This is a genomic window from Bacillus sp. EB106-02-03-XG38, from assembly GCF_058792175.1.
Window position 1 is genome coordinate 744,432 of sequence record NZ_JBYTED010000002.1, and the last position, 115,343, is coordinate 859,774.

Here is a 115,343-nt window from a genome sequence, read left to right on the forward strand (position 1 = left end):
TTGAGAGAAAACATCCAATAACAACTTTCCACCATCCTTCAGACTGTTCCAAATGTTAAAAAGTAATTTACTACGATTTTCAGGCGCAAGAGCACCATAATCACAATATATCAATAGGGCCAAGTCATACATATTTGAATCATTTAATTCCAAATAATTTTCATAGCGATATTCAATATTATAATCTAACTTTTTTGCTTGTTCTTTAGCGTAACGAATTGAGTTTTCAGAGAAATCTATCCCTGTTACTGTATAACCTTTTCTAGCTAATCGCTCACTATAAAGGCCTGGACCACAACCTAAGTCTAGTACTTTTTGATAAGATGTTTTGGGAGCGATTTGTTGGATAAAATCAATAGATTTATCAATAAACTGAAAACTCCTACTAGCTCCTTCCGTATCAGAGCTTAAATGAACTTCTAATAATTTTTTAGCAATATAAGGATCTTGCCAAAAAACATTATCAGTTTGTTCGAATCTTGAAGGTACCTGCAATTGATTTAATAAATTATTCATAAAAACTTCCTCCTAAAAATTTTTAAACACAAAAAAACCGCAGAGTTTTACTCTGCGGTTAAAAAAGAGAACAAGTCCGTAGAGTAAAAAAATCAAATGGGCATACCGAATAAACACATAAAAATGCGTATTTCAGTTTGCTTCAAATTGATTTATTTACTCTTTTCCAGTCATAACAAAGTTCACGAAAATCAAACTTCTGCTATGCCGAACTTCTTCACCTATCCTTTTAGTGTTTGTATAAATATAACAGACTATAAAATACGAGGTCAACTACTAGTTTAACCCATTATTCAAGGATATGGCCCGATTGTTGAATGGAATGACTTGCATTTTTAAACAACTTTTTACATGGAGAGTTTTTTATGAATAGAAACATATTAAATCAAGAATGAAAAATGTATATTCAATTCTATAAAAATAGTGCGCTACTCCAATTGGTCTTGTTTCAAAAACAGATGCTACCAGTTCATCGTCTATACTAAATTATCATCTGTAACATTGAAGAAATTTAATTTACTTGATATGAAAATGAAGAAGAACTTTCCTTACGAAAAGAACTCATATGAATTTTTAAAGAGGATGCAAAGATGCATCCTCTTTAATTTACCTTCCGTCCGAAAAATGTAAAAACAAAAACATCTTTTGTCCATTTTCCTTTCCCATACATATAAAATACGAATCCACTAATGCTAGTTAGTATAAGAAGCACAACGAAATATATCCAATTTTTGTTATTACCATTCTTTAAGCTATCTATAATTTGCTCCTTAGTATTTCCCATATAAACACATTTTCCGTATCTACTAGGTAATTCTTTTATTACCTTTCCCTCTACTAATCCAAGTACAACTACATTTTCTTTATTTTCTACTGCTCTAAATGAATAAAAGCGTTTTTTTCCATCTGCTAACTTTGTAGTATTCGCCTGAATATCATTTATTCTTGTTGAAATGACATTCTGACTATTTAATTCCATAAATGGCGTTTCAAGAGACAGATTTTCTTTATTTATTAATTTTAATTCTTTATTTCCAATATGTATTGGTTCATTATAAAAAGCTGTTATTTGGCCGTTACTCCATAACGAACGATTGGGTGCAGAAGTCTGTGTATAATATGTCGTTTTTTTCTTTTGAATTCGATTCACTACCGCATACCCATCAGCAAGTAGCGTTTCATCTCCTGTTACATGTTCAGAATATACCTCTCCCCTTACAAAGTATATACCGTTTTTAACCTCTTTATCGCTTAAAATCATCTGTACATCACCGAGTTCATTCCAGACTAAAAAACTATTTAAACTCTTATACCCATAAAAAAGAAATACCATTAATAAAATTGTAAACAATGCCCCTATTTTAATTGTTGCCTTTTTATTCACTGGTTGTTATTCCCCCATATGCTACGAATACTTTCATCTTAAAATTATAATTAGAAATATTATTCATGTACATATATTAATCCTTTTTCCCTAAGCTAACTTTGCTACTCCCTATTTAAGTAAACGTCAAATAACGCTAAATCTACACACTTATTTGTATTTTGCTCTTCCATTTCAGCCAATAATAAAGCTGGTGAAGCGTTAAGTTCTGTTTTCCGCACCGGACAACTGAAATATATACACCATAATATCATATAATCTGCATATATGCAACATTACATAAAAATATTTACTATTACATGCTATACTAAAAAAGGAGTCGACAATCGTTATTTTCTTCTTAGTTTTAAAGCAATATGGATATATACCTTCTTATCGCATTTGGATTGTACAAGCAAAAGAAGACATCTTAATTGATGTCTTCTTTTCTTATATTTTTATGAATTCCTTTGAGCAGATGCTCTCCAAGCACGAAAAGATGTTGGGTGTCCAGAATGAGCTCTTTGCTTTGTAGCAGCAACAGCTGGTTTTTCTTCAATAGTCTTTGGTTTCTCTTCCACAATCGCTGATTTTTCTTCAAGAGTAGTCACAGCTGTTTGTATTTTTTCCAACTGCTCTTTTAAAGCTTGCTGCTCAATTTTTAAATCCGTAAGTAATCGTAAAATCATTTCAGAATTGGCCATAAAGATCCTCCTTCCCCCAATACACAGAATAAAATACAATATGTCATCAGCGTAATACCCGTGACAAAAATAAGGTCGTCAACTCTTTTAAAATCTAAGCTCCTTTTATTTTTCAAAAGGACCTGCTCAAGTCTATCCGTAAAAACATAAAGTGAATTAAATCCATTAATTAATGGTCTTTAGGGAAGGAGGAGTTAATATGGGCTATGGCGGTACTTGTGGCGGTGGCTGCGGTTTCGGCGGCGGATTCGCTTTACTAGTTGTACTCTTTATCTTATTAATCATCGTAGGAGCTAGTTGTTGGGGCGGCGGATTCGGCTGCTAAGGGGAGGCACTCTTGAGAGTGTCTTTTTTTGTGTGTTTTTAGATGTACAGCCCCCCTCGAAATTCGCACATTTTAAAATTGACATAGCACTTCATGCACCATATACTGTTAACAACAGTATACTGTCATTAACAGTATAAATCTTAATTCATTCTAGGAGGAAAATCCATGAAACATACAGGAAGACATACAGGTGCATTTCTTTTGTTATTTCTAGCTAAGGGAGATAACTATGGCGGGCAATTATTGCAAAAGTGCGAGGAAGAACTTCCCGTCAATCCAATCGATAGCGCCATTTTATATCGTACGCTAAAAAAGTTAGAAAACGAAGGTGCAATCGAATCTTACGTAAGTACAGATTATCAAGACAAACCGAGAAAGATGTACAAAATTACGCCTGCTGGAAAGGAACAATTGGCAGAATTTCAAATGGACATTGAAGAAAAAATGAAGAACTTATCCTTTTTCATAGACAAATATAAAGACTTAAAGGAATCCAATCATGATTAACGGCGTGATCCTTTACACTTTAGCCATTATTCTTACGGGGATTTCTTTTATGAAAGACCGCAATAAAACGAAAGATGCTCTAATGAAGTCGTGGAAAATGTTTCGCAATCTTCTACCTGCGATGCTTTCCATTATGCTTTTCGTTGGCTTATCGCTTTCTATATTAACGCCGTCTTTCATCTCTTCTATTATTGGGGAGCAATCTGGATTTCTCGGCATTGTTTATTCAGCGATACTCGGCTCCGTTGCACTTATACCCAGCTTCGTCGTATTCCCACTTGGTAATACGTTAGTACAACACGGCGCAGGCCTTCCTCAAGTTGCGGCACTTATGTCTACACTCATGTCAGTAGGGCTTACAACATTACCGATGGAACAAAAGATATTCGGGCGAAGCTTTGCTTACGCACGTAATGCATCTGCTCTGCTCATGTCCCTTCTATTCTCCTATATCATTTGGGTGGTGATGGTATGAAGGAACTAAAAAGATATCGCTTCTTTTTCATTTTACTACTGGGACTCTTTGCTTTAACCTTTATAAATCAATCTTTAGGATGGAGCGCTTTACAACTAACAGGGAATAGCATTTTAGATATGTTGTTTCTCCTCCCACCTGTTCTACTATTTGTAGGATTGCTTGATCAATGGGTGAAAAAAGAAACGCTCATGAAATATATGGGCGAAAAATCCGGCGTATACGGAATCTTATTCTCTCTATTATTAGGCGGCATTGCAGCTGGTCCTCTCTACGTTGCCTTCCCAATCGCAGCACTACTCTTACAAAAAGGCGCCAGCATTCGGTACATCGTATTTTTCTTAGGCGTTTGGACAACTGCGAAATTGCCGATTCTCGTGTATGAATTCTCTTCATTTGGAGCTACTTTTACACTTATTCATGTTGGTTTCGGTTTAGTATTCTTTTATGTAATGGGGATTGTGTTTGAGAGGTTTTATGATCAGGGGCAGTTGCTAAAGTATGATGTTACGAAAGAAATGTAAAAAGACATCTTTAATAGATAAAGATGTCTTTTTTTGAACCTTAATTCTCGTTCTGTAAAACCCTCGCTGCCGTTACTCCCTGTTTCTCTTCTTTTAAAAACAACGATACGATAAATGCAACAATGATAAAGACTAGCCCTAATGTAAATGCACCTTGGAATCCTGATGTTAAACCGTTTAACTTTTCTACTGGGTCCATTGGATTTGCGGAGCTTTCCATATAGCTAGCTGTTCCTGAAGACATTTTCGAAATAAAGATAGCTGTACCAATTGCGCCAGCTACTTGTTGCAACGTACTAAACAGTGCTGTTCCGTGCGGATATAAATCTGGTGTTAATTGATTTAAGCCATATGTTTGTGCTGTCATGACAAACATGAGTCCAACCATTAATACGCTATGCATAACGATAATTTGTACCATTGATGTGTCAGGAGTAATGCCTTTAAATAAGAACATTGCAATCCCTACTAACACAATGCCGGGAACGATAATAACTTTCGGACTAAATTTATCAAATAGTTTACCTGCAATTGGTCCCATGATGGCGCTAATAACACTTCCCGGAAGCATGATAATTCCTGATTTAAAAGCTGTAACGAGTAACACTGTTTGCAGGAACATCGGTAATAACGTCATCGTTGAAAATAACGACATCATCACAATGACGATTAATCCTACTGATAATGTAAACATCGGAACTTTAAATGCGCGTAATTCTAAAATTGGATTCTCAATTTTTAATTGTCGAACGACAAACATACATAATGAGATAAGCCCAACAAGTAAAGTGCCGTACACTTTCACATCGGACCACCCTAAGTCACCTGATGCACTAAAGCTATACACAAGCCCACCAAATCCTAATGTCGATAAAAGGATTGATGGATAATCTACTTTTGGTCTTGTTAACTCTGAAACATTTTGAATGTACTTCATCCCAATCATAATGGAAATGATCACGATTGGAATAACAATGTAGAATAACCAGCGCCAATTTAATGAATCCACAATTACTCCAGATAATGTAGGTCCAATTGCCGGAGCTGCCATCATCACAAGTGCAATTAATCCCATTGTGGCACCACGTTTTTCAGGCGGACAAATGATTAAAATCGTATTCATTAATAACGGTGTAATTAATCCCGTCGCTACAGCTTGGACGATACGGCCGACTAATAAAATGGAAAATGTCGGTGCGAATCCCGCTATTAATGTACCGGCTAAAAATGTTACCATAGCGATCAAAAACATTTGTCTCGTTGTGAGCCATTGCTGAAGTAACGCTGTAATTGGGACTAAAACCCCAACTACTAACATGTAAGCTGTAGAAAGCCATTGAATTGTTGAAGCTGTTACGCCAAATTCTTTCATTAATACTGTTAACGCATTACCAAGTAACGTTTCGTTTAATAATGCGACCATTGCCCCTAAAAGTAACGCAATTAAAATCGGGGTATGTTTCATATTAGAAGTATCAACTTTGCCACTTACAGGGCTCTTAGTTGTCATATTCATTTGCAGATTCTCCTCCTGTTTCTTACTTAAAAAACTTTAAATACACCGGAACACATGTAATATAATATACATATGTAGATTAAAAAGGGAGAATCAATTGTCAGCCACTGTATACTTAATCTACAAAAAAGGAGAATTGTAGATGAACGGTAATGAAAAACAACTCGATTTACGTATTAGACGTACACATAAATTACTATGGGATTCCTTATTTGAATTAATGACGCAATCAAAACAGAAATATAGTACGATCACGGTTAACCAAATATGTGACCGCGCGATGGTACACCGAACAACCTTTTATAAACACTTTGAAGATAAAGACGCTTTATTAGCATTTGGATTTAAACGATACAGCAAGATGATTGCGGGAATACCCGTTTCAGATCGATTAAGTAAACCATTTCAAGTAATGGAACAATTCCTACACCATGAAGAAATCGGTAAAATATTAGAGACGCAAATGTCTGATGAACAATTTATTAACCGGACACAGTATTTAAGTCACGAAACGAGAAAACAAGAAATAGAAGCGTTACATCAACTTTGCAAAAATCATACGATGCCAAATGATTTAATCATTGAATTTTATTCAGGGGCAATCACCTCATTAAGCGCATGGTGGTTTAAAAATGAAAGAAAAGTTTCTGCGGCTGAAATGGACCAATATCTCCACCAACTTATTAACCGGGATATTTTTCAGTTTGGAGAGGAATAACTTCACCATCAAAAAAAGGCTGTTTTATAAACAGCTTTTTTTGATGGAATAAAACGTCGATAAATTTAAGTTACAAATATTCAGAATTGGTATTAAAATATAAAATGGGGATAGGGGTATGGGATTTAAAATTTTATACATAACGAGGGAATAGAAATGAAACTACAATTAAAAGCGGATTTAGGGCTACTACTAGTTACCTTCTTTTGGGGTGCATCCATCTTACTTACAAAGGTTGGACTCGAAGGCATAGAAGAATATAATTTGATCGCATTACGATTTATTATCGCCTTTCTTTTATCAGGTTTAATATTTTACAAACATTTATTCAAAATCGATTTTAAAACTGTAAAATATGCATTTATACTCGCTTCTGTCTTATTTATCGTTTACATTTTTGCAACTTTCGGTACAAAGTACACGAGTGTTTCAAATGCTGGTTTCTTACTATGCCTCACAGTCATTTTCATTCCGATCTTATCAGCTATATTTTTAAAACACATTCCAGAAAAGAAAGTTATAGTAGGCATCATTTTAACGATAATAGGAATCGGCTTATTAACATTAACGAGCGAATTCAAGATCGGTAACGGCGACATATTTTGCATACTGTCAGCCTTATTTTATGCCATTCACGTCATCATCACTGGTAGCGTAACGAAACACGTAAATTCAATCGCACTTGGAGTCATACAACTCGGTTTCGTCGGCCTATTTAGTCTTATTTTTTCATTTATTATCGAAACACCAAAACTTCCTAGCACAACCAACTCATGGCTCATCATCTTAGCCTTAAGCATATTCTGCACAGCAGTCGCATTCATCGTGCAAGTTATCGCCCAGCAATACACGACGCCTACACATACAGGCCTTATCTTTTCATTAGAACCTGTCTTTTCCGCAGGGTTCGCTTTCGTTTTCACAGGTGAAACGCTTACCGGGAAAGGATATTTAGGGGCGACACTTATATTAGTAAGTGTGTTGATTGCTGAGGTGGATTTTAAGGGGTTGTTGCGGGTGAATTATAAGAAGAATATGGAATAGTTATTTCGCTAAAGTACATAAACATACCTGGAAAATATTCGTTTGTATTATTTTCACCCTCTTCCCTTAATTGTTTTAGATGCTACCTTCGAATAAGGTAGCATCTAAAATATGTTACAAGGAATTATTATATTTATGTAGCCTGCATAGTTAACCTTTTCTACATTACTTACTGCACATAGTCATACAGATTTTTCGCTAACAATAAACAAGTTACTGTAATGAAAAGAGCACGAACATACCCACTTCCTTTTTTTATAGCAAATTTGGAGCCAACGACTCCTCCAGCAATTTGAGCAATCCCCATTATAAAACCATACGCATAGTTTACTTGCCCCACATACATAAATATTAACAATGCACCAACATTACTTCCTAAATTAAGAAACTTCGCATTACCTGCTGCTTTTAAAAAATCATACCCAATAAATAAAAGAGCAAACATTAAAAACGAACCTGTGCCAGGCCCTAGAAATCCATCATAAAAACCAATAGCAAAAATAAAAAAGGTAAAAATAATGACGTGTCGACCAGATAATTTCTTATGAGTAGAAATACTGCCCCAATCCTTTTTAAATATCGTATAAATAGCGACTGCACCAAGCATTACCAGCATCAATGGCTTCAGTACTTCTGGGTTCATTAAATGAACGGTCCATGCACCTACTATAGAGCCTATGAAAGTGATTGGAAATAATTTCAAAGCCGATTTCAAATCAAGATTACCAGAACGATAAAACACAATATTACTAGTTGCACTCCCCATTGTTGATGCTAGTTTATTCGTGGCTACCGCACTTGCTGGATTCAGCCCTGTAAATAATAAAGCTGGTAAGGCAATGAGTCCACCGCCACCTACAACTGAATCAATAAATGCAGCCACAAACCCAAAAACAATCAAAATAATTAATATAGATGGGTCTAAAGAAAACTCCATACTATTAACCTCCCCTTTAGTCACTATTGTAATAGTAACTATCAATTTGCTAAATGTAAAGAGTTATTGTAACGTTGAAATATAAAAGCAAACATCGGAGGACGAAAAAAGTGGACTACATCGTACAACAGCTTAAAAAAATGGGTTTTAATGAATATGAAGCTAAATCTTATGTATCTCTTGTTAAACAGGGGCCTGTCACAGCCTACCAAGTGAGTAAGGATTCAGGTGTCCCAAGAGCACGAATTTATGAGATTTTGGGTAACCTTGTAGAAAAAGGAATTGTCATGAAGGAAGAAATAAATGACACCACTCGCTATTCACCTCTACCTGTTGAAATCTTTTTACAGAAAGCTCAATCAGAATGGCAGTCTACTTATGAAGGAATCAGTGATTCATTAAAAAAACTCGAAACTTCCGAGGAAAAAACGGATAATCGAGTGATTACTTTAAAAGACAACAAAACAATCATTAGCTATTGTCAGACATTAATAAAAAAAGCAGAAAAACGTATTGTCATTTCAATGTGGGATGAGATGTATGAAGCATTAAAAGAGGAACTATCTGCGGTAGCTGATAAAGTTACAGTACAAGGTATTACCCTGCATGTTGAAAATCCAATTAAAAATCTAGAAGCCCATCGTATCACACCCTATACAGAAACTCTTTCTACAGAACATTGGTTTATTTTATCCATAGATTCTAAAGAGATGATTTATGGACCATCACTTGAAGAGCGTAATATTGCTTTTTATACAGATGACCCCGTTCATATATACTTATTAGAGGATTACGTATGGCATGATGTTTTAGTAAATCGCCTTGTCCGACGCAGCCAAGATGATTTGGAGCAATGGATCACTGCAGAGAGACAATCTTTCTTTATGGGGAAATAAGGAGTATATGAAAAGAATCAAAGAATTTTAGGCGCGACACTTATATTAGTACGTATGTTGATTGCTGAGGTGGATTTTAAGAGGTATGTGGAGTAGGTGTTTTTTAGATAGATGAACATACCCCGGGGAAATAATTTTTACTTCTATTTTCATTCTCTACATCTAAATAAAAAGACACCAATTGGTGTCTTTTTTTACATTTAATGAGATAAACGCTTCTCCCACTCTTTCACCTTTTCAATTGTTACATCTAATTTTCGAGCTACTTCTTCAAACTTTGATATTCCTATTACAGGTTAATTAACTATCTATACATTTTTCAAAAAGAATTTCCTAATTAAATTACCATTTTAAACCTTTTATATAGATATTCTATTATAATTAAAATTAAATAAAAAAATATGGATGGTGACAAATTTGACTAAGAATAATTTGACCGTTGAAACTATAAACAAAACTTTAGAATGGGGCTACGAAAAAGCTTTACATGGTTTACCTGGTACTGATAATATTTTTGAGCTAGCTGAAAGCTATCTTTCTAAAAATTCTACTGTTGATGAAGCAATTGATTCATTGATACGATGGCAAAATACAAAAGCTGCTACTTCCGGATTCTTAACCGGATTAGGTGGATTAATCACATTACCTGTGGCTATTCCAGCTAATCTTGCTTCTGTTTTATATGTTCAAATAAGAATGATTGGTACAATCGCTTACATGAGAGGCTATGATTTAAAAAATGACAAGGTAAAAACCTTAGTATTTGCATGCCTTGCTGGTCAAGCAACCTTTGATATTTTTAAAGGTGTAGGAATAAAAATTGGAGAAAAGTTGACAGAGCAAGCAATAAAAAAAATTTCTGGCGAAGTTATAAAAAGAATTAATCAGGCAGTAGGTTTTAGACTGGTTACTAAATTTGGAGAAAAAGGGATTGTAAACCTCGGAAAGACCATTCCTTTAATCGGCGGTATAATAGGTGCAACTGTAGATGGAATAGGGACCAATTCTATTGGAGAGATTTCTAAAAAAGTGTTTAATGAAAATCCTGTGGGAGATTTAGCTGCTTATCAAATTAATTAGTTTTTCAGTTTTAAAATTAATTTCATACAAAATAAAACGAATAAATAAGACGTTATCTTATTTATTCGTTTTATTTATTCGTTTTATTTATTCCAATTAATCCCCTTTCTCCACAAACCGCCCAAACTCCTTCAAAAACCTAAGCTTAAAACTCCCCACAGGCCCATTCCGGTGCTTCGCCACATGAATCTCCGTCATCTCTTTCTGCATCGTTTCCTTATCATAATAATCTTCGCGATACATAAGCATAATGACATCCGCATCTTGCTCAATTTGTCCTGTCTCTCTTAAATCAGATAAAAGAGGACGCTTATCTTGTCGTGCTTCTACCGAACGAGACAATTGTGATAACGCTACTACACAAACATTTAATTCACGTGCTAATAACTTAAGCTTACGAGAAATTTCACTAATCTCTTGAAATCGATTGCCCTTATGCTTCGGATCACCCGTAATAAGTTGCAAATAATCTACAATAACTAAAACCTTTTTATCATCGTGCTTCCTCTTTAACTTACGAGTTTGCATCCAAATATCTTGCACCGAAATGCCTGCATTATCATAAATTTCAAATGGTAATTCCCCGATTTCCGCAAACGCCTTACTCACCTTTTCCCAGTCCTCTATCGCAAAACGATGCTTCGGATTTTTCAGCCTACCTCCTGACACTTCACCTACGCAAGACGCCATCCTTTTTAACAATTGTTTACTACTCATCTCTAACGAAAATAGTCCAACTGCCGCTCCAGACTTCGCCGCATGCAATCCAACATTAAGCGCAAACGCAGTCTTCCCCATAGAAGGACGCGCACCAAGAACGACAAAATCACCTTCCTGCAATCCGCACGTCATTTTATTGAGCGATGTATAACCAGTCTCAATACCAGTAATCTCTTTCGCATCTTGATGAAGCTCTTCATATAAATCAACTAGCGCATCCTTCAAATCAAACTCACATACACAGTCCTTCTCCTCTAACTCACAAAGTGCCGTAATCGTCTCACCAATAATTTTCTCATTCTTCTCCGCAATAAGACGCTCTCCCATCTTGTGCCCGAGAACACCCGCCTGATACATTTTCCAGGCACCTCGAACAAGCCCCTCATAATAAGAGAAGTTGGCAGTTGTAGGCACACCATCCATTAACCCTATAAAATACTCCATTCCCCCGATTCCCTCTAAAAACTTCGGATCCACCCTAGAAATGAACGTCACAAGATCAATCGGTTGCCCCTCTTCTTCCATTTTTCGCATTAACTGAAATATAGACTTGTGCACTGACAGAGAAAAATACTGCTCCGTCAAACGGCACTCCTTAATAAGCTCTCCATCAATTAATAGAGAACCTAATACCGTCTTTTCCGCCTCCACATTTTGAATACTCATGGACGCCACCCGCGCTCCGCTAAAAAGCGCTGCAATTCTTCCTCTGACGGCGCATTCTTCTCCCACTCCTCACACCTCGCCAAAAACTCCTCCGTCTCCTCCGTACTAACAGACAACTCCTTCTTCCGAAACTTAGCCGTATCCGCCTCAACCTCACACACTTTCGTAAACCCTTTCCCGTGCCACCCACGCAGAATCCCCTTCACATAAGCAACCGTCCGCTTATTATTCTCAAACGCAATTTGAAGAGCCTTCAGCACAAGCTCCTCCGACAAATCATCCATCCACGCACTCATTTCCTCCACCGCAAAAGGAGACAAACTACCGAAATGTTGCTCATAAAAAGAAAACACGCGACTCCCCGCCTCTTCCTCTATAACCTCTTCTTCCTCTGTCTCCTCACAAATCGGCTCTACATCATCCATAGCCAAATCACCAGGCATACCGAAATGCGCTAAAAGCATCGGAACATTCAGCTCCTCCTCAGCGCACTTCTGAAGAAACATATGTACAAACTCCTTATTCTTCACACCCTTCAGCTCACGAAGAACACACTTCTCCACATTCGTATTCGTCACAGGATTATAACGAAGCCAATTTAAAACGAATAACTCTCGTGTATCTGCATCATAAAGAATCTTCCCATAATCAATGAAGCGCTGCACAAGCTTATCAACAGTCTCCCGATTATAACCAGTCTCCATCTCCGCTAACCGCTTCGGAAAAGGAAAAATCCCGCACTGCGTCGTCTTCGAACAAGTTAATAAGTAAACATAAAAATACCGCTCCTCCGGCGTCAAATCCAAAACAAAATCATCCTGCCAAAAATTCACCTGCACAGTACGATACACCGCCATCCCAATTCCTCCCGTCCTAATTCAAAAATGAAAATTTCCTCTTTGTACTATATATAGGAAGGAGGGCCGGGTTTTTGGCGTGTTATTTCAAAATTTTTTTCGACTCCTACTACGGTGTTTGTTGGTGTTTTTGTTTTGTTATGTTTTTTCTTAGTGATTTATTACTTGGTAGGGGCTTGTAAGGGGCTTAGGAGGGGCTATTTATCAGTTACTTCGATTAGAAAGACTCGATCTGAAAAGTTACCTCTTTCTTCTGCTTTCTTTTTGCGGATTTCGTTGATTTCTTCTAGTGTTGTGCCTATGAGAGAAAGATTCCATAAAGTTACCGAAAATAGAATGAATAAAGTTTTTGCTGATAGGAACTTAATAGAAGAAGTTATACTTACAGTATTTTCATTTGTAAATTTTAGTTATTCTATGGAATTTTTCTCCTTTAAACGTTTAATAATTCCTAATACTTCTTTAGTTTTCATTTAGATTACCTCAATCATATTTTAAGATTCTTAAATATTCTTTAATCATCTTTAAGAAGAGTAGAATCAATTAAAATCTTTTTTTATTTCTTTTCACAAAAAATACTATCCAAATTTAATAATTTGGATAGTATTTAAGAGTTATTGTTCCTTACTATTATTTACTTCATCAATCTTCTCATTAGGAAATTCTTTTTCGCTCAATAAAGCCATATCTTTGTTAAGTACATAAACAGTAGTTACTCTACCATCATCTTAAATATGACTATATCATTCTTTTTAAAAATAGACTGAGCTGTAATCCTAGCTTATCTTATAAGACATTTCGGCATAACTATCCTTTTTGATTCTTTATTGGTTTCTGAAATTAATATATTAGTACAAATCAAGTAATCTCATTCAAAAAATTCTTTTACTTGTTGGTACATATAATTTTTATTTAACCACAGAGCTTGCTTAACCATATAATTATCTGTCAAGATATCTTTCATATCCTCAGGTCTGTCCTTCCAAATTGCAGAACAGGGGAGCCGATCTGAATTTTTACTTTCATAATAATCCGACTGGTCAGCTGAAGGCCGAATATGAAGAATTTGAGGACCACTCACTTGGCTCGGCAGATTGTTCTCTATTTTATAACCCTTATTATTAGAAACACGTTTAAAGGTTAACTCGACACCATTAATGAGGGTTTGTTTAATTGTTTCCCATGTTTTTTTGACTGTACCCATGAGTTCGTCTTCTGGCATATACCAAAACTTTGCACCCTTAAATATCTCTCCTTCTGGTGTTTCCTCGTAAACGACTAATAAGAACTTTGTTGTGGAAAGATAGTCATACACTCGAGTGTCTTCCCAGTCAAGGTTACTAATATCTTTAATGAAGCTAACATCCGATTCAAGCTTAAATCCTTCAGTTGTGATTCTTTTTTCAGATATTTTTTCTCTCTGATTAGATTTTACGGTAACTGTTTTTACAGCAATTCCAGCCTTCTTAAACTCGTCTGTTTCTTCTAAATCACCTTGTAGATTAAACATTTTCTGCGCAATTAGCCGTGAACTTGCTTTGTCATTCTTTTTTTTGATTCTAACACCAAATTTTTCTGCTAAGACTTTTTTATCCATATTGTAGAACGGTTTAAACTGCTCGAGAATGATTTGTTCAAACGTTTTGTCTTTTAACTCGGATAAATCTTTTATTATATGCTCTTGAGTGCCAATTTGATTTGCATCGATTTTTTTATGTAATTCAGGATAGTCATTTTGATAAGAAGCATAAGTAGTTGAACTCTTTAATTCGCCCTGTACAATTCGCTTCGTAATTTCCTTCATGTACGCTGGTCTTAAAGAAAAAGCTCGTCTATGTGCTTTCTGATTACTGCACGGTTGTTTTGTTTCGTTTTCTTCAGTTTTACCTCCTTTTGTCACTGCTCCAAGGTACTGTGTCATGCCTTCGGAAATATACTCGGCCTTCCCCTGACGAATCATATCCATTATAATGTTCCAATCATTTTCAATGATTGCCCAATCATCATCTAATAAGTCGTTTAAATTAAAAAGAGTAGAGTGGGTCATTAAGAAATCTGGATAGGTTGGATATTCCTTTTCTTCGAATTGAAAAAAACTAACTGGATCATATTTATACAACATGAGTTCTACAAGCTTTGACTTTTTCAAAAAAGAAGAATCTTGAAAATCCTTCTTGTATTCTTCATTAAAATCAAAAATGTTAAGAACTAGTCTTTCTTTGGCACCCCAGGAATTTTCTTTTTTGAAAAATTTAAGTCCAGCACATTTGAGTTCTACACCTAGATTTTTAAAATCAGCTTCAGGCCGATTATTATTCGCTAACCCAAACCAATCTTTTTCAATCGCATTTCCAAGCCAACCTTTATTTCTTGGGCTAGCGTACCACTTATTTACAGTCTCCTGTGTGACAAGATCCTTTATCCTTTTACCAACAGCAGATTCACCACGTTCTTTTATTTCTCGAATTGTTTTATATTCTCTATCCATCGCTATCTCCTTAATAGAAAATCTTAATCTTTGGTGCAATTTTATTATAAATTACCTTCAACTTTTTGTCTGCATAGGTTATAATGATTCATCGATACAATATCCCGTATTTTTTGAAGGGAGCAAAAGGTATGATCAAACTACGCTTGAATGAAATTCTCAAGGAGAGAGAAATGCGACAAAAGGACTTAGCAAAAGCTAGTGGGCTTCGTGAAAGTTCTATTAGTGATATGGTTCGAGGCATCCGTTCTACGGTGAACTTAGAACAACTCGAAAAGGTAATGAACTGTTTGGAAATTACCGATTACAACGAAATCTTTGAGAAAGTTGAGGAAAAAGTGAATGTCTAAGTATAAAGTATTTTCAATGTTTGACGGGGTTGGAGGCTTCGTAGTAGGGCTTGATAACGCCAACTTAACACTCAAAGAACCGTTCTTTGAAACAACAAACACTAATCAATTTGAACCATCTCGTAAATCACAAGATGCCTTTGAAGTAGGTATATATAATTATCCACATGTTCAACACAGTAATGAAGATATCATGCAGGCCTCAAATGAATATTTCGAAGAAATGAAAGCTCATGGTGTAAACATGATAGTTGGTGGGTTCCCTTGCCAAGACTATTCTGTTGCTCGTTCTAAAAAACATGAATTGGGCATCGAAGGAAAGAAAGGTGTTCTCTTTTGGGAGATTATCCGTGCAGTTAACCATATCAAACCTGAATATTTGATTTTAGAAAACGTTGATCGTTTATTAAAATCACCATCTTCACAACGTGGACGAGACTTTGCAATTATGCTTGGTGCATTTGCTCAACTTGGTTACTCAGTTGAATGGCGTGTGATTAACGCTGCAGACTATGGGCGTGCTCAGCGTCGCCGCCGTGTGTTCTTTTACGTATATCGGAATGACACACCATTTGCCTTGGCGATGGATGAAAAGTATGGCAAGCCTAAGAAAGAAAAAAATATCATGACATGTGATGAAGGTGATTTCGATAACTACATCTTTCAAGATGGATTGTTCGCTCGTCAATTTCCAATTGAACAAGAGGCATACAAAAAACGTCACTACTCAGATACATTATCTGATAAGGACATCCTCAACGAAGAGTATATCGTAGACATTTCTGACAACTTCACAGGTACTATTTGGAATACCGGTATTATGCGTTATGGTCAATACTTCACAATTGATACATTACCAGTCAAGGAAGAGCCAAAGACTTTGGGTGAAATTGTTCGAGAAGCGAAGGAATATTATGTACGTAAACATGGTGAAGAAGAGTATAACCAATATATCTTAAATTATCAGTTAGACGATGACGATCCAAAGCTTAAAAAATTTGAATACTTACGTGGTCCTAAAAAAATTGAGCGAGTAGCTGATAACGGTCATAAATATACCTTTAGTGAAGGTGGAATGAGTCCGTATGATTCTCTCGATCTGCCGGGACGCACTATGCTTACAAGTGAAGGTTCTGTAAACCGTTCAACACATTTGCTTAAAATCGATGGGAAATACCGACTGCTTACACCGATCGAAGCCGAATTATTACAAGATTTTCCTCCAGACTGGACCAAATTCAAAAAAGATAATCTTGAAAATGTCCGTGAAGTTTCAGACCGTATGCGTTTATTCTTCATGGGGAATGCCTTAGTTACAGGAATCGTTGAACGTATAGGAATTGAGTTAGGAGAAATCGTACGTAAGTACAACACAGTAGAAGTTTAAGTTAATAATGTTTGCTTTTTTAGTAATCAATACAAAAATACAACAACCAAAAGGACTTATAATCGAGGCCTTTTGGTTATCAAAAAATATTAGTTTCTGATATTAAATATCTTATGGTTAAACTAAATATAGGTTGTAAACAAGAAATTTCTAAGTTCGGTTCAGGCGTCTGAGCTCGATAAGTTAAATATGCGCAAAGTATATGCACCAGCTATTTTAACGAGCCTAATAAATCCTGAACCTCTAAAAGTTGCATTTATTTTTTTAAAATAAGCCCCCCAAGAATGTCTTGGGGGGCTTTGTTGGAGAACTATTTAACTTTATACTCTTCCTTATAGTTATTCATATATCTATATATCATTTTATTAACAAACTAATTAATAAATATTTACAATTTAAGTTTTGTAACAATATTATTCCCTCTCAATAAAAAGCCATTTTACATTGGCACCAAATAAATTCATATCAATATTTACAAGCTTTAATACAACCTTCAAATCATTAAAATTTAATTTGATTGGTATCATTGTGGTATCAAAAGTTATTTACCGACTTCATTTTATTACTGATTTCTAATTTTTCTTCAGTAATATTTCTTGGAGTGTCAGTAAAGCATACAGAAATATTTCTTTTTCCAATCATTTCATTTGCATATGGTAATAACTTTTGTGTTTTTTCATAGTTTTCTAAACTACGTTTTTTATTACTTTTATCATTATCTAGAAAATGGCTAAAATACACTTTTTCTTTTTCATTATCCTTCGATGTAGGATATGAATATGAGCATACTTTTCTATCTAAGCTATATTCGCTTGCACGTGTTGGAATAGCATCATTTAGTGCCTTAAAAAAATCGATAGGTTTAAACTTACCATCTACTGAATACTCTATTTCTAAAAAATCTCTAAACCGTATATAGAAATCTCCTTCGAGCATTGTAGGCAATTCAAACACTTCGAAATTTGTAGTAATTTTATGAATTAATGGCAGATGCAAATATTCATTTGTTTTCCTTTTAAACAATCCCAACATATACTCTTTAAACGAAGAATTATCATCATGCTTTTTGTCTTTGAAATTTACATAGTCGAACTTAAAAAGTGCACAAATTTCTAAGTCTTCCTTGAACTTTATATCATTAATAACTTGATAATCGAAGTTTCCCCGTTTCATCGATCTAGATAATGCAAAAAGATTTTTTAATAAGATATTAGCAGCCATGACAACATCCCCTTTGTAAAAGATTTATTTATAGAAGCACTCTATTTTTCTTTTTGCATTAACTTTTCAAGTCGTTCTCCAAACTCCACAAATACCTCTATAATAACGTCTGTTAATTTAATGTTTGGATGCAATTTCCCTCGTTAAAAAGTAGCAATTTCTGAAAGTAATTTTTCAATATCTTCTTTATCTTTCGTTCGCTCAATAAGATATTTAAAAACAGTTTCACTGTCTTTAAATTGATTTTTTAAACTTTGATTATATAGTCTAATCTATTCTTCTAGTTGCTCATTAGCTGTTTCTTCTATTTTGTCTTTCTCACCCCCAAAAAACTTATTATCTTCACTCATATTTTCAATCTTCGGTTTAATACGCATTGAAAATTTCAAAACATTGGAAAGTAGCACAAGAAAAAGTAAGTATAATCAATTTTGTACTTTCCTATGATGGAAGACCAACTTGGAAGTCTACTATTGTCCGAATCATCACACGTCACGCAAAATTAGCTGAGGTAAAACGTATCCAAGCAAAAGGCCTACGTCACTCTCATGCTTCTTTTCTAATTAATGAGTATAACATATCGATTAGAGCATGAAGATATCCAAACAACATTAAGTACTTATTCACCTTTATATCCGAATGTGAATTTTGAAATCGCCAATAATATAACTGAATCAATTAATTACAAAACGGCTAGTGAAAAGAAAACTAAGTTTCAAGGAAATCAATCATTTAAATATTAATTTAACACATAAAAAGCCTCCTTATTTCACTCAAGATGATTTAAGGAGGCTCTATTCAATACTTTGATTTTAGGATTACTTAGTAGTATTTATTGTAGGTAATAGTATTGACGTCTCAGAATCCAATGCAGAAACCATCGAAACAATACCTCTAACATAAGGATACAGCATTGCTGTACCATTTTGTGCTAAAAACAGCTTTATTTTTTCTATATCTGACTTATCATTTATAATAAACAATCCTCTTACTTTAACTTTAATTATCCTATTATTAATTGGATCAGAACTCGAGACATCAATTTCCACTTTCCCTGCTTCTAACCCTTCAGAAATACCAACAGATACTTCTGTAGAAATATCTGCTTTCTCTATAGCTTGTTCATTAACTTTTTTATAGTCAATATTTAAGATTTCATATTTTTGAAATGAAATTACTGGTCTCTCCATAACTATTGTCTCCCTACTTAAACCGCCAATGCTAAATCATTATTTGTCTCTTCTAAATCTCGACCTTTAATACCCTGATACACAGGTTCTATAGTAGAAAAAGAATATATTTCTTCCAATTTATTAGGATTCATATTATATCCTTGAAGATGTAAATTGCTACTATATTCGTTCTTCTTTGAATTAATATAAGTAAAGTTTGTTTCAAACTTTTTTTCTGATTTTTTTTCAAAATCTGATTGAGTATTTATTAAAATTTGACCACTAGAATATTCTTTTGATTCTTCATCTTGAACCACTGATTCAGCATTTACGGCTTTTTTTAAAGCTCGATTTTTTAGAATTTGCTCTAATTTTTCTTCAACTTTTGATTTAATCATTTGATCTTCATTAAGAAGTGACTCGATTTCAGTTTGACACTCAGAGATTACTGGGTTAAATACACTATCTATTACATAATCGAATCCAGTTCGCTCATTTTTAGTTAATGACATAAATAACCCTCCTGTTTCCTATATATTTTCAATACTTTCTATAAATTGTTCCTCTTTTAAACAATAGTAAACATCATAATATAAATGTTTACTCTTTCCTTTTTTATAAATACCTCTAATTAATTTAATTTTGCCATTTTGTATTAAATTATACAAATCAACTGCTACACCGCCAAAAAACGGATTTTCTTGAAATAAATTATCTAAACTAGTCACTATGCTTGTTTGAAGGTAAAGGTAAGGTAATAATTCATCAGCAGAAAAGTCCTCCCTTTCTTCTAGATATTCCATAAATTTATCTTCTAATATTGATTTTAGTTCCTTTATATCACTGTAACTAAAGAAATCAAAAACATTATAATCCGGTACATTTTTGACTTTAACACTAAGAGCTGTACATTCAGATGACGGTTGTTTAGGGTTGCCATATCTAGTACACCAACTTATAGCCTCCGCTCTATTAAAAGTATCAAATAAGTAAATACCTTTTCCAAGCCATTTTACTGGATTATATTTACCATCATCGTCCACATACCCTTTAGATATACGTCCCGCCTTTTCTTTTACTGCATATTTTAAATATTCATCTAGACAAAAAGAACTTTCTTTTAAAGAAGTTTCAATTATATTTTCAGCATTTTGTTTAGTAGTACCGTGAAAAAAATACATTATAATTACTCCTAGTATATGTTTAAAAACTTTTTTATCCTCTACACTATTTTACCATTTTTTCGAACAATGGGTAACAATAAGTTTTTTTCATTTGAAAAATTCGAGTTACTGGTATCAAACCTGGTATCTTTTAAAAATCAAAAGAGCCCAGAAATCCTGAAAAATCAGGATTTCTGGGCTCTTAAATTCTATTCCCACTCAATAGTTGCTGGTGGCTTACTCGTCATATTATACATGAAACGTTAAACCTTTTTTATCACTTAAATACTTACTCCTTTACTTATTCCTCACCATCCCCCCATACCACCCACTACTCTCCTCCAAAAACCCCCTCGTCTCCCCACTATCCTTATAATAAGAATTCCACCCTCTCTCCCGCAAAATCCCCTTCCAACTATCACTCTCCACCATCCTCTTAATCACATCATCCCAATAAGCAACCTCTTCCTCCGTCATATCTTTCGGGCCCATAATTCCTTTCCAGTGCTGGAATATGACGTCGATTCCTTGTTCTTTCCATGTTGGGATTTCTGGTAGGCGGTCTAGCCGTTTTGGTGCGGATACGGCTAGTATTTTTATTTTGCCGGCTTTGTATTGTTTTTCGGCTTCGGATAGGGTCATGGTTGCGGCGCTGATTTGTTTGTTCGTTAGGGCGTTTATGATTTTTCCTTTGTTTTCGTAGACGAAGAATTGTAGTTCGGCAGGGTTTATGCCGAAGGCTTTGCTTACTTGTACGAATGATAGGTGATCGTCGTTTCCTAGGCCTGGGGCAACGCCGATTTTGAAGTTTTTCTTGTCTTGTTTTAGTTGTTCCATTAGTTCGTTTGCAGTTTCTATGTTTGATTCTTTTGATACGACAACGACTTCCCAGTCTGATGCAAGTAGCGCGAGTGGTGTGAAGTCTTTATATGTTAGTTTACTGTGGCCTAGTAGGTTGTTCGTTATGAGTAAGCTTGAGTTAATCGCCAGTACATGACCGCCTTTTTGTTTCGTATATTTCCATCCGACGTCACCACTGCCACCTACTTTGTTTGTAACAGTGATTGGTTTTGTGAAGATTTTTTCTTCTGTCAGTGTTTTTTGCATCGCTCGTGCCGTTAAGTCCCATCCCGCTCCTTGAACGTTTGGCGCAACGATTTCTAATTTGTCTATGTTTACTGTATTCGTTTGAGTTTTTTCCGAAGAACAACCAGCTATTACTCCTGTCATGATCCATATACATAGTAATAATCGTTTTTTCATAGTCCTCGTCCTATGCGATATTTTCGTTCTGGTCTTCCGATAATGCCGTATGTGTACTCAACTGTGCATTCGTTTGTCGCTACTAAGAATTCTAAGTATCTTCTTGCGGTTGTTCTAGAGGCACCCATTTGCTCTCCCATTTCTTCTATTGTAATGCCCTCTTCGAATCCTTTTATAATCCCTTTCACTTTTTGCAGTGTTAACGGATCGACACCTGTCGGTAAATTTTTTATGTCTTGTGTTTGCGAAATGACGAAGAAGTTATCGATGAGTGCTTGATTCACTTCATTGTTACTATGTAATAATCTCTTCTTTCTTTTATAGTCTTCAATTGTGCGAACGAATTTTTCTAACGTGACCGGTTTTATAAGGTAGTTGCTTACGCCATTTCGAATTGCTTTTTCTAACATATGGTTTTCATTTGCCGCTGTAACCATAATGACGTCAACGTTTGGAAAGTCAGCATGGATTTTTGGCAATAAATCCGTACCGATTCCGTCTGGTAAATAATTATCTAATAGAAGTAAATTGATTTCTTCCCTTTGTAGTAATTCCATCGTTTCTTTCGCGTTCAATGCTTTTCCAATCACTTTTACGTCTTTTATTTTTGATAAAAACTCTTCCTGAATTTGCGCGACGCGAAAATCATCTTCTGCAATTGCAACCTTCAACATATGCCCATCCCCCTGTTTGTCATGTACTTTCTCTCAATGTTTTCGGAAGGTAAATTGTAAAAATTGCTCCCCCATTTTTCTCGTTTTGAATTTCAATTGTTCCCTCTAATAGATCTACCATTTCTTTCACATTCGCTAATCCGTAACCACGATCATTCCCTTTCGTTGAAAACCCTTTTTGAAAAATGGTCGTGATTTTTTCTTCTGGTATCCCTATCCCACTATCTATCACTTCAAACACAATATCGTGCCCAATATCCGTAACGAAGAAGGAAACACTCCTTTCCTCTCCTTCACTCACCGCATCAAACGCATTATCGATTATGTTTCCAAGAATCGTAATAAGGTGCGAAACTTTTATATGGTCTGGTAACGGATGAAGCGCACTATCTTCTTCAATATGAAAATCAATTTTCTTCTCAGACGCTGTTCCGATTTTCCCTAATAAAATAGCTTGTACTTTCGCATCATGAATTTGATGGAATAAAATATGGTTTTGGCTTTGATGAATGTTAGATTCTTGCTGGATAAATTCAATTGCTTCTTTGTAATGTCCTAACTGAAGTAATCCCGATAAGACGAAAAGTTTATTTGTAAATTCATGCGTTTGAGCGCGTAAGTCCTCGGAATACTTTCTTACCTCAGATATCGTATTCACTAAGTTTTGCAGTTCTGTTTTATCTCTAAAACTACATACAACTCCTACCGTACTGTTATTTTCGAGTATCGGCGTCATGTTTAAAATAAACACTTTATCTTGAAACGCGATTTCTTGATCGTTTTCTAATACTCTCTCCATCTTAAATTCCGGTAAAACTTTTGAAATGTGTTGCTGCATATAATCACCATTTACATGTAGCATCTCTTCTGCTGACGTGTTCATCATTGTAATAAAACCGTTTTGATCGATAGCGATAATTCCTTCTTTTATAGATAGTAGTATCGCGCTTCGTTCCCGGTATAACGCCGCAATTTCATTCGGCTCTAAACCGAGTGTGTCTTTACGAATGCTACGTGCTAAAAGAATACCACCAACAATTCCAGCTAATAATACAGCTAAAGAAAAGAGTATAATTTCTTTCGTTCTGCTCAATATGTTAGATTCAATACCTTTTATTAAAAACTCTACTGTCACAACACCTACGACTTGATCATAGTCTCCGTTATGAACAATAATAGGTGCCTTCGCCATTAAAGCAGGACCACTTTCACCATTTCCTTCGAGCGTATAATAACCACCAAAAGTAAGTGCTTCATAGTTATATGGATTGTTACTCTTTGTGCCAATCAACCCCGAATTAGAATGGGAATACATAACCCCAAAACGATCTTCTATAATGACATAATCTGCGCCAGCTTGCTCGCGAACTTGTTCCGCAATGGATTGAATGGTACTTTTATGCTCGTTATTTTGAAAAGCTTCTTTTATAGCTGGCATAAAAGAGAGCGACTTCGCAGTTTGCAGTGCTAACTGCTCCACTTGACGCTTCGTATCAACGGACTGAATGTAAACAAATATTCCCGCTAATAGGAGAACGACAAATAAAATTAACGTAATAATTAAGCTTACTATTTTCGTTTGTAATGACACTTTGCGTGATTTCTTCATGCTTCATATCCTTTGATAAAATATTCAAAACTATCAATCTACTTTTCTATTATTATGACAAAACCGATAATGAAGCAACTATTAAAACTCTCCATGTACATAAAGTACAAAAAGAATAAAATTGTCATAATATTGAGATTTTATTCTATAGACAGTACAATTCAACTACAATAAAAACGCTTTCATATCTATCATTTTATTTATAAGCAAGAGGAGGAATGATTATGGCTCAAGTAAAATCTAATCGAGTCGCCGGCAATATTTTCAAAGGTTCTGTCGGCAATTTAATTGAATGGTACGACTGGTACGTTTACTCTGCTTTTGCTGTTTACTTCTCAGCAGAGTTCTTTCCTAAAGGAGATCCAACAAGCCAGTTACTGAACACAGCGGCTATTTTCGCAGTTGGATTTTTAATGCGCCCTATCGGAAGTTTATTAATGGGACGCTATGCAGATCGGCATGGACGCCGGGCAGCATTAACGCTTTCGATTACAGTTATGGCCGGTGGTTCTTTAATTATCGCCTGTACACCTAGTTACGAAAGCATCGGTATTATGGCGCCAATTATTTTAGTTCTTGCCCGTTTACTACAAGGATTATCACTCGGCGGAGAGTACGGAACTTCCGCAACGTATTTATCTGAAATGGCTAGTAGTGGTCGCCGCGGCTTTTATTCAAGCTTCCAATATGTAACGCTCGTTGCAGGGCAAATGGTTGCGTTAGGTGTTCAAATTGTTCTTCAGCAATTGCTAAGCGAGCCCGATATGAAAGCTTGGGGTTGGCGCATTCCATTCATTATTGGAGCGATGGGCGCAGTAGCTGTATTATGGCTTCGCCGCACCATGGATGAATCGGAACAATTTTCAAACATAAAATCACAAAAACGCGAAAATGCAGGAACCGTTCGCGCGCTTATGAAACACCCGAAAGCAGTATTAACAGTAGTCGGCCTAACATTAGGAGGCACTGTCGCATTCTATACGTACACAACATATTTACAAAAGTTCATGGTAAACACAGTCGGTCTTCCGAAAGAAGTTGTAAGCTGGATTAACTTTGCCGCACTACTTATTTTCGTCGTACTTCAACCAATTGCGGGGCTACTATCCGATAAAATTGGACGCCGCCCACTATTAATGGCATTCGGTATTCTCGGAACGTTACTAACAGCACCAATCTTCTTCTTCCTAGAAAAAACGACAGAACCAATGGTAGCATTTTTACTCATGATGGTCGGTCTCATTATCGTTACTGGTTACACATCGATCAACGCAATTGTAAAAGCAGAACTCTTCCCGACTGAAATTCGCGCACTTGGCGTAGGTTTACCATATGCACTAACCGTTGCGATATTCGGCGGAACAGCAGAGTTCATCGCACTATGGCTAAAAAGTATCGGAATGGAATCACTATTCTACTTCTACGTAGCTGGATGTATCGCTATCAGCTTTATCACATATTGGCGTATGGATGAGTCATCGAAGACTTCGCAGATTGAGGCGGAGCTTGGTGGTGGGGATACATTAGTTAATAATAAGTCTAGTTAAAAGTATATATTCTATGTTCTTCGTTTATCTGAAAAAACATAATTCATTAATATGCAATTTAAAAACCTCTACTTATATGTAGAGGTTTTTGTATGACGAAAAAACACGTAGTTCCATTGTTATTTTACAAACCCCAAATTCTTCCTCATCTTGAAGTGGAACAAATTTATTACTTAGAGTGTCTAATAAGTGTATTTCTAATATGAGTTGTCCAGATTGGATACAACATATCCCGTTTGACATCTATTTTTATGTATTATAAAAAAATGAAAGGACTTATTATTCCCAAAAGTAAAAAACATGTATTGTTATACTTTTACAGGTGAACCATTACAAGTGGAAACAAAAAAGAAATAACCCAAACCGTGACTTATCAATCATATAAAGTGAAACTTTAATCAACGGGGGTCTTACTGCCCGTTAATGCAGGATAAACGTTTTGGATGTCATTTAACCTGTGAAATTTTAGCTGCAGTAATATTGTTATCCAATGCCATCTTTAATTGCATTGGTATTTAGAATACCTAGACAAAATCCATATATTCTTGAAAGAGGTTGAAAATTTATGTTCGTTTTAAACAAGTTCTATAACATTTTACATTACAAAAAGATTGTACCTGTAGTATTACTTTCATGTGTATCACTTATAGGCTGTTCCAATAGTAATGCTCAATCTGAACCACCTAAACAATCGAATCAAGCTAATCAAATTAAACAAGAAAATACAGGAAATCAATCTTTTGCTAAACTTGAAAAAGAATATGATGCTAAGCTTGGTATTTATGCACTGGACACAGGTACGAATCAAACTATTGCTTATCATTCAAATGATCGTTTTGCGTTTGCATCTACATCTAAATCATTAGCTGTGGGCGCTCTTTTACGCAAGAACTCATTAGAAGCTCTTGATCAAAGGATTACGTATACTCATGAAGATCTTTCTAATTATAATCCAATTACTGAAAAGCATGTTGATACAGGAATGACGTTAAAAGAACTTGCAGATGCTTCTGTTCGATATAGTGACAGCACAGCACATAATTTGATTCTTAAACAGTTAGGAGGTCCCTCTGAATTTGAAAAAATCTTGAGAGAAATGGGAGATACTGTTACTACTTCAGAACGATTTGAACCTGAATTAAATGAAGTGCATCCAGGAGAAACACATGATACCAGTACACCAGAAGCAATAGCTAAGACGCTTCAATCATTTACATTAGGGACTGCACTTCCAACAGAAAAACGTGAACTATTAGTAGATTGGATGAAGAGAAATACAACTGGAGATAAATTGATTCGTGCGGGCGTACCAAAAGGATGGGAAGTAGCTGATAAAACAGGCGCGGGATCTTACGGAACAAGAAATGATATCGCAATTATTTGGCCACCAAATAAAAAGCCAATTGTTCTTGCTATACTTTCTAATCATGATAAAGAAGATGCTGAATACGATGATAAACTTATTGCAGACGCAACCAAAGTCGTGTTAAATACCTTAAAAGCTACGGAATAAATGATAATAGGTTAAAAGTTTTCTATTTTAGACGGTGTTTTCTCTAGTAGGAGTTGCACCATATTTTCATCAACTAAAAATTTAATAGTGCCCCAAAAATGAAATTTGGTGCTCCCCCTAAAACATCTGGACTGTAATAGCCAATTAAAAAAGTGCAAACAAAACGACCCTTAATCAGTCGTTTTGTTTGCATTTCCTTTTTCTAAAACCACAGAAAAGATAAGTACTATAGTTAACAACATAATAAACCTTACTTCACTTCCGTCACTTACAAAAAATGAATACAAAGTACACATTAAAATTAATATTCCATAAATAATTTTGTACAATATACTCCCTCCTTTTTGCCGTATATATTTTAGTATAAAAGTTTGATTTAAGTCCTATATCCAAATGAAAATAAAAATCACCTGTGATATACACAAAGTACTTTTCTCTTGTTAATTTATCTATTTCACTATATTTATCTATTTTCTTTTTATAACTCAAACTTCTTCGAATCGTACTTTTCTAGAATTTGCTACAATTCATTTTGTTCATATGGAATATGCTTATCTGTCTGTACATCTTCAACATTTGCTCCACCTGCTAATAATCTCCTGTACATAAAAGAGTGCCCTGTTAAATTACTTGTATCATAAAACAAGTATCTGAAGTTGATATGTAGTCTATCTAGAGTGTATGTAAATTTAGAAAATCTCTAATAAAATGTTTGTATTGTAACGTTACCACCAAAACTATTGCCCTAAACACCATGATTTGAAGAGATAGGCCCCATGTTCTAGCCTCAATTCCTCCTACAGTTCTATATTCAGTAGAACTAGTTAATTCCTATAATATAAAAAGAGCACCACTTTTTTGGGCGCTCCTCGTTATAACTATATATTATTTAATTTCCTTCTTTTGCTGGTACCATTTTTCCTTCTTGAGAATCTGTACCTTCTGTTCTTTCAACTGTTTTTGCATATTCTGGTTTCTCAGGGGCTCCCATTTCAAATCCTGGTTGAGAATCTGTACCTTCTTTTGTCCCTACCATTTTTCCTTCTTGAGAACCTGTACCTTCTGTTCTTTCAACTGTTTTTGCGTCTCCTTTAGGAGTTGCTGGCACTGCATCTTTAGGTACATCAAAGTTTTGTGAGAAAGACGTTGTTCCATCTGCACTCTGTGTAATTACTTGATTTGAACTACCTTCATTTGACTTTAAATTGTCCATTTTCGCATCATCTGCACCTACTGCACCTCCCGCTACCAATCCTGTACTTAAAAGTGCTCCTGCTAATAATGTTTTAATCATTTTTCATTACCTCCTGTTTATTTGTAATATTCATCAAAAAGTATCTAGAGTTAATGTTTTAGTCATTGTCTTTATCTACTTACTTTTTGATTACATTTAGCATAGGACAAGAATCTATAGTTGATATGGACTGTATCTGGAGATTATGTAAAGAAAAATAGATAATCAATTGTATATTTTAAGGGATGCTTAGACAATATTGAAATTTTTTATGAGCTTAAACTATTGAGTTCCCCTTTGTTTTCGGGTGTGGGGTTTTTAACTGGGGTGGAGTGAGGAATTAACCTTTTCTAATTTGAAAGCAAACTTTTTATTATTAGTTTACATTCAAAACATTATAAATAAAGATGCTAAAAATCCGTGAACAAAAAACAACATCTCATTGATGTCCCCATCAGAAGTATGGAAGGGAATTAAATGTAATCCTTCCCTGTCTTTATGCATTAAGATAGAAAAAATTATAAATATAGACTTAAATATTTTTTTGAAAGGATATTGTTTAACAAACATAAAAAAGAGCTAAGGCTGTATGAGAACCTTAGCTCTTTTTTATGTTTATTGTTTATTATATAAATTATTTAACGCTACAAGCCATACCGGCTATCATATTACCAACCGAAATATCACTAGGTCCCCAATGCTTTTCCTCAAATCTAAAACAAATGACAAGCCACCTCATGCCCCTTCGCAATCTCAACCATCTTCGGTACTTCCTGGGCGCATTTTTCAGTGGCAAATTTACAGCGCGTTCTGAATTTGCAGCCGGATGGTGAGTTGAGTGGGCTTGGTACTTCTCCCTCTAGGATAATCCGTTCTTTTCCTATGTTTGTTGGATCTGGTTCTGGCATGGATGAGAGTAGTGCTTGTGTGTATGGATGTGCCGGTTTTGTATATAGGTCTTCGCTGTCGGCAATTTCTACTATGTTTCCTAAGTACATGACTCCGATTCGGTCTGATATGTGCCTTACCATAGATAGGTCATGTGCGATGAATAAGTATGTGACTCCTGTTTCTTCTTGGATGTCTTGCAGCATGTTTACGACTTGTGCTTGGACTGAAACATCTAGCGCTGAGATTGGTTCGTCACATAGGATAAAATCTGGTTTTACAGATAGTGCGCGCGCGATGCTGATGCGCTGGCGCTGCCCTCCGCTAAATTCGTGCGGGTAGCGATATAAGTGTTCTTCTTTTAGGCCTACTTTTTTTAGAAGGTCTAATATGATTTCTTTTTGTTCTTCTTTTTCATAAGATCCGTGAATGTTCATTGGCTCGCTAATAATTTGGAAAACGTTCATTGCCGGGTTTAATGATGCGTATGGATCTTGGAAAATGATTTGCATTCGTTTTCTATATTCTTTTAGTTCACTTTCCTTTAAGCTTGCGATGTCTTTTCCGTCAAATAAAACGTTACCTGAAGTGACATCGTGTAAACGAATAATGCTTCTTCCTGTCGTTGATTTTCCGCAGCCCGATTCTCCTACTAGTCCGAATGTTTCACCCTTTTTAATTGTGAAGCTGAGGTCATCGACTGCTTTTAATTGCTCTGTTTTTCTGCCGAATAGCCCCTTTTTAATAGGAAAATACTTTTTTAGATTCCGAACTTCAATTAAGTTTTCTTCATGCATGTGATTCACCTACTGTCTTATCGTTTAACCAGCACATGGAACGTCTTTCGTTACCAATTTCAAAATATGGCGGACGTTCTTTTTCACAAATGTCCATCGCATGCGGGCAACGCTCTGCGAATGGGCAACCTTTTGGCGGGTTTAATAAGTTTGGCGTTACACCTTGAATTGGCGCGAGTCTTTCTTTTACGCCGTTCGATATTTTCGGCAGAGAGTTTAATAGCCCTTTCGTATATGGATGATTCGGCGATTGGAAAATATCAAGTACAGGTCCTTCTTCCATAATAAGCCCGCCATACATAACGATAACGCGTGTACAGTTTTGCGCGACTATTCCTAAGTCATGCGTAATAAGAAGTAACGCCATGTTCGTTTCATTTTTTAAGTTTTTCATTAAATCTAGTATTTGTGCTTGTATCGTTACATCAAGCGCTGTGGTCGGTTCGTCCGCAATGAGAAGGTCTGGGTTACAAGACATCGCCATTGCGATCATAACTCGCTGCTTCATTCCGCCGCTTAGTTCATGCGGATATTGTTTTACCCTTTCTTCTGGTGAAGAAAGACCGACTTGTGTTAACAAGTTGATCGCGATCTGCTCTGCTTCTTTCTTTTTCACTTTTTGATGTCGTATAATTACTTCCGTCATTTGCTTTCCAATTTTTACGACTGGATTTAGCGCAGACATTGGATCTTGGGATATAAGTGAAATTTGATTTCCTCTAATAGAACGTAATTCTTTCTCAGATTTAGAAAGGATATTTTCATTATGAAAAAGGATTTCCCCTTCTTTCACTTTTCCTGGTGATGTAACGAGGGACATAACAGACTTCGCCATTACACTCTTCCCGCTTCCAGATTCCCCAACGATACCAACTACTTCTCCTTTATTTAAACGAAATGTAACGCCGCGAACCGCTTCTACTTCTCCGCTTTCTATGAAAAAAGAAGTCTTTAAATTATTCACTTCTAATAGTTTTTCAGACACGCTTCTCACTCCTTTCACTTAACACTTTAGTTTTCATTTCCAGCTCCTTTTGGCGCGAAAGCTTTCTTCAATGCTTCACCAATTACGTTAAAGCTAAGTACCGTTAAAAGAATAAGGAACCCTGGGAAGAGTGTTAAATACCAAGCTTCACCTATGTATCCTTGCGCATTGTTTAGCATGCTGCCCCAAGAAGAATCTGGTTCTCTAATACCTAAACCTAAAAAGCTAAGTGATGATTCCATTAAAATCGATGTCGCAATTGTTAATGTCGCAGCGATAATAATAGTTGATAAAATGTTAGGAATGATATGTCTTACAATAATTGTGAGTGATTTTTGTCCTGATACTTTTGCATATAAAACGTACTCACGCTCTTTTACAGATAGTGTTTCTGCCCTTACAATACGAGCGGTGTCCATCCATGTTAGTAATCCAATAATAAGAACTAATGTCGTAATTCCTGGTTTTAAATAAGCATTTAATAACAGCATTAAGAAGAATGATGGAATTGACATAAGTACTTCAACAATTCGCATTAAGAAGTTGTCTAACTTTCCGCCATAATATCCGCTAATTGTTCCGACTGCGGTTCCAATTGTAATAGATACAACCATTGCAAGGAAACCAACCGCAAGCGAAACGCGTCCGCCATATAATGCCCTCGTTAAGTAATCCCTTCCGTAATCATCCGTGCCGAAAGGATGACTCATACTCGGTTCTTGTAAACGATCTGGAATTGACATTTTGCTAGGATCGTATGGCGATACGAATGCAAAAATCGATGCAATCGTTAAAACCGCAAGTATAATAACTCCCATTAGTACAAACTTATTTTTCGTAAAACTACTTTTTATCGTTTGAAATCTCCTATTATTCATTCCAAATCACCCCCTCATTCGAATGCGCGGATCTACTACGCCATATAAAATATCAGCAATTAAATTACCGAGAATTAACATGAACGATGATAATAATGTGATTGCCATAATAATTGGATAATCAAATCTAAAAATAGCATTCACCCCGAGTGAACCAAGTCCCGGCCATGAGAAAACTGTTTCCGTAATGAACGCTCCGCCTACTAAACTTGGAATGGATAATCCGAAAATTGTAATGATCGGTATTAATACATTTCGAAGTACGTGATTAAATAAAACGCTTTTCTTTGAAGCACCGTACGCATATTGAATTTGTACGTAATCTTCCTCTAGTTGCTGGATTGTACTTGAGCGAATATATCTCATATAAACAGAGACGTTTTGGAACGCAAGTACCATACAAGGTAAAATGCCGTGCTTAACAATATCCAAGAAAGAATCTTGACCGACTGTACGCATCCCCATACTCGGAAGAAGATTCAACTTTAAAGAGAATAAGTAGACTAATAGTAAAGCGAACCAAAAGACTGGCATTGAGATTCCCACATAAGAGATAAAGTTTACAATGCGGTCAAAGAACGAATTCTTTTTCACACCTGTAAATAGTCCAAGTGGTATTGCGATTACGAATGAGACGAGTAAAGATGATCCCATTAACCCAATTGTTGCGGGTAATCTTTCTGCGATAAGATCTAAAACAGGACGATGATTTTGAAGTGAGTAACCAAAGTTCCCTGTTAAAATATTTTTTAACCATAAAAAATACTGCACGTAAATTGGTTGATCTAGTCCTAAACTTTTTCGAATACGCTCAACATCAATTGGACTCATATTTGGTGTGAAAAAGTTTCGAACGGGATCTCCCGGTGCTAGTTTTATTAATAGAAAAGAAATAATAGAAATAACAAATAAAAGCGGAATTGCATTTAAAAGCCTCTTCGCAATTACTTTATACACAAACTTCCCCCCTCAAGCTAAAGAAGCTGATTTCCACCAGCTTCTTTACTGTTTCTTATTTCACTTCATAAATCTTAGATAAATCTTCAAACATTGTAACTGGAATTGCTTTTGCTTCTTTTAATCCATCAAACTTTTTATCTACTGCAATAACCGCTTTCGGATACGCAATTGGTAGATAAGGTAAATCTTCTCTAGCTGTCTCTTGAATTTTATGGTATAGTTCTGCGCGTTTCGTTTTATCTGTTTCAACTGCAGCTTCTTCCCATAACTTATCGAAATCAGCGTTTTTATATCGTGCATAATTGTATTCAGCATTACTTAAGAATAAGCTCTTATATGAATCTGGCTCAGGTCCCATTATGTAACCACCAAATGTAATGTCATATTCTTTATTCTCTTTATCTAAGCCTTTTTCACTTGCCGCACTAGCATCTAATGCATTTAGTTCAACTTCTAAGCCAACTTCTTTTAACTTTTGTTGTGTATAAAGCGCTAAGCTTTCCATAATTTTATTATTCGTTACATACATCACGCGTACTTTTTCTTTATCTTTCACGCCAGCTTTCGCTAATAAATCTTTCGCTTCTTTTTTATCATACTTATAGTCTTTAATATCTTTCGCATAATACATAGCGTCTGGCGTTAAAATTGAATTTGCTGGTTCTGCAAATTGACTAGAAACGAATGCAGAGTTAATCATTTCTTTTTTATCTAACGCATGCGCAATTGCTTGGCGCACTTCTTTTTTCTTCATAAGATCTGTATTTTGGTTATAAGATAAGTAGAATAATCTACCTTCAGGGAATGTCACCATTGAGAAGTTCCCAGTGCTATCTAATTTCTTAAAGTCTTGCGGCTCAATCATCTTCATATTGATTTGACCATTTTGTAGTGAAACATTTGCTGTATTACGGTCTTTTACAACGCGATATACGATAGAGTCTAATTTCGCTTTACCACCTACATAATCATCAAATCGATCTAATGCAACGTACTCATCAGACTTATACTCTTTAAACTTAAACGGACCTGATCCTACAGGTTGTAAGTTTTTCTTACTCTTCGCTAAATCTGCTTCCCCTTCAAGTACATGTTTCGGAATTGGGAAGAAATCATTCATCACACCTTCAAAAGATGCACTTACTTGTGGTAAAACGAATTGAGTTGTTAACTCATCTACCTTTTTCACCTCAAGCGGTTTTCCTTTAAAAACAAAGTTTTCACGACTTGAGCTATTTTGCTTCTCATCTAAAATAGATTGGAATGTAAATGCTATGTCGTCTGATGTAATTTTCTTACCATCATGCCATTTCAAATTATCTTTTAACTTCAATGTCCACGTTAATTGATCCTCTGAAGGCGTAAAGCTCTCAGCAAGAACAAATTTCTTCTTACCGTCTTCCATATGATACAGCGGTGCATATAAAGCTTGCTGCACCGTTAACGACACACGATCATTCGCATAAAGCGGGTTCATCGTATCCGGATTATCACTAACACCAATCGTTAACGCCCCTCCATCTTTCGGAGTCCCTGATTTACTAGTTCCTGCTTGCTTCGAATCTTTTTCCCCTGAACAAGCAGCTAATGCAATAAATAATAGTAGGACAAATGGTAATACAAACAACTTCTTCTTCATATTTCGACCCCTCTCGACTATTTACACCTATAAGAAAACTCGGAATTAATACCGAGTTTTCTTATAGGTTTTAAATTACCACTACCCGTATGTATTGTCAAACTTTTTCGCAAAGGTAGAAAGTTTGTAATCTATTCGTGCATTCTTGCGATAAAGTGAAACTTTAATCAGTGGGGGGTTGTCCATCCCCCACTGATTATTAGCCCTCACCAATCGGGCTTTTACGGGCAGCCCGACTCCCACCTAACTCCTCCGCATTCGCCGAATTTTGAGGTGGGAGTCTTACTGCCCGTTAATGCGGGATAAACTATATTTATGCGTAGGGGAAAATAAAAAGACCACGAATAAGTAGCCTCATAAAATGAGTTGAAAAACTATTAACTTACAGAAAACCCCTCTAGAATGATTGTTATATGTGATCGAAAATGTAGAATGGAATTAAAGACAAAAAACACATTTAGGAGGTTATTATGACATTTGATGAATTGAAAAAAAACAAACCAACAACCTCATGGGTCGAGTATGATGAAGATGGGGAATTTTTCACTGAAGAAAATATAAGTGCAACAAATACGGCTCTTGACACTTACATTAACAATTTACAGCAATTAGGGGAGAACCCAACCGAGGTCGAAGTAATGCAAGTTGTTAAAGAGGTAGTGATTAAACTAAATGAACTAAATATCGAACATGACCATTTTATCGAAACAATGGAAAGAGAAGATCTCTATGAATTTATCGATGCAGCTGCACGAATAGCTGGCTTAGAATCCGAAGAAGATATAACTGAAGAATGGCGCGAATGGTAAAAAAAGCTGCCCCTCTAATAATAAAATGCACGACGGTATAAAAAAGAACATCGTTTGGAACCCTAAGCTTAATAGGGAAATCAACGGATTAGCTACCAATTGCTTCATAAAACAGATGCCATTGGTAGTTATCTTTTATCTTTTATCTTTTATCTTTTATCTTTAACCCTTAAATCCCCAACCGGAGACTAAATAGTTTTGCGTTTTGTTTATTGTAACGCGGATTACCTTCTTCTTATCATTTTTAGAATAACCTTCTACATCAATAAAACCTTCACGTACTCCATGTAAAATCTCAACTTTAGTAACTACAAGATCTATATTTTCTTTATCCTTCATGTAATTTATCACTACTTTTGAAGCTTTATCTTGCGTAATATTTTTGCAGTACATTGTGTAAGATATGTAGCCTATTATTAATAATAAAATTATTAAAATGGCAATATTCATCCAGTTTTTCTTATTCAATATATCCTCTCCTTAAGAAGATTTATAATATAACTATAAATCTTTTTTAAGACGATGGAAATATGAGAGGTTCAGTTTCAAATAACACCCTTTCCCATTTTGCTAGTAGTGGTTATGGTTATGGTTATACTGTACAGCAGTTATAAAATTTAGAAACCATTGCAAACAAAATAAATAAGAAATATGAATTCACATTGCATGCATAATAAAAAAGGGGAGAATTCCTCTCCCCTCTATTCTCATCTGTAATTTTTCTTCCATTAATGTTATTACCCCTCAACCCACACAAAAAAGACCACCAAAAGGCAGTCTCCCTCAAAACTCAATCCTATTCCCACCCCCACGCTCCACCGCTCTCTCATACAAATACTTCGCAACGATAATATCCACTACCGCCAAACCAACCGATTTAAAAATAGTAATCTCTTCATCGCTCTCTCTACCAGGTTTTTCTCCACTAATGATTTGTCCAAGTTCAGCGTGGATATCGCTCGCTTCAAATAAACCTTCTCGCACTGGAACTTGAAGATCTCCTGTTTCTTTTAGTGCTGCTTCTTTTGATTCGACTACTACTTTGTTTGCGCCCGCGATGGCTTGGGATGGTAGTTCTTGCATACTTGGCCTGAATGAGCCGACGGCGTTTACGTGGACGCCTTTTTGTAGTTTTTCTGAGAAGACTGGTGTGGATGCGTTCGTAGTTGTGACGATGATGTCTGCTTCGCTTATTGCCTCATTTGCATTTGTGTGAACATAAGCAGGTTTATTGAATTTCTCTTGTATATATTGCGCAAATGCATACGCTTTTTCTTCTGTTCGATTGTATAAAATGACTTTTTCGATATCTCTTACCGCAAATACTGCTTCAGCAATTCCCTTCGCCTGTTCACCCGTCCCGATAATACATAAAGTTTTTGCGTTATGACGAGCTAAATATTTTGTCGCTACTCCTGATAGAGCCCCTGTTCGAATCATCGTTAAGTAGGATCCTTCTAAAAGTGCGAGCGGTTCTCCCGTTTGAAAGTCTGATAGCATCACAATCCCGTTTATCGTTTTCTTTCCTATCTTTTTGTTCTCGGGGACTACTGTTACTACTTTTAAACCAAGTGCTTCAAGTCCTTCCGCTACTGAAGGCATAATTAATGCCGTATTTTTCTCGTTCGCAAATGGTAATGAGCCGCGTATTGGTGTGATCGTTCTTTCTGCGGAAAATTCTTTTAAAGCAAGCGCCGCGTATTCAATGACTTCATTCATATTTACTAAGTTTCGTTGTTCGTTCGCGCTTATGACTAGCATAGCTTTCCACCTCCTTCTTCTATCCTAACAAAAATCCCCGATTCAAATCATCTCTCGGGTCTATAACGAATTGATGGAATCCTGTAATAAATGCATGCCCCGTTACTTTCGGAACGACAGCTTCATATGTATGTACCGCTGTTACCGACAATACTTCTCCCTCGAATTTCCCGTCAGTAATACATTCGTGGACGAAAATTTCTCCCTTTTGTAAAGCATCCTTTTCAAAAAGAGTTGCGATTCTTGCGGAAGTTCCTGTACCGCAAGGAGAACGATCTACTTGCCCATCAGCAAAGATCGTTACATTTCGTAAAGTGGCACCTTCTTCTTTCGGTTCATCGGAGAAAATAACGCCGTATATTCCTTTTAAATCTTCTTCAAGTGGATGTTTTACTTCCATTTGGCTTTCAATATAGTGCTTAATTTTACCGCCCCACGTTTGAATAGCAGGTAAGTCTTTGAAATCGACTTTCAAACCAAATTCTTTACTATCTACTACCGCATAAAAAGCTCCGCCAAACGCGATATCTACTTGGAATTCATAGTCATCTATTTTAATAGGAACGTCTTTTTTGTATACAAATGAAGGAACATTTTCAAATGATACGGACTCTACTTCGCTCCCGTTATATGTTGCGTACGCAATGACTTCCCCGGCAGGGCTGTCAATAATAAACTTCTGTTTCTCACCTGCCACTTCAAACATACCTGTTTCAATTCCGACTGTAATAACAGCGATAATGCCGTGCCCACACATCGTACTCCATCCTTCATTGTGCATAAATAATACGCCAAAATCAGCATGAGCACTCGCAGGCGGAGTAATGATACAACCGTACATACCGTGGTGTCCTCTCGGCTCATACATAAGAATCTCGCGAAGATGATCCAAATGTTCCATGCAATATGCGCGTCTTTCTAGCTGCGTGTCTCCTTTTATTTCCGGCACGCCCCCTGTAATAATTCGAAGCGGCTCCCCAGCTACGTGAGCATCAATTGTCGTGTACACTTTACTAACCTTCATTTCTATCTCTCCCCTATATGTTGATACTATTTTTATTGCAAATATCATGCCAACGCATAGGGTATAAATTTGTATACATTGTGTAAAAAAGCATACACTACTGTCTATTTTTTTATACACGGTCCGGAAATTATTTTATGGAACCTTGATACAGCCAGGCTTATTATTTTCAATGGAAAGTTACTTCCACCCCCAACATATACTGTTCAAAAGCAAAAAGGAAGTGATCCAATGTACTACGGCACAAAAGGCTGGTACGTAGCCGAACTAAAAAAATTAGGCGTGCGCTATCACGAAGGACGAAAACTAGAAAGTTACCGCGGACACGTATTACGCAATTTACTAATCGCACAACAAGAGAAATTAAAAGAACAGTAATATGCTAATGTAGCGATATCGACGATTCGACATGGAATATTGACTTACCGACAAATCACTCCTCCATTCCACCAACCAATCACACATCAATACAAACCAAAAAAGGTCACCGAAACGGGTGACCTTCTTTTCTTATTCACAAACAAGAATTTGTCTAGTAAATGATCCTTTTCTTGTAACACAGCGATCTGTAATTTCGAATCCTGCTTCATGGATCATGTCGTCCATTGTTTCCATCGTGACAACGACTACTTTTTTAGCGATGCGGCGTGCACTTGAAAGAATGGAGAGTTGGTCTTCTGGTGTCGCGTGCGTAAATAAGTCGTACGGCATATCGATAATGGCAACGTCGTAGTTCTCAGTAATTTCTTCGATCGGACCTTTTGTTACTGTTCCTTCAAACCCGAAATGTGCGATGTTTTTTCTCGTTCCAAGAACTACAAGTGGATTAATATCTCTACCAACGATATTAATTCCCATAGAAAGTGCTTCTACTACTACTGTTCCAATACCACAGCACGGGTCAATTGCTCGTACTCCCTCTGGATTTGGTACAGCGATATTTGCAACTGATCTCGCAACACGTGTGCTTAGAGATGTCGAATAACTATGCGGTTTTTTTATGTGATGATACCAAACTGGCTCGCTTTCTACATAGTGTCCGAAGTACCAGCGTCCTCCAAGAGGAACAATTCCGAATACACGCTCTGGATTACGAACATCCGCTTCTCCTTCAATATGCATGCCAAGGTCTCGTTCAATAAGACGTCTTTCTCCATATTCAATTTTATTCTCTCCAACGAGGTCATTGATTTTAACGAATATAACTTTAAATGAAGCCCCCGCCAAATCAATTTGTTCTACTTGTTTTAAAATGCTTTCTAAGTCGTCTCCCTCGTACATCACTTCAACGCGCTCTTTTATAAACGCACTTCTACTTGGGTCAATTTTGACATCACTTTTCAAAATATTAACGTGAGACTCCGTTCCAAAGAACGAGCGCATTTCCAAGTAACATAAAGCACGCTCCTCCTCACGAAATGCATACGTATATATACATGCAGGTGTTTTACTATGATTATTCAATCTATGATCATCCTCTATATCGTTATAATTGCAATTACTACAGTAATTTTTCATATAAAATTAAATGATATCACATGCCGGAAATAAAGAGAAACGTTAATAAATAAAAGAGACTGCCTATTGGCAATCTCTTTTATTTTATTAACGGAAAGAAGATACGCTATTACCCTTCGCTTCGTAATAATCTAAAATACCTTGATAAATCGCTTCCGCTGCAGCTTGTCTCTGTTTTGGTGTAGCAATTTTATCTGCATCACTTTTATTATCTACAAATGCTAATTCTGTTAATACAGCTGGCATTGTATTTTCTCTAGTTACGTATAAGTCCTGATGTTTTATACCACGATCTTTTGTTCCAAGTGCTGCTACAAGACGGTCTTGAATTTTTTGTGCTAATAACATACTGTCTTCTACATGTGGATTCGTTACTTTTGCTCTTGCTGACTGATAATATAATGTTTCTGTACCTTGTCCATTTTTATATTGAGAGCCATTAGCATGAATACTTACAAAGATATCTCCATTATGTTCCTGTGCAAACTCTACTCGTTTTTTCAATGAATCTGTTGAGTTTACTCCTGGACGTGTATTATCTGTACGAGTGAACATAACAGTAAATGGTGCCTTTTGCTCAAATATTTTCTTTAATCGTAATGATACATCTAATACCGTTTCACTTTCTTTCTCGTAATAACCAACATTACCTGAGTCAATTCCACCATGACCTGGATCAATAATAATTGCTTTACCTTCTAAGAAGTTCTCTTGCTTCACTGGGTTTAATTGGTTTTTATCAACCCACTGGAAACCAGCGCCTACGCGGATTCGAATCCAGCTGCCACTCTCTTCCATAATCGTTACTGTTTGTGCATTATATGTACCTAGCACTTTAGAACTATGTGAAGCTGTCTCATACGCAGTAAAGCCTTGATTAATCGTTTCTGTTTTTTCTTGTATAGGTGTCCACTTCTCACCTTTACTTGTTACAATTTTTAACCAGCCATCTGCTCTTTGTTCTTTCACTACAACCATTTGTGGCTTATGCTGAACATCAGTAATACCAGATGATAATGATGGTTGATGATATGTAATAAAGTTTCTGTTCATATACATTCTTTTTGATGTATCTGTTTTATTTTGATCAGCCATCGCAATAAATTGAGCTGCTTCTGCACGAGTTACAGTTCCTTCAGGCTCCCAGCCATTTCCCGTACCTTTAGAAATCTCTAAAGCTACTAAAATATTAGCTTGTTTCTTACCCCAATGAGGTTCCAAATCTTTAAACTGTGTTGGAAGTTCTCCAATAATTTTCTTATCTAATGAATATGCTTGTACTAACATAGATGCCATAGATGCACGGTTAATTTGGCTTGATGGATTGAATTTACCAGTACCATCTCCACTAATTACACCTGCTTTTTCCACTGCAGCAATGTACGGAGCTGCCCAATGGTTTTGTGCATCTTTAAAAGATGGCTTTGCTTTTGGATCAATTGGTAAACCAAGAACGACTGCTAAAATTTTTGCAGCTGACCCTCTATCTACTGCTTCAGATGGAGAGAACGTTCCATCTGGCTTTCCATCAAGCGCCTTTTTACCTACTAAATAATCAACTGATTCTTGCGCCCATGTAGGAACATCCGAAAACTTCTTCGCTGCTGCGAAACTACTTACGGGAGACGATAATAAACTTGCGGCTAAAATACCTGCCGCGACTGCACGATACTTCATAAAAAATAATACTCCTCTCAACAATCATCATTTAATAACTCGTAATCTTAATATACAAATTATATTGAATTCAGACAAAAAAAATTAGTGCGCCTCTATTATTTTATAATACTCGAATTATGTAGTAAACCTACTTTCTTAATATTGTAAAATAAAGTGAAACTTTAATCAGTGGGGTGGGGGTCTTACTGCCCATTAAAGCGGGATAAATTACAATTAATTTACTTTTTGTTAAATAAAGTCGATTTCTCTGCAAATAAAAAATAGGCTACCCCTGGCAGCCTATTTCTTTTCTTATTCCGCAATCATCTCTGATAATACATATGAATAAACAAGTGCTTCTGTATGCGCAATCGAACTTTCATGTGTACGCTCAAATGCATGGGAAGAATCAATACCCGCTCCAATTAATGCATGTTTCACATCAAATCCAGCGCGAATCGCAGCCGATGCATCCGATCCATAGTACGGATAAATATCTACTTTATATTCAATATTGTTCGTTTTCGCAAGCTCTACTAAATGTTTACGCAGTGCATAATGATACGGACCGCTAGAATCTTTTGCACAAATAGATACTGTATATTCGTCAGATGCTTGTCCATCACCTAACGCCCCCATATCAACCGCTAAATATTCAACCGTTTCTTCTGGAATGTTAGAATTACCACCGTATCCAATCTCTTCATTATTAGAAATTAAGAAATGAGTTGTATATGGTAATGTTACGTTTTCATCTTGTAATCTCTTAATTAATTTTAATAAAATTGCAACACTTACTTTATCATCTAAATGACGTGATTTTATGTATCCACTGTCTGTAATTTGAACACGTGGGTCAAATGAAACGAAGTCTCCTACTTCAATGCCTAATTCGCGTACTTCATCAGCTGAAAACACACGCTCATCAATACGAACTTCTATATTTTTCTCATCTCGTTTCGCTTCACCTGCATCTTTATATACATGCACAGATGTTTGATGCATTAAAATCGTCCCTGTATATGTCTTACCGCTTGATGTTTCAATTTCGCAATATTCCCCTTCTACAGAGTTCCAGCGAAATCCACCAATCATAGAAAGACTTAGACGACCGTCAGGCTTAATTTCTTTCACCATCGCACCTAACGTGTCAACGTGTGCCGTTAATAAACGGTGCTGTGCATCATTTTTCCCTTTTACCGTTAAAATAAGAGCGCCTTTATTGTTACGCTTCGTTTCTACGTTCCACTCACTTACATAGTTTTCAATAAAACGAATAATTTTCTCTGTATTCCCAGACGGACTTGGAATAGAGACAAGCTCCTTAATCAGTTCCATCGTTTCTTTCGTATGATGTGCCATTGTCGTTTCCTCCTCATTTTCCCTATTATTTAGTATACAAAATTTGCTAGAAAACCTCTACTCATATAGCTTAATTTTCTGAACTGTAGTAAAATTCACTTTAGTATACAAAGGGAGTTATACAATATGAATACATCAAAAAAATATGTACACATTGCACTCATTTGGTTTTTAGCATCATTACTTTGTTTACAAGTTTCTTACGCAGTTCATACTACTACTTCTATTACAATTGGCTGGGTAGTAACAGCTATCTTCTTCATTATTAGTTTAATTGCAACAAAAAAGCATAGCGTTAATGAGTAACGCTATGCTTTTCCTACAAACCTATTCTTCTGACACATCTAATAAATAAATACCTCTTTCAAAGCCACCGCGCTCTATTTCTTTTTTCTTACGAAGACGTTCTACATCCTCAATTGTTGCACCTTCTGCACGCGCTAATGAAATGATTACTTCCAGTGCATCCGCAAGAGAATCAAGTGCATGTTCACGCTCTTTCATAGAAGCAAATTCACGAATTTCTTCCGTTCCAATTTTCGCTAAAGCTTGTATGTACGCTTGTCCTGTTAGCTTTTGTGCTGTATATGTTTTTCCAGACATCAAAATCTTCTCTGGAACACGATCTCTTACTAACTTGTTATATGCTGACATCATTCATCCTCCTATGTTTAATAACATCCGAGCTCTGCTGTATAGAAAAACCATTTCTTCGTCACACATGCACTAATCATATCAATTCCTGATCCTTTTGCTCTTACGTGCGGAAAGAAATAGTGCTCTGATCCTTCTTCTTCCTTGCCATATAAAGTTTGGTATTCAGCTGGAATTGCTTCTTTTTTCACATCTGTTTCTTTCGTCACCCCGTCAGAAAACGCAACGCTTGGATGTCCTTCAAAAAACAAAGCAGTTCGCAACGCCATAGACGGTGTACTATGCAAAGCATAATATACAAACAAAATTATACCCATAACACCTATAATTTTTTTCATGCATTACTCCTTAAAAAAAGTGCTAACACAATTATACTAAAATGTGTTAGCACTTTCTCCCCTTTACCTTAAATTAACCGGTAGTAAAACTATCATTCACTTTATTCCCCTTTAAATGCTGGCAAACGCTTTTCTAAAAATGCAGCAATTCCTTCTTTATGATCCGCTGTTTGTCTCATCGCATATTGGCCGCGTTTTTCAAGTTGCAGTGTTTGTTCTAAATTAGAACGATTTACTTCACATAAAATTTGCTTCGTTTGAACCATTGCTTTGATCGGTTTTTGTGACCATTCACTAATTTTTTGCTTCACAGCCGTTTGGAAATCCTCACCGATTACTTCATCAATTAAGCCAATATCAAGCGCTTCGCTCGCCGATAATTTCTTTCCTTCCCAAATAATTTGCTTCGTCATATTTTCACCAACGCGCTTTTGCAGGAAGAAATGACCGCCACCATCTGGAATTAAAGCGATTCCAATAAAGTTCATCGCAATAATGGATGAAATATCCGCCATCACATAATCAGCTGTTAATGCAATACTTAATCCAAGACCAGCAGTTGGTCCATGAATCGCACTAATCACAAGCTTTGGCATCGTATACAAAGTCACAACGACTTCAGAAATAGTATTCATAATGCCATCAAACTTACTTTCATCGTTACTTGAAAGCATTGATTTAATATCTCCACCCGCAGAAAAACCGCGGCCGTTACCGCATAACACAACAATATGCGCAGAACTCTCCGCTACTTCTTTCAGTTTTTGTAATAGTTCTTTTAACGTTGGCTCATCTAATGCATTTAACACCTCTGGGCGATTGACCATAACCGTTGCAACGTTTCCTTCATATTTCACAATGACAGATTCTGTTTTACTTGTTACTTCCATTATATACCCCTCTTTTCTACATAAAGATTATACTTATATAATTATAGAAAGAAGGTAAAAAACCCTTCTTTTTTCTTAATTTTCTGTCTAATAATCTCGTATTGTGTATATATCCTTGTATAAAACATACAATTCCGTTAAAAAATATAGCAATTAAAGTCGTTTTATCGCCTCTTCTCATCTATTTACCATTACAATGAAATGGTGTATTCTTAAGTCTGATATAAAAATCAAATATAGAAATTCATTCCCCTTCCTATTATATAGAGGGGTGCTGAAATAAAGGAATGAAGAAATGGAGGAACATATGGTTACTAAGTTAAAACAGACGGATAACTACTTCCCGCATTTCCTACTGCTATTCATCGTGTTTCAACCAATTTTAGATTTATTAACGTCTTTTTCAATCTATGTATTACACATGAGCGCAACAGTCGGAATCGTAGTCCGTTTCGCCTTTATGCTTCTTGCATTAGGTTATCTACTTCTTCATCATAAACAACAAGGCGCGAAAAAGTATATTCTTTATTTATGTCTCTTTGGCATCGTACTTGCAATCGGCCTTGTGAATAATTTAATGGTTAAATCTCCAGTTTCATTTGGAGAAGAAGTGAAATTTATTTTGAAAAGTGTATATCCAATTGTACTACTGTTTGGATATATTATCGCACTAAAAGAATTAAAAAATAACGAATATGCGTTTCATAAAATCATTACGTATTTCTTATATGCAACGTTAATTTTAAGTATTTCAATCATCGCCGCTATGGCAAGTGGTACAGATTTCCCAAGCTATCCGAACTCAAAGATCGGTTCAAGAGGATGGTTCTTTGCTGGAAATGATTTAAGTTCCATTTTCGCAATTATGTTCCCAATCGTTGTCTTATACTCGGTTCATAAAACAACTTCTTTCTCAAAAGTGTATTACTGGATTCCAACTGTACTTGCGATGTATGCAAGCATTATGATTGGAACGAAAGTAGGCTATGGTGCCATCGTTATTACACTTGGCATCGCTCTTTTCTTCTTATTCATTGAATATATGATACATCGTAAAAAAGAAGGAAAAGGATTCACATATCTTGTAAACACAGTTGTTGCTGCTGTCGTATTAGGAGGGTTACTCGTACTTACACCGCAAACTCCTATCGCAAAAAACATGACCATCCATTTACAAATATATGAATACAAAAAATCAGTACAAGAAGAGAAAGACCGAAAAGAAGGAAAAGTAATTACAGAAGAAGAACATAAAGAAGGCGAACTAACAGACTCTGAAATGAAGAGCTTAATTTACAGTGATCGCGACAAATTTTTAAAAGTATATAAACAATACTATAAAGACGCACCACTATCTCAAAAACTATTTGGAATGGGCTACGCTGGTAACTATACAACGAAAATGAAATTAGTCGAAATGGATTTCCACGACCTATTCTTTGCATTTGGTATTGTCGGATTCCTTATGTACTTACTGCCTCTTCTTTATTTCGGTATAAAAATATTCATTCGCTTGATCACAAACTTCAAGAAACTATTTAGCGTAAAACATATGCTACTAGCTAGCACACTCGTCTTATCGCTCGGTATCGGCTTTATGTCTGGACACGTGTTAACAGCACCAGCCGTTAGTATTTTCTTCGTTGTGATACTCGCTTATTTAATTGTTGATTTAGAAATAGAATAGAAAGAAGCAGCATCTACTTGGATGCTGCTTCTTTTTATTCTACTGAAAAGACGCCCGAATTTCCTCCAGCACCTCATCAATATTATCCTTCGTAATAACAATACCGAAATCTTTCGGTACATTACTATCTTCTTCTTTTACAACTTTATGTGCGATCATCTTCCCGACTTCTGGTCTGAAATGATGTCCATCCATATAATTATCTAAGTTCTTTGTTACTGAATTTAAATACATGAAATGATGTACTTCTCCAAATACATCGACAGCATCATGGAGCCATCTTTTATAATCTTCCCATCGACCTGATTGAATCATCGTACGGAACAATGGCTCTGAAACAGGAGTTGTAAAAATATAAAACTTCGTATTCGGATTATGGGATTTTACAGTACCTAATATTTCCTTCATATTTTGATACTCATAATTCCCGCCATAGATCTCTCTACTAAATTTATCTACTTGCGCGGCAATTTGTGTATCACGCTCTTCTTTCGTATACTCACGCATCGACTTTATGTTATCGCGATTATATACATCAATAGTCTTATTGTGATGAATGGAGTTTTGAATTGTATTTCGGGAATATGTAATCCCATCCATACTCACATACGATTTAATTGGATATAGTAAGCTTTGCGCCTCATTAATATATACTTCTGGCTTTTCAAAACCGATTTCTCTATTTTTGTTTGTTCCAAGGAAATCTAAACCAATCACAATAGAAGATAATTCACTACCTTTTCTCTCTTTTGCATATTCAATATACGCATCGTACTCACGCGGATCTGTACTACTTACCGCATAATTAAATGCATTTAATCCGAGAAAATCATTCTCATTGATAAACGTTGTTCTACTACTTCCAAGTATAACGCCATCATAAGTAAACGGACGATATGTTATATAATTCGTTTTTTGTTGTCTCTCATTAAACCCAAACTGAACATCATTCCACTTATTTTTATGCGAGAATAACCAAAGTGAATCTGCATAGCCATTAAATATTCCAACACCTGCAAGTGGAACAAAAACACATACAAAAACGAAAATAAGCCACTGTTTGTTTTTCATATTCTCCACCTAGAAATTAAAGTATAAAAACTCACTAATACTCGTTAAATGTAGCACACTATACACAAGTAATATTGCAGTAAATAACGCCGTCCATACTGTCGGACGGAATGAGTCTTTTAACTGAATTGAATTTTTTAAGAAGAAACTAATACATAATGCTCCGAAAATATACGCTACTATTTCCGTATTTAATAATGAAACATGGTATGCTTCAGTAAATGAAACACCGTACTCTTTTAAAAATTGTAGTTTCTCAATAATAAATACCGGAAACACGCTATTTGCTAGTTCGAATCCATTAAATCCAAACATTCCTTTTAGCACTTTCACCGCATCATGCATCGATGTTGCTCTAAAGAATACCCACGTTATATTAATGAAGAAAAACGTCAAGAGCCATCCTGCCCAGGCCGGCATGCGGCCTCCTGCTTTATTCCACAAACGATGAACGACAGAAGCTAATCCGTGTAAAAATCCCCAAAAAATAAATGTCCAACCAGCACCATGCCAAAGTCCACTTATTAAGAAGACAATCATAATATTGACGTATGTACGCGTAATTCCTTTTCGATTTCCTCCAAGAGAAATATACACGTATTTCGTTAAAAACTGACTTAATGTCATATGCCAACGATGCCAAAAATCTTGTATACTCACCGCTTTATACGGGGAATTAAAGTTTTGAGGCAATTTAATATTAAACATTAACGCAATCCCAATTGCCATATCGCTATATCCACTGAAATCAAAGTATAACTGGAATGTAAACGCTAATGATGAAAGCCACGCTTCAACAAATGTTAGCGACTGCTGTACATCAAACCCTTCCCGTACAACGGGAGATAAAACATCTGCAATCCCTACTTTTTTGAAAATACCGATGGCAAATACAAAAATACCGAGAACGATATAATTCGATTGCCAACGCTTTTTACTACGATCAGCAAACTGCGGCATAATTTGCGCATGGTGCACAATCGGACCTGCAATAAGTTGCGGGAAAAATGTTACAAACAGAGCGTAATCAAGAAAATGACATGCCTCCGTCTCCCCGCGATATGTATCTACTAAAAACGCAATCTTTTGGAATGTATAGAAACTAATCGCAAGCGGTAACGTTAATGATAATAATGTAAAATGAGTTCCAAATAACGAATTCACATTTTGTAAAAAGAAATCATAGTACTTGAAATAACTAAGCATTCCTATATTAAATATTAAACCTACCGTTAAAAGGAATTTACTCTTATGCTTCACGAGCCTCATTCCAATAAAGTAGTTCACAATGAGCGATATTAACATAAGCGGCAAGTATTTTATATTCCAATAACTATAGAAAAATAAAGATGCTGCCACAAGCCAAGCTTTCGCTAAAGTAGTTTGTCCCAATTTATTTAATAGAAAATATAAAAGAAATGCTATCGGTAAAAATAAAAAAATAAACTCAAACGAGTTAAATAACACACCATCTCTTCCCTTCTAAACAAATCACACCTTATTCATCTTATCTTATCCAGATAGCGAGTGTCAAAAGGATTCCATACCGCTTTTCTTCTATTATATAGAATAATTATTTTAATCGAATTATTAACATGCTAAAATATTAAAGGCATCATTATATAAAAGAATATATAATAGATATGTCGGTTTTTTTTTGCACGAAATGTATCTCAAAAAAGTGAGGAGAGTCCTTTGGTATTTAGTAGTTCGATTTTCTTATTTATCTTTTTACCTCTCGTATTATTTTTCTATTTTATAGTGCGTGCCGAGCTACGTAATTTCGTATTACTTGCATTTAGTTTAATTTTCTATGCATGGGGCGAACCACGTTTCGTTCTTTTAATGCTCTTTTCCATTGTATTAAACTACTGCTTCGGTCTACTCGTGCATCATTATGATAAACGAAAAAATATGAAAGTCACATTTTTAATTATGGCTGTGGTCGGAAATATTTTATTACTTTCTTATTTTAAATATATTTCATTTTTCACAGACATTTTAAACAACGTCTTGCACTTATCTATTCATGTGGAACCTATTCCACTACCAATTGGAATTTCATTTTATACATTCCAAGCGATGTCCTATGTCATCGATATATACCGTAAAGATGGGGATGTTCAAAAAAATCCACTTAACTTAGCGCTATATATATCTATTTTCCCTCAGCTTATTGCCGGACCAATTGTTCGTTACAATATTGTCGCTGAGCAAATTAAAACGCGCATCCATTCTTTTGAACGATTCACAGAAGGTATTCAAATTTTCGTTCTTGGACTAGCGAAAAAGATATTAATCGCCAACCAAGTTGGATTTGTCGCTGATAAAATCTTCGCCTTACCACCATCTGAAATAAGTGTTGGAACGGCATGGATCGGTATTATCGCCTATACCCTGCAAATTTATTTCGATTTCTCAGGATACTCTGATATGGCAATCGGACTTGGAAAAATGTTCGGATTTGATTTCCCGAAAAACTTCAACTATCCATACATCTCTAAATCTATTTCAGAGTTTTGGAGAAGATGGCATATTACACTTGGCTCTTGGTTCCGCGATTACATATATATCCCGCTCGGCGGAAACCGCGTTTCAAAACTAGCGAATTATCGTAACCTCTTCATCGTATGGGGATTAACTGGTTTATGGCACGGAGCGAGCTGGACCTTTATCGCATGGGGCTTATATTACGGCTTTATTATTTCAATTGAAAAAGCTGGATTTGAAAAAATATTAAACAAACTATGGAAACCGCTGCAACATGCATACGTATTACTAATCGTTATGATCGGCTGGGTGTTCTTCCGAGCTGACAACTTCGCGTACTCGTTCCAATATTTAAAAGCGATGTTCGGCATAGATGGGCAATCTCTCATTGATGACAATACAATGTTATACGTACATGAATACATTATCGTATTTCTCATTGCCTTTATCGCAGCGACACCAATTTTAAAACGAGTGAAAAACATACTAGAACTTGCACCAAAAACGTACATGTTCACAATGCAATTTGTACGTCCTATATTATTACTAACATTATTTATGATTTCGGTTATGTACTTGATTAACTCAACATATAACCCATTTATTTATTTCAGGTTTTAACTTATCCAGCTATTTGCTGGGCAACTCTTAAAAGCCCAATGAGTTAAGGCTCATAATTAGCGGGGCATGAACACCCTCCACTAATTCAAGTTTCACTTTATGTAGGAAGGAAAAGTTATTATGAAAAAATTGGGAAACCTCATCCTGTTTATCGGTTTTCTCACCATTATCTTTTCATTTGGCATATTATCGTTACTCAAAACAGACCGAGACATTTCACCAGTTGAAAATCGGCCGCTCGCTCAAAAACCAGCACTTACGAAAGAAGCTCTCCTAGCTGGTAGCTTCTTTAAAGATTTTGAAACATACACAAATGATCAACTAATCGGACGAGATGAGCTAATTAAAAACTATACGATTGCTCAAATTAATATGGGGAAATCTCTCATTAACGACATTATTTTAACTGATGATAAATGGCTCCTTAAAAACCCGGCGTGGACGAAAAAATATAATGAAATTGACCAATCCATGCCCGCTATAAACGATTTATCTCACTTTTTAAAAGAACAAAACGTTGAGTTTTACTTTGCTTTACCGCCGTCAAAAACGAATGCATTATCATTTAAATTACCTTCTCATATTCACACATATGCACAGGAAAATTTAAATTACTTTCTAAACAAACTTCCAGCTGACGTAAAGCCAATAAAACTGATGGAGCAATTCAAACAGAACTATACGAGCAAAGAAATACAGGACATGTATTTCAAAACGGATCATCACTGGAATATAGATGGTGCCTTCGTAGGCTACCAATATATAATGAACACAATCGGGCAACAATCTTCTATATATAAAGGAAAAGAAATAAAAAAAGAAGACTACACTCGTACATGTGCGCAAAATAAGCATTTAGTCGGAAGCTTCAACAACCAGCTATACCAACTCATCGATGCAACGGGTGAAAAATTGTGCTACTACACACCGAAAGACGGTTTCAACTTCACAAGCGTAACCGCAAAAGATGTAAAAGGTACTGTTCATCAAAACTTAGCTGACATATACGGCGTAGAAAAACAAAAAGATACAACATCATACGCAGGTTATTACACAGACGACTATCCAGAAATCGTCATCGAAAATAACAATGCACCAAATGAAGTACGCGCCTTAGTCCTAAAAGACTCATTCGCAAACGCAATCGTGCCACACTTAGCAAAAAGCTTTAAACATACATCTATCCTCGACCTGCGTCACTATCACGAAAAAGATGTATATCAATACATTACAGACAACAATATTAACATGGTATTGTTCGTGTATAGTGATTCGAATTTGAGTGGGGATATGTTTAAGTTTAAGAAATAGAAAGAAGCCTCTTGTAAATATACAAGAGGCTTCTTTTCGCTATTTGCAGCAAAAAAATCAGTGGGAATTTATCCCCACTGATTTTTCACTTTATCTATAATCGAATTATAGATTTGGGTTGTTAAGCACGTTCACGTGTACAGCTTGTGAACCGATTTCGCTTGTTAGAACATCTTTCTCACCTAATACTTTGAATACTAATGTACCTTTGTCAGTGTACTTAGTAGTTAAAGTATTGTAGATGTCTGCACTGAAGTTTGGAAGTGCAGAATCACTTGTTTGAGATACTGTTACATGACCAAGCTCTTGATCAAATAAATCGAAGTGAGCATTGCCATTTGTATCAAGGTAAAGTTTACCTTGGTCGTCACCAGATTTCACAACGCGTACTTTATGTTGTGTATCTTTCGTTAAGTTAATACCTTTTACGATATCATCTTGGTTACTCTTCTCAAGTTCTAATACAGTACCGATGTTAATTTTCTTCTCAACGAAGTTTTCTGTTTGAACTGGTTTGAAGTTTACAGATTTAATAGCGATCTTCTCTTGAACGATTTCAACTGTCGCTTTACCAGCAGTTGCACCATTTTTCGTTAAGTGGATATCAACTTTACCTGGTTTTAAACCTTTAACAACAACTTTATTCCCAACAATTTTAGCTTCAGCTACAGCTGGATTTTTAGATTCAACTACATAACCTTCTAAGTTTTCAGGATCAGAGTATACACGATCTGAAGTGTACTTAGATAATTGATATGCAACTGTGTTAGAAACATTTAGGTCAAGTTTTGTATCAGGTGATTGGCCGTATTGACCTACTTTAGATACAAGTTCGAAGTTTTTGAATGCAACGTTACCTTCTGTTACGTTCACATATAATGAACCTAGAGTTTCACCGTTAGCATTTTGGAAGTGAACTGTACCTTCTCCTACTTCGTTACCTGTAACACCAATAGTTTTTGTACCAATTGAACCAGAGTCAGTCGTTACTACTTCTAATCCACCTTCTGCAACTACACCAGTTTTTGGAAGAACTTCTTTAATTGCAGCTACGTTAGCACCAAATGGATCGCCATATTGGTCAGTTGTTACGAATGTAACAGGTAATGTTTTATTTTGAACAACTTGTAATTTATCTGGGTTAGCTTTTACTGATTTTAATGTACGAGAATCAGTCGTTACTTTAAATTTAACATCTTTTGTAACGTCGCCTACTTTAATAGTAAGTGTCGCTTCACCAGCAGCTTCAGCTGTAATGTAGTTATTTACTACAGAGATAATACCGTGGTTTGAAGATTTAATGCTGATTGAGTTTGGATCAACAACTTTATCTTCTCCAGCAATTGTAGCAACTACGTTATGAATTTGTGCTTTTTCACCAACAACTAAGTTTTGGCTGTTTAACTTAAAGTCTTTTCCAGTAAGTTTATTACCGTATACTACACCGTTTTTATCTGCATCTACCGCAAATACAGTGTTTTTAATTGCAGAAGCTGGTGTATCAAGGTTTTTCACTGTAATAATACCAGTGTTAGAAACTGTTAAACCACCACGTTTTGTAACTTGTACTTCTACTTTATAGTCACCGTGTGAAAGGCCAACACCAAGTTTACCTGTAGAAGAAGTAGCGTTTCCACCCTCAAAGATGTTTGCTGGTGAACCGTCTAAGTTATTTGCTACAAATTTGACGTCATGGTTTGCTAAGTTTAAGTACTCAACATCGGCGTTACCTTTTTCATCGTTTAATTTAAAGGCAATTGCTTGACCAGCACGATCATCATCAAATGTAAGTTTTTCAACTGCTAATTTTTTAACTTCGTATACGAATTTCGTTACGAATGATTGATTTTTCACTTTTACAGTAAGGTCTTTATTTGGAGCTACTTTACCACCAAGTGTTACAGTTGCAGAAGTACCGTCAGCACTTGCTTCGATTGCAACAGCTTTGTCTCCTTCAAGAGTTACATCATCAGCAGAAAGTTTGTCTAAGCCAGTACCTGTTAATGTTAATTTCGCTGGTTCAGAAACTTTCACATCAGTTACATATGCTTGTGCATTATCTTTTTTGCCATATTTTTTATCTGTTAATGCGATAAATTGAGCTGCTTCTGCACGAGATACAGATTTATTCGGCTCCCATTTACCACCAGTACCTACAGAAATTCCAAGGTTAATTAGGATGTTTGCTTTTTCTTCACCCCAATGATCTAATAAATCTTCAAATGTCGTAACTAACTCGCCATTAACTTTATCTTTTAAGTTATAAGCACTTACTAACATAGAAGCAAATGAAGCACGGTCAATCTTTCCATCTGGATAGAAGTTTTCTTTTCCATCACCTTTAACGACACCAGCTTTTTCAACTGCTGCAATATATTTTGAAGACCAAAGATTTTTAGCATCTTTGAAAGAAGGTTGAGCATTTTCATCAACTGGTAAATTTAAAATTTTAGTGAAAATAACAGCCGCAGAAGCACGATCGATTGACTCGGTTGGACCATATGTACCGTCTGGCTTACCTGTAATTGCACCTTTTTCTACTAAGTAGTTAATAGAACCTTCTGCCCAATGTCCAGCTGGAACGTCTGGGAATGATTTACCTGCTGCTGCTACTGGAGATACAATTCCTGCTACCATTGCTGCTGTCATTGTACCTGCGATTACTTTTTTGTAAGAGTTAGTCTTTGCCATTTTATAAATTTCCTCCTTCAGGAATATGCTACTAGTTTCATATCATATTAAATTTGAAAACTAGCTAGTTAGAAAAGCCATAAAACAATAAAAACACAAACAAAATTACTATAATGAAAAGTAGTTCACATAATAAAATGATACAAACCGTTAGATGTAAATATAAGGTTTAAATACCATTTTCTGAAACAAGTTCATCATACTATACAAAACCATTCGTTATCAAGAACTTTCTCAAAAGAAGATCCGACACATTCTGATAATTCAGTCTTTTAATCGTACTATTAGGATATCAATAATACTTAAATATAGAAATGAATAAACTGTTTTCCTATAAACCACTCTCACTGCGCTTCGTATATTTTTCATATCGAATACACAATTGGAATTATAGCACATATTTCCACTTCATCATCTAAATATTTTTTTGCAATAAATACAATTTTCAGACTTCTTACGACTAAAAATATTATATTTCGACATTTTTTTCTTCTTTTCGAATGTTTTTTTAACAGAAAAAGGTGTTAATTTACAAATAATTTACATATCAATGAGGTATTCTTCTATTTTTGAAAACGTTTTCGATTTTTTTCTCAATAAAACTACTCCTTTCAACCTCAAATGTATATGAAATAAGAGCAAAATAAAAAGCCTATGATACTCATAGACTTTTGTCTATTTTCTCATAGGCTTTTATTGATCATTTCATGTATCAAATGATTTTAAATTATTTTGTTGCAGGTTTTACTTCTTTAATAGAAACTGCAACTTGTACAGCTTTATCAAATTCTACTTTTTGCTCTTTTCCATCTTTTACAACTGTCATGTTTTTCACATAGATAGATGTTGCACCTTTTGCACCAACTGTACCATTTTCAGCTACAACATTTGTATCAGCAGAAACGAATTCTACATTAGAAACTGTTGCTTTTGCTGTAGTTGCAGGTACACCATCAACAGATAAGATATTTAAAAGTGCAGCTTTTATATCAGCATTTGGAGCTACTTCTTTAAGAGATGTGCTTGTAAATTCTACTGCTAATCCTTTAGCAGTTGGTGCTGTATCAACAACTTTGAATGAATGAGTTGTGATTAATTTACCATCTAGTACAACTGTTACTTTATAAGTTTCACCAGCTTTTGCACCTTGACCAACAGTAATTACACTGTTATTTTGTACAGTAACTTGTGCATCAGTTGCGGCTACTTCTTTACCTTCTTTGTTTGTTGTTGTTACTTTTAGTTCAGCTGCTTCTGCACCTTTTAATACTAATCCACTTGCATCTACAGGAAGAACTGAAACAGTCATTGCATTCTTTTGATTTTCTTCAGTAACGTATTTATCTAATTCTTTTTCTAAACCACGAACTTCAAATTTAGAGAATACACCTGGAGCTTTTAATTCTAGAGCTAATGTAGCTTTTGCTTCTTTTTCACCAGATTTTGCAGTTAATACAACTGTATAATTACCAGCTTCTTGACCTGCTGCATTCAGAACTAATTCTTTGTTCACATATTTAGCTTCTAATTTTTGATCTTTTAATTCTTTACCATCTTTATCAAGTACTTTCACTGTTACAGGAGCTGTAAACTCTTTACCGTATTGATCTAGTACTGGAGCTTTTACTTTTAAATCTGTTACATCTTTTGTAGAAAGCGCTACGTTAGTTTTTTCTAATTTAATTTCTTTCATTGCTTTTTGAGCAAAAGCTTCAATTTCAACTGTTTTTGAAACAAGTTCTTTACCTTTTGAATCTTTTACAGTTACTTTTACTGGTGCTTTTCCTGCAGATAATACAGTTACTTTACCAGTAGCTTTATCTACTACAGCAACTTCTGTGTTTAATGACTCATATTCAACTTTTCCAGTTGTTACTACATTAAATTGATCTTTCAATTCTACTTGAACGTAAGCATTGTCGCCTTCGTAAACTTTATTGTTTTGTTTGAAATCTTTAGAAGTAAAGTCAGCTTTATTTTGTTCTGCAACTGTCCAGTTAGAGATTGAAGCTACTGCAGCACCTTCAGCAGAAACTTTTACTTCTTTACTTTCAGCTACTACTTTACCGTCTTTTTTGTAAACAGCTTTTACAGTAGTTGAAGTACCTTTTGCTAAAGTGATTTCACCTTTTGCATTAATTTTTTCTGCAGCTGGAGTTACAAACTCAATACCCTCTGGTGAAACAACTTCCGTACCGTTTTCATCTTTAACTGTGAATTGTAATGCAGTTGCCACATCAGCTACAACTGTTTGGTCAGCCATTTCAATTGTTTTTGCTTCTAAAGAACCTACAGTTACTTCTGCTTTACCAACTTTGTTTACATCTACAGTGTAAGTTTGTTTAGCTGCTAAGTTACTATATAATTCAACTGTAGCAGATTTTTTATCTTCTGATAAAGTTACTTCTTTAACTAGTACTTTATCGTTGTTAGCTTTGTTAGTTACTTTGATATCTTCTTTAGTTAATTTTTCAACAGCTTTGTTGAATTTAACTTCTACTTTTTGAGTTGTAACTGCTTTAGCAGATTCAACTGTTACTGCTGCTGTACCGAACTGCTTGTCAGTCTTAGCAATAAATTGAGCAGCTTCTGCTTTAGTTACAGTTTTCTTAGGCTCCCACTTGTCGCCAGTACCAACAGAGATTCCTAATTCAACTAGGATGTTAGCTTTTTCTTTACCCCAGTTTAATGTTTCTAAATCTTTGAATTTAGTTGCTGGAGTACCGTTTACTTTCGTATCTAATTTGTAAGCTTCTACAAGAAGAGATGCCATAGAAACGCGGTCGATTTTTCCGTTTGGCTCAAAGCCGTTGCCTGTACCTTTAATAACGCCAGCTTTTTCTACAGCTGCGATGAATGGAGTATACCATTGGCCTTGAGAATCACCGAATGATGGTTTAGCATCTTTATCGATTGGTAAGTTTAAGATCTGAGCCATCATTGTAGCTGCTTCTGCACGAGTTAATTCTTTTCCAGGCTCGAACATTCCTTTGTCGTTACCTGTAACTGCGCCTTTTTCTACTAAGTAGTTAATAGACTCTTCTGCCCAGAATTTTTCTGGAACGTCTGGGAATGATTTACCTGCTGCTGCTACTGGAGAAACAACACCTGCTACCATTGCCGCTGTCATTGTACCAGCGATTACTTTTTTGTAAGAGTTAGTCTTTGCCATTTTATATATTTCCTCCTTAGGAATGTAATACTAGTTTCATCAGTTTTTAAATAGATATTCTATTTATTTTTGAAACTAGTAGATATAAATGTGGTTAAGGTATCCTTTATACAGAATAATGAGATATTCCGTATTATAGAATCACAAAGAAATCATACACCCTTTTCATCCAATTTAAAACCTTAAATTCGACAAAAAAGTGAATTTTCACAATTCTAAACGATCGTTTTTTCGACTTTCATTTTAAAAGGTACAGATCAAAAAATCAGAATATTTTAAATGAATAGAAAAACGCGCCAGAATTACATTTTTAACAATCTTCTTATAACCATTTACAACTATAACAGAAAAAGGTTTCCAATTACAACATCTAACTATAGAGATATTACGACATTAATCGACAACCTATTTTTCTATAATTCGACATTTTTTCTAAGCATTAAATTTTTCAAAATCACCATACCTATTTTCTTATAATTTACTAAATAAAACGTTTAATCCTAACATTCTCTATATATTAATGTTAGGATTTTTAAACATACATCTTATCTCTTAAACTTCCTTTTTTATGAGCGTAAGTTTAAAATCACTCACATAATTCGACATTTTTCTACAAACATTCCATTTCTTTCGACATTTTCTTTTTTTCAAAAAATAAAAAAGAGGATGTCCTCTTAAATTAAGATCCCATTCCTCTTTTTTTGGACTCTTTTACATTCAAGTCACTTATGATGTATCGAGACGCTGTTGAAATTTGTTCTCGCAACTCTTCTACTCTTTGTTCCAATGTTACTTGTACATATTCTTTTTGTTCTAGTTGTTTCGCGGCCACATTATACAAAGTTTCAGCTGACCAGTCACCATCTACGTTTCCGATAATCGGCTGATTTACTTGTTGTAAAAAAGAATCAATCTTTGGATCATATGAAATACCGACCATAGGAATATTAGCAACCGCAGATAGTATAAGCGCATGAAGTCTCATCCCTATTAGAAGCGAACATTCCGACAAAATTGAAATTTTTTCATGAATATCCAGCTTATACGGAAGCATATGAGCTTCTTCTCCCATTAAGTTAATAATATCGCGTGATGCATTTTGATCAAATGGCCCATGCATTGGTACGAATAAAATATGGTATCCATCACGCTTAAATTTTTTCAGCGTATCTGCTAGCTTCTTCATATAGTCTTCTTTCGCATCCCAATACCTCACACTAACTGCAATTACTTTCCCATGAATTGAATGTTTTTGCAGCCACTCCGACTTCATTCCTTCTGGTTGACATGCCAATACTGGATCTGGAACTAGTTCGATATCTTTCTTAATACCCATGTCTTTTAAATATAAAAATGAATCTTCATCACGAACTGATATATATGCCGCTTTTGATACTTGCCATTTTACTAATAAACGATTTTGTCTTTTCGTAATTGGACCAATTCCTTGCGCATAAATATAATACGGTTTCTTCAAAAAACGAGCGATCCGCATAATACCTGTATAGTACAAAATGCTTTTAATACTCGTTTTATCTTGAAGGAGACTTCCCCCTCCGCTAATTAAACCATCGCTTCTCTTTATTTCCTTATAAATTGCTCTTATATCCCAACGATTTACTGCCTCTACACCGTACATTTTTCTTGTATAGTCAGGGTCATTCGAAAGTACAACAAGCTCCAGAGTAGGATCCTCTGCATGTAGCGCTTTAATAATTGATTGCAAAATTGCTTCGTCCCCAACATTATAAAAACCATAATATCCTGATAAAACTAACCGCACTCTTAATCTCCTCCAACATTTCGCAATCAACTTTTTGTCATTCAACAAATTGCTATCAACTCTTTAATAAGAAAAGTTGGATAACTTCAAATTGATTTCTTTCACAAACATATAAATAACCATACTCATTTATGGGAAAATTCATTTACGTAAAAATGGAATTTGCTTTTTGGATATCCAGTTCAACTTTAATGCGCATATGCCATATATGAACATGGCCACACAAAATGCTGAACCACTATATATTACTGCAATAAGTCTAGAATTTACCACATTTATTACAGTAGATGTGAAATATAATCCTATACCTACTATACTAGATACTCCGATTACAGCAAAAAATCTCCCTATTCGAATCGAATAAGCCAATTCTTTTCGAATGTATATATAATTTAAGATACAAATCATGATATATATGATAAGTGTACTATAAGCCGCACCAGTTATGCCAAATTTACTTACGAGCACTATATTTAATATGATTTTTACAAAACTCGCTCCAACAACTATCCACGCAGCTTGCTTAGAGCGGTTAATTCCTTGCAAAATTCCTATTGATAATACCATAAGTGATGTAAAATACGAACTACCAATTAGAATAGCTAACATGCCGCTCCCTTTCGCATCTGTAAACAATCCAATATTTAACGGAACTGCAAGCGCCATGAGCCAGATTGTTATCGGCGTTGTTAAAACATGAGCAAGTTCATTTGTTCGTTCAATTGTTTGTTTTGCTAACGCTATATCTTTCTTTGTTAATGCAGCAGTTAACAACGGGATTAACGGAAATACCATCGCACTTGCAAACACGACAATTAATTGTGTAAACGCAAAGCCACGACTATATATACCAAATTGTTCTTGGATCGTTGCAGTAGATTCATGCAACATATGTGGAATCGTTACAGAATCAACTAAGTTTAACACCGGCATCGATAATGCTCCAATTGCAATTGGTATCGAAACCTGAAGTATCTTTTTTGCATTATTTTTAAAATCTTGTAATGAATATGTAGTGCTTTTATAACGATATATACTTTTTACATACTTCAATCTCAAATAGATAAGTGATGTAATTACCCCAAGGCAAGAACCAATCATTGCGCCACCTGTTACAACATCACTGTCTTTATTCCAAGATACAAATAAGAATGCAATTGCTAACATAAAGAAAACACGAATAAATTGCTCAATTACTTGTGACACCCCGGTAGGAATCATATCTCCAAAACCTTGGAAATACCCTCGATATACCGCCATATATGGTGCGATTAATAAAGCAAATGAAGTAATAATTAATGGGAGTCTCGTATCTTGTCCGCCAAGCATATTTGCAAACATGCTGGATCCAATCATAATAACTGAAAATCCAAGCACTCCAAATATTACTCCAATAATAGATGCTGACGTAAATAGTTTAGCAATCCCTTCTTTATCATTCTTCTCATGAAGTTCAGCAATTAACTGTGATATAGCTAGCGGTACTCCCGCTACTGATAAAGTTAAAGCAATCATATATACAGGAAAAACAAGGCGAAAGATCCCCAGCACTTCATCTCCTGCTATATTTTGTAATGGGATTTGAAAAAAACTTCCCAACACTTTCGATAGAAACGTTGTAATCGTTAAAATCGCAGCGCCTTTCACAAACTTATTATTCATCTTCTAGCTCTTTTCTTTCAATATATAATTTTCATACATATTACATCATAAAACGAGATAACTATATTCTTTTCTTTTTAGAAAAATTCCACTTTATCTCATTTAGCTATCATACCAAATTTATTATACATTGAATACTCTCTTTCTTTAATGGCTTTCAAATATACTATGTGCAATAACATCTTATTTTTATCCAGTTTTTTCTTCAATTTACTACTTCTACTTATTCCGGATAAACATGTGCTATAATGTAGCTATTGTCAGTAAGAGGAGTGTTTACAACATGCTGAATTCGGTAAAAAAGCTGTTAGGAGATTCTCAAAAGAGAAAACTAAAAAAATATGAACAACTTGTTCAAGAAATTAATAATTTAGAAGGAAAAATATCTGATTTATCTGATGAAGACCTGCGTCATAAAACGAGTACATTTAAAAACATGCTACATGATGGAAAAACAGTGGATGATATAAAAGTAGAAGCGTTCGCTGTTGTACGTGAAGCAGCAAAGCGTGTACTTGGATTACGTCACTATGATGTGCAGTTAATCGGCGGTCTTGTACTATTAGAAGGTAATATTGCCGAGATGCCAACGGGCGAAGGAAAAACATTAGTTTCTTCTCTTCCAACATACGTACGTGCGCTTGAAGGAAAAGGCGTTCACGTGATTACTGTAAACGACTATTTAGCAAAACGAGATAAAGAATTAATTGGCCAAGTTCATGAATTTCTAGGTTTAAAGGTTGGATTGAATATTCCTCAAATCGATCCTTCAGAAAAGAAACTTGCTTACGAAGCTGATATTACATATGGTATTGGAACAGAATTTGGCTTTGACTATTTACGTGATAATATGGCCGCTTCAAAAAATGAGCAGGTGCAACGTCCCTATCATTTTGCTATTATCGATGAGATTGATAGCGTTTTAATTGATGAAGCGAAGACGCCTCTTATTATCGCCGGTAAGAAATCAAGCAGCTCTGATTTACACTATTTATGTGCAAAAGTTATTAAATCATTCCAGGATACCCTTCATTACACGTACGATGCAGAAACGAAATCTGCTAGTTTTACAGAAGACGGTATTACAAAAATTGAAGATTTATTTGATATCGATAACCTATATGATTTAGAGCATCAAACTTTATATCATTATATGATTCAAGCATTACGAGCTCATGTCGCTTTCCAATGTGATGTTGACTATATTGTACATGATGAAAAAATTCTACTTGTAGATATTTTCACAGGCCGCGTTATGGATGGTCGCTCTTTAAGCGATGGTTTACACCAAGCTCTTGAAGCAAAAGAAGGTTTAGAAATCACAGAAGAAAACCAAACACAAGCGTCCATTACAATTCAAAACTTCTTCCGTATGTATCCTGCACTATCTGGTATGACAGGTACAGCAAAAACGGAAGAAAAAGAATTTAACCGTGTATATAACATGGAAGTTATGCCGATTCCGACAAACCGTCCGATCATTCGTGAAGACAAAAATGACGTCGTGTACGTAACAGCCGATGCTAAATATAAAGCTGTACGTGAAGATGTTCTAAAACACAATAAACAAGGACGTCCGATTTTAATTGGGACAATGTCTATTCTGCAATCAGAAACTGTTGCTCGTTACTTAGATGAAGCGCATATTACGTATCAATTATTAAATGCAAAAAGTGCAGAACAAGAGGCGGATTTAATCGCAACAGCTGGACAAAAAGGACAAATAACAATTGCGACGAATATGGCCGGACGAGGTACTGATATTTTACTAGGTGAGGGTGTCCATGAAATTGGTGGCTTACATGTAATTGGGACAGAACGTCATGAATCAAGACGCGTTGACAATCAGTTAAAAGGTCGTGCTGGTCGTCAAGGAGATCCAGGTAGCTCTCAGTTCTTCCTTTCTTTAGAAGATGAAATGCTAAAACGTTTCGCACAAGAAGAAGTCGAGAAATTAACGAAATCACTGAAAACAGATGAAACAGGACTGATTCTTACTTCTAAAGTCCATGATTTCGTGAACCGTACACAATTAATTTGTGAAGGTAGCCATTTCTCAATGCGTGAGTACAACTTAAAGTTAGATGATGTAATAAATGACCAACGTAACGTTATTTATAAATTACGTAATAACTTGTTGCAAGAAAATACAAATATGATTGAAATCATTATTCCAATGATTGATCATGCTGTAGAAGCTATTTCTAAACAACACCTTTTAGAAGGTATGCTTCCGGAAGAATGGGATTTCGCTCGTTTAACAGCAAGTATAAACGAAATTTTACCAGCAGAAAACATACCAGCACTATCAGCGAATAATGTACATTCACCGGAAGATTTACAATCCGTTTTGAAAGATACACTATCTCTTTATAAAGAGCGCGTAAATGAACTAAATAGCAATACTGATTTACAGCAATCGCTACGATATGTTGCCCTTCACTTCCTAGATCAGAACTGGGTAAATCACTTAGATGCAATGACCCACTTAAAAGAAGGCATTGGGCTAAGACAATATCAACAAGAAGACCCTACTCGTCTGTATCAAAAAGAAGGTTTAGATATCTTTTTATACACATATGGTAATTTCGAAAAAGAAATGTGCCGCTATGTTGCAAGACATTTAGGTGTTCCTGAAAACGTACAATAACGAGGTGAAAGATTATGTTATCATTCCTAAAAAGAGCTAAGAAAAGCGGAAAAGATACGACTGTATCTAGTAATCAATTATTCGGACAAGAAGAAACAAATTCTGAAAATAAAACTGTAAAACCAACGCTTTACTTCCATCCAAGCTGGGGTACAGTAGCACAAGAACAAAAATACATTTATCAATTTTTACATAAAGAACTTCCACGTTTACAAGAATATCAAATTTCTTTATCTGGAATTGAAATTGAAAAACGTGATAATGGTTATGACGTAGCTGTCTTTATTCGCAGCACTGTTCCGAAACCAATTTCTTTCGAAGAGGTTACATTAATTCTTCTAAATAAAGAGAAGAAACTATGCGCACGAAAAACATTTAACCTTTCTGCACTTGGCGATATTCCTGCAAATGTAAATATGCCATTCATCTTTACATTTGAGCAAGAAACAATTACGGATGCTGAATTATCGCAAACAGATTGGGAATTAGCATTTGAACTTGAAAGTAAGCATGCATTAGATTTAGACCCATCTTGGGAAGCTCAGTTACCTGAAGCAAGCAAAGAAGCTTTACGTAATTTCGTAGACAATTTAACACCTCCAAATGATGGTGAAATTAACTTCCTAGGTCTACAAGCTGCAAGAAAAGAAAACGGTGATTTACATACAACTCTTCTTATTCGTAACGGTTGCAAAGACACGATTCAACTAGAGCAACTTCCACTTCATATCGAAGATGCTTCAGGTGCAGTTGTTGTGAAAGGTGCTTTCACGTTACCGAACCTTGAAATTAAAGCGAATACTACAAAACCGTGGTCATTTGTCTTCCCTGCTTCATCTATATTAGAAGAAGATATGGACCTATCTTCTTGGAAAGCATTTGTACCACAAGACTAATAAGAGAGGCTGCTCTAGAAGCAGCCTCTCTTATTCTTTTTCATACAAAAAAACCTGTTCAAAAAGATGGTCATCACACCTCCTTGGACAGGCTTATTCTTTATGTAAAATTTACTTCGTTACTAATAAACGTTCAATATGATATTCAGCTTCTAACTTGCACATTTCATCTACGTGCTTCACTTTATTTTTCTTTAATTGCTCTACTTGCTCTTCGCTCGGCTCTTCATTAATAAGCTCGTTAATTTTTTCATTTACTTTCGCTGCTAACGCTTGATGGAAATCTGGATGTTCTTTCAACTCATCATCTACTTTATTGATCCAAGTTGATTTTGTGTATAAATATTGTTTCCACTGTTCAACAAATTGCTGCATATCAAACTTTTCTTCGTTCCATTCAATTTCTTTCATGTACTTCTCAAAAGAAACAACAATTGAGCGTGTAATCCCAATTTTCACTCCGTGTGGTAACTGTTTGTACATCAATTATTCCCTCCAGCTTAAAGCTCTTCCTTCTGAAAAAAAGGAATCTCAAAATTCATATACGTTATTATAATATCACATTCCTAATCTAGAATGTTACTATACTGCTAAGATTAATAAATGTCAATAACACCAAAATATCCCTATATAATGATATTTAATATACAAAAAAATACCCTCATAAGAGGGTATCTCCTTATATAGCTTCAGCTTTTACAAACTGTAATTTATCTTTCTGCTCATTACTCGCCATCGTTACTAACGTATTTTCAATATGAGCAGGCACTTGCTCTAGCGTCACACTCGCACCTACTTTATCCGACTGCTCAACAAAGTTCAGCAAAGCCATTGCGCCCGATACATCCATATAGCGCACATCTTTCATACGTAAAACAACCGGAGAGTTTACGTCTTGTAAAGCATAAAAAACACGATCCACTGTTAAGAAAGAAAGTGGGCCTTTAATTTTATACGTTGCTTCTTTTTCTTTTACAATAGAAGCTTTACGTTCTTTACATTTCACCATGTATATAATGAACGAAAGAATAATACCGAACGCAACAGCGATCATTAAATCAAACTTCACTGTGACAACCATCGTTACGAGCATAACAATGACATCGCCTTTTGGCGCTACATGCATTTTCTTCATGCTTTCCCAATCAAACATGCCAATACCAGTTAAAATTAAAATACCCGATAATACAGCAAGTGGAATGTATTGTACGACCGATCCAAGTCCCATAATGAAAATAAATAATATAACACTATGCATACTTGCTGAAAGCGCCGTTTTACCACCACTTCTTATATTAACGATAGACCGTACAGTTGCTCCTGCCCCTGCTAATCCACCAAACAATCCGCTCACCATGTTACCAATACCTTGTCCGACCAGTTCTTTATTACTTTTATGACGTGTCCCCGTCACATTATCCATTACAACCGATGTTAACAACGAGTCAATCGATCCCAATAAAGCAATACTAAGCGCTGGTAAAATAAGTTCTGCGATGCCTGTTCCACTTAAAGATGGAATATGAAGCGTCGGCATCGCTTCTGGAATCGTTCCAATCTTCTCAATCACCTTATTTAATGACAAGTTTCCGATAACCGGCAACTTCACTGTAAGCCCTTCTAGCGCAGAAGAAAATAAAGGTAGCATAGCTGTCACACCTACTAATGCGACTAAACTAGATGGAATGGCCTTAATCCATTTTCCAGAAACAATCATGACAATAATCGTTAATACGACGAGTAGAAAACTATTTTGCACATGCTTCATTTCACCTAAAATAATAATTAATGCGATACCGTTCATAAATCCTGAAACGACAGAATATGGAATGTATCGAACGTAAGAGCCAAGCTTACATACACCGAATAAAATTTGAAACAGTCCCGCCATCATAAATGCTATAAAACTCGCCTCTAATCCGTGCGTCGCAATAACTCCTGTCGCAATAACAGTAATCGGCCCAGTTGGCCCCGTAACCTGCCCAGGTGTACCACCAAATAACGCCGCAAATAACCCTGCAAAAATCGCACCATACAATCCGACTAGTGCTCCCTCAGACGTTCCCGTTGCTGCAATACCAAATGCAATGGCAAGTGGCAACGCAACAATCGCAACCGTCAAACCAGCTAAACATTCCTTTGCTATTCTTTGAAACATATAATAACCACCTTCACATTAAGTCCACGTTCCATTGTACACCTAAAAGAATATATTCGTTAGTCCACTTTTTACAGTATCGTGACGTAAACGCATTCAATTATAACCCTCTCCTTACCTTTGGAAACCATTATAACTATGCTATAATAGATAAATTAAATCTTTTATTATATATTTGGAGGCACTATGCTAACTTTTGAAGAAAAATTATCGATCATTGAATCTTTCCCTGAATTAGAAAGAAAGAACGTATCATTAAAACGCGTGAACTTTCACTTTGAAGAAAGTCGTTTAGATAAAAAGAACGTTGTTTATCACTTACATCCAAACGGAAACGGATTTGTATATGCAAGTGGTATTAAAGGTTACAAAACGGATGATAAAGGTATGGTAAACATCCGCGAATTTTCAGCAGATGAATTACGTTCAGTAATCGAGCAATCAATTGAATTACTTTCACAAGAAGAAATAGTAGTTCCTGCAGAACCTGCGAAAGAAGAAGAATGGCAGAACGAAGACGGTCATATCCTTACTCTTATCTCAGAGGACGATATGTGGAACGTGTACGCTGGTGTAAACTTAGACGGTACATTCAACTCTTATCCAGAAGCTGCGGAATACCTTGATGAAGAAGGTTTTTCACGTAAATAAAAATAGAAAGTGGGTATCCCAACATGACCATCAAACAATGTTGCGAACCCCATTTCATTCAACGATTTTTATAACAATAAAAAAACCCTCAAGTATATAAATACTTGAGGGTTTTTTAATTAAAAAGTAGAACTGCTGAAAGTTCTTACATTAAGAACAAAGTGGAATTATTCCTAAACCAATTAATAGAGCTGCCGCTGCTGCTGGAATTGGTACAGGAATTTGAATACCTTCTACAAATAAGAAGTATTGACCACTTACTATTTTAAAACAAACTAATTGCATGGCTATTCCTCCCTTCTGTTAGATTAATATATTATATTATTTAATCTTATTATTGATATAATTAAATAGTTTGTTTTTACGAAAAAGTTATTATGTTACAATCTCTTCACCTTTCTTTTTGACTATATAAACTCCTTCCTCACACTATCTCTATTAATTTTCATAAAATGATTTAGAGGAGGATTAAAAATGAATACAACTGCTAGATTAGTAAATTGGAAAGAACATGGAGATATGATTATTCTGGAATGTGAATCAAATGGAAAACGCTTCGAGATATCAACATATAAACAAAGAATATATAATGCCCACCTTTTGTCAGATGACGTGTATGTTCGTTTAGATTCATCTGATAATATAATTGGAATAAACATTCATAAAAAATAAGAAAAGCCCCCTATTTTTTGTAGGCGGGCTTTTCCTTTATTACAAAATAACAAAGTATACTCTCATTTCCTTATGAGGTTTATGTAATTATACATATTCACAAAAAATAAACTAAATGAATATTACATGTAGTAAAATATAACTTGTGGACACGTTCTATAAAGCAGATTCTTTTAAAAGGCGTAACATATCAATCATTTTAGGGGATGTGGCGTTACTCCAATACTAAGTTCAAATCTCTTGTATTTTTTGAACTAACAATTAGTGTATATAGACGATTCTGTTTTATAGTATGTGTTTACACTTATAACAAAGGGGTAATACGGATAGATTCGTATGAAATGAAAATGGTTCAAGTCGGAAAGAGGCACCTTGAGGTGTCTTTTTTTGTACATCCCTTTAGTTCTTTCACATGGTTTCAACTGCACGAATTACTCTTCTTTACAAAGAAACGAGAATTAAGTGAAGACCAATTGATCTTCACTTAATTCTCCACCTCTACAAAAGAACAAAGATATTGCTTCGTCTATTTAAAAACAGGCGAAAATCACATAGGTATAGTGCATCCCACATTTTCTATTTTTTGGCACCTTTTAACGACTCTCTCAGGACAAACTTTTGCAACTTCCCACTCGCATTACGAGGCAGTTCATCCACAAATAAATAATGACGCGGACGTTTATAATCTGCTAATTCATCACTTTCTTTACAATACTTTTCTAAATCAGCTTCTGTAATTGTTTCATCTTTCTTCACAACAACTGCAACAACACGTTCTCCCCATAATTCATCCGGCTCACCAAGCACCGCAACATCTAATATACCAGGATGACTATGAAGGAAATCTTCAATTTCACGTGGATAAATATTAACGCCGCCACTAATCACCATATCATCCACGCGATCTGCGACGAATAAATAACCGTCTTTATCGAAGTAACCTAAATCACCAGAGTGATACCATCCTTTATACATCGATTTTGCATTTGCTTCTTCTCGGTTATGATAACCAGCCATCATAGTTGGGCCGCGTAAAATAATCTCCCCTACTTCATAAGGAGGTAATACATCAGCTGGTTCTGCTGGTGCATCATCATTTGGTTTTACAATGCGGATTTCATGACTAAAGCACGGTGTTCCTGCTGAACCTGCTTTCGTAATTTGATCTTCTTCTACAAGAAACGCAACAACTGGTCCCATTTCTGTCATTCCGTAAATTTGTACAAGATCAATATAAAGACGTTCTTTACATTCCTTCACTAGTGCTGGAGCCATCGCCGCTCCTCCATATATACCAATCTTCATCGAAGTTAAATCGTACTTTGTTAAATCTTTTTGCAATAACATATTCCACATCGTTGGTGCTGCAAAAAACGTCGTAATCTTCTCTTCTTGAATCGTATGTAATACTCTATCTGTATCAAAGTGATGTAAAATAACATTCTTTCCACCAACTTGAATACGCGGAATGATTCCAGCATTTAACTCGCCGCAATGGTATAAAGGTGCCACTACAAGCCCAGCACTATCTCTATTATATTTTAAGAAATACGTACAAATCATACTATGCTCAGCCATTTCACGATGGCGATGTAGTACACCTTTCGGATGACCTGTCGTACCGCTCGTATATAGCATAGAACAATAATCCATTTCATCAATTTCGATATCTACTTTGTCAGAAGATGCTGCATTCACTTTTTCATGGTAAGAACTAGCATAGGAAGGTGTGTCGTCTTCTACATACCAAAAAGACGAATTTGGAAAATCTCGTTCAATGATAGCAACAGTTGATTCAACCGCTTTTTCAAAGACTACTACTTTCGAGGCTGCGTCCTGGAGAATATAAGATAATTCTTTTGCTTTTAAACGGAAGTTAATCGGGTTAAAGATTGCCCCAATTTTCGCACAGGCTAAGTAAACGTTTACAAATTCACGGCAATTATATAAGTAAACAGATACAGTATCTCCCTTTCTTACCCCTTCTTTCAATAGCGCTTGCGCCGTTTTATTTATTTGCTCATCCCACTGTTTATATGTCCAGCGAATATTTTTTTCCGGCTCTACTAGCGCCTCTTTATTCGGATACTTACCAACCGCTAAATCGAATATTCTCCCTATCGTCATGTACATGCCAACAATTTCCCCCTTTTCTCTTTCATAAATCTATCATTTCGTCTATAAGTAGACATTGTCCTCTAATGATTTGACTAATTTTTCTGATTATTATCGACATAGTTTTACAAAAGGTTCCGCTTGACGGTAAATGAAATTATATTAGCGGTTTTCAAAATATATCGACCGCAACTTGAAATATATCAGCGATTTTTAAAATATATCGACCGCAACTCCATTTATATCAGCGATTTTTCGAATATATCGACTTACCGACAAAAACTGACAAAGCAGAGTGGAACTTTAATCGGCCCACACCGATCGGTTCCTGCAAATAGCAGGATAAAAAAGAGGTTGTTCCAATTTGGAACAACCTCTTTCTTCTTATACAAATAGCTCTTCTAAAATTTTCAGTTTGTCTTCTGTATATTTTACGAAGCCATCGTTATATGATTTTGGATCTTTCGGATTTGCAAAGTGCGTAATTGCACCTGTCTTCGGATGAACAAATTTACTTGATGCACCACAGCCAAGTCCGATAATTGATTGAACTTCTTCCATAATAACAATGTTGTAAATACTTTCTTGCGTCGGCATTGCATAACCAACGTTCTCTAAGTTACCTAAAATATTCTTTTGACGGTATAGGTAATATGGTACGTAATTATGCTTTTGCGTCCACTCTTCTGCTTCGTGCATCATCGCTGTAATTTCTTCGCGACCTGCTACTTTATATTTACGTTTGTTTTGCGTCATTTCAGAAGCACGTTTGAATGATAACGTATGAACTGTTAACGATTCTGGCATTAACTTTTCTGTTTCATCTAACGTATGCTTGAATATATCTAGTCCTTCACCAGGAAGACCAATAATTAAGTCCATATTAATATTGTTCATTCCCATTTCACGAGCTAAATGATACTTCTCAATTGTTTCTTCTACAGTATGGTGACGTCCAATTGCTTTTAATGTTTCTTGATGGTATGACTGCGGATTAATACTAATGCGGTCAATGTTCCATTTATTTAACACTTCTAGCTTCGCTGGCGTAATTGTATCTGGGCGACCCGCCTCAACTGTTACTTCACGCACATTTTTCACATCTGGGAACGCTTCATACATTTCTTCATACAGCATATCCATCTCTTCTGCTGTAATACTTGTCGGTGTACCGCCGCCATAATAAATCGTCGTAACTGTTACACCTTTTTCTTTTAAAAACTTACCAATTTCACGAACTTCATAATGTAAACCACCTAAGAATGAATCAACAGAGCCTTGGCGTCCATTAATTGCATACGCCGGGAATGTACAATATGCACATTTTGTTGGGCAGAATGGAATACCGATATAAATACTTACTTCCTCTTTCAAACGGTATAAATCTGGAACTACTGCTAATTGGCAATCCACAATACGCTGAAGAAGTTCAATTTTCTCTTCATGAATTAAATAGCTTTCACGAAGTTCTTGGTGTGCTTCTTCTTTTGACATACCATTTTGAAGCATTTTATGAAGAAGTTTTGTCGGACGAACTCCTGTTAAAATGCCCCAGCTTTGTTCAATACCAGTTAACTGCTGAAGAACAGAAAGATATACATAAGAAACAACGTGTTTCACTTGCTTCATTCGCTCTTTTTCATCTGTGAAAGCAGATAAATCTTTTGCGAATGTTTCTTCATACACATTTCCAGTCGCAACATCTGTTAAACGAGCAAATGCTTTCACATTCTCTTCAATGTGTATATCAGCGATTAAATTTGCTTCCTCTTGTTCAAATCCAATCGTACTATCTTCAAAAAATAAGCCGCCAATATTTTGTAGCGGACGTAAAAAACGATCATCTTGTAACGTTTTAATTGAAATTAACAACATTATCACCTTTTCATTTGCAAACTCTCTTTAGTTTACTTGAAGGGCGTTGGCAGGTCAATACAGAAGGTTTTACCTTATTTTGATATCCTATTTAAAACAGACTGAATATTGATTTTTAACGAACTTTTCTTAGTTGTATAGACATTGTAATATACTCTTGTTACAATTTAGAACGTATTAGTACTTGCTACTAATTTAAATACATATAAAGGAGGACTCTTAACACGCAATAAAGACTATCACGTGTTAAAACAACTATGAAAAAAAGGTTTTACAACATTTTAGTACTATCCTTAGCATTACAAACATTTATAGCACCTACTCATTCATTCGCAGAGAATATAGAGAGAACTGCGGAATTGTCTATTGATGAACAAGCTTTAAAAAGCATTGAAGAGCATGCAAAACAGCATAGACATGACGAAGAAAATGACCTTGAAATCTCTGGTGAATATCTTCTCCACTTATCAACAAAACTTCCACTATACGATTCAAACGACTTAAAAACCAAAACAAATATTGAAATTGCTGAACCGGTAGTAAAAGCAACAAAGAAAAAAGGGAATGCATATTATATACAAACTACATTTGGTTCTGGCTGGGTTAATAAGGAAAGTAATAGTTTAGAAGTACAAGAGATTCATAAACTTTCGAATCAAAAACTAATTGTAACAGAAGAAGCATCAGTATATTTGTCCCCTTTCCAATCATTTAAAGAAGAAAAGACGTTACAGCCACAAACAGTAACTCCTACTGAACAAGCTGGAAATTGGTTTAACATTCAAATGAACGGAGCTGAAAAATGGATTTATGCTCCTTCAGCGACATTTGAAGGTACGAAAGCATTATTATTTGAAAAAACAGGTGCTGTCGAAAAGAGAAGCGCAACTTTCTTCAAAACACCATCTAATTTGCCTACAAATAACGTTTACGGTGTTACATTTAAAGAAATGATTGTTCCAAAAGGGAATGAAAATATTCGCCCTGGCTACGCAATGGAACCAAAATACATTACAATTCATGAAACTGCTAATACAAGTAAAGGTGCTAACGCTTTAAATCATGCGAAGTACTTAGATAGCCAAGCCCGTGGAAATACGGATCGTTCAGCATCTTGGCATTTTACAGTAGATGACAAAGAAATTTATCAACACCTTCCATTAAATGAAGTTGGTTGGCATGCTGGAAATAAGACTGGAAACTATGAATCTATCGGAATTGAAATTGCTGTGAATAGTGATGGAAATTATGCGAAAGCGGTAGAAAATGCGCGCAAGTTAGCTGCTTATTTAATGAACGAATTAAACATATCTCTAGATCACGTTCAAAAGCATCAATTTTGGAGCGGAAAAAACTGCCCTGCATTTATGATTCAGCGCGGACAATGGGATGCTTTCTTAAAAGGCACGAACGCTTACTATAATGAAAATCGTAATGATGTTATTCCGCCGCCAGAAGTCCCTCATGAAAAAGACGACATTACAGGCGGGTGGTATGAGCAAGATATTCGTCAGTTAGCAGCTAGGAAAATCATGTTCGGTGACGGAAATGGTTCTTACTGGCCAAACCGCCTCGTAACAAGAGCTGAGTTTGCAAATTTAATGTCGCGAGCTTTAAATTTACCTGCTGGAAACGCTAAATTTACAGACTTAAACGAAGCACATCCATCTTTAGTAGACGGAATTAATCGTGCAGCTAGCGCAGGTATCATTAATGGTCGTGGCAATAATAAATTTGATCCAACCGCTACAATAACACGTGATGAAGCTGTTATTATGATTAACCGTGCACTAGAATATAAGTGGATTTATAGAAAAGAAGTGAAATTACCATTCACTGACCAAAACTTAGCATACGATAAAAAAGCATTACAAAACGTTTATGCATACGGAATTGTAAAAGGTAACGAACGAAATGAATTCTTACCAAAAGGCACGGCAACACGTGCTGAATCAGCTGCATTTTTAAATCGCATGCTTAAAGTTATTGAAGCTTAAACAAAGAAAAACGTAGCCAAAAAGCTACGTTTTTTCCTTTATCATTTCGGCGTATTTTTATGATTCTTCAAAAACGGAAGCGGGAATTGCTTGCGGAAATGCTCTTTGATCATATACTCTACGCCGTTCTCACTATTTGAACGTGTAATCCAGTCAGCTGCTTGTTTTAACTCTACAGGCGAGTTCCCCATCGCTACCCCGAGCCCTACATTTTCAATTACTTCTAGATCTTCTAAACTATCTCCAATCGCAACCATTTCGTTTAACGAAATATTTAAATGCTCTCCAAGCAATTGTAATCCACGTAATTTTGATACATTTTGCGGCAAGATTTCTATTCGTTTTGAATCACACTCAACATACTCTATATCTTGGAATGCTTTTCTTAATGTATAGAGCCCTCGTTCTTTTTCACCTTTACTTTGGAAAATTACATCAATTTTTGGCGCTGCTACTGGATGATCACGAAGCGCATCACCTAACGAGTCTACAAATTGAACTGGATAAAATAATGGATCTGCGCTTGATAATACAGTACGCGCAATTAAGTTTGGTGTATTTCTCTCACGATTTCCGATTGAAAACCGTTCATGAGAAATGCGGACGTTACAATCAAAGTGCTCTAACACTTGCACAATGTTAAACGTCTTCTCTTCCGATAACCTTCTTTGAACGTACGGCTTATCTAACGTTGCTGAAACGAAAGCACCGCCATGTGTCACTAATATAGAATCTAATTTTAAAGCCTTTGCTACTTTATGAGCGGACTGAAAATTACGGCTCGTAAATAATGTAACGTATACATCTTTTCTTTTCACAAATTCAATTGTTTCTCTTAATCCTTTTGCAATTTTTCCGTTGTTGTATAGTAGTGTCCCATCTATATTAAGAGCTAGTAAGCGATAAATCATGTCGCACTCCCCCTCTTCGCTGTTGTACTCTATCCATAATTTATGAAATAAATGTAGCAAATAGAACGAGTTAGAATTACTACTGAAAATTTGGTTTACTATATACATATACACTTAGCAAAGGAGATAGTACAATGCAAGCACCACCTTCCTTTTATGAAGGCGATACGTTAGAAGTCGCAAAGAAATTACTCGGACAGAAACTTGTACATATTGTAGATGGAGTAAAACGAAGCGGAATCATTGTAGAAGTAGAAGCATACAAAGGTCCGGATGATAAAGCAGCACATAGTTACGGAGGTAGACGAACGGACCGTACAGAAGTTATGTTTGGTGCACCAGGACATGCTTACGTATATTTGATTTATGGTATGTATCATTGTTTTAACGTCATTACAGCGCCAGTTGGCACCCCGCAAGGTGTTCTCATTCGAGCCCTTGAGCCAGTAGATGGAATCGAAGAAATAAAACTAGCACGATACAACAAAAGCGACATTACAAAAGCGCAGTATAAAAATGTAACGAACGGCCCTGGCAAACTATGCCGTGCCCTCGGAATTACTTTAGAAGAACGAGGTGTATCGTTACAAAGCGACACATTACATATTGAACTCGTCCCAGAAGAAGAACACCTATCATCACAATATAAAATAACAGCAGGTCCTCGCATTAATATCGACTATGCAGAAGAAGCTGTACATTATCCTTGGCGTTTTTATTATGAGGGACATCCGTTTGTTTCAAAGAAATAAATGATTCAACAAAAAATATTCATAAAAGAAGACTGTTCCAAGGTGGAACAGTCTTCTCCTTTTACTCCGCGCCTTCCGCAGTCGCAATATTATCCTCTAAGTTTTCTCTTGATAATTCAGCCGCCATAAAATCAGCTGTTTCTGGAAGTGCTAAATGCATATGAGCTTTTTGACAAATTTGGATCGTACAGTTTTCAACAACATAGTCGAAAACATGTCCGCCTCCGCTTCTTTCATCATCAATATAATGTAAGTGGAAACCAGCTACACCAATGCCTTGCGCGTAATCTGGTGTCCAAAATCCAGCAAGCGTGCCTTCTGTATGTTTAAACGAAAAAATCGGTTGTGATTTCGTCACTTCAACGAGCGGTGTATACGGTTTTTCTTGTCTTGGAACGGTTCTTGTTCTTACTTCACGGAATGTACCGTCCATTCGAATCGCATAAAATAAGTTTTTACTTGGCATTAATTCATGTAATAAGGCTTCCACTTCTTCACGATTCATCGGACGCTCTACTGTATAACTCATTTCTTTTTCAAAAAACGTTACCGTCGCAAACGGTGTTGTTTCTTCTGGCTCTACTTTTTCTGCTGAACCGTCTGAACGTAAATGATAAAATTCGTTATCAAATGCAATCATTTCACCATCTAATTGATCAAATGTGCCGATGCCAAAATTACCACGTTCTTTCAATTCCTCAAAGCTAATCACACCATCATATATACCATCTAATAGCGCAAGCATTGTAGATGTTTGATATACTTCATTACTCATTTTCGTTCTTTTTGCATCAATATCGATTAATTGCGCAACAGTCATCTCAAATCTGCCTCCATTAGTTTAATTGGTTTGGTAATAATTTTTCGCTTAATTTAATGTTATCACGGTAGTCGATTGGAACATCAATAATGACAGGACCGTCTGCTGCTAATGCTTCTTTTAATACCCCTTCTAATTCATCAGGCTTGTTAACACGAAGACCTAACGCCCCGAAACTTTCCGCATATTTCACAAGATCAACATCCCCAAACTCTGTAGCTGATGTTCTGCCGTATTTCATCATTTGTTGGAATGCAACCATATCATATGTGCCGTCTCTCCAAACAAGATGGACGATTGGAGAATTTAAACGTACCGCCGTTTCTAACTCCATCGCTGAGAATAAGAAACCACCGTCACCTGATACAGAAACTACTTTTTTACCTGGTTCTACTAAAGTAGCTGCGATTGCCCAAGGAAGTGCAACACCTAACGTTTGCATACCGTTACTAAATAATAATCTACGTGGTTCATAAGAACGGAAACATCTCGCCATCCAAATAGAATGGGAACCGATGTCACATGTAACAGTTGTATCGTCACTAATTAAAGAACGAAGTGTACGAATCACTTGAAGTGGATGCGTAACACCTTCTGAAGGACGATTTGGAACTTCTGCTTGTTCTGATAATTTCGCGCGTAATCGTTCTAATACTGCTTCTGATTTCGTACTTAACACAAGTTTCGGTAATTTTTCTGCGATGCTATTTACTGTTAAGGCAATATCACCAATTAATTCACGCTCTGGTTGGTAATCATGATCGATATCTGCTTGATGGTCATCAAGATGAATAATCGTTCTATCCCCAAGTTTATTCCAGAATTTCGGATCATACTCAATTGGGTCATAACCGATCGAAATAACAAGGTCTGCTTCTTCTAGTAAAATATCACCTGGTTGGTTACGGAATAATCCAACGCGGCCGAAGAAATGATCTTCTAATTCACGTGAAATGGCACCAGCTGCTTGATATGTTTCAACGACAGGAAGTTCTGTATCTGCAATTAATTCACGAACAGCTTTCGTCACTTCATTTGTGCTTGCTCTCATACCGAGTAAAATAACCGGCAATTTCGCTGCTTTTATTTTTTCTACTACGTATGTAATATCATGTGTGGGAGCGATTCCAAGCTGTGGCTTAGAAAGCGCACCGATAGACTCTACAGTCGTTTCCGCAGTCATAACGTCTTGCGGAAGACTTACTAAAGTAGCGCCTGGATTTGTGGAAGTCGCACTTCGGAATGCATTTGATAATGCTTCTGGCACATTATCAGGATGCTCTACTTCTACGCTATATTTTGTGATTGGTTCGAATAGTGCAGCATTATCCATAGATTGATGCGTACGTTTTAATCGATCTGTACGCGGAACTGCACCAGCTAAAGCAACAACGGGATCACTCTCCGCATTCGCAGTAACAAGACCTGTCGCTAAATTTGATGTCCCTGGTCCTGAAGTTACAAGACATACACCCGGTTTCCCTGTTAATCTACCAATAGCAGCTGCCATAAATGCTGCGTTTTGTTCATGACGACAAACAATTAACTCTGGTCCTCTTTCTTGCAGTACATCAAATACAGAGTCAATCTTCGCTCCTGGAATACCGAAAACATGTGTAACACCTTGTTTAATTAAACAATCAACAACAAGATCTGCTCCTTTTGTTTTTGTCTTCACGTCGTTTGCTTTTACACTTGTCAAACTAATCATCCCTTTATTTCATAATGTGTGTAATAAAGATTTTTAATTTCACCTAGTTAATTAACGTGGTGAAGTATTGTTTATCATTATAGTACAAATGCATTATTTTTCCAAGAATATGAATTTGACAGTATTTTGACAACTAATAAGGAATGCGCTTACAACCCTTTATTTATCCTAAAATAATGTTTTTATAACTTCTCTAAAAATGTAAGAGAAATTTCCATCTCGTTACAGTATTAAAATCTTAACAGTACCTTGCAAAGAACACTAGTAAATGATATATTTGTAAATATTGGAATACCCATTAATTGGAACTCTCTTTTCAAAAATCAGATTCTCATCTGTAATTCATCATTTTATAAAGGAAAGTGATTGTTATGAACAAAAGTGACTTTTTGGAACAACTTAGTTCCTCCCTGCGGAATATACCCAATGTAGAAAAGAAAGATATTATTTCGGAGTATGAAACTCATTTTATCAGTGGTAAACAAGATGGGAAATGCGAAGAAGAAATTGCTAGAAAACTAGGAAACCCTAAAACGATCGCGAAAGAACTTACTGTTTCCTATGCAATAAGCAATGCTGACAAGAAACGAAGCTTCAAAAATATGATAACCGCACTATTTTCTGTTATGAGCTTAAGTGTTTTAAACTGTACTTTTATCATTATCGCCTTTTTCGTACTACTCTTTTTATTACCGATTCTTCTAGCACTTATCATTGCCACTCCAGTATTAATCATTTCACCTATTTTATTAATAGGGCTAGGGTTCTTTAAAGGGTTTCATCAAATTAGCTATTCCGATGTTTATAATGTGTTCATCGCTTTTTGCAGCGGTTTACTCATATCCGTCATCTGTTATCAAATGGTAAAACATCTATACGCAGCTTTAGTAAAATACTTGAAATGGAATGTAGCTATTTTACAAAGATATTAATGCAAAAGGAGATTAAGATGAAAAAGTATATTTTATATGCACTCATGTTACTTATAATTTTATTGCTATCAGCTTGTTCACACGATACACAATCTAATGAAGCAAATGATACACGATATGATAAATTAGACGATGTACAATCTATTAAAGATGTAACGATTAAAATTCCAGAAACTATATTCACTTCCTCAAAAAAGAATGAAACGATTAATGAAGATGAAATGAAACAAAATATAAAAACGTATTTAGATTATAGCGGAGAGTTATATGAAAACATCGTTCCACTTTCGTCAGCCATGTCTGACGAGGAAGTCACGGAATACGATCGGGAGAAATTAAAACAACTAATAGATTTAGCACAACAAAATGATGCGAACTTCCATAATTTTATTAGTAACAATACGATCCCCGATGATTACAAACAGCCTTCGAAGAAAATTCATGATTACATTTCATCGTCTACAGCACTTTCAGTAGAACTAGAGCAAGAATTAGACCAACTCGCTCAAGATGGTAACTTATTCAAAACTGATTTCTCTTTTACAAAACGCTTTGAGAAAGTGAATGGTAGGAAACAAAAAGAAATTGAAAAGTTTTTGAAGGAGAAGAATATTGAAACGGAGTATTTCCACAAATAACCAACAAAAAAAGACGCCTCTATACAGGGGCGTCTTCCACTATTACGCTTGTTGTTGCGCGTTATATAAATCTTCTAGTGGCTTCATGATAATTTTGTTAACGTCAGTGATAACGATGTTTAAGCGTTGCTCAGTTTCCATTAACTTTGTAATTTTAGCATCTTGTTGAATGCGAACTACAACTTCTTGTGCTTTTTGGTTATCTTCTTCAGTGATTTCTTGACCTTGCATCATTTTTTGTTGTAGGCCAAGTTGCATTGTACGGAACTCATCGAATAAGTTCTTTGAAGCAGTATCAGCTTGAACTGCTGCGTAGCTTGCTTTTAATGTTTGGAAATCTTCGTTTTCAGCGATTGCTTTTTGTAATTCATATGCAACATCATGAATGTTTTTTGTCATTTTATTTTTCCTCCTTTAGAAGGCTAGCACTTGTCATGCGCACTGCCTTTTAAGTACGTTTACATACGCACCTCTTCTTACCATATCAAACTATGCAAGAGATGTGAAGAAATTTCACTTTTATTTCTATGTACTTATCTTATTATTTAAGAAACAGCAGTAATAATCCTTGTACGAGTCCAATCATTCCGCCTAATAAGGCACCTAAATACGTAATCATTTTCAGTTCATTTTTTGTAATGGACAGCACTAAATCTTCTAGTCTCTCCGTTGAAAATGTGGATACTTCTTGCTGGACAATTTCCGCAAGATGGAGGTTGTTTAATATACTCGCTACGTTTTCTGTCCCCCACTTCAAACCTTTCGTTACTGCACTTGGAACTACCTTTTCCATAATTGTTTCTCGAACTGGCTCACATACTTGCTGCACAGATTGATTTAAAAACTTACTTACTGTTTCCTCCACTTTAACTGCTGACAATATAGGGCTTACAATCATTTCTTTTTCTACAAATGTTTCTAATTCTTTTACATCTCTTCCTTTTAACTTTTCCCACTCTTTTTGCAGTACATCAGTTAAAAGCTGTTTTGTGCCATCTTGCGCTAAAAACTTAATAACCTCTGGCTGTACACGATCCACTACACTTACATTCCCTAAAAACATTCCGACTAAGTTAAGCAGCGTTCCCCTAGAAGCAAAGAAATCATCAATCATTTTTGAAAGACGAGCTTTCCCTTCTTCACTTTCAAAAAATTGAGTTGCTCGCCCTAAAATAAATGCCGAAACGTTCGGGATCGTATTTTCTATTTTTTCATGAACAGAATGAGGTAAAGCCTGTTCCCATGTATATGTATAGTACTCTGCTAAAAATGCCTCAATCTTTTCTGTAATCACATGTTCGATTTTCACGGTTGCTTCTTTTTCTACATGCGCTACATCCCATTTTTCTAACATTTGTCGCAGTGATTGTTCGTTCGTCATTACTTTATCCACTTCCACTTGCGTCCAGTGGATTAAACCTTTTTGAAACTCTTCATTTGTTAACTTCTTTCCGATTCCTTCCGGCGTTAACAAATGCTCGACAACCATTTTTCCTAATTGAACCGCAAGTTCATCGCGGCGCTTCGGAATTAACCCTGGTGTAAATGGAACTTGAAATTTCCCAATATAAATAGGGCGATGCGGACGAAATAACATTTTTATCGCTAAATGATTTGTGAATCCCCCAATAATTGCTCCGAGCCCTGTCGTCGTTAACATACTTAACCATATATTCATTACAATCAACCTTTCGCTTCTCCAAAACTATAGCATATCATCATACGGACAAAAGTATAATGGTATAAAAACGTATTTGCAATATATAGCTTCGCCTATTGTGCCAACATTTTGTTAGTAAAGGAGTGATTTCGTTGGTTCTTGGTATTTTAACTTCTCAGCCTCATTATGAGCAAACGTATTACACCGAAATCGCTAAACGCGCTCGGCTTTATCATAATGTCGTTGCCCAGTTTACACCATTTAGTATTGATCCTAAAACAGATCTTATTTCTGGTCTGATTTATGATACTGATACAGGAAAATGGAAAGAGCAAACATTCCCTATTCCTTCTTATATATACGATCGTTCTTCTTTTAACGAGGACACAAACTTTGAAAAAGCAAAGTCAATTATTCACTCATTACACAACCGTGCTTCCACTACCTTTTTAAATAACACACTCATTGACTTAAGCGAACTGCATGATGTATTTCTCACGAATAAAAAATTATCTCCTTATATACCAAAATTTGAAATAGCGACGATACAAAATATTTTCAAACTGTTATTAAAAACAAAAGATATTATTATACGTCCTACTAACACACATTCCAATGAAAGTCTGTACCGGGTCGCTTATAAAAATAAAACGTTTCATATCGATACGATAAATGCCGCTTATCATACTTCTGCTCCAATCAAACGGACAGATGAATTTATATCTTGGTACAAACGTAACATACATTCAGCACGTTACATCACCCATACAATGTTGCAACCACCAAATCAATTAACATACCCGCTCCATATCCGAACCATTTTACAAAAAAATAAAGAGCAGAAGTGGAACGTTATCGGTCAATTTATACAAAAGAGCTCATTTCCGGATCAACTTTTATTTTCGGTAACGGATGATTCTTCGCTGCATTCCTTTTCAAAAGTTAAATACGTATTATCTAGTACCGGTGTACAATTGTTACAGGACGCTTTACATGACATTATAAATGAAGTGTTTCAAACACTAGATCAATCTTATTCTTCTTTATTCGAGCTAGAGCTTTCCACCATTATGGATCAAAAAGGGGCCATTTGGCTTATGTATGTCAACACGATTCCCCCGTACGAACATTACATTCGTCATAGTGATTCATTAGCCGAAACAATATATCACGGACCACTAAAGTTTAGTCGCTTTACACCATAATGAAAGGAGGTAACAACATTTTGAAAGAACACATATATACATTAAATATTTCAGATGAGCATCCAAATAGTATTACTTTACCTTATATTTTTTCCATTACACCACCCATTACATCCCTTTCCTTCGGTATACGCCATGTTGCCAGTGAAGAGGTAAAAATTCATTATTCCTTTACTCGCGAAATCATTATTGGACAACAAATTGCAGAGAAACTTTTGCTTCCTCACTCCACTACTATCCATGCATTCACGCAAAATGAAACGATTATTTTTGGACCATTAATCGGGATTTTCACAACTGGTTTTAACGATGACTCTTCTCATCCTTTAGGAAACCGTTCAACTTCTCTTGGCGAGTTACTCACGCCGCCATTCACTTTGCGACCGTTTGTATTCGTTTTTGGTGTGCAACATATAGACTGGGAAGATGAAACAATTGAAGGATATTTCTTTCAAGAGGAACAATGGATAAAGAAAAAAGTGCCTTTCCCAAACGTCATTTATGACCGATTACCCAATCGGAAAGCCGAAAATTATAAACCGATTGTAAGAGCAAAAAGAAAATTAGAGTATGACTATGCGATTCCATGGTTTAATCCAGGATTTTTTAATAAATGGGAAGTGCATCAACTTCTTATGAAAGACGAATCAATCATGCCATTCTTACCAAACACAGAAACATTTCAACACTTCGAACAAGTAGAACGATTTCTCGGTACGTATAAATCGATTTACATGAAACCAATTCACGGCAGCTTCGGGAGAAATATTCATCAACTATTTTATTCTCAAGCAGAGAATTGCTACTACTGTCGTTATCGCGAAAATGAAGAAAACAAACTAAGAAAGTATCAATCATTAGAAACGCTTCTAAATCATGTGTTAAAAGGACATGATTTAAAGAAATTTATCGTACAACAAGGTATTTCCTTACTTCGCTTCGATGGGCAACCTGTTGATTTTCGCATTCATACAAATAAAAATCATTTCGGCCAATGGATGGTCAGTGCAATCGTCGCAAAAATTGCTGGCAAAGGTAGCTTAACAACACATGTAAATAGCGGTGGTGATACGAAATTACTACAAGAACTTTTTCCAGATTCCACAAAACAAGTTCAAATTGAAAATAAGTTAAAACATACCGCCTTACAAATTAGTTACGCGCTCGATGAACAAGTAACCGGAAATATTGGAGAAATCGGTTTTGATATCGGTTTAGACACACAGGAAAACCCGTGGCTCTTTGAAGCGAACTCTAAACCTGGGCGAACTGTATTCCAAGACGCCAAGTTAAAAGAACAAAGTGAACTAACGCGCCAATTATTTTACGAATATGCCATCTACTTAACTGAACATTCTTTGCGCGATACAAAAGAAAAAATGTCTCAAATAAAATCCGGAACTCCATCAAACACCGAACATATCCCGTCCCCTATGATTCACTCACAAATACGAAAACAAAAACTTCCACCTCATTCATAAGGTGGAAGTTTTCCATTTACACAAGTTTTACTACAACCTCTGTTTCCACATTACATACTCCGCAATAAAAAATATGATTACAGTATTCATTTGAATTGTTATTTGTTAATCCATCTACTGCACTTAATAACTCTTGGTCCATATACGCACTATAATCGTCTATGTAATCTACAGTTTTCCCATAATCTTGGAGTATACTTTGGCAATTTTGACAAGAATATGTTTGTGATTCTAATGCATTACAAAGCGGGCAAATTCCCATCACGATTCCTCCATACGTTATCAGTACATAGGAGCGCTCTGTCTCACTCCTACTCAAAATAAAACTATACGTGTAATAAGTCATAAATAAGAAGTTAATGATTTTTCCCAGAGTAGCGGGATATAAAAAACATATTTCAAATCGCTCTTAGTTTAGCCTTCTTTCAAAAAAATACAACGATTACTCTTATTTCATAATTTACGAAACGACTAAGATTTTTTTACAAAATTTACAAATTATTATTTCGTATATCTTTCTAGGTAACATCCATACTATGAGTACAAACTTAATTACCGATGGATTAGCGCCAAACGGGGCGATAATCTGGTTCAACTCCAGCTAGTCCAACCAAAAAAATTTTTATAACTCTAAGGAGGATATATTCCTATGGCAAACCAAAATTCTTCAAATCAATTAGTAGTACCAGGAGCAACAGCTGCAATCGACCAAATGAAGTACGAAATCGCTCAAGAATTTGGTGTACAATTAGGAGCAGATTCTACGGCTCGCGCTAACGGTTCAGTTGGTGGAGAAATTACAAAACGTCTAGTTGCAATGGCTGAGCAAAGCCTTGGCGGATTCCACAAATAAATATATATGGCAAAAAGGTCTCAAGGCATATGCCTTGAGACCTTCCTTAATTTATTGCAACATTTGTAAAAACTTCTTTGTACGTTCTTCTTTTGGATTTGTAAATACTTCTTCTGGTGTACCTTGTTCGACAACGACACCGCCATCCATGAAAATAACGCGGTTTGCAATTTGATGTGCAAAGCGCATTTCGTGCGTTACAATGACCATCGTCATACCTTCTTTAGCAAGTTCCTTCATTACTTTCAGAACTTCTTGAACGAGTTCAGGATCAAGTGCTGACGTCGGCTCATCAAATAGTAATACTTCCGGCTCCATCGCAAGCGCGCGAGCAATTCCAACGCGCTGTTGTTGTCCACCCGATAATTGGAACGGATATAAGTCTACTTTATCCGCAAGACCAACTTTTTCAAGGAAATAGTTTGCTTTTTTCTTCGCATCTTCTTTCCCCATCTTTTTCACTGTAACGAGCCCTTCCATTACATTTTGAAGTGCTGTTAAATGCGGGAATAAGTTATGGTGCTGGAATACCATACCTGTTTGCGTACGAAGATTGACAATATCTTTCTTCGTTACTTTTTGAGAGAAGTCGAGTTCTTTATTACCGATGCGAATACTACCAGCGTTCGGCGTTTCTAACACGTTAAGACAACGTAAGAATGTCGTTTTACCAGATCCAGATGGCCCGATAATAACAACAACTTCTCCCTTCTCAACTGATAAATCTATATGCTTTAGTACGGTATTATCTCCGAAACTTTTTTGTAAGTGCTGAATTGAAATCATAAAAACAAAAACTCCTTTTGTAAAAGGATTATTTTAATGTGTAGCGTTCCGAACGCTTTTCTAACATCTGTTGTACGATTGATAATAAGAAACAAATAACCCAATAAATAAGACCTGCTTCGAAATAAACAATTAAAAACTCATAGTTCATTGCCGCAATTTCCTGCGCTTTTCGGAACATTTCTGTTACTAAAATTAACGATGCTAATGAAGTATCTTTCACTAAGCTAATAAATGTATTCGAAAGCGGCGGGATTGATACACGCGTCGCTTGCGGTAAAATAACACGTTTTAACGCTTGCGGATACGTCATTCCAATTGTGTAAGCTGCTTCCCACTGCCCTTTCGGAATAGAAAGGATAGAAGCACGAATAATTTCAGATGCATATGCACCGACATTTAATGAAAATCCAATAACTGCTGCTGTATATGGCTCAACTTCAATATTAAGAGTTGGAAGACCATAGAAAATAATAAATAACTGTACAAGAAGTGGCGTTCCGCGAATGATAGATACATAGATACGAGCAATCCATTGTAAAATACGACTACCTGAAATACGTGCAAGCGCCGTTAACGTCGCAAGTATAATCCCGATAATAAATGTAATAAGCGTTAATGGAATTGTCGTAAGAACAGCTTCCTTCAGCATAGGCATGAAGGAAGACTGCATAATATCTATCCAAGTAGAGAATCGATCTGAAACCAATGCACTACTTAGATACATTTTCACCGAACCATTTTTTCGCTATTTTATCGTACGTACCATCTTTTTTCATATCTTCTAACGCTTTATTTACTTCTTGTACTAGCTTGTCGCTACCTTTACGGAATAAGAATCCACTTTGTGATGCTTCTTTTTCTGTATCTACAATTTTAATTTTTGCATCTTTTTTCGTTTCTAAATAGTTTAATACTGATAATTTATCATTGATTGTGAAATCAGCGCGGCCAGAACTTAATAATTCTGCTGCTTGGCTAAATCCTTCTACACCAATAATTTCCGCACCATTTTTCTTAGCGATATCTGCATAGTTACTTGTTAAAGATTGTGCTCCTTTTAATCCTTTTACATCAGCAAATGTAGCAGGCTTATCTTTATCCTTCGCAATAACTAATGCCGCTGAAGATGAAACGTACGGTTTAGAGAAATCATATTTCTTTTGACGGTCTTCACGAATACCAACTTCATTCGCAACCATATCGAAACGCTTCGCATCTAAACCAGCAAGTAAGCTATCCCATTGTGTTTCTTTAAATACAGGTTTTACTCCTAAACGTTTTGAAACTTCTTCTGCTAATTCAACATCGAATCCAGTTAATTTATTGCTTGAATCGTGGAACGTAAATGGTGGGTATGTACCTTCTGTACCAATTACAAGTTCACCGCTTTGTTTAATCTTTTGTAACGCGTCTTGACTAGCTGTATCTTTTTTCTCTTCTTTACCGCAGCCCGCTACAATCCCGATTGCTAATGTAGTTACTGCAAGTACTGAAAATAATTTTTTCATGATGGTAATCCTCCAAGTATTCTGATAGGAATTTAAAAACTATATTGATTGTATGCAATCTTGAACAATTTTTCAATGAAAATGTTCTTATTTAGTTTATCCTTTTTCTTCATAATCAAACAAAAGGGGAAAATAACGCCACATACAAAAAATAAGTAACATTTTTTAATATAGCATTTATTGTAGGAAAGGTAAAATAATACTTCTTATTTAACTGCCCTGATTCACTAAAAAAGAACTTGCGAAAATCGCAAGTTCTCCCCCGTACATATTAAGCGCTCTGATTTCCTTCCATTTGCGTTTTGTACATATCGTAATAACGCCCGCGCTTTTTCATTAACTCATCATGAGAGCCTTTTTCTAAAATCGTCCCTCTATCAAGCACAATAATTTGATCTGCGCTTTTAATTGTAGAAAGTCGGTGAGCGATAATAAATGTCGTTCTTCCTTTTTTCACAACTTCTAACGCTTGTTGAATCATCGCTTCTGTCTCTGTATCAATACTTGATGTCGCTTCATCTAAAATTAAAATAGCTGGGTCAAAAGCAAGTGCTCTAGCAAACGATATAAGCTGACGTTCTCCGGTTGAAAGTGTACTTCCTTTCTCCGTAATTTCTTCATTTATATTGTTCGCAAATCTTTCAGCACCAACATCGCGCAATGCTTTTACGATACGATCTTTTGAAATGTTTTCATTCTCTAAGCTAACATTAGACGCCACTGTCCCGCTAAATAAAAACGGATCTTGCAGTACGATTCCCATATGCTCACGGGTTGCTTGTTTCGGCATCTCTTTTACATCATGTCCGTCAATCGTAAGCTTTCCTTTTTCAAACTCATAAAACTGAAAGAGTACATTCATAATGGAACTTTTTCCTGATCCAGTATGGCCGACAAGTGCTACCGTCTCGCCTTGTTTCGCTTCAAAAGAAATATTTTTTAACACTTCATCTTTTCCATTATAAGAAAACGACACATTATCAAACTTCACATTTCCTTGTAAGCGAGGCATACGTTCCTCTTCTACTGCTTCCCCTTTTTCCTCTAACAATTCAAAAACACGTTCTGATGCAACGCGCGATTGTTCTAAGTTAGCAAGCTGATTTACCATATTTGTAATCGGTGAGAACAATCGTGTTAAATAATCAACGAATGCATACAGTATCCCAAGCGAAATGACGCCTGTAGCACTTAATGAAGCGCCACCGAAATACCAAATCACACCTGTGAAAGCAATATTTCTTAATACACCTACTAAGTTATGCGAAGTTGCTGCATTTAAATTTAAGATTTTATTTTGATACTTAAAATAATCACCATTTAATTCATCAAACTCTTTTTTCGTTTCACGCTCTTGACGGAACGCTTGAATAATTGGCATCCCTTGAATGGATTCATTCACTGTTCCGTTAATATCAGATAAACGTGAACGCATTTTATGATTGTATACAGACGCATACTTTCTATAAAGAATTGCCCAAACGATTAATATCGGGATAATAAGTAAACATATCGTTGCCAATTTTACGTCGAGTAAAAATAACGCCGCAAATATCCCGATAATATAAATGATACTAGAGACGAATGTCGCAAGTACCGTTACGTATAAATCACGAATCGCTTCCGTATCATTTGTGACACGCGATACAATTTTCCCTGCTGGTAAATGATCAAAATAACGAATCGGCAACGTTTGAATATGAGAAAACACATCTTCCCTCATAATTTGAATAATTTTGTTCGCTGCCTTCTGTAAGAAAAATTGCTTTCCGTATGCAAATAATGAAACGACTACTAATAAAGCGAAATAGCCACCACCAAGTAATAATAGACGGTTTATTTCTGGTTTATAAAACGCAAACACTTCTTCTTTCGTTAATGCTTTCGCTTTATACACTTGCACCGCCTTACCATTTTGAACGGTAATCATATCACCTTTTACAGTACGTGACCCTTCAGCATTCACTTTATTCGGCACAAAGTAATATTGAAAACCGACTTGCATCACGCGTACTTCTTTTCCTTTTTTCTCACCTTGTTCAAAGCGATCACTTCTCTTATAAAAGGCGCCATTATACGAAACAGCCTCTTCACTCTTTTCTGTTTCATACCAAGGCTTCTCTATTCCAACGATATGATCGTCAATCATCGTTTTCGCGACGAAAGGACCCGCAAGCTCTGCGATGACGAAAATAAATAACATTAGCATCGCTGCAAAAATTGTCCCTTTTACTTTCATCGCATATTGAAACAATCGTTTTGAAACGCTCATATTTTCACCCCACTATCCACACTTTCACTTTCCCCTTGTTGTCTTTCAAACTGCTCCGCATACCAGCCTCCCTTTTGGATAAGCTGATCATGCGTACCTTCTTCCATTACTTGCCCCTCATCCATAACGAGAATCCAATCCGCATGTTGTACGGCAGATAAACGATGCGTCGTAATAATCGTCGTCTTTCCACTTCTTTCTGTTCTTATATTGTCAATGATCGCTGCTTCCGTACGAGCATCAACAGCTGATAACGAATCGTCCAAAATTAAAATTTCTGGATTTTGAATAACAGCTCGCGCAATCGAAATCCTTTGTTTTTGTCCTCCGGATAAAGAAACACCCTTCTCTCCAACGAGCGTCTCTAACCCTTCTGGTAAAAACTCTAAATCCTTTGTAAACGCCGCAATTTCAATCGCTTTCTCGAGTTCTTCTTCCGTCGCTTCCCGATTTCCAAATAAAATATTTTCCCTCGCTGTTTTGGAGAACAAAATATGTTCCTGAGGTACATATCCAATCCAGCCGAGTACATTTTCATTCGTCATTTTATCTAACTTCACATCAGAGACTGCAATATCCCCATCTCCAAGCGGATATTGACGAAGAAGCTGACGGACGAGCGTCGTTTTTCCACTTCCTGTTTTTCCGACAACCCCAAGCGTTTCCCCTTGTTTTAACGTAAACGAAACCTTTTTCAAATTTGTTTCAGTTGATGAAGGATATGAAAAAGTGACATCATCAAACTGAATATAATCCGGCTCTTGTACAAGCTTTGGATTTTTCGGATCCTTTACATCTGGTTCATACGCTAACGTTTCATTCACACGGTCTAATGATGCATTTCCTCGTTGCATAACATTAATTAATTCGCCAATTGCAAACATCGGCCAAATCATCATCCCTAAATACACGTTAAATGAAACGAGTTCACCAAGTGTCACCTTTGATTGAAATACAAGATATGCGCCATACACTAAACCGATTAAATAACTAAGGCCAACAAGCATTTTCACAGTCGGCTGGAATAACGCATCAATTCTAGCTACCTTCATATTTTTTTCGTAGACGTCATCTCCTAAATGATGAAATCTTTCCTCGTCTGCATTTTCTTGTACGTATGCCCGAATAACGCGCACACCAGCGATCGATTCTAATACTTTATCGTTCATATCACCGAACGCATCTTGTGCAACTGTAAATCTTTCATGCAATTTCTTTCCATATATATTCATCGCATACGCCATAATCGGAAGCGGTATAAGTGCCGCAAATGTAAGCTCCCAACTAATTGTAAATCCCATCATAAAGACAATCGTAAGCATATATAAGCTCGAATCCACGAGCGTTAATATACCGAAACCAGCTGTCATAGCAATTGCTTTTAAATCATTTGTCGCTCTCGCCATTAAATCACCAGTACGATTTTTTTGATAAAACGTCGGTGTCATTTTAAGTAAATGCCCCATAAATTTAGAGCGCATCGTCTTCTCCAGTACGAATGCTCCCCCAAACAACTGATGTTGCCAAACGAAAGTAAGACCATATCCAACGATCGTAACCCCTATTAAAATAAGAATAGATTGCATAATAGCTTCATTCGATAACGTTCCTGTTTTTATGTTATCAATCGTAACCCCCAATACTTTCGGGGGAATGACTTCAACTATATTTACAATTAAAAGAGCTCCAATGGCGATACTATATCTCTTCCAATGCTCTTTAAAAAACCATTTTAACTTTAGTAATACCGATAACAATGTAACCTCTCCCTTCTCGTTCTCGTTTCCCGCTCATTTCTTTATCCACTATCCAGACCCATCACATTTACATTTCGTAACCCATACAATCTCATCACATTTTTCCACCTTCCAAAGTTTTTTCTCGGAACTAAACAAGGGAAAATAAACAAAAAAAAGCATACCGCCGCTTGACGATATGCATAGGAATGCATAAAAGCGTACGTTACGATATACGCAACGTACGCTTTTTATAAGACAAAGGTGCCCTATATATCCGTACGGGTTGCGTAATGATATGAATGTTTTCTGCCATTTAACAGAGCTAAACCCATTACATTTACGATTACAATCATTACGCACACCCCCTTCATTTATTTTCCATTTATAATCTTACAACTTTATTGAGTATTCTGTCAATTATTTTTTTACACACCGAATAAAAATATGCGCTACATCATTTCGAAATAAGAGAATGTTCTGTAAGAAAGGGCATACAAAATAAAAAAATAATAAGAAATCGTTTTCACAAACATTTCATTTGAAAAATGTTATCAAACCCCCTACAATCACCTTATACTCACTCTTACAAGTTGCTATTTTAGGAGGACTAATCATGACAACTAGCAATACGTACAAATTTTATTTAAACGGAGAATGGAGAGAAAGCTCTTCAGGAGAAACAATCGAAATTCCATCTCCATACTTACACGAAGTAATTGGACAAGTACAAGCAATTACTCGCGGAGAAGTAGATGAAGCAATTGCATCTGCAAAAGAAGCTCAAAAATCATGGGCAGAAGCTTCTCTACAAGATCGCGCAAAATATTTATATAAATGGGCTGATGAGCTCGTAAATATGCAAGATGAAATCGCCGATATCATTATGAAAGAAGTCGGTAAAGGATATAAAGATGCGAAGAAAGAAGTTGTTCGTACAGCTGATTTCATTCGTTACACAATTGAAGAAGCTTTACATATGCACGGAGAAAGCATGATGGGCGATAGCTTCCCTGGCGGAACGAAGTCTAAACTTGCGATCATCCAACGCGCACCACTTGGTGTTGTATTAGCAATCGCACCATTTAACTACCCAGTAAACTTATCTGCTGCAAAACTTGCACCAGCATTAATTATGGGTAACGCTGTTATTTTCAAACCAGCAACTCAAGGTGCAATTAGTGGTATTAAAATGGTTGAAGCACTTCATAAAGCTGGCCTTCCAAAAGGTCTTGTAAACGTAGCGACGGGACGCGGTTCTGTCATTGGTGACTACTTAGTAGAACACGAAGGCATCAATATGGTATCGTTCACAGGTGGTACGAACACAGGTAAACATTTAGCGAAAAAAGCTTCAATGATTCCACTTGTATTAGAACTTGGTGGTAAAGACCCTGGTATCGTTCGTGAAGATGCTGACTTACAAGATGCTGCAAACCATATCGTAAGCGGTGCATTCTCTTACTCTGGTCAACGTTGTACAGCTATTAAACGTGTACTTGTACACGAAAACGTAGCAGACGAGCTTGTTGACTTATTAAAAGCGCAAGTAGCGGAACTATCAGTTGGATCTCCAGAACAAGACAGCACAATCGTTCCATTAATCGACGACAAGTCTGCTGACTTCGTTCAAGGTTTAGTTGACGACGCTGTAGAAAAAGGTGCTACAATTGTTATCGGTAACAAACGTGAGCGTAACTTAATTTATCCAACATTAATCGACCACGTAACAGAAGAAATGAAAGTTGCTTGGGAAGAGCCATTCGGCCCAATCCTTCCAATCATCCGTGTTTCTTCAGATGAGCAAGCAATTGAAATTGCTAACAAATCAGAGTTCGGCTTACAAGCAAGTGTCTTCACAAAAGACATTAACAAAGCATTTGCAATTGCTAACAAAATCGAAACTGGTTCTGTTCAAATTAACGGACGCACAGAGCGCGGCCCTGACCATTTCCCATTCATCGGTGTAAAAGGTTCAGGTATGGGCGCACAAGGTATTCGTAAGAGCCTTGAGTCTATGACACGTGAAAAAGTAACAGTATTAAACTTAGTTTAATCTTATAAAAAGAAGCTGATCTAATTTTAGATCAGCTTCTTTTCTATATAGATACTTCCCCAAAACGGAGTATTTCGTTCTACTTCCGATTTGGTTTTCCAAATCGAACTAAAACATGCCATAATAATTTTAATTCCTGCAGCAGTTCTTCATACGTTCCGCGATCACTCCAAGATAGTGGATTCCTTTTCAAATCCACTACAGCAGAACCAATTATATGTGCATCGATACAATTATTTTTGGCAATACGTCTTGCCAAAGATGGCATTTTTGAACCTCTAAAATCCATTGGAACTTCATCTACCATCAGTACAAAACCATTGTGCCAATACAAATCAATAGCATACTTCAGACAAATCTCTTCTAACGTTCTACCTACATTCGTCCCCTTAAATGAAGGATCTACAACAAGCGCTTCCACATCTTCTTTAAGAGAAATATCTCCATGAATCTGTGCTTCAATATAATGGTTAAGATTACGTGCTGAATCTTTGTTTACTACATCTATAAACGGCCTTTCCAGGTCAGACAGTAAATGATGAATGAATCTTGTTGGAGTCAAATTCCCTTCACCAATTGCAAATTCTCTTACGAATGCATCTTCCAAAAGAGCAGCTAAAATCATATCAAACTCTTCATAAGTACCCTTTTCTTTTGGATCTTGATGCGAATCTAAATACGTATATGTAGAGCGATAAGAAACTTTTGGAGATAAGAGAAAATAACATGATCCAAAGCGCGGAGCAGGCCCATCTGGATGTAACATTACATTTAACGCGCCATATTTGGGCCGTTCATTATTCGTTACGCCTTCCAATTGATATGCGCCTCCAAATATTCTCTGTTCCCAAAGGTCACGTTCACCACCCGGATAAGCAGATACACTCCCATTAGATAGCAACGTTTCAAACTGACTTTTATATATGCCTTGCTCAAACAGTGCTTCAGCGATACTTTTCATATTCGAATCTAATCTGTCTGGATGAAAGTGTAAAGCAATCCTCGCATTTGATTTTAAATTAGCGACAGCTTCTTCAAATATTTCATCTGTAATATTAGACATTTTCAATATATGGTTAATTGTTGCTTTAGCCTCATCTTTTTCGTTCTCTGCATATTTTGAAATATACTGTAAAGCAAATAATTGAGCTCTTGATAATTCCATAATCAAACCTCTCCTTTCATTAAAATGACCTTAATCATTTCAATGAAAAGCTTATTCTTTCCTTCTTATGAAACGAACCTGATTTATAAAAAAGTAATTTAATAAACTCTAATTATACATACGCGCATTTTTCATGCGAAAATGTACACATTCTACAGAAATTTGATACCCTAGCCATCTCTCAGCAATATGTTCAAACGATGCAACAGAGCCTGTTGTAAAAAATCGATGTTTCGGATTAAGTTTGTCAGACAGAATTCCTTTGTGCTGTAAAATTGTGCTTAACTCTATCGCTGTTTCTTCTGCCGAACTAATAATCGTTACATCTTCTCCTAATTCCTTTTTTATATAGGACTCTAAAAGTGGATAATGCGTACACCCAAGAATTAGCGTATCTATATCTTCTTTCGTTAATGGCAGTAAAGCTTGTTTCACTTGCTGCGTTACATATGCTGTATCTTCTAAGTGATTTTCTACAACTGTAGCTAAAGTCGGGCACGCATGACTATGTACTTCCAAATATGTATCAAGCTCGTGTAATGCTTTTTCGTACATATTAGATTTTATCGTACCTACAGTTCCAATTACCCCGATTTTGCCTTTCTTCGTCACTTTAATTGCAGCTCTTGCTCCCGGATGTATAACGCCAATAACTGGAATAGAAAGTGCTTCTTGCAAATCAGTCAATGCAGCAGCTGCACCAGTATTGCACGCTACCACTAGAGCTTTTAATGGAAACTGTTTGAGGAACTCAACCATTTCAAATATGAAAGATTGTACCTCTTCTACACTTCTTGGCCCATACGGACAACGCTCATTATCACCAATATAATAAATGCTCTCTTTAGGCAATTGACGTATAATCTCACTCGCAACTGTTAATCCCCCAACCCCTGAATCTAGTACACCTATTACGGAATTTTCATTACATACAGACATATAATTCATCCCCTTCTCGATCTTCTAGTGCCAATAACATGTATTATATTACGAAAATTCAAATATTGTATAACAATCCCTCTCACTTTTAATCACAAACTCTTCTCTATAATCTGATTATTACCATATCCATTGACGTATAAAAATTCATTTGTTACTCTTAAAGACGTTAATTTAATATTTAAATCCTCATTCGTATCTCGGTGAGGTAGAGGTTGCAGTCATTAAGAGTATCATTTCAGGAGATGTAGTGGCATTGATGAAGGAATGAGAAAGGAATGATTGCCGAAGTAAGTTGTGTCCACCATGCACACTTGCTGGGTCTGCATTTAATAAGTGCAGAACTGTCACAAACGTTTCGTTTGTGGAGAGCTATCGAGAGGTATGTCGTGGGTTTCTTATAAGATAGAAAGCATGTAGCGGCAAATTACGTGCTTTTTTTGTTTTGTTTGGGACTTCTCTTCTCTACTAAGAAGACATACATATCTCCTCGCTTGACTTGGTTATACTAACTTTGGAGGTATTTTCTATGCAACAAAAAAAATGGGGCTTTTGGGTACTAACAGCTTTCGTTGTCGGTAACATGGTTGGCGCTGGGATTTTCATGGTGCCAAGTACATTAGCACAAACAGCAAGCCCTCTCGGTGTCACTTTAGCTTGGTTAACAACAGGGTTTGGTGTTTTAATGCTAGCTCTTGTTTTCGGTAATTTAGCAATTCGTCGTCCTGATTTAACGACAGGACCACAAAGTCATGCATATGCTTTATTCTCAACACCAAAAAAGAAAAAAATGGCTGGTTTCAGTATGGTATGGGGATATTGGGTTGCAAACTGGGCAAGTAACGTTGCCATCATTACATCATTTGCGGGATATTTATCACTCTTCTTCCCAATTATGAAAGATACACGACTACTATTTTCAATCGGTTCTTTTGACATAGAAGTCGGAAAACTAATTACATTTACGATTTGTTCCATCTTACTTTGGGGAACTCATATTATATTAACGAACGGTGTAAGCGGAGCTGGAAAGCTAAACTTCTTAGCAACAACAACGAAAGTAACTGGATTCCTTTTATTCATCGTCGTTACGTTATTTGCATTCGAAGCTTCTAAGTTTGGACAATGGTACACACCGATGATCGACAAATCAGGTGTATCACACGGTCTACTTTCACAAGTAAACTTAGCTGCTCTTACAACGCTTTGGGCATTTATCGGAATCGAATCAGCAGTTCTTTTATCAAACCGTGCTGTTTCTCCAAAAACGGTAAAACGTGCAACAGTTGCTGGACTACTTATTACAGTTGCGATTTACTTAGGAATTACAATTTTAACAATGGGTGTGCTTCATGTTGATACATTACAAGCTTCTGAACGTCCATTAGCAGATGCATTAAACGCTGCAATGGGTCATGGCGGCGGGAAACTAATGGCATTACTTGCTCTTACTTCCCTATTCGGTTCTATATTAGGCTGGATTTTATTAAGCTCAGAAGTACCATATCAAGCAGCAAAAGAAGGTTTCTTCCCTTCCTTCTTCACGAAAACAAATAAAAAAGGAAGTCCAATTTACTCATTACGATTAACAAACATTATGTCGCAGGTGTTCTTATTCTCAACATTATCAGGAACCATTGCGGAAGCTTATACATTCGTTATTACCGTATCAACACTGGCCTACCTCATTCCATATCTCGTTTCACCAATCTTCCAGTTAAAACTAGTCGCAACTGGTGAAACATATAAAAATGAAATGCGGGCAAGAATTACAGATGGTATAGTCGCAGTGATTGCACTTTGCTACGCACTATGGGTTATTAAAACGGGTGCATCCGATATAAAAACGTTCCTTCTCGGAATTGGTTTATTCGTAATCGGCTTTGCCTTCTATCCATTAATGAATCGTGATCAGAAAAAAAATAACGAAAAGAAAAACGAGCAAGTTGCGTAACGCAATTTGCTCGTTTTTTCTTTTATAAAACATATATAATAGAACAAAGAGGTGAAAAACATGTCAATCGAATCACTATGGAGCAGCCGCTTCCAACAACATATGCAAAATATCATTACATACTTTGCACGTATGATTAACGGTTTACTATATAGCTTTATCTTTATTTCATGCGTTGGCGCATACTACTATGCTCAGTTTCTAAAAGCATCTCCTTCTAAAGAAATAGCTTTACTACTCATCACGATTGTACTTACATTCATTATAACGAGATGCCCGATCCGTACATTTATTCAAAAACCTGATGCTGTCTATTTGCTTGCATTAGAAGAGAAACTAACATCCTATTTTAAAAAATCTCTTCTATATAATTACATCATTCAGCTTTTCCCATTATTGTTCATGTTCCTTATTCTCGTTCCACTTGCGATGCAATCATTACAAGTAACGGTACCTTTCTTATGTACAATCTTTATCGTTCTAATGATTACGAAAGCTTGGAACATGTACATACATTGGATGTGGCGTGATAGTCACGAAAGAAACATATGGTTCATTATTCGTATTGCTTGTAACGCCCTAATCATTTACATGCTGTTTTATTCGGCACATGTTCTCATATTAGGCGGATTGCTCTTACTAACTGCTTTCCTACTTCTATATACGAAAAAACAGCCTACAAAACGAATACCGTGGGATTACATAATCGAACAAGAAGAAAAAATGAACGTTCGTTTTTATCAATTTGCTAGCATTTTCACCGATGTTCCGCAACTGAATAAGCAAGTAAACAAAAGAAAATGGCTTACAAATTGGATTGAACCTTTATTACATAAAAAACGAGCAACTTTCTTCTATTTACATACACTCGCATTTTTACGCGGTAATGATTATTTCGGTATATATATTCGCTTAGGGTTGATTGGTGCCTTCGCCTTATATTTTATACCAAACATATACGCAAAAGGTGCTATCTCTTACATCGTCCTATATATGATTTCTATGCAAATGCGTTCCCTGTGGAAATATTTTTCGGGAAATATTATTGTAGCATTATATCCAATTGATACTGAAAAACGAATGAATCAATTTCTTCACTTAATCTTTATATTGCTAAGCATTCAGCTCCTTGTATTTTCAATTGTTATACTCATTGCTACAGGTCAATTTTTACATAGCCTTATCATTATGATTATTGGGTTACTTTGGATCAAATTTATTATTGTACCAAAAACGAAGCAACGCGTTTCCTCGTTTTAACGAAAAAAATCATCTTAAAATCCAAGGAGAAAATAAATTATCTCCTTGGATTTTTTATTTTTCTTCCTCAAACAAGAATCACCGGCACAACCGATATTTTATGATTTTACATACAAAAACGATAATACATGTTTACGTCCTAATAAAAAGGGTATGTATTAAAGTAACAGGGCAAAGGAACTGGAGGGAATGAAAAACATGAATTAAAGTTTCACTTTATAAAAGGTATTGCTCAAGGATGATTCTGAAACCGATAATACAATATAAGGAGCGGATTAGAATGAGTAAAAAAATTGCTATTTTAATAACGGATTATTTCGAGGACACAGAATACACAGAGCCAGTGGAAGCCTTTAAACAAAAAGGATATGAATTAACAACTATTGAAACAGAAAAAGGTAAAACAGTACAAGGTAAACAAGGAAATAGTGAAGTCGTAATCGATAAAGGTATCGATGATATTTCTCCAGAGAACTTTGATGCCCTCTTCATACCAGGCGGATTTTCCCCAGATATACTTCGTGCAGATGAACGTTTTGTTCGCTTTAGCAAAGCATTTATGGATGCGAAAAAACCTGTTTTTGCTATTTGTCACGGACCCCAATTACTCATCACTGCACAAACACTTGAAGGACGCGATGTGACTGGATATAAATCTATTGCGGTCGACTTGAAAAACGCTGGTGGACATTTTCATGACAAAGAGGTTGTCGTATGCCAAAATCAGCTAGTAACAAGTAGACAACCGGAGGATATACCAGCGTTTATTGAAGAATCGTTGCGTATATTAGGATAGTTACTTTGGTTAATCCCCTTTTATTTATATGACAGAATTTAATCAGTGGGGTTTTGTTCATCCCCCACTGATTATTCCCCCCTCACCAACTAGTGAGATAAAAAAGAGGGGATTCGAAAGTTCCATTTTAATGACCTTTCGAATCCCCTCTTTTCTCGTCCCAAAATTTCTAATCACTTTTCATAGGCAGTTCTCATATAGTGAAAATGACTATATAATTCCTATCCATAAGTTAAATAATGATTTTACACATATATAATACAAAAGATGGGAGCCTTATTTATGAATAACAATCCACCTTCAACGCCCCCAAATCCAACGGAAACGAATAATAATGAAGTGAGCTTACAAACGTTACGTGTCATTGGGCTTATTGTACTCATTAGTGGCTACATATTAGTAGCTCTTTCTGAAGTAGGAACGCTAAAAAATCTTTTGCTACAGCCTAGTACCACTCCAAACTTAGCTGAAGTTGATCCGTTCTAAAAATTATATAAAAAGCGAGTCTAGTTCGTTCGCTTTTTATATAGTTTTATCCAATCTGAGAAATCCCTCTCTCACCCTCATACTTCTCTCTCCCAATCGCCTTCATAAATAATAAAATACTGCTCATACCCACGATAAAGTACAGAGCACTCATGCCCCAAGATGCAAGAAATGAACCTAACATAACACCTAATGCCCCGTTCATTTTTGCCACTTGAAAGACCATTCCGTTAATTGCCATGTATGAACCTCTTGCCTCATTTGGCACCATATCTGCCATAATAGATTGACGTACTGGCACATACATCATCTCTCCCACAGTTTGGAACAGCCCTGCAATTAATAAGATCCATAAGCTATTGCTCGTTCCGAGTATTGTAAAACCAATCGTATAAATGAATAAGCCTACATATAAGATTTTCAAATCGTTAAAGCGTTTCAGCATTTTAATAAGAAGCCCCGAACATAACACAACTAAAATTGTATTCTCTGCTGAAATCCAGCTCAGCATGCGAATCCCTGTTAAATCAAATGTAACACCATCCCCGAATAAAAAGTGCACCGTTTCAAATTCATTCTGCAAACGTACTCCTAAATAATTATTAATCTGAAACTCTAAAGATAACGTACATATACTTGCTGCACAAAAAATTAAAAACGCTCTATCTTTCATTACAACTTTATAACTATCCGCCATATCTTTTAATACATTTTTCTTCTCCACCGTTTTCCGTGCTACATACACTTCTTCCATATATACAGCCATCACATATAAAGTAATAACTGCAATCACTGTTAATCCGATAAACAATTGCAATCTATAGTTCTCAAATAGTAATCCGCCAAATATCGCTCCAATCGCAATGGATAAATTAATTGCCCAGTAGTTAATGCTGTACATTACTTTTCGATTTTCAGGTGTACTCACATCAATTAACATTGCCTCTGTCGCAGGATTCATAAGTCCAGACCCTAAACTATTCACTAGCATAAAGATAAATGTTAACCACGGTGAATCTACATAATCCGAATTCGCAACTCCCATACAAGCAATGGAAATGACTTGTATACTTTGACCGATAATCATTACTTTTTTACGACCAAGCCGATCCCCAACATATCCACCGTATAAACCAATTACTAACGAAGCCATTACATTAATAAGTAGTAACGCACCAGCAATTGCACTACCTAATTTTATTGAAAAATAAATCGCCATAAATGGAAAAATCATCGTGGACACAGTACGTGTTAAAAACGAAGTTATAATTCTAATCTTTATATTTCGGTGCATACTCCAAAAACCCATTGTTTCCCCCTCCTTATGCTTACTTATTTTACTTTGAAAAAAAGGAAGAAAAAGGTTAGAATATTCTAAAGAGTTTCCCCTTTTACGATAGAAGGAAGTGTATATATGAAAATTATGGACTATTACATCCGACTAAGACTACATGCACAGGATCAACAACATATACGAAATAGCTTACAAGAATTAGCGGATGTTTTATATTGCAGTACAAAAAACGTAAAGATTTTATTAAAGAAAATGAGTGAGGAACAATTAATTCGCTGGACTCCCGGGAGAGGCCGCGGGAATAAAACGGAAATTCTATTTGCGCATAGTTTCCTAGAAGCAATTGAATCCTACACGGATGAACTGTTAGCGCAAGAAAAATTAAAGGATATCTTTCTTCTTTTAAAAGAACCTCTACCTCTTGCACTTCAAAAAAGGATAGAGAATAAACTACATCATCATTTTGGATACGAACCTTCAAATGATATGTACGACATATTAAAAATTCCTATATCGAGAAAGATATTCCCATTAGATCCGGCCTTTGTCGCTGTAACTACAGAGAGCCATCTTACGAGTCAAATTTTTGACACGTTAGTCGTTTATAACGATGTTACTGAAAAAATAGAGCCACACATTGCGCATACTTGGGAATTAAGTGAAGACGGGCTTACATGGACCTTTTATTTACGAAAAGATATACATTTTCATAACGAAACAGTTTTAACTTCTAAAGATGTACAATTTTCATTTGAACGATTAAAGCAAGTTAACTCTCCTTTCGAATGGTTAACAGAAGAAATTGTTCAAATCGAAATACTATCACCACTGCAAATTCGATTCCATTTAGCAAAACCAAATCTGTTTTTCTTACACTATGTAAGTTCCATGCAACTAGCAATCTTGCCACATGATGCTAATATTCAAGATCATCATTATATAGGTACTGGACCTTTTAAACTTGCTCATTACTCTGAAGATAATATCGTGCTCGAAGCGTTCGCCCATTATTTTAAAGAACGCGCATTATTAGACCGTATTGAATTTTGGGGTATTCCTGATCATGTGCAAATAGATGCTGATTATGAACTACCAAATGAAAAAGAGAATGAAAGACATGATATACAAATAGAAGAAATAGGTTGTATTTATGCTAGCTTCAACTTTACAAAACCTGGTCCCCATCACGACATGTACTTTCGAAAAGCTTGGAGAGAACTATATGACGTTGAAACGATACTTCGTAGCATAGATGGTAGACGGACAATTGCTGCATCAAGCTTTTTCCCTGAAAGAAGCCGCCAAGTTTCTAAAAGGTCCTACTCTTTAGAAAAAGCGAAAGAGTATTTAAAAAAGAGCACCTATAACGGAGAAACGATACATATTTATTTCTTCGCATTTAAAGACAGTGCAAATGACGCACATTTCTTAAAAGCACGTTGCGAACAATTAGGAATACACGTAGAACTTCACCCATTTCTCGTTTCAGATTATATGGATTGTTCTATCGATAAACATGCCGATATTATTTTCATGGGAGAAGTATTTGCTGCCGACCATGAACTTGCATTCTTAAACGTATTTAAAAATAAAAGTTGTTTCGTAAATCGGTTCATGGACCCTCACTATGAAAACCAAATTAACTGTTTACTTGATACCTTTTTATTAGAAGAAAATAAAAAGAAGCGCTATGAGCTCATGTATGAAATAGAAGAATTTTTACAAGCAGAACATATCATTTTATTTAACTATCACGTTTTAAAGAAAAAAACATATCCGTCTTCTTTAAAAAATGTAACAATTGATTCATTCGGCTGGGCAAATTTTGCGAAGTTATGGATACAGCCATCCACGTATTAAAATGTGAGCTTTATAAAAAGGAGAAGAACCATGAAACGCACCCTAGAAAAAAGGCTTTCCTATCTGTACACAGGTGAGTTATTTTCAGTCATTACTTTTATTTTCACAAGTTACTTACTTAATTATGCTTACCCTACGTTACATTTATATTCCCTATATTCTTTTTGGGTCTCATTTCTTCTTTTAGAGTTTATCTTATTACAAGGAATAATTTACTGGTACGTAAAGTGGAAACGACTAAAAAAAGAGAAAACATCTGTTACGCCTATTAAGATGCTTCAATATTTAAAAGTACTTAAAAAGCTAAATATAGCATTCATTATTACAGGATTTATTACGTTTACTATTGATTTTATAATTTGGTATCCCTACTTACCTTTAGGTGGGCTATCATTCAATCTATTTATTTATATTTTTGCATTACTTGAGTACATTAACTATTATCACACTCAGCTTTCATACGATAACATCTCTGATATTAAACATTTAATCAAATCAAAAAAACTAAAACAGTCCTGTATAAGTAAAGACTTTCAACGTATTTCATAAAAGAGAAGGTACTACATTCTTAGTAGTACCTTCTTCACATACTATTCTTTAATTACTCCATCTAAGTGATCTTTCAAGTTCAATGAATATTGCTCAATGTTCGGATTCTTCACCACATCATAACAAGCAAAGCTCTTTAACGGACTCATGCCAAGAAACTTTTGTACGCGATGTAAGTGGCTAAGCGCTGATTCTAAACTTTCCCCTTCAAAGAACTTCGTCTTATCTCCAAATGCCTTTTCAGGTGCATTCCAAGTTGTAGAAAACATATACTCTCTCTCTTTTAATAAACCACCTGTTCCATATTCATCAGCACCTTTAAAGAACAAACCGTATTCATATACTTCATCCATATACGTTTTAAATAAGCCTGGCACACTAAACCAGTAAATCGGCGTTTGATAAATTACAACATCAGCCCATAAAAACTTCTCTTGTTCTTCTTTAATACTATAGCCATCTTGAATCGTAGTTATTTTCACATGATGCTTCTCACTTAATACCGTTACCATATAATCGACTAACGTTCTATTTAATCGCCCTTCTTTCGTACCGTATTTTTCATGTCCATTTATAATAAATATATTTTTCATCGCTTTTCTCTCCCCTATATAATTTACTCTTCAGCTATTAACCCAAGTTGTTGTTTCAGCGTAAGATTATCTTCTAAATGCCAGTCTTCCGTTATCTTTCCGTCTTTCACATGTAAAATATCAATGGCAAAAAAATTGATTTTCTTATCATTATGCGTTCCTGTAAAAGAAAGACGAGCGGTTACTTTATCGCCAACAACTAATAAATCTTCAATCTCGCAATGTATATTAGGAACGACTTTATGAAAATTTTGCGCTGCAAACTTTAATCCTTCCGTGCCTTGTGGTCTCCCTTTCGGCAATGTATGATCGAAAAATTTTTCAGTAACAGTCTGCGGAATAAACTCCTCCTTACCTGTATCCCAAAATGCATAAAAGCGCTGCGCTGCATGAATCATTTCGGTCGCTTCCTTTTGACTGAGTGAGGGATCAATTGTCATTGCTTTTTGCTTTGGCATTTCTTTTAATAACTGGACTTCCGTTTTTTGCTCCCCACTACACGCTACAAGCACAATACATATAACAAAATAACTGCAAAATGCAAATAACTTTTTCATACTTATGGTAATCACCTCTCCTTCATACAAAACCTTTATATTTCGTATTGCTATTGTATATGTACTAACTTCCTTTATGGAAGTAGTGATATTTTTTTCATATAGTTACCAAAAATATAGTTTTGTGATACTATAAAGCAAATTCATTCAAAAAAATTTTATGGAGGCTAGTTCCATGAACAATATAGATCCAATTGAATTAACGAAAGGTATACCTGGCATACCTTGTCCTATCGCTAAAACGCTTGATGTAATTCGTACAAAATGGACGTTTTTAATCATTCGTGACCTTCTTATCGAAGGAACATTACGCTTTAGTGATTTACAAAAATCAATGGACGGGATTAGTCCGAAAACATTATCGCTTCGATTAAAAGAACTAGAGTCTCAAGGGATTATAACGAGAAAAGTATATCCAGAAGTTCCGCCTCGTGTAGAGTACACATTAACGGATAAAGGAAAGCAATTAGAGGGGATTTTCATTGAATTAAAACGATTTGGATTAAGTTTATAAAGTAAAACTTTAATCAGTGGGGGTCTTACTGCCCATTAAAGCGGGATAAAACAAAAACCCCTTACCGTCGTAAGGGGTTTTATTACTTCGCAAAACTTTCAGCTAGCTGCTTCTCTCTCCACATAAATGTAATAGCGAGACCAACTATTAAAACAACTCCTGAAAATGCATATGGATAATGAATATTCATATCAAATAATATTCCGCCCATCGCTGGTCCTGCGATATTTCCTAAACTCGTATAAGTCGAGTTCATACCAGCAACGAATCCTTGCTCTTTTCCGGCTGCTTTTGATAAAAACGTGGTTAAAGCTGGACGAAGTAAATCAAATGCAAGGAAAATGAAACACGTAACGAGAAGTACAATCCAATAATTAAAGACTACAGTTGAAACAAATGCTAATACGGCACCTACAATTAAACAGATTTGAATTAACACTTTTTCACCGAATATATCAACCAATTTACCAAACATAAATACTTGCACAACTACCCCAAAGATTGAACTAATTGTAATAATTGCCGCAATATCTTTCGGTGTGAATCCAAACTTATGATCAGAAAACAGACTAAACACAGTTTCATACGCTGATAAACCAAATGCAAGTACAAATACGATAATAAATGCGATTGCATACATTGGATGTAATGATTTCTTTAAATCACCAATAAAGCTTGATTCTTTCGTGTTGGCAGAAATCTCTGCAAGCTCTTCTTTCGTTAACGGCTCTTTTAAAATAAAGATCGAAATGACACATGCTATAAAGGCAATTGCTGCTGCAACGAAAAACGGCACACGTATACCGTACTCTGCAATAAATCCGCCAATTCCAGGTCCTATAATAAATCCAGTACTAATTGCGGCAGATAAATATCCCATCGCCTTTGGACGTTCCTGCATAGAGGTAATATCCGCAACATATGCCGTAACACCAGGCATAATAAACGCAGCACTAATTCCGCCTAACACCCTCGCTACATAAAGCATCCATACATCTTTTCCTAATCCAAAAAGAAGTTCTGAAACACCAAAAATAAATAATCCAATGATGATCATTTTCTTCCTACCGTACAGATCGACCCACCGGCCTGTAATAGGTGACGAAATGAGCTGAGCCATTGCAAACACTGCAACGAGATATCCCATCGTCTTCCCTGTTAAATGCATATCATTCATAAAGGACGGCATAACCGGAATGATTAATCCAATCCCTAAAAAAGCGATAAATATATTACTCAAAAGAATGACAAGTACCATCTTTTGTTCTTTTATCGGTTTCTTCACTTTTAACACCTCTTCCCGTAAGCTCCTCTCAAAAAAAAATAATGCCCAAGAAGCTTTTTCTTTATCCTACTATTTGTGGGCTGATCATGAGTAGAGATGCCCTACCCATTAGAATTTCACTTTATCCGTCCACACATACATACGTATTAGGTGAATGACTATCATTCATTTTCCCTCAAAAATAAACCTACCTTTTCAGACAGGTTCATCTTACTACTTCTTTATATGTAGTGCATGTGTTAAAAAATCTAGTACTTCTGCCTTTTGTAGCTCGACTTGCTCATCATCTTTATGATCATATAAATAAACTTGTTCCGCTGCTGATTCAACTAGAGCGATAAATAACTTAGCTGTTCGCTCTGCATGAACCGAATCACGAATTTCACCAGCTTCTTTCGCCTCATTTAAAAATTCACTTAGCCACATATAAAGAGGCTCATACACAGCTTCCCATTCTTTTATATGTTCTGTAGATGCAAGACCTGCATACATTAAAGCTTGTATTTCACGATACTCAGCTATAAAGTGAAACACCGCATCTATTACTTGCGTCACTTTACTTGAGAAAGGTGCATCGTTTTGCACTTTTTCTTTCACTGCAAGTATCATCTTTTCAACCATCACTTCTGCTATTGCAGGCATAACAGATAACTTAGAAGGAAAATATAAATAGAAAGTTCCTTGTGCAATGCCAGCTAATTTCACGATATCAGAAATCTTCGTTTTTTCAACGCCCTTTTCCTGAAATACTTCAATAGCCGCATAGACAATTTTCTCTTTTTTATTCATCATCTAAACCCTTTCAAACGCGTATTGAATGACTGTCACTCATTTTATAAAATAACTAGCTGTACTGTCAATTATCGTGGACTTTTTATAACAAAAATCTCCTAACGACTTGTTAGGAGATACAGCATATTTTTACGAAAGAGCCTTTAATCCTGTCACTCCGCATACAATAAGAGCCACACTAATGATACGTGCTTTACTTTTCGACTCACCAAACAGGAACATGTTTAATAAAACGGCACCTGCTGTTCCAATACCAATCCAAACCGCATACGCGACACTTACTTGTAAAAATAAGAAAGATGTATACAAGAATGCAAAGGATGTAGCAAACCCGCCTATATAAAGCGCACCATTTGCTAACGTTTTATCTTTACTATACATTTTTAGACCGATCACACCGACTATTTCACTAATTGCAGCACAAAATACGAAAAACCAACCCATCTTTAAGCAGCTCCTTCCACAGTTTCTTCTTTATTATCAGCTAGCTTTAAACCGATAACGCCAGCTACAACCATTGCGATAAAGAATAATTTCCCTACACTGAAACTTCCGCCGAAAAGGAATACATCCATTAAGAAAGTACCTACCGTACCAGCTCCGGCGAAAATGGCATACACGGTCCCTGTCGCAAGATGCTCACACGCTTTAGAAAGAAAGTGAAAATCAACAGCGATAACCCCTAAAATAATAATCCAATGCCACCAAGTATCGGCCGTATTAAAACCAAACACCCAAAAAATTTCAAAGATACACGTTAATATGACATATAACCAAGCTTTATTTTTCATACCTCTCACCTCTTATGACTGACTATCAGTCATTTTTGTTTTAAAAAAATATACTCCTTCATCACTACTATATAAACAACTATCATCCTCATTTACCGTTATATTTGTTCCATTTCCAAGCGAACTACATCCTGTTATAAAAAAATGACTGAATGTCATTCATAAATATTGTACATGAATATTTTAAAATCTGTCAATGCTGAAAATTTATTTCATCCGGTTTGTATATTTCCTAATAATCTGTTAATACTGCTAGTAACATAATATTTTCTCCACTCCCCCTTGGAGAGATCCCTTTAATAGAGCAGTTAGCGTTTGCTAGCTGCTCTTTTTTATATTTGTTTCACCCAACATACCGAATCATCGCCACCTCATCACAATAATCTACTTTTGGACAATGTCTACAATCAATCCATACTTTCTCTGGTAACGTCTCTCTATTCACAAAATCAAACCCGCACTTTTGAAAAAATTCCGTTTCATATGTTAAAGAAATAACTCTACTCACTTTTATTTTCGCTGCCTCATTTATTACATGATGCACTAACATACGTCCGATTCCTTTTCCTGCATATGTATGCGAAACGACTAATGATCGGACTTCTGCAAGGTCCTCCCCTAACACATGTAAACCAGCAACTCCAACAATTTCTTCCCCTTCTTTCATAACATATAAACATTGTAAATATTGATAGAGAGACAAAAGCGAACGCGGTAAAACTACTCCCTCTTTTGCATAAGCTTCAATGAGACTATAAATTTCTTTCACATCACTCGTAACTGCATTAAAGATTTTCATATTCTATCCCCTTGCCCCCGATATTAATATTTATAAACTGAAATGAATTTTAATACATAATTTTATATAATAATACATCTCTCTTTTCTCCCCGTCAATCACTTTGTGCAAACAAAAAACCAAGCAGCCTAATCGATGCTCGGTCCCTCATTTCGTATCGGTAATACGGTCGAATATTTAATTTCACGAAGTGCTAAACTCGTCTGTATCCTTGTAATCCCAAGCTTATTCAGCTTTCTAATAAACTGCTCTAGCTCTTTACGATCACGATTTGCAACTTTTAATAAATAATCATACTCTCCTGTTAAACAGTGACATTCTAACACTTCAGGCATCGCTTCTAACTCTTTCTCCAACACTTCAAGCTTATCCGATTGATGAATATTCGTACTCATAAAAATGAAGCATAACAAATCAAAACCAAGCTTTTCTTGATTTAAAATGGCTACTTGCTTATCAATGAATCCTTCTCCGTCTAATCTTTTTATTCTCGCATGCATCGCAGCTGGTGATAAATTAACGCGTCGCGCAAGCTCTGCATTACTTACTTGAGACTCCTTCTGCAATATATCTAAAATTTGTACGTCCAAATCATCTAACACTTTAATAACTGAAGACTCCATCAAAATTCCCCCTTTTTATTACCGATGATTATTCGAAAAAGCAACTTATAACCTATGTAAAACCGAATGTATTTCTGTAAATACCCTTCAAAACGAAATATATTATCAACTTTTAACCATTATACAAAAGAATATATTACATAATAAAGAAAAATGCTAAAATTATTTACAATTCACATTGATTACAACAAAGGGGATTTTAATATGCCTTATTTTTATGTCTTTTTACTATTACTAACGAGCTTATTATGGGGAGGAAATTTCGTCGTTGGAAAATCGCTCGTTGATCACGCGTCTCCGATGACACTTACAAGTTTAAGATGGATGATTGCGATTGTTTGTTTATTACCGATGGTTTGGTTTAAAGAAAAGAAAATCATTCCACCTCGTGCTGCAATACTTCCGTTACTACTAATGGGGATTTCAGGGGTCGCTCTTTTTAACATCTTTCAATTTTTAGCACTAGAAAAAACATCCGCAACGAATGTAGGGCTTATTTCTACATTAAATGCGATTTCAATTGCACTATTTTCAGTATTATTTCTAAAAGAAAAAGTAAACACACTTCAAATTCTATCCATGATTCTTTCATTCTTTGGGGTTATTCTTGTCCTATTAAAAGGTGATTTTTCACTTTTATTTTCATTACACTTTAATAGCGGAGATTTATGGATGATTGCGGCAGTTTGTATTTGGGGAATCTATTCTGTTTGTAGTAAATGGGCAACAAAAACAACTACACCGCTCATGGCGACGCTTTACTCTGGTATTTTCGGTGTTATTTTATTACTACCATTTAACATAGGGAGCTTCACTGTTACAAATATAAACACTTCTTTCATCACATCCCTTTTATATACAGGACTTATTTCTACCGTTCTATGCATGGTGTTTTGGAATATTGGCGTACAAAAATTAGGAGCTACGACATCCGGGATTTTTCTAAACTTCAACCCGATTTTCACAGCGATTTTAGCATTCCTTTTCCTCGGTGAAGAACTAACGTGGATACAAATTTTCGGGACAATGATCGTTGTCACAGGCTGTTATTTATTTTCTCATTTCAAAACAGTTACGGTTCAACCAACTAGAGCTTTCGTTCGAAAACATTCTTAATGAAAAAACATCGTCCTCCAAGTGGCGATGTTTTTATTTAGCCTTCATTTCTTTTATATACTGCTTTTCCTCTTCTGACGATAAACGTTCAGTTGCCTTGCCAGTATCTCCACCTTGAAGGCTCCATAAAAAGTTATGCTCCTCAACAGTTTGAGAAAAATCTCCTTTTTCCCATCTATTTATAATAGAAAGTAGCTTCGTTTTATATTGAAAACCTATACTATTTTCAATACCTTTCTTTATGCTATAAATTTCTTTTGTTGTCATTTCTACAAATCCCCATTTCTCAGAGGATTTTACCTTTTGGTGTACCATTTTGTGCATAGTAGAAATGATTTCACCTTCGCTAACTTGTGAAGCTTCTTCTGCAACTTTCTTCTCTTTTTCGTTTGCTACTCGCTGGGTTTGAATATTTTTATTTTCTTTTTCTACATATGCCAGCAATTTATTTCCGCCAACTATAGACGTGATAATTACCATAATTGTAATACATATGCCTACGCTCCATTTAAAAAGCATTATCTCTTCATCGATTCCTTAACAATATAACTGTCTACATACTGCTTAAACTTCACGATTTTTCCGTTTTCCAGCTGCCATACGTGAACAAACTCTGCTTCAAATGATTTTCCCGTTTCTTTATAAACTCCTGAATAAACACCTTCAGCAATAATTACATCTTTTCCGTTTACTTCATGGTACATATTTACACTCGCTTTATAATCATTCCATTCTGATCCTAATCGGCTAAATACATTTTTCATTATTGCTTCTGTACCTATATAAGTTCCCCCGTATGGGAATCCTTCTGCCTCTGTCCACTCTACTTTTTCAGAGAGGGCTTCTGCTAAATGTTTTGCATTCGAAGAAGCTGATCCTTCATATGTACTTCGAATAATTTCTAAATTTGATTTAGGCATGTTACTTCCTCCCGTTTTATTTATTTTTTTACACAAGATGTAATCGATACAGTTACATCTTGTGTAAAAAAATATTAAAATTGTTTTATTCTTAACCCACATGTTGTAATCATTATAGTTACAATAATGATTCAAGTCAACAATTTATAAATAAGTTTACTTCGTTTTCATTACTTTCTCTTTTAAGAAACGATCTACATATCCTTCTGCTTTTACAACGAATAAATACGCACCCATTGCTAGTAATGCAAGATCTAATTCATATCCTGGATTTTTTCCATCTCCTAATAAACCTGCTGCTCCATTTACCTTTACAATAGCTCCAGCTAAAATAAGTGCAAATAACAATCCTACATATTTTACGCCTAAACCGATAATTAATAATATACCACCAACTAATTCTACAGTTGCTACGCCGTATGCAAGACCACCTGGTAAGCCGATGCTTGTAAACCATCCTGCTACGTTATCAATACCTGATTGAAACTTCGCTAAACCGTGCGCAAAAAATGTCACTCCTAACACGATGCGAATAATTAAATTCCCAATATATTGGTTCATTTTGAACTCTCCTTTTTGTTTTGTTATGGTAAACTTTTATTTACAAGTCAAAACAATACGGTATTTCATTTCATTCGTCAAATACTTTTTTAAAGAAAACAAAAAACATTATCCCATTTACGGATAATGTTTTCTTACAAAATGGCGCTAATTCAAGCTTTTACTCTATTGCACAAAAAAGTTGAAACATTTTTCCAGCGCCAATATACGGCAATAAAGACAAGTCCTCCTCTACAACCATTCCAACAACATTCACTTTCTTATCTACAGGCAAATCCTGTACAACCACCTGTATCTCCCCAGCATATCTACCGTACAATTCATTATCAATTGTAATGCTACCTTTCTTTCTTACAATGGTATGCATCGGCTGTACAACCACCTTATTCTCTTCTCGTGATTCTACAGAGCGAATGACATCACGAGCTGGATCTAGTCTATTTGTATGCACCTGTTCTACCATTTTTAACACTTCACTTTTCTCTAGCAATGGCTCATACCGCAGCGGAATAACCCCTCTACTCGCACTTGCTATCTCTTGTACACTTTCTACACTTCCACTTATATCCCCGATTAACACCTTATCGACACCACAATGTTGTACAAGTTCTAAGTACGCTTCAAGCGGACGCATATTGCGGTGCTTTTCTAACGTTGGTAAACCTTCATATAGCGGACCACGTTTTTCACCATCTCCCGGAATAAATGCCATCGTTTTTATTCCGCACTCATGTAAATATTCGTTTTGCTTTTGTAAGAATGACTTTGCTAGCCCTGTTTCTGGACGCGGATAAAAATTATGCCACGCTTCTATATTCCCTACCTTTATATTTTCTATGACTAACTCTTTCCAAAATGATTCTGTAATCGTACTCGCATTTAAAGCTACTTTCATCTGATGAGATACGCATGCGATTTCTTTCGGCGTGATGCCATAGTCCATTCGTAAGCCAGTAATGCCCCAGTCCAGTAGCTCCTCCACATTTTCATATGTCATTCCTAAATGATGTAACGATTTTGGAGAAACATCGACCATTAATTCCATGTCATTTTCAAGAGCTTGCTTCCCAAGTATTTGAATTAACTCTTTATACGTATTGGGATCATCTTCAGGAATGTGCAATGATGTAAAAATAGATGTAAACCCGTTTTCCTTCGCTACTTTTAGCCACTCTTCTTGCTTCTTTACTCGTTCTTTTGCAAGGTAAATTGAAACTCCGATCATATGAATCTCCCTTTCTATGAATAGAAAAAGAGAAAGGAATCCCTTTCTCTATATGTTTTCTGCCATTTCTTCTTTGAATCCGAAGAAGTACGTAAAGATAAATCCAAAAGTATATGCCACTACTAATCCAAGGAAATATAAAAAATATTTATTATCTGCAATTAACGGAATTAATGATAATCCTGATACGCCAATTCCGAGTGCGGCTGTTTTCATAACTGCTTGGAATGCACCGCCAACTGCTGCTCCTAAACAAGCTGTAAGAAACGGTTTCCCAAGTGGTAGTGTAACTCCGTACAATAACGGTTCCCCAATTCCTAAAAACCCAACTGGTAATGCACCTTTAATTACGTTACGAAGTCGCTTGTTTTTTGTTTTTACAAAAATCGCAATCGCTGCTCCTACTTGCCCAGCTCCAGCCATTGCGAGTACTGGTAATAAAGGTGTTACGTGCGTTTGATTAATAAACTCCATATGAATCGGTGTTAAACCATGATGCAAACCGACCATAACGAGCGGTAAAAATGTTCCAGCAAGCACTGCTCCCGCAAACGCTCCACCAATACTTAAAATACCATTAATGCCGCTTGTAATTCCTTCAGATAAGAAACCTGCTACCGGCTGAATCGCTAACATCGTTACGATACTTACGACTAACACAGTAATGAGTGGTGTCACAATAATATCAACTGCATTTGGCACTGCTTTTCGAACTTGTCTTTCCACTACAACCATAAGCCACGCTGCAAAAATAACAGCAAACAATCCGCCCCGTCCGGGTACGAGCGCTTCACCGAATAATTTCACATTCGCCATCGCCGGGTTAAAAATTAAAATACCAGCAATTGCCCCAAGAACTGGAGTCCCGCCAAATTCTTTAGCTGTATTCCATCCGACTAAAATGCCTAAGAATGTAAAGATACCGCCGCCAATAAGTAGTAGCATTTGTAACCACGTTGCATTCGGATCAGCACCTGCGTTTTTCGCAAAGTTAGCGACCCCGTTTATAATACCTGACGCAACAAGGCCCGGAATTAATGGAATGAAAATACTTCCTATTTTTCTTAAAAAGTTTTTCACTGGTGTATTATTTTTCTTCTTAATCTCTGACTTCATCTCTTCCCCAAGGTCTTCAAGGTGATGATCTGCCACCTCACCAATTCGTAGTCCAGTTAAACCTTCCATTTCAGCTGCTACTTTATTTACTGTCCCTGGTCCAACAACGACTTGAAGCGTCTCATCTTCAATAACGCCCATAACCCCTTCAACCTTTTTCAAAAGGTCCATATTCACTTTACGTTCATCATGAAGCGTTAATCGCAGTCTCGTCATACAATGAGCAATGCCGCGAATATTTTTTACTCCCCCAAGTTGTTCTGAAATTTCTCTGGCCATTCTCTCTTCTTTCTTCATAATAGAATCCCCCTCCCTATTATTTTATAATGCCTTCTTCACAAACCCTTTCGCTTCTTTTAATTTCTGCAGTGCTTCCCCATGCTCACACTGTAATAACACCATAACAATCGCAGCTTTCACATTACGTTCTGCCTTTTCATAATACTCTGCCGCTACTTCATAACTAACACCTGTTGCTTCCATAATAATTCGTTTTGATCGTTCTACTAATTTTTCATTTGTAGATTGCACATCTACCATTAAATTTTTATATACTTTCCCAACACCAATCATAGAAGCTGTTGAAATCATATTCAGCACTAATTTTTGCGCTGTACCAGCTTTCAAACGCGTTGATCCTGTTAAAATTTCTGCGCCTGTTTCTACTTCCACTTTTAGGTTTGCATAT

The 115,343-nt window shown here is 35.9% G+C and carries 108 protein-coding genes, 1 pseudogene and 1 riboswitch (2 of these 110 cut by a window edge); of the genes and pseudogenes, 38 read left to right on the top strand and 71 right to left on the bottom strand.

The genetic code is table 11. The annotated features are described in order from the left end of the window. The 3 genes from AC3WTI_RS13240 to AC3WTI_RS13250 all read right to left on the bottom strand — a co-directional run. A protein-coding gene (locus AC3WTI_RS13240; RefSeq protein ID WP_097840911.1) for a class I SAM-dependent methyltransferase crosses the window boundary here: on the bottom strand, positions 1-516 show its 5' portion. It extends 312 nt beyond the left edge of the window; the window shows 516 of its 828 coding nt (coding positions 1-516); its start codon is at positions 514-516; its stop codon lies beyond the left edge, outside the window. A 601-nt stretch (positions 517-1,117) separates the two neighbouring features. Then, positions 1,118-1,900, bottom strand: coding sequence for a hypothetical protein (locus AC3WTI_RS13245; protein WP_253621506.1), 783 nt, complete (start codon positions 1,898-1,900; stop codon positions 1,118-1,120). A gap of 437 nt (positions 1,901-2,337) precedes the next feature. After that, positions 2,338-2,583 carry a hypothetical protein gene (locus AC3WTI_RS13250; protein WP_141539698.1) on the bottom strand — a complete coding sequence of 82 codons (246 nt, stop codon included), beginning with the start codon at positions 2,581-2,583 and terminating at the stop codon, positions 2,338-2,340. Between the two features lie 199 nt (positions 2,584-2,782). Between AC3WTI_RS13250 and AC3WTI_RS13255 the strand changes: the two genes are divergently transcribed. The 4 genes from AC3WTI_RS13255 (at position 2,783) to AC3WTI_RS13270 (ending at position 4,417) form a co-directional block, all read left to right on the top strand. Further along, positions 2,783-2,908 (top strand): YjcZ family sporulation protein, encoded by a 126-nt coding sequence (locus tag AC3WTI_RS13255; RefSeq protein ID WP_000540385.1) that lies wholly within the window; start codon positions 2,783-2,785, stop codon positions 2,906-2,908. Between the two features lie 168 nt (positions 2,909-3,076). Beyond that, positions 3,077-3,418 carry a PadR family transcriptional regulator gene (locus AC3WTI_RS13260; RefSeq protein WP_000683201.1) on the top strand — a complete coding sequence of 114 codons (342 nt, stop codon included), beginning with the start codon at positions 3,077-3,079 and terminating at the stop codon, positions 3,416-3,418. Continuing rightward, positions 3,411-3,893, top strand: coding sequence for a hypothetical protein (locus AC3WTI_RS13265; RefSeq protein ID WP_000606990.1), 483 nt, complete (start codon positions 3,411-3,413; stop codon positions 3,891-3,893). The genes AC3WTI_RS13260 and AC3WTI_RS13265 overlap by 8 nt, the downstream gene beginning before the upstream one ends. Beyond that, positions 3,890-4,417: a permease gene (locus AC3WTI_RS13270; protein WP_141525631.1), complete on the top strand. Its 528-nt coding sequence runs from the start codon at positions 3,890-3,892 to the stop codon at positions 4,415-4,417. The genes AC3WTI_RS13265 and AC3WTI_RS13270 overlap by 4 nt, the downstream gene beginning before the upstream one ends. A 40-nt stretch (positions 4,418-4,457) precedes the next feature. Here the strand turns inward: AC3WTI_RS13270 and AC3WTI_RS13275 are convergent, their stop codons facing one another. After that, on the bottom strand, positions 4,458-5,933 hold the full coding sequence (locus AC3WTI_RS13275; protein ID WP_097840907.1) for an MDR family MFS transporter: 1,476 nt from the start codon (positions 5,931-5,933) through the stop codon (positions 4,458-4,460). Positions 5,934-6,075: 142 nt separating this feature from the next. Between AC3WTI_RS13275 and AC3WTI_RS13280 the strand changes: the two genes are divergently transcribed. Further along, positions 6,076-6,651: a TetR/AcrR family transcriptional regulator gene (locus AC3WTI_RS13280; protein ID WP_097840906.1), complete on the top strand. Its 576-nt coding sequence runs from the start codon at positions 6,076-6,078 to the stop codon at positions 6,649-6,651. 156 nt (positions 6,652-6,807) lie between these two features. Continuing rightward, positions 6,808-7,695, top strand: coding sequence for a DMT family transporter (locus tag AC3WTI_RS13285; protein ID WP_000776044.1), 888 nt, complete (start codon positions 6,808-6,810; stop codon positions 7,693-7,695). 169 nt (positions 7,696-7,864) lie between these two features. On the opposite strand, the gene AC3WTI_RS13290 is transcribed toward AC3WTI_RS13285, so the two are convergent. Next, a complete protein-coding gene (locus AC3WTI_RS13290; protein WP_097840905.1) occupies positions 7,865-8,632 on the bottom strand; it encodes a TSUP family transporter in 768 nt (255 codons plus the stop codon). A gap of 110 nt (positions 8,633-8,742) precedes the next feature. On the opposite strand from AC3WTI_RS13290, the gene AC3WTI_RS13295 reads away from it, so the two are divergent. Beyond that, a complete protein-coding gene (locus AC3WTI_RS13295) occupies positions 8,743-9,528 on the top strand; it encodes a TrmB family transcriptional regulator (protein WP_097840904.1) in 786 nt (261 codons plus the stop codon). Between the two features lie 408 nt (positions 9,529-9,936). Continuing rightward, a complete protein-coding gene (locus AC3WTI_RS13300; RefSeq protein ID WP_253621505.1) occupies positions 9,937-10,608 on the top strand; it encodes an EcsC family protein in 672 nt (223 codons plus the stop codon). Between the two features lie 96 nt (positions 10,609-10,704). Here the strand turns inward: AC3WTI_RS13300 and dnaB are convergent, their stop codons facing one another. The 4 genes and pseudogenes from dnaB to AC3WTI_RS13320 all read right to left on the bottom strand — a co-directional run bounded on the left by dnaB (position 10,705) and on the right by AC3WTI_RS13320 (position 15,339). Then, positions 10,705-11,994 carry a replicative DNA helicase gene (gene dnaB / locus AC3WTI_RS13305; protein ID WP_142305833.1) on the bottom strand — a complete coding sequence of 430 codons (1,290 nt, stop codon included), beginning with the start codon at positions 11,992-11,994 and terminating at the stop codon, positions 10,705-10,707. Next, positions 11,991-12,851, bottom strand: coding sequence for a DnaD domain-containing protein (locus tag AC3WTI_RS13310; RefSeq protein ID WP_097840901.1), 861 nt, complete (start codon positions 12,849-12,851; stop codon positions 11,991-11,993). The genes dnaB and AC3WTI_RS13310 overlap by 4 nt, the downstream gene beginning before the upstream one ends. A 197-nt stretch (positions 12,852-13,048) precedes the next feature. Then, positions 13,049-13,150 (bottom strand): annotated as a pseudogene (locus AC3WTI_RS13315) (nucleoside triphosphate pyrophosphohydrolase); the annotation flags it as partial. A 569-nt stretch (positions 13,151-13,719) separates the two neighbouring features. Further along, complete coding sequence (locus tag AC3WTI_RS13320) at positions 13,720-15,339, bottom strand: MutH/Sau3AI family endonuclease (RefSeq protein ID WP_097840900.1); 1,620 nt, start codon at positions 15,337-15,339, stop codon at positions 13,720-13,722. A 131-nt stretch (positions 15,340-15,470) separates the two neighbouring features. Between AC3WTI_RS13320 and AC3WTI_RS13325 the strand changes: the two genes are divergently transcribed. Both AC3WTI_RS13325 and dcm read left to right on the top strand, forming a co-directional pair. Next, positions 15,471-15,689 (top strand): helix-turn-helix domain-containing protein, encoded by a 219-nt coding sequence (locus AC3WTI_RS13325; protein WP_016513852.1) that lies wholly within the window; start codon positions 15,471-15,473, stop codon positions 15,687-15,689. Then, positions 15,682-17,076: a DNA (cytosine-5-)-methyltransferase gene (gene dcm / locus AC3WTI_RS13330; protein ID WP_097840899.1), complete on the top strand. Its 1,395-nt coding sequence runs from the start codon at positions 15,682-15,684 to the stop codon at positions 17,074-17,076. The genes AC3WTI_RS13325 and dcm overlap by 8 nt, the downstream gene beginning before the upstream one ends. A gap of 534 nt (positions 17,077-17,610) precedes the next feature. On the opposite strand, the gene AC3WTI_RS13335 is transcribed toward dcm, so the two are convergent. The 7 genes from AC3WTI_RS13335 to AC3WTI_RS13365 form a co-directional block, all read right to left on the bottom strand. Next, entirely contained in the window at positions 17,611-18,297 is a 687-nt protein-coding gene (locus AC3WTI_RS13335) for a DUF6037 family protein (RefSeq protein ID WP_097840898.1), read from the bottom strand. Between the two features lie 818 nt (positions 18,298-19,115). Then, positions 19,116-19,487, bottom strand: a complete 372-nt coding sequence (locus AC3WTI_RS13340) for a protein-export chaperone SecB (protein ID WP_097840897.1) — start codon at positions 19,485-19,487, stop codon at positions 19,116-19,118. A gap of 17 nt (positions 19,488-19,504) precedes the next feature. Then, positions 19,505-19,981, bottom strand: coding sequence for a hypothetical protein (locus AC3WTI_RS13345; RefSeq protein ID WP_097840896.1), 477 nt, complete (start codon positions 19,979-19,981; stop codon positions 19,505-19,507). Between the two features lie 18 nt (positions 19,982-19,999). Beyond that, positions 20,000-20,650 carry a hypothetical protein gene (locus AC3WTI_RS13350; protein WP_253621502.1) on the bottom strand — a complete coding sequence of 217 codons (651 nt, stop codon included), beginning with the start codon at positions 20,648-20,650 and terminating at the stop codon, positions 20,000-20,002. 279 nt (positions 20,651-20,929) lie between these two features. Next, the gene (locus tag AC3WTI_RS13355; RefSeq protein ID WP_098903337.1) at positions 20,930-21,895 is read right to left on the bottom strand and encodes a tripartite tricarboxylate transporter substrate binding protein; all 966 of its coding nucleotides are present in this window, start codon (positions 21,893-21,895) and stop codon (positions 20,930-20,932) included. Next, a complete protein-coding gene (locus AC3WTI_RS13360) occupies positions 21,892-22,569 on the bottom strand; it encodes a response regulator (RefSeq protein ID WP_492304369.1) in 678 nt (225 codons plus the stop codon). The genes AC3WTI_RS13355 and AC3WTI_RS13360 overlap by 4 nt, the downstream gene beginning before the upstream one ends. 19 nt (positions 22,570-22,588) lie before the next feature. Further along, positions 22,589-24,178 carry an ATP-binding protein gene (locus tag AC3WTI_RS13365; protein ID WP_253621501.1) on the bottom strand — a complete coding sequence of 530 codons (1,590 nt, stop codon included), beginning with the start codon at positions 24,176-24,178 and terminating at the stop codon, positions 22,589-22,591. A 224-nt stretch (positions 24,179-24,402) separates the two neighbouring features. Between AC3WTI_RS13365 and AC3WTI_RS13370 the strand changes: the two genes are divergently transcribed. Together AC3WTI_RS13370 and blaIII are read left to right on the top strand one after the other, a co-directional pair. Continuing rightward, on the top strand, positions 24,403-25,725 hold the full coding sequence (locus AC3WTI_RS13370) for an MFS transporter (protein WP_253621500.1): 1,323 nt from the start codon (positions 24,403-24,405) through the stop codon (positions 25,723-25,725). Between the two features lie 565 nt (positions 25,726-26,290). Continuing rightward, complete coding sequence (gene blaIII / locus AC3WTI_RS13375; RefSeq protein WP_492304370.1) at positions 26,291-27,238, top strand: class A beta-lactamase BlaIII; 948 nt, start codon at positions 26,291-26,293, stop codon at positions 27,236-27,238. 170 nt (positions 27,239-27,408) lie between these two features. On the opposite strand, the gene AC3WTI_RS13380 is transcribed toward blaIII, so the two are convergent. The 7 genes from AC3WTI_RS13380 to AC3WTI_RS13410 all read right to left on the bottom strand — a co-directional run bounded on the left by AC3WTI_RS13380 (position 27,409) and on the right by AC3WTI_RS13410 (position 34,619). Then, entirely contained in the window at positions 27,409-27,567 is a 159-nt protein-coding gene (locus AC3WTI_RS13380; RefSeq protein ID WP_179951735.1) for a hypothetical protein, read from the bottom strand. Between the two features lie 560 nt (positions 27,568-28,127). Next, positions 28,128-28,532: an alpha-ketoglutarate permease gene (locus AC3WTI_RS13385; RefSeq protein ID WP_144488353.1), complete on the bottom strand. Its 405-nt coding sequence runs from the start codon at positions 28,530-28,532 to the stop codon at positions 28,128-28,130. A 653-nt stretch (positions 28,533-29,185) separates the two neighbouring features. Next, positions 29,186-30,157 (bottom strand): ABC transporter ATP-binding protein, encoded by a 972-nt coding sequence (locus tag AC3WTI_RS13390; protein ID WP_000544129.1) that lies wholly within the window; start codon positions 30,155-30,157, stop codon positions 29,186-29,188. Next, complete coding sequence (locus tag AC3WTI_RS13395; RefSeq protein ID WP_253621497.1) at positions 30,150-31,142, bottom strand: ABC transporter ATP-binding protein; 993 nt, start codon at positions 31,140-31,142, stop codon at positions 30,150-30,152. Before AC3WTI_RS13395 ends, AC3WTI_RS13390 begins: the two co-directional genes overlap by 8 nt. A 26-nt stretch (positions 31,143-31,168) precedes the next feature. Next, a complete protein-coding gene (locus tag AC3WTI_RS13400; RefSeq protein WP_071759203.1) occupies positions 31,169-32,020 on the bottom strand; it encodes an ABC transporter permease in 852 nt (283 codons plus the stop codon). Positions 32,021-32,026: 6 nt separating this feature from the next. Beyond that, positions 32,027-32,977 (bottom strand): ABC transporter permease, encoded by a 951-nt coding sequence (locus AC3WTI_RS13405; RefSeq protein ID WP_253621496.1) that lies wholly within the window; start codon positions 32,975-32,977, stop codon positions 32,027-32,029. A 55-nt stretch (positions 32,978-33,032) separates the two neighbouring features. Further along, the gene (locus AC3WTI_RS13410; protein ID WP_253621495.1) at positions 33,033-34,619 is read right to left on the bottom strand and encodes an ABC transporter substrate-binding protein; all 1,587 of its coding nucleotides are present in this window, start codon (positions 34,617-34,619) and stop codon (positions 33,033-33,035) included. Between the two features lie 470 nt (positions 34,620-35,089). On the opposite strand from AC3WTI_RS13410, the gene AC3WTI_RS13415 reads away from it, so the two are divergent. Next, positions 35,090-35,428 (top strand): hypothetical protein, encoded by a 339-nt coding sequence (locus AC3WTI_RS13415; protein ID WP_087957533.1) that lies wholly within the window; start codon positions 35,090-35,092, stop codon positions 35,426-35,428. A 162-nt stretch (positions 35,429-35,590) separates the two neighbouring features. Here the strand turns inward: AC3WTI_RS13415 and AC3WTI_RS13420 are convergent, their stop codons facing one another. From AC3WTI_RS13420 to AC3WTI_RS13430, 3 genes are all read right to left on the bottom strand, one after another. After that, positions 35,591-35,878, bottom strand: coding sequence for a hypothetical protein (locus tag AC3WTI_RS13420; protein ID WP_375377828.1), 288 nt, complete (start codon positions 35,876-35,878; stop codon positions 35,591-35,593). 333 nt (positions 35,879-36,211) lie between these two features. Then, positions 36,212-37,189: an ornithine cyclodeaminase family protein gene (locus AC3WTI_RS13425; protein WP_253621493.1), complete on the bottom strand. Its 978-nt coding sequence runs from the start codon at positions 37,187-37,189 to the stop codon at positions 36,212-36,214. A 19-nt stretch (positions 37,190-37,208) separates the two neighbouring features. Further along, positions 37,209-38,261, bottom strand: a complete 1,053-nt coding sequence (locus AC3WTI_RS13430) for a proline racemase family protein (RefSeq protein WP_253621492.1) — start codon at positions 38,259-38,261, stop codon at positions 37,209-37,211. 84 nt (positions 38,262-38,345) lie between these two features. Here AC3WTI_RS13430 and AC3WTI_RS13435 point away from each other — a divergent pair, with 84 nt between their 5' ends. After that, positions 38,346-38,591, top strand: coding sequence for a YflJ family protein (locus AC3WTI_RS13435; protein WP_253621707.1), 246 nt, complete (start codon positions 38,346-38,348; stop codon positions 38,589-38,591). Positions 38,592-38,723: 132 nt separating this feature from the next. On the opposite strand, the gene AC3WTI_RS13440 is transcribed toward AC3WTI_RS13435, so the two are convergent. The 3 genes from AC3WTI_RS13440 to AC3WTI_RS13450 all read right to left on the bottom strand — a co-directional run bounded on the left by AC3WTI_RS13440 (position 38,724) and on the right by AC3WTI_RS13450 (position 42,752). Continuing rightward, positions 38,724-39,677 (bottom strand): TRM11 family SAM-dependent methyltransferase, encoded by a 954-nt coding sequence (locus AC3WTI_RS13440; RefSeq protein ID WP_048526434.1) that lies wholly within the window; start codon positions 39,675-39,677, stop codon positions 38,724-38,726. Positions 39,678-39,818: 141 nt separating this feature from the next. Beyond that, positions 39,819-41,408: an N-acetylmuramoyl-L-alanine amidase gene (locus AC3WTI_RS13445; protein ID WP_087957528.1), complete on the bottom strand. Its 1,590-nt coding sequence runs from the start codon at positions 41,406-41,408 to the stop codon at positions 39,819-39,821. A 294-nt stretch (positions 41,409-41,702) separates the two neighbouring features. Then, on the bottom strand, positions 41,703-42,752 hold the full coding sequence (locus tag AC3WTI_RS13450; protein ID WP_087957527.1) for a M42 family metallopeptidase: 1,050 nt from the start codon (positions 42,750-42,752) through the stop codon (positions 41,703-41,705). A 126-nt stretch (positions 42,753-42,878) separates the two neighbouring features. Between AC3WTI_RS13450 and AC3WTI_RS13455 the strand changes: the two genes are divergently transcribed. Continuing rightward, positions 42,879-43,058, top strand: coding sequence for a hypothetical protein (locus tag AC3WTI_RS13455; protein WP_087957526.1), 180 nt, complete (start codon positions 42,879-42,881; stop codon positions 43,056-43,058). Positions 43,059-43,079: 21 nt separating this feature from the next. Here the strand turns inward: AC3WTI_RS13455 and AC3WTI_RS13460 are convergent, their stop codons facing one another. The 3 genes from AC3WTI_RS13460 to AC3WTI_RS13470 form a co-directional block, all read right to left on the bottom strand. Continuing rightward, positions 43,080-43,406, bottom strand: coding sequence for a nucleoside triphosphate pyrophosphohydrolase (locus tag AC3WTI_RS13460; RefSeq protein ID WP_060487647.1), 327 nt, complete (start codon positions 43,404-43,406; stop codon positions 43,080-43,082). Between the two features lie 17 nt (positions 43,407-43,423). Further along, positions 43,424-43,744: a YjcN family protein gene (locus AC3WTI_RS13465; protein WP_087957525.1), complete on the bottom strand. Its 321-nt coding sequence runs from the start codon at positions 43,742-43,744 to the stop codon at positions 43,424-43,426. A 101-nt stretch (positions 43,745-43,845) separates the two neighbouring features. After that, the gene (locus AC3WTI_RS13470; RefSeq protein WP_098903352.1) at positions 43,846-44,634 is read right to left on the bottom strand and encodes an enoyl-CoA hydratase; all 789 of its coding nucleotides are present in this window, start codon (positions 44,632-44,634) and stop codon (positions 43,846-43,848) included. A gap of 307 nt (positions 44,635-44,941) precedes the next feature. Between AC3WTI_RS13470 and AC3WTI_RS13475 the strand changes: the two genes are divergently transcribed. Continuing rightward, positions 44,942-46,321 carry an O-antigen ligase family protein gene (locus tag AC3WTI_RS13475; RefSeq protein WP_253621491.1) on the top strand — a complete coding sequence of 460 codons (1,380 nt, stop codon included), beginning with the start codon at positions 44,942-44,944 and terminating at the stop codon, positions 46,319-46,321. A 39-nt stretch (positions 46,322-46,360) separates the two neighbouring features. Here AC3WTI_RS13475 and AC3WTI_RS13480 read toward each other — a convergent pair whose 3' ends face one another. Then, positions 46,361-47,392 (bottom strand): hypothetical protein, encoded by a 1,032-nt coding sequence (locus tag AC3WTI_RS13480; RefSeq protein WP_253621490.1) that lies wholly within the window; start codon positions 47,390-47,392, stop codon positions 46,361-46,363. Positions 47,393-47,401: 9 nt separating this feature from the next. Continuing rightward, on the bottom strand, positions 47,402-48,859 hold the full coding sequence (locus AC3WTI_RS13485; RefSeq protein ID WP_098903354.1) for an MBOAT family O-acyltransferase: 1,458 nt from the start codon (positions 48,857-48,859) through the stop codon (positions 47,402-47,404). 228 nt (positions 48,860-49,087) lie between these two features. Here AC3WTI_RS13485 and AC3WTI_RS13490 point away from each other — a divergent pair, with 228 nt between their 5' ends. Further along, positions 49,088-50,503 carry an MBOAT family O-acyltransferase gene (locus tag AC3WTI_RS13490; RefSeq protein ID WP_087957520.1) on the top strand — a complete coding sequence of 472 codons (1,416 nt, stop codon included), beginning with the start codon at positions 49,088-49,090 and terminating at the stop codon, positions 50,501-50,503. Between the two features lie 120 nt (positions 50,504-50,623). After that, positions 50,624-51,814, top strand: coding sequence for a secondary cell wall polysaccharide O-acetyltransferase PatB1 (patB1, locus tag AC3WTI_RS13495; RefSeq protein WP_097840886.1), 1,191 nt, complete (start codon positions 50,624-50,626; stop codon positions 51,812-51,814). A gap of 105 nt (positions 51,815-51,919) precedes the next feature. On the opposite strand, the gene AC3WTI_RS13500 is transcribed toward patB1, so the two are convergent. The 4 genes from AC3WTI_RS13500 to AC3WTI_RS13515 all read right to left on the bottom strand — a co-directional run bounded on the left by AC3WTI_RS13500 (position 51,920) and on the right by AC3WTI_RS13515 (position 61,122). Continuing rightward, positions 51,920-54,505 carry an S-layer homology domain-containing protein gene (locus AC3WTI_RS13500; protein ID WP_087957518.1) on the bottom strand — a complete coding sequence of 862 codons (2,586 nt, stop codon included), beginning with the start codon at positions 54,503-54,505 and terminating at the stop codon, positions 51,920-51,922. Positions 54,506-55,232: 727 nt separating this feature from the next. Then, positions 55,233-57,677 carry an S-layer protein Sap gene (sap, locus tag AC3WTI_RS13505; RefSeq protein WP_097840885.1) on the bottom strand — a complete coding sequence of 815 codons (2,445 nt, stop codon included), beginning with the start codon at positions 57,675-57,677 and terminating at the stop codon, positions 55,233-55,235. 679 nt (positions 57,678-58,356) lie between these two features. Continuing rightward, a complete protein-coding gene (csaB, locus tag AC3WTI_RS13510; RefSeq protein WP_087957516.1) occupies positions 58,357-59,460 on the bottom strand; it encodes a polysaccharide pyruvyl transferase CsaB in 1,104 nt (367 codons plus the stop codon). A 141-nt stretch (positions 59,461-59,601) separates the two neighbouring features. Then, the gene (locus AC3WTI_RS13515) at positions 59,602-61,122 is read right to left on the bottom strand and encodes a putative polysaccharide biosynthesis protein (protein WP_087957515.1); all 1,521 of its coding nucleotides are present in this window, start codon (positions 61,120-61,122) and stop codon (positions 59,602-59,604) included. A gap of 283 nt (positions 61,123-61,405) precedes the next feature. Between AC3WTI_RS13515 and secA2 the strand changes: the two genes are divergently transcribed. Together secA2 and AC3WTI_RS13525 are read left to right on the top strand one after the other, a co-directional pair. Further along, positions 61,406-63,772, top strand: a complete 2,367-nt coding sequence (secA2, locus tag AC3WTI_RS13520; RefSeq protein ID WP_087957514.1) for an accessory Sec system translocase SecA2 — start codon at positions 61,406-61,408, stop codon at positions 63,770-63,772. Between the two features lie 14 nt (positions 63,773-63,786). Beyond that, positions 63,787-64,668 carry an accessory Sec system S-layer assembly protein gene (locus AC3WTI_RS13525; RefSeq protein WP_087957513.1) on the top strand — a complete coding sequence of 294 codons (882 nt, stop codon included), beginning with the start codon at positions 63,787-63,789 and terminating at the stop codon, positions 64,666-64,668. A gap of 111 nt (positions 64,669-64,779) precedes the next feature. Here AC3WTI_RS13525 and AC3WTI_RS13530 read toward each other — a convergent pair whose 3' ends face one another. Both AC3WTI_RS13530 and AC3WTI_RS13535 read right to left on the bottom strand, forming a co-directional pair. Further along, positions 64,780-65,151: a hypothetical protein gene (locus tag AC3WTI_RS13530; protein ID WP_097840884.1), complete on the bottom strand. Its 372-nt coding sequence runs from the start codon at positions 65,149-65,151 to the stop codon at positions 64,780-64,782. 196 nt (positions 65,152-65,347) lie between these two features. Then, positions 65,348-66,826: a SulP family inorganic anion transporter gene (locus AC3WTI_RS13535; protein ID WP_253621489.1), complete on the bottom strand. Its 1,479-nt coding sequence runs from the start codon at positions 66,824-66,826 to the stop codon at positions 65,348-65,350. 186 nt (positions 66,827-67,012) lie between these two features. Here AC3WTI_RS13535 and AC3WTI_RS13540 point away from each other — a divergent pair, with 186 nt between their 5' ends. Further along, entirely contained in the window at positions 67,013-67,477 is a 465-nt protein-coding gene (locus AC3WTI_RS13540) for a hypothetical protein (protein WP_000955012.1), read from the top strand. A 150-nt stretch (positions 67,478-67,627) separates the two neighbouring features. Here the strand turns inward: AC3WTI_RS13540 and AC3WTI_RS13545 are convergent, their stop codons facing one another. Then, the gene (locus AC3WTI_RS13545) at positions 67,628-67,762 is read right to left on the bottom strand and encodes a hypothetical protein (RefSeq protein ID WP_001177692.1); all 135 of its coding nucleotides are present in this window, start codon (positions 67,760-67,762) and stop codon (positions 67,628-67,630) included. 189 nt (positions 67,763-67,951) lie between these two features. Here AC3WTI_RS13545 and AC3WTI_RS13550 point away from each other — a divergent pair, with 189 nt between their 5' ends. After that, positions 67,952-68,149, top strand: coding sequence for a hypothetical protein (locus AC3WTI_RS13550; RefSeq protein ID WP_087957510.1), 198 nt, complete (start codon positions 67,952-67,954; stop codon positions 68,147-68,149). Positions 68,150-68,725: 576 nt separating this feature from the next. Here AC3WTI_RS13550 and AC3WTI_RS13555 read toward each other — a convergent pair. After that, complete coding sequence (locus AC3WTI_RS13555) at positions 68,726-70,282, bottom strand: fatty acid--CoA ligase (protein WP_087957509.1); 1,557 nt, start codon at positions 70,280-70,282, stop codon at positions 68,726-68,728. 366 nt (positions 70,283-70,648) lie between these two features. Next, on the bottom strand, positions 70,649-72,139 hold the full coding sequence (locus AC3WTI_RS13560) for a coproporphyrinogen III oxidase (RefSeq protein ID WP_142286603.1): 1,491 nt from the start codon (positions 72,137-72,139) through the stop codon (positions 70,649-70,651). Between the two features lie 257 nt (positions 72,140-72,396). On the opposite strand from AC3WTI_RS13560, the gene AC3WTI_RS13565 reads away from it, so the two are divergent. After that, a complete protein-coding gene (locus AC3WTI_RS13565; protein WP_142305832.1) occupies positions 72,397-74,136 on the top strand; it encodes an S-layer homology domain-containing protein in 1,740 nt (579 codons plus the stop codon). Positions 74,137-74,177: 41 nt separating this feature from the next. Here the strand turns inward: AC3WTI_RS13565 and AC3WTI_RS13570 are convergent, their stop codons facing one another. Continuing rightward, complete coding sequence (locus tag AC3WTI_RS13570) at positions 74,178-75,047, bottom strand: Cof-type HAD-IIB family hydrolase (protein WP_097840883.1); 870 nt, start codon at positions 75,045-75,047, stop codon at positions 74,178-74,180. 134 nt (positions 75,048-75,181) lie between these two features. Between AC3WTI_RS13570 and AC3WTI_RS13575 the strand changes: the two genes are divergently transcribed. Beyond that, positions 75,182-75,799 (top strand): DNA-3-methyladenine glycosylase, encoded by a 618-nt coding sequence (locus tag AC3WTI_RS13575; protein WP_087957506.1) that lies wholly within the window; start codon positions 75,182-75,184, stop codon positions 75,797-75,799. A 61-nt stretch (positions 75,800-75,860) separates the two neighbouring features. On the opposite strand, the gene alsD is transcribed toward AC3WTI_RS13575, so the two are convergent. Both alsD and alsS read right to left on the bottom strand, forming a co-directional pair. After that, entirely contained in the window at positions 75,861-76,619 is a 759-nt protein-coding gene (gene alsD / locus AC3WTI_RS13580) for an alpha-acetolactate decarboxylase (RefSeq protein WP_144488334.1), read from the bottom strand. Positions 76,620-76,635: 16 nt separating this feature from the next. Next, positions 76,636-78,330 (bottom strand): acetolactate synthase AlsS, encoded by a 1,695-nt coding sequence (gene alsS / locus AC3WTI_RS13585; RefSeq protein ID WP_087957504.1) that lies wholly within the window; start codon positions 78,328-78,330, stop codon positions 76,636-76,638. 371 nt (positions 78,331-78,701) lie between these two features. Between alsS and AC3WTI_RS13590 the strand changes: the two genes are divergently transcribed. Together AC3WTI_RS13590 and AC3WTI_RS13595 are read left to right on the top strand one after the other, a co-directional pair. Next, the gene (locus AC3WTI_RS13590; protein WP_087957503.1) at positions 78,702-79,262 is read left to right on the top strand and encodes a DUF1700 domain-containing protein; all 561 of its coding nucleotides are present in this window, start codon (positions 78,702-78,704) and stop codon (positions 79,260-79,262) included. A 17-nt stretch (positions 79,263-79,279) separates the two neighbouring features. Further along, on the top strand, positions 79,280-79,900 hold the full coding sequence (locus tag AC3WTI_RS13595; RefSeq protein WP_087957502.1) for an NDxxF motif lipoprotein: 621 nt from the start codon (positions 79,280-79,282) through the stop codon (positions 79,898-79,900). A gap of 42 nt (positions 79,901-79,942) precedes the next feature. On the opposite strand, the gene AC3WTI_RS13600 is transcribed toward AC3WTI_RS13595, so the two are convergent. Both AC3WTI_RS13600 and AC3WTI_RS13605 read right to left on the bottom strand, forming a co-directional pair. Next, positions 79,943-80,299 carry a YlbF/YmcA family competence regulator gene (locus tag AC3WTI_RS13600; RefSeq protein WP_087957501.1) on the bottom strand — a complete coding sequence of 119 codons (357 nt, stop codon included), beginning with the start codon at positions 80,297-80,299 and terminating at the stop codon, positions 79,943-79,945. 142 nt (positions 80,300-80,441) lie between these two features. Further along, positions 80,442-81,578: a DUF445 domain-containing protein gene (locus AC3WTI_RS13605; protein WP_142286601.1), complete on the bottom strand. Its 1,137-nt coding sequence runs from the start codon at positions 81,576-81,578 to the stop codon at positions 80,442-80,444. Positions 81,579-81,712: 134 nt separating this feature from the next. Between AC3WTI_RS13605 and AC3WTI_RS13610 the strand changes: the two genes are divergently transcribed. Next, positions 81,713-82,765: a YheC/YheD family protein gene (locus AC3WTI_RS13610; protein WP_253621488.1), complete on the top strand. Its 1,053-nt coding sequence runs from the start codon at positions 81,713-81,715 to the stop codon at positions 82,763-82,765. A gap of 20 nt (positions 82,766-82,785) precedes the next feature. Beyond that, positions 82,786-84,246, top strand: coding sequence for a YheC/YheD family endospore coat-associated protein (locus AC3WTI_RS13615; RefSeq protein ID WP_087957498.1), 1,461 nt, complete (start codon positions 82,786-82,788; stop codon positions 84,244-84,246). 16 nt (positions 84,247-84,262) lie between these two features. Here AC3WTI_RS13615 and AC3WTI_RS13620 read toward each other — a convergent pair whose 3' ends face one another. Beyond that, positions 84,263-84,508, bottom strand: coding sequence for a hypothetical protein (locus tag AC3WTI_RS13620; RefSeq protein WP_071759244.1), 246 nt, complete (start codon positions 84,506-84,508; stop codon positions 84,263-84,265). A gap of 387 nt (positions 84,509-84,895) precedes the next feature. Here AC3WTI_RS13620 and sasP point away from each other — a divergent pair, with 387 nt between their 5' ends. After that, positions 84,896-85,099, top strand: coding sequence for a small acid-soluble spore protein, SasP family (gene sasP, locus AC3WTI_RS13625; RefSeq protein WP_000013338.1), 204 nt, complete (start codon positions 84,896-84,898; stop codon positions 85,097-85,099). A 51-nt stretch (positions 85,100-85,150) separates the two neighbouring features. On the opposite strand, the gene AC3WTI_RS13630 is transcribed toward sasP, so the two are convergent. From AC3WTI_RS13630 to AC3WTI_RS13650, 5 genes are all read right to left on the bottom strand, one after another. After that, entirely contained in the window at positions 85,151-85,885 is a 735-nt protein-coding gene (locus tag AC3WTI_RS13630; RefSeq protein WP_087957497.1) for an amino acid ABC transporter ATP-binding protein, read from the bottom strand. 28 nt (positions 85,886-85,913) lie between these two features. Further along, complete coding sequence (locus AC3WTI_RS13635) at positions 85,914-86,612, bottom strand: amino acid ABC transporter permease (protein WP_492304371.1); 699 nt, start codon at positions 86,610-86,612, stop codon at positions 85,914-85,916. Further along, entirely contained in the window at positions 86,599-87,396 is a 798-nt protein-coding gene (locus AC3WTI_RS13640) for an amino acid ABC transporter substrate-binding protein (RefSeq protein WP_087957496.1), read from the bottom strand. Before AC3WTI_RS13640 ends, AC3WTI_RS13635 begins: the two co-directional genes overlap by 14 nt. 271 nt (positions 87,397-87,667) lie before the next feature. Beyond that, positions 87,668-89,668: an ABC transporter ATP-binding protein gene (locus tag AC3WTI_RS13645; protein WP_087957495.1), complete on the bottom strand. Its 2,001-nt coding sequence runs from the start codon at positions 89,666-89,668 to the stop codon at positions 87,668-87,670. Beyond that, the gene (locus tag AC3WTI_RS13650) at positions 89,665-91,425 is read right to left on the bottom strand and encodes an ABC transporter ATP-binding protein (protein WP_087957494.1); all 1,761 of its coding nucleotides are present in this window, start codon (positions 91,423-91,425) and stop codon (positions 89,665-89,667) included. Before AC3WTI_RS13650 ends, AC3WTI_RS13645 begins: the two co-directional genes overlap by 4 nt. 595 nt (positions 91,426-92,020) lie before the next feature. Here AC3WTI_RS13650 and gapN point away from each other — a divergent pair. After that, positions 92,021-93,460, top strand: a complete 1,440-nt coding sequence (gene gapN, locus AC3WTI_RS13655) for an NADP-dependent glyceraldehyde-3-phosphate dehydrogenase (RefSeq protein ID WP_000213627.1) — start codon at positions 92,021-92,023, stop codon at positions 93,458-93,460. A gap of 79 nt (positions 93,461-93,539) precedes the next feature. Here gapN and AC3WTI_RS13660 read toward each other — a convergent pair whose 3' ends face one another. Continuing rightward, a complete protein-coding gene (locus tag AC3WTI_RS13660; RefSeq protein ID WP_087957493.1) occupies positions 93,540-94,625 on the bottom strand; it encodes a DUF3626 domain-containing protein in 1,086 nt (361 codons plus the stop codon). Positions 94,626-94,733: 108 nt separating this feature from the next. Beyond that, a complete protein-coding gene (gene racE, locus AC3WTI_RS13665; RefSeq protein WP_098903362.1) occupies positions 94,734-95,564 on the bottom strand; it encodes a glutamate racemase in 831 nt (276 codons plus the stop codon). Positions 95,565-95,765: 201 nt separating this feature from the next. Next, positions 95,766-95,947: riboswitch (Lysine riboswitch) on the top strand. A 146-nt stretch (positions 95,948-96,093) separates the two neighbouring features. Between racE and AC3WTI_RS13670 the strand changes: the two genes are divergently transcribed. From AC3WTI_RS13670 to AC3WTI_RS13685, 4 genes are all read left to right on the top strand, one after another. Further along, entirely contained in the window at positions 96,094-97,518 is a 1,425-nt protein-coding gene (locus AC3WTI_RS13670; protein WP_087957491.1) for an amino acid permease, read from the top strand. Between the two features lie 60 nt (positions 97,519-97,578). Beyond that, positions 97,579-98,778, top strand: a complete 1,200-nt coding sequence (locus AC3WTI_RS13675; RefSeq protein WP_087957490.1) for an ABC transporter permease — start codon at positions 97,579-97,581, stop codon at positions 98,776-98,778. 280 nt (positions 98,779-99,058) lie between these two features. Beyond that, positions 99,059-99,574: a type 1 glutamine amidotransferase domain-containing protein gene (locus tag AC3WTI_RS13680; protein WP_087957489.1), complete on the top strand. Its 516-nt coding sequence runs from the start codon at positions 99,059-99,061 to the stop codon at positions 99,572-99,574. A 282-nt stretch (positions 99,575-99,856) separates the two neighbouring features. Then, positions 99,857-100,060, top strand: a complete 204-nt coding sequence (locus AC3WTI_RS13685) for a hypothetical protein (RefSeq protein ID WP_001063864.1) — start codon at positions 99,857-99,859, stop codon at positions 100,058-100,060. A gap of 46 nt (positions 100,061-100,106) precedes the next feature. Here the strand turns inward: AC3WTI_RS13685 and AC3WTI_RS13690 are convergent, their stop codons facing one another. Beyond that, entirely contained in the window at positions 100,107-101,369 is a 1,263-nt protein-coding gene (locus AC3WTI_RS13690) for an MDR family MFS transporter (RefSeq protein WP_087957488.1), read from the bottom strand. A gap of 105 nt (positions 101,370-101,474) precedes the next feature. Between AC3WTI_RS13690 and AC3WTI_RS13695 the strand changes: the two genes are divergently transcribed. Next, complete coding sequence (locus AC3WTI_RS13695) at positions 101,475-103,214, top strand: SgrR family transcriptional regulator (protein ID WP_253621487.1); 1,740 nt, start codon at positions 101,475-101,477, stop codon at positions 103,212-103,214. A 30-nt stretch (positions 103,215-103,244) separates the two neighbouring features. Next, entirely contained in the window at positions 103,245-103,763 is a 519-nt protein-coding gene (locus AC3WTI_RS13700) for a general stress protein (RefSeq protein WP_098903365.1), read from the top strand. A gap of 41 nt (positions 103,764-103,804) precedes the next feature. Here the strand turns inward: AC3WTI_RS13700 and AC3WTI_RS13705 are convergent, their stop codons facing one another. Next, positions 103,805-104,356 carry an NAD(P)H-dependent oxidoreductase gene (locus AC3WTI_RS13705; RefSeq protein WP_098903366.1) on the bottom strand — a complete coding sequence of 184 codons (552 nt, stop codon included), beginning with the start codon at positions 104,354-104,356 and terminating at the stop codon, positions 103,805-103,807. Between the two features lie 23 nt (positions 104,357-104,379). After that, positions 104,380-104,919, bottom strand: a complete 540-nt coding sequence (locus tag AC3WTI_RS13710; protein ID WP_253621706.1) for an ester cyclase — start codon at positions 104,917-104,919, stop codon at positions 104,380-104,382. A gap of 169 nt (positions 104,920-105,088) precedes the next feature. On the opposite strand from AC3WTI_RS13710, the gene AC3WTI_RS13715 reads away from it, so the two are divergent. Beyond that, entirely contained in the window at positions 105,089-105,427 is a 339-nt protein-coding gene (locus AC3WTI_RS13715; RefSeq protein ID WP_087957484.1) for a winged helix-turn-helix transcriptional regulator, read from the top strand. Positions 105,428-105,509: 82 nt separating this feature from the next. Here AC3WTI_RS13715 and AC3WTI_RS13720 read toward each other — a convergent pair whose 3' ends face one another. The 6 genes from AC3WTI_RS13720 to AC3WTI_RS13745 all read right to left on the bottom strand — a co-directional run bounded on the left by AC3WTI_RS13720 (position 105,510) and on the right by AC3WTI_RS13745 (position 109,717). After that, positions 105,510-106,712: an MFS transporter gene (locus AC3WTI_RS13720; RefSeq protein ID WP_087957483.1), complete on the bottom strand. Its 1,203-nt coding sequence runs from the start codon at positions 106,710-106,712 to the stop codon at positions 105,510-105,512. Between the two features lie 213 nt (positions 106,713-106,925). Then, entirely contained in the window at positions 106,926-107,504 is a 579-nt protein-coding gene (locus tag AC3WTI_RS13725) for a TetR/AcrR family transcriptional regulator (protein WP_001996782.1), read from the bottom strand. A gap of 129 nt (positions 107,505-107,633) precedes the next feature. After that, positions 107,634-107,948, bottom strand: coding sequence for a DMT family transporter (locus tag AC3WTI_RS13730; RefSeq protein ID WP_000539674.1), 315 nt, complete (start codon positions 107,946-107,948; stop codon positions 107,634-107,636). A 2-nt stretch (positions 107,949-107,950) separates the two neighbouring features. Continuing rightward, complete coding sequence (locus tag AC3WTI_RS13735; protein ID WP_087957482.1) at positions 107,951-108,295, bottom strand: DMT family transporter; 345 nt, start codon at positions 108,293-108,295, stop codon at positions 107,951-107,953. A gap of 343 nt (positions 108,296-108,638) precedes the next feature. Beyond that, entirely contained in the window at positions 108,639-109,094 is a 456-nt protein-coding gene (locus AC3WTI_RS13740) for an N-acetyltransferase (RefSeq protein ID WP_087957481.1), read from the bottom strand. A 128-nt stretch (positions 109,095-109,222) separates the two neighbouring features. After that, entirely contained in the window at positions 109,223-109,717 is a 495-nt protein-coding gene (locus AC3WTI_RS13745) for an Lrp/AsnC family transcriptional regulator (protein WP_087957480.1), read from the bottom strand. A 204-nt stretch (positions 109,718-109,921) separates the two neighbouring features. On the opposite strand from AC3WTI_RS13745, the gene AC3WTI_RS13750 reads away from it, so the two are divergent. Next, on the top strand, positions 109,922-110,833 hold the full coding sequence (locus AC3WTI_RS13750) for a DMT family transporter (RefSeq protein ID WP_087957479.1): 912 nt from the start codon (positions 109,922-109,924) through the stop codon (positions 110,831-110,833). 33 nt (positions 110,834-110,866) lie between these two features. Here AC3WTI_RS13750 and AC3WTI_RS13755 read toward each other — a convergent pair whose 3' ends face one another. The 6 genes from AC3WTI_RS13755 to murQ all read right to left on the bottom strand — a co-directional run. Then, positions 110,867-111,352, bottom strand: coding sequence for a PRK06770 family protein (locus tag AC3WTI_RS13755; RefSeq protein ID WP_144488328.1), 486 nt, complete (start codon positions 111,350-111,352; stop codon positions 110,867-110,869). Beyond that, the gene (locus AC3WTI_RS13760) at positions 111,352-111,753 is read right to left on the bottom strand and encodes a nuclear transport factor 2 family protein (RefSeq protein WP_087957477.1); all 402 of its coding nucleotides are present in this window, start codon (positions 111,751-111,753) and stop codon (positions 111,352-111,354) included. The genes AC3WTI_RS13755 and AC3WTI_RS13760 overlap by 1 nt, the downstream gene beginning before the upstream one ends. Before the next feature lie 156 nt (positions 111,754-111,909). Then, entirely contained in the window at positions 111,910-112,314 is a 405-nt protein-coding gene (locus AC3WTI_RS13765; protein ID WP_001077744.1) for a DoxX family protein, read from the bottom strand. A gap of 160 nt (positions 112,315-112,474) precedes the next feature. Then, positions 112,475-113,539 carry a DUF871 domain-containing protein gene (locus AC3WTI_RS13770; protein ID WP_253621486.1) on the bottom strand — a complete coding sequence of 355 codons (1,065 nt, stop codon included), beginning with the start codon at positions 113,537-113,539 and terminating at the stop codon, positions 112,475-112,477. A gap of 48 nt (positions 113,540-113,587) precedes the next feature. Further along, complete coding sequence (locus AC3WTI_RS13775; RefSeq protein ID WP_087957475.1) at positions 113,588-114,952, bottom strand: PTS transporter subunit EIIC; 1,365 nt, start codon at positions 114,950-114,952, stop codon at positions 113,588-113,590. A 24-nt stretch (positions 114,953-114,976) separates the two neighbouring features. Beyond that, on the bottom strand, positions 114,977-115,343 hold the end of the coding sequence (gene murQ / locus AC3WTI_RS13780; RefSeq protein ID WP_087957474.1) for an N-acetylmuramic acid 6-phosphate etherase. Its footprint extends 518 nt past the window's final position; the window shows 367 of its 885 coding nt (coding positions 519-885); its start codon lies beyond the right edge, outside the window — the gene reads right to left on this strand; it ends in the stop codon at positions 114,977-114,979.

What these genes read in the sequence shown, in the direction of transcription:
- AC3WTI_RS13250 (WP_141539698.1), bottom strand. Translation starts at nt 2,583, where the DNA reads ATGGCCAATTCTGAAATGATTTTACGATTACTTACGGATTTAAAAATT.
- AC3WTI_RS13255 (WP_000540385.1), top strand. Translation starts at nt 2,783, where the DNA reads ATGGGCTATGGCGGTACTTGTGGCGGTGGCTGCGGTTTCGGCGGCGGA.
- AC3WTI_RS13260 (WP_000683201.1), top strand. Translation starts at nt 3,077, where the DNA reads ATGAAACATACAGGAAGACATACAGGTGCATTTCTTTTGTTATTTCTA.
- AC3WTI_RS13265 (WP_000606990.1), top strand. Translation starts at nt 3,411, where the DNA reads ATGATTAACGGCGTGATCCTTTACACTTTAGCCATTATTCTTACGGGG.
- AC3WTI_RS13270 (WP_141525631.1), top strand. Translation starts at nt 3,890, where the DNA reads ATGAAGGAACTAAAAAGATATCGCTTCTTTTTCATTTTACTACTGGGA.
- AC3WTI_RS13275 (WP_097840907.1), bottom strand. Translation starts at nt 5,933, where the DNA reads ATGAATATGACAACTAAGAGCCCTGTAAGTGGCAAAGTTGATACTTCT.
- AC3WTI_RS13280 (WP_097840906.1), top strand. Translation starts at nt 6,076, where the DNA reads ATGAACGGTAATGAAAAACAACTCGATTTACGTATTAGACGTACACAT.
- AC3WTI_RS13285 (WP_000776044.1), top strand. Translation starts at nt 6,808, where the DNA reads ATGAAACTACAATTAAAAGCGGATTTAGGGCTACTACTAGTTACCTTC.
- AC3WTI_RS13290 (WP_097840905.1), bottom strand. Translation starts at nt 8,632, where the DNA reads ATGGAGTTTTCTTTAGACCCATCTATATTAATTATTTTGATTGTTTTT.
- dnaB (WP_142305833.1), bottom strand. Translation starts at nt 11,994, where the DNA reads ATGAGTATTCAAAATGTGGAGGCGGAAAAGACGGTATTAGGTTCTCTA.
- AC3WTI_RS13310 (WP_097840901.1), bottom strand. Translation starts at nt 12,851, where the DNA reads ATGGCGGTGTATCGTACTGTGCAGGTGAATTTTTGGCAGGATGATTTT.
- AC3WTI_RS13320 (WP_097840900.1), bottom strand. Translation starts at nt 15,339, where the DNA reads ATGGATAGAGAATATAAAACAATTCGAGAAATAAAAGAACGTGGTGAA.
- AC3WTI_RS13325 (WP_016513852.1), top strand. Translation starts at nt 15,471, where the DNA reads ATGATCAAACTACGCTTGAATGAAATTCTCAAGGAGAGAGAAATGCGA.
- dcm (WP_097840899.1), top strand. Translation starts at nt 15,682, where the DNA reads ATGTCTAAGTATAAAGTATTTTCAATGTTTGACGGGGTTGGAGGCTTC.
- AC3WTI_RS13335 (WP_097840898.1), bottom strand. Translation starts at nt 18,297, where the DNA reads ATGGCTGCTAATATCTTATTAAAAAATCTTTTTGCATTATCTAGATCG.
- AC3WTI_RS13340 (WP_097840897.1), bottom strand. Translation starts at nt 19,487, where the DNA reads ATGGAGAGACCAGTAATTTCATTTCAAAAATATGAAATCTTAAATATT.
- AC3WTI_RS13345 (WP_097840896.1), bottom strand. Translation starts at nt 19,981, where the DNA reads ATGTCATTAACTAAAAATGAGCGAACTGGATTCGATTATGTAATAGAT.
- AC3WTI_RS13350 (WP_253621502.1), bottom strand. Translation starts at nt 20,650, where the DNA reads ATGTATTTTTTTCACGGTACTACTAAACAAAATGCTGAAAATATAATT.
- AC3WTI_RS13355 (WP_098903337.1), bottom strand. Translation starts at nt 21,895, where the DNA reads ATGAAAAAACGATTATTACTATGTATATGGATCATGACAGGAGTAATA.
- AC3WTI_RS13360 (WP_492304369.1), bottom strand. Translation starts at nt 22,569, where the DNA reads ATGTTGAAGGTTGCAATTGCAGAAGATGATTTTCGCGTCGCGCAAATT.
- AC3WTI_RS13365 (WP_253621501.1), bottom strand. Translation starts at nt 24,178, where the DNA reads ATGAAGAAATCACGCAAAGTGTCATTACAAACGAAAATAGTAAGCTTA.
- AC3WTI_RS13370 (WP_253621500.1), top strand. Translation starts at nt 24,403, where the DNA reads ATGGCTCAAGTAAAATCTAATCGAGTCGCCGGCAATATTTTCAAAGGT.
- blaIII (WP_492304370.1), top strand. Translation starts at nt 26,291, where the DNA reads ATGTTCGTTTTAAACAAGTTCTATAACATTTTACATTACAAAAAGATT.
- AC3WTI_RS13385 (WP_144488353.1), bottom strand. Translation starts at nt 28,532, where the DNA reads ATGATTAAAACATTATTAGCAGGAGCACTTTTAAGTACAGGATTGGTA.
- AC3WTI_RS13390 (WP_000544129.1), bottom strand. Translation starts at nt 30,157, where the DNA reads ATGCATGAAGAAAACTTAATTGAAGTTCGGAATCTAAAAAAGTATTTT.
- AC3WTI_RS13400 (WP_071759203.1), bottom strand. Translation starts at nt 32,020, where the DNA reads ATGAATAATAGGAGATTTCAAACGATAAAAAGTAGTTTTACGAAAAAT.
- AC3WTI_RS13410 (WP_253621495.1), bottom strand. Translation starts at nt 34,619, where the DNA reads ATGAAGAAGAAGTTGTTTGTATTACCATTTGTCCTACTATTATTTATT.
- AC3WTI_RS13415 (WP_087957533.1), top strand. Translation starts at nt 35,090, where the DNA reads ATGACATTTGATGAATTGAAAAAAAACAAACCAACAACCTCATGGGTC.
- AC3WTI_RS13420 (WP_375377828.1), bottom strand. Translation starts at nt 35,878, where the DNA reads ATGAATATTGCCATTTTAATAATTTTATTATTAATAATAGGCTACATA.
- AC3WTI_RS13425 (WP_253621493.1), bottom strand. Translation starts at nt 37,189, where the DNA reads ATGCTAGTCATAAGCGCGAACGAACAACGAAACTTAGTAAATATGAAT.
- AC3WTI_RS13430 (WP_253621492.1), bottom strand. Translation starts at nt 38,261, where the DNA reads ATGATATTTGCAATAAAAATAGTATCAACATATAGGGGAGAGATAGAA.
- AC3WTI_RS13445 (WP_087957528.1), bottom strand. Translation starts at nt 41,408, where the DNA reads ATGAAGTATCGTGCAGTCGCGGCAGGTATTTTAGCCGCAAGTTTATTA.
- AC3WTI_RS13450 (WP_087957527.1), bottom strand. Translation starts at nt 42,752, where the DNA reads ATGGCACATCATACGAAAGAAACGATGGAACTGATTAAGGAGCTTGTC.
- AC3WTI_RS13455 (WP_087957526.1), top strand. Translation starts at nt 42,879, where the DNA reads ATGAATACATCAAAAAAATATGTACACATTGCACTCATTTGGTTTTTA.
- AC3WTI_RS13460 (WP_060487647.1), bottom strand. Translation starts at nt 43,406, where the DNA reads ATGTCAGCATATAACAAGTTAGTAAGAGATCGTGTTCCAGAGAAGATT.
- AC3WTI_RS13465 (WP_087957525.1), bottom strand. Translation starts at nt 43,744, where the DNA reads ATGAAAAAAATTATAGGTGTTATGGGTATAATTTTGTTTGTATATTAT.
- AC3WTI_RS13470 (WP_098903352.1), bottom strand. Translation starts at nt 44,634, where the DNA reads ATGGAAGTAACAAGTAAAACAGAATCTGTCATTGTGAAATATGAAGGA.
- AC3WTI_RS13475 (WP_253621491.1), top strand. Translation starts at nt 44,942, where the DNA reads ATGGTTACTAAGTTAAAACAGACGGATAACTACTTCCCGCATTTCCTA.
- AC3WTI_RS13480 (WP_253621490.1), bottom strand. Translation starts at nt 47,392, where the DNA reads ATGAAAAACAAACAGTGGCTTATTTTCGTTTTTGTATGTGTTTTTGTT.
- patB1 (WP_097840886.1), top strand. Translation starts at nt 50,624, where the DNA reads ATGAAAAAATTGGGAAACCTCATCCTGTTTATCGGTTTTCTCACCATT.
- AC3WTI_RS13500 (WP_087957518.1), bottom strand. Translation starts at nt 54,505, where the DNA reads ATGGCAAAGACTAACTCTTACAAAAAAGTAATCGCAGGTACAATGACA.
- sap (WP_097840885.1), bottom strand. Translation starts at nt 57,677, where the DNA reads ATGGCAAAGACTAACTCTTACAAAAAAGTAATCGCTGGTACAATGACA.
- AC3WTI_RS13515 (WP_087957515.1), bottom strand. Translation starts at nt 61,122, where the DNA reads ATGAATAATAAGTTTGTGAAAGGCGCTGCGATTTTAACGATTACAACG.
- secA2 (WP_087957514.1), top strand. Translation starts at nt 61,406, where the DNA reads ATGCTGAATTCGGTAAAAAAGCTGTTAGGAGATTCTCAAAAGAGAAAA.
- AC3WTI_RS13525 (WP_087957513.1), top strand. Translation starts at nt 63,787, where the DNA reads ATGTTATCATTCCTAAAAAGAGCTAAGAAAAGCGGAAAAGATACGACT.
- AC3WTI_RS13530 (WP_097840884.1), bottom strand. Translation starts at nt 65,151, where the DNA reads ATGTACAAACAGTTACCACACGGAGTGAAAATTGGGATTACACGCTCA.
- AC3WTI_RS13535 (WP_253621489.1), bottom strand. Translation starts at nt 66,826, where the DNA reads ATGTTTCAAAGAATAGCAAAGGAATGTTTAGCTGGTTTGACGGTTGCG.
- AC3WTI_RS13540 (WP_000955012.1), top strand. Translation starts at nt 67,013, where the DNA reads ATGCTAACTTTTGAAGAAAAATTATCGATCATTGAATCTTTCCCTGAA.
- AC3WTI_RS13545 (WP_001177692.1), bottom strand. Translation starts at nt 67,762, where the DNA reads ATGCAATTAGTTTGTTTTAAAATAGTAAGTGGTCAATACTTCTTATTT.
- AC3WTI_RS13550 (WP_087957510.1), top strand. Translation starts at nt 67,952, where the DNA reads ATGAATACAACTGCTAGATTAGTAAATTGGAAAGAACATGGAGATATG.
- AC3WTI_RS13555 (WP_087957509.1), bottom strand. Translation starts at nt 70,282, where the DNA reads ATGTACATGACGATAGGGAGAATATTCGATTTAGCGGTTGGTAAGTAT.
- AC3WTI_RS13560 (WP_142286603.1), bottom strand. Translation starts at nt 72,139, where the DNA reads ATGTTGTTAATTTCAATTAAAACGTTACAAGATGATCGTTTTTTACGT.
- AC3WTI_RS13565 (WP_142305832.1), top strand. Translation starts at nt 72,397, where the DNA reads ATGAAAAAAAGGTTTTACAACATTTTAGTACTATCCTTAGCATTACAA.
- AC3WTI_RS13570 (WP_097840883.1), bottom strand. Translation starts at nt 75,047, where the DNA reads ATGATTTATCGCTTACTAGCTCTTAATATAGATGGGACACTACTATAC.
- AC3WTI_RS13575 (WP_087957506.1), top strand. Translation starts at nt 75,182, where the DNA reads ATGCAAGCACCACCTTCCTTTTATGAAGGCGATACGTTAGAAGTCGCA.
- alsD (WP_144488334.1), bottom strand. Translation starts at nt 76,619, where the DNA reads ATGACTGTTGCGCAATTAATCGATATTGATGCAAAAAGAACGAAAATG.
- alsS (WP_087957504.1), bottom strand. Translation starts at nt 78,330, where the DNA reads ATGATTAGTTTGACAAGTGTAAAAGCAAACGACGTGAAGACAAAAACA.
- AC3WTI_RS13590 (WP_087957503.1), top strand. Translation starts at nt 78,702, where the DNA reads ATGAACAAAAGTGACTTTTTGGAACAACTTAGTTCCTCCCTGCGGAAT.
- AC3WTI_RS13595 (WP_087957502.1), top strand. Translation starts at nt 79,280, where the DNA reads ATGAAAAAGTATATTTTATATGCACTCATGTTACTTATAATTTTATTG.
- AC3WTI_RS13600 (WP_087957501.1), bottom strand. Translation starts at nt 80,299, where the DNA reads ATGACAAAAAACATTCATGATGTTGCATATGAATTACAAAAAGCAATC.
- AC3WTI_RS13605 (WP_142286601.1), bottom strand. Translation starts at nt 81,578, where the DNA reads ATGAATATATGGTTAAGTATGTTAACGACGACAGGGCTCGGAGCAATT.
- AC3WTI_RS13620 (WP_071759244.1), bottom strand. Translation starts at nt 84,508, where the DNA reads ATGGGAATTTGCCCGCTTTGTAATGCATTAGAATCACAAACATATTCT.
- sasP (WP_000013338.1), top strand. Translation starts at nt 84,896, where the DNA reads ATGGCAAACCAAAATTCTTCAAATCAATTAGTAGTACCAGGAGCAACA.
- AC3WTI_RS13630 (WP_087957497.1), bottom strand. Translation starts at nt 85,885, where the DNA reads ATGATTTCAATTCAGCACTTACAAAAAAGTTTCGGAGATAATACCGTA.
- AC3WTI_RS13635 (WP_492304371.1), bottom strand. Translation starts at nt 86,612, where the DNA reads ATGTATCTAAGTAGTGCATTGGTTTCAGATCGATTCTCTACTTGGATA.
- AC3WTI_RS13640 (WP_087957496.1), bottom strand. Translation starts at nt 87,396, where the DNA reads ATGAAAAAATTATTTTCAGTACTTGCAGTAACTACATTAGCAATCGGG.
- AC3WTI_RS13645 (WP_087957495.1), bottom strand. Translation starts at nt 89,668, where the DNA reads ATGAGCGTTTCAAAACGATTGTTTCAATATGCGATGAAAGTAAAAGGG.
- gapN (WP_000213627.1), top strand. Translation starts at nt 92,021, where the DNA reads ATGACAACTAGCAATACGTACAAATTTTATTTAAACGGAGAATGGAGA.
- AC3WTI_RS13660 (WP_087957493.1), bottom strand. Translation starts at nt 94,625, where the DNA reads ATGGAATTATCAAGAGCTCAATTATTTGCTTTACAGTATATTTCAAAA.
- racE (WP_098903362.1), bottom strand. Translation starts at nt 95,564, where the DNA reads ATGTCTGTATGTAATGAAAATTCCGTAATAGGTGTACTAGATTCAGGG.
- AC3WTI_RS13670 (WP_087957491.1), top strand. Translation starts at nt 96,094, where the DNA reads ATGCAACAAAAAAAATGGGGCTTTTGGGTACTAACAGCTTTCGTTGTC.
- AC3WTI_RS13675 (WP_087957490.1), top strand. Translation starts at nt 97,579, where the DNA reads ATGTCAATCGAATCACTATGGAGCAGCCGCTTCCAACAACATATGCAA.
- AC3WTI_RS13680 (WP_087957489.1), top strand. Translation starts at nt 99,059, where the DNA reads ATGAGTAAAAAAATTGCTATTTTAATAACGGATTATTTCGAGGACACA.
- AC3WTI_RS13685 (WP_001063864.1), top strand. Translation starts at nt 99,857, where the DNA reads ATGAATAACAATCCACCTTCAACGCCCCCAAATCCAACGGAAACGAAT.
- AC3WTI_RS13690 (WP_087957488.1), bottom strand. Translation starts at nt 101,369, where the DNA reads ATGGGTTTTTGGAGTATGCACCGAAATATAAAGATTAGAATTATAACT.
- AC3WTI_RS13695 (WP_253621487.1), top strand. Translation starts at nt 101,475, where the DNA reads ATGAAAATTATGGACTATTACATCCGACTAAGACTACATGCACAGGAT.
- AC3WTI_RS13700 (WP_098903365.1), top strand. Translation starts at nt 103,245, where the DNA reads ATGAAACGCACCCTAGAAAAAAGGCTTTCCTATCTGTACACAGGTGAG.
- AC3WTI_RS13705 (WP_098903366.1), bottom strand. Translation starts at nt 104,356, where the DNA reads ATGAAAAATATATTTATTATAAATGGACATGAAAAATACGGTACGAAA.
- AC3WTI_RS13715 (WP_087957484.1), top strand. Translation starts at nt 105,089, where the DNA reads ATGAACAATATAGATCCAATTGAATTAACGAAAGGTATACCTGGCATA.
- AC3WTI_RS13725 (WP_001996782.1), bottom strand. Translation starts at nt 107,504, where the DNA reads ATGATGAATAAAAAAGAGAAAATTGTCTATGCGGCTATTGAAGTATTT.
- AC3WTI_RS13730 (WP_000539674.1), bottom strand. Translation starts at nt 107,948, where the DNA reads ATGGGTTGGTTTTTCGTATTTTGTGCTGCAATTAGTGAAATAGTCGGT.
- AC3WTI_RS13735 (WP_087957482.1), bottom strand. Translation starts at nt 108,295, where the DNA reads ATGAAAAATAAAGCTTGGTTATATGTCATATTAACGTGTATCTTTGAA.
- AC3WTI_RS13740 (WP_087957481.1), bottom strand. Translation starts at nt 109,094, where the DNA reads ATGAAAATCTTTAATGCAGTTACGAGTGATGTGAAAGAAATTTATAGT.
- AC3WTI_RS13745 (WP_087957480.1), bottom strand. Translation starts at nt 109,717, where the DNA reads ATGGAGTCTTCAGTTATTAAAGTGTTAGATGATTTGGACGTACAAATT.
- AC3WTI_RS13750 (WP_087957479.1), top strand. Translation starts at nt 109,922, where the DNA reads ATGCCTTATTTTTATGTCTTTTTACTATTACTAACGAGCTTATTATGG.
- AC3WTI_RS13755 (WP_144488328.1), bottom strand. Translation starts at nt 111,352, where the DNA reads ATGCTTTTTAAATGGAGCGTAGGCATATGTATTACAATTATGGTAATT.
- AC3WTI_RS13760 (WP_087957477.1), bottom strand. Translation starts at nt 111,753, where the DNA reads ATGCCTAAATCAAATTTAGAAATTATTCGAAGTACATATGAAGGATCA.
- AC3WTI_RS13765 (WP_001077744.1), bottom strand. Translation starts at nt 112,314, where the DNA reads ATGAACCAATATATTGGGAATTTAATTATTCGCATCGTGTTAGGAGTG.
- AC3WTI_RS13770 (WP_253621486.1), bottom strand. Translation starts at nt 113,539, where the DNA reads ATGATCGGAGTTTCAATTTACCTTGCAAAAGAACGAGTAAAGAAGCAA.
- AC3WTI_RS13775 (WP_087957475.1), bottom strand. Translation starts at nt 114,952, where the DNA reads ATGAAGAAAGAAGAGAGAATGGCCAGAGAAATTTCAGAACAACTTGGG.